Origin of the sequence: Apibacter sp. B2966, assembly GCF_011082485.1 — a bacterium.
In the GTDB taxonomy this organism is placed as follows: domain Bacteria; phylum Bacteroidota; class Bacteroidia; order Flavobacteriales; family Weeksellaceae; genus Apibacter.
Genome location: NZ_CP049714.1, coordinates 1 through 115343, shown reverse-complemented (window position 1 = coordinate 115343; position 115343 = coordinate 1). Strand labels below are relative to the sequence as shown.

Sequence of the window (115343 nt, the reverse complement as noted above, 5' to 3'; positions counted from 1 at the left end):
ATGACTTCCTACCAAAGTAATATCTGTACCGTGTAAGGTAGTGATTACCGGTAAGTCAACACCCTTCTCTTTTAAAATTTGCTTGGCAAAATAGGCTGCATAGGCATGAGGTATTGCATAATGTACATGCAGCAAATCTAATCCGTAAGTTTCTGCAACATTTACAATGATTGTAGACAATGCTAAGGAAAAGGGTTGATATTCAAATAAAGGATATTGTTTAACGCAAACTTGATGAAAATATACATTAGGCAAAGTGACATCCAGCTTTGCCGGAATGCTATAGCTTATAAAATGAGCTTCATTACCTAATGCGGCCATCTCCATTCCTAATTGGGTGGCAACTATCCCGCTCCCACCGAAAGTAGGATAACAAACAATTCCAATTTTCATTTTATTGCAAAAAATTTAAAAGATCATAATAGTTTTCAGAATTTATGCCATGACCTTCATTGTATTCATGATATTCATAATCTAAATCTAATTCTTCACATATTGATTTGAATTGACGAGACCATTGAATGGGAATAATAGGATCTTCTTTTCCATGTGAAAAGAAAAATTCCAATTGTGAAAAATCATCCCCCATGTTTACGTCTTTCAATAATTCCGGGTCCGGATATCCACTTAAACAGGCTATTTTTTTAAACCTTTTAGGATGGTGTAATGCTAATGAAAAGGAAAGGATTGCTCCTTGACTAAAACCTAATAAGGTTATGGAATTAGTATCGAAAGGATATTTAGTTTGGATTTGATCCAAAAATTTCATAATAATTTTTTGCGATTCAATGGCCTGGTCGGAATTAATCATTTTGGCTCCTGAAGTAAAATCTAAATCGTACCAGGCATATCCACCCATGCTAATTTCTCGTATGGCTCGTAAACTAATCACGTAGGCATCATCGGGTAATTCTTCTGCAAAACTGAACAAATCTTGCTCATTACTTCCATATCCATGCAGTAAAAGTATTAATGAAGGCGTCTCGGTAGCTGACTTAGGTTCTCTTAATAAATAATGGACCATATTTAGAAATTTAGTAAAACAAAGATACTCTTTTTTGTATAATACATTTTAGAGGATCAAGCGATCTAACGTTATCTATACGTTTCTTATGAAATTTATGCTTCTTAGTGAGTATCTTGAAAATGATTTTTTAGATCAATTGTTAATAAGAAAATTAGATTATATTTTTTCAAATTATTAAAACATAATGCTTTTTAGTAAAATAGATACGGTTTAAAATTATTAGTAGTAACCAATCGATTTTTTATTCAATCACTCTATTTTCTAACATGGGAACAAATTGATAATCTCCAAACTCCATAGTCTCAAATGTATTTTCATCTAATTTAAGAACTGTATACATTTTTTGCTCTTTTTCTCCTATAGGAATAACCATGACCCCTCCAACTGCTAATTGCTCCAATAACTTTTTAGGCATGGTGGGAACCCCCGCTGTCACTATAATTTTATCAAAAGGAGCAAAAGAAGGAAGACCTAAATATCCATCGCCAAAAATTTGATGTTTAGGAGTGAAATTAATTTTTTTAAGAATTCTTTTGGAGAATTCAAATAATTCTTTTTGTCTTTCAATGGTAAAGACTTGTGCTCCTAGGGCTACTAAAACAGAAGTTTGATATCCGGAACCCGTTCCGATTTCTAAAACTTTTTCTCCTTTCTGAACGTGTAATAATTGAGTTTGAAAAGCTACTGTAAATGGATGGGAAATCGTTTGATTAGATAATATTGGAAAAGCTCGGTCTTCATAAGCTAGATCTTCAAATATTGAATCTATAAAAAGATGACGAGGAATTTTATTTAGGGCATTTAATACAATTTCATCATTTATTCCTTTTTGCTTAAGTAAATTAATTAGTTTATTTCTCTTTCCTTTATGTTTTAATGTATCCTGTTTCATTGTCTTGCAAGTTATTTAAAATATCAATGAGAAACAATATTTACCGGGACGCATAAAGGCGAAAATTAAGCGATAAAAAATATTTTTTACATGAAAATTATTGTAATTTAAAAAGATCCTTATTTTTATCTTATTTGTATTTTTTTTGAATTTTTTTATTTTTTTAATCTTTTGGGAAGAATAAAAGTTAAATTAAGTAAAACAATAGCGATAAGGATAAGTACAATGCCCACCCATTGCAGGGAAGTTACTTTTTCGCTAAGCACAAATTTAGCCATCATAACAGAAACCGGAAGTTCCAAGGAAGCAATTATACTTCCTATTCCGATTCCCACCACCGGCATACCTTTGGTAAATAAAAAGGGAGGAAGAATAGTTCCGAAAACAGCTAATATAATACCCCATTTATAGAATATTGAAAAATGGAACGGTTCAGTTATCAGCGCATGAGCCCAAATTAATGAAACCATAAGGGTGGCTCCTACTAGCAGATAAACAGACCGCAAAGTAGAGGGCATAGATAAGGCTACTTTATTGGACGTAAACATAGAAAAAGTATAGGATAGTGCTGCTAAAATTCCAAAAATTACACCTGTTGCATTCAAATGAACGTGAGATTCATTAATAAGATTGGTTGCTAATAAAGTACCCAAAAGAATAGTTATAATGGCTACAATTTCAACAAGTGTAGGTTTCTTACGATTTACAATAAAATCCACTAATGCACCCATCCATACCGCCTGCATAAGTAAAACTATGCATATGGATACAGGGATTCTGTAATGGACAGCTAAATAATAAAAGGTGCTGGTAAGACCAAAAGATGTTCCACACAAAACTAAATATACTTTATCTTTTAAAGTGTATTTTTTTTCTTTACTTACCTGTTTATTTTTACTAAAACCATGAAGTATGATAAGACCTAGCAAGCCGAGGACCGCTTGAGAAAAGGTAACCTCCGCAGTAGTATAACCGTCGTTATAAGACAGACGAACAAAAGTTGCCAATACTCCATAAGAAGCTGCTGCAAACGCCACAAAAAATAGCGATTTTAAGTAGTTCACATTCATTTATTTGTATTTATATAATTTTAAGCAGGTTCAAAGTTAAAAACTTAAATTCAGATACTTGACGAAAAATTCATTCAATTCTTGATTTTTTTTAAATTTAGATTAAACAATTATCATTTATAAAGATAAAATTTTAAATAAATAATCATATGAATCAGTGGATTATGGGCGTATTATTTTTTGCATTTATGAATAAAAAGCACTACATTTGCAAACTTAAAAATTAAAAGAGCATAAATGCCAACTATTCAACAATTAGTAAGAAAAGGAAGAGCCACACTTACCAAGAAGAGTAAATCGGCTGCTTTAGATTCTTGTCCACAAAGACGTGGAGTATGTACTCGTGTATATACCACTACACCTAAGAAACCGAATTCAGCACTTAGAAAAGTAGCCAGAGTTCGTTTAACTAACGGTAAAGAGGTTAATGCGTACATCCCGGGAGAAGGACATAATCTGCAAGAGCACTCGATAGTATTGGTGAGAGGCGGAAGGGTAAAAGATTTACCTGGTGTTCGTTATCACATTGTCAGAGGTGCTTTAGACACAGCTGGTGTTCAAGGACGTTTACAAAGAAGAAGTAAATACGGAGCTAAACGACCTAAAGAGAAAAAATAAGTAATAACGAAATTATTCAGGTAAAATGAGAAAAACGAAAGCAAAAAAACGTCCGCTTTTACCGGATCCTAAGTTTAACGATCAGTTAGTAACTCGTTTCGTTAATAACTTAATGAAAGACGGTAAAAAAAGCATAGCTTTTAAAATTTTTTACGATGCGTTGGAAATCGTAGAAACTAAAAAAGAAAATCAGGAAAAAACATCTCTGGAAATTTGGAAAGATGCTTTAGAAAACGTAATGCCTCACGTTGAAGTACGTAGCAGAAGAGTTGGGGGAGCTAACTTCCAGATTCCAATGCCTATTCGTCCGGATAGAAAAATTTCTATGGCGATGAAATGGTTAATAAAATATTCAAGAGATAGAAATGAAAAGTCCATGTCTCAAAAGTTAGCTGCTGAAATTATTGCCGCTGCTAAAGAGGAAGGTGCTGCAGTTAAAAAGAAAACCGATACGCATCGTATGGCTGAAGCTAATAAAGCATTCTCACATTTCAAATTCTAAAGAAAATATGTCTAGAGATTTAAAATATACACGTAATATAGGTATTGCTGCTCACATTGATGCAGGAAAGACAACTACAACGGAAAGAATTTTATTTTATACCGGAGTAAACCATAAAATCGGAGAAGTTCATGATGGAGCTTCAACGATGGACTGGATGGTTCAAGAAGCTGAAAGAGGAATCACTATTACTTCTGCAGCTACTACATGTAATTGGAATTTCCCATTAACTGATGACGGTAAAAAACTACCGGATACACAGTCTTACCACTTTAATATTATCGACACTCCGGGACACGTTGACTTTACTGTTGAGGTGAACCGTTCATTAAGGGTATTAGACGGATTAGTTTTCTTATTTAGTGCGGTTGACGGTGTTGAGCCTCAATCTGAAACTAACTGGAGACTTGCGGATAATTACAAAGTTCCAAGAATGGGATTTGTAAACAAAATGGACAGACAAGGTTCTGACTTCCTTAATGTATGCCGTCAGGTTAAAGAAATGTTAGGATCTAATGCGGTTCCTATCGTATTACCTATAGGATCTGAAGAAGATTTCAAAGGGGTAGTTGACTTAGTTAAAAACCGTGCTATTGTATGGCATAATGATAACTTCGGTTCTACTTTTGATATTGTAGATATCCCGGAAGATATGAAAGAGGAGGTAATGGAATATCGCCAAAACCTTATCGAAGCAGTTGCTGAGTACGATGAAACTTTAATGGAAAAATTCTTTGAAGATCCGGATTCAATTTCGGAAGAAGAAATCCACGAAGCGCTTCGTAAAGCAACTATAGATATTAGCATTATACCTATGGTTTGCGGATCATCTTTCAAAAATAAAGGGGTTCAGTTTATGTTAGATGCTGTTTGCCGTTATCTTCCTTCTCCACTGGATAAAGAAGCTATTGAAGGTACAGATCCTAAAACTGATGAACCGATTGCAAGAAAACCGGATGCAAAAGAACCGTTTGCAGCTTTAGCGTTTAAAATTGCTACCGATCCTTATGTTGGTCGTTTGGCTTTCTTTAGAGCTTATTCCGGGCATTTAGATGCCGGATCTTATGTATTAAACACTCGATCCGGAGATAAAGAAAGAATTTCCAGAATATATCAAATGCATGCCAATAAACAAAATCCTATCGAATATATCGAAGCCGGAGATATTGGTGCAGCAGTTGGATTTAAAGATATTAAAACAGGAGATACACTTTGTGATGAAAAATCTCCGATTATTTTGGAAAGCATGGTATTCCCTGATCCGGTTATCGGTATCGCTGTAGAACCTAAAACTAAAGCGGATGTTGATAAATTGGGTATGGCTTTATCAAAATTAGCGGAAGAAGATCCAACTTTCCAAGTAAAAACAGATGAAGCTTCAGGACAAACTGTAATTTCAGGAATGGGTGAGCTTCACCTTGACATCATTGTAGACCGTTTAAGAAGAGAATTTAAAGTTGAAGTAAACCAAGGACAACCTCAGGTTGAGTATAAAGAAGCTTTAATGGGATCTGCTGATCACAGAGAAGTTTACAAAAAACAAACCGGTGGTCGTGGTAAATTTGCTGATATTGTATTCCAAATCGGACCTGCTGATGAAGGAAAAACCGGATTAGAATTCGTAAACGAAATCAAAGGTGGTAACATTCCTAGAGAATTTATCCCATCTGTTGAAAAAGGTTTCAAAGAAGCTATGAAAAATGGTCCTTTAGCAGGATATGAGATTGACGGTATGAAGATCACATTGAAAGACGGATCTTACCATGCGGTTGACTCTGACCAGTTATCTTTCGAATTGGCAGCTAAACTTGGATTCAAAGAAGCAGCTAAGAAAGCAAAACCGGTTATTATGGAACCTATTATGAAATTGGAAGTTTTAACTCCGGAAGAATATATGGGGGACATTGTTGGAGACTTAAACCGTCGTAGAGCAACAGTAAGCGGAATGGATGATAGAAATAATGCCAAAGTTATTAAAGCATTTGTTCCATTATCTGAAATGTTCGGGTATGTAACTTCCTTAAGAACTTTATCTTCAGGACGTGCTACTTCAACTATGGAATTTGACCACTATGAAGCAGCTCCTCAGAATATAGCTGATGAAGTAATTGCTAAAGCTAAGGGTACAAACGTTTAATTTTTAAAACAATGAGTCAAAAAATAAGAATAAAACTTAAATCTTACGATTATAATTTAGTTGATAAATCAGCTGAAAAAATCGTAAAAACCGTGAAAGCAACCGGTGCTGTAGTTAATGGTCCTATTCCATTACCTACTCATAAGAGAATTTTTACCGTATTGCGTTCTCCACACGTTAACAAAAAATCTCGTGAACAATTCCAATTAAACTCTCATAAAAGATTAATGGATATCTACAGTTCTTCTTCTAAAACTGTTGATGCATTAATGAAATTAGAGCTTCCTAGCGGTGTTGAAGTAGAGATTAAAGTATAAGTTTTTAAACGAAACTTTAGATATAAAAAACCTTCTGAATTATAAATTCAGAAGGTTTTTTTCTTTTATATAGTATAACAAAAACGCACATTACCACTTAAATTTAATATTTATTTATACAGTATTCGGAATATATTTTAAGTATTTACTTTATTATTATATAAATTTTGGCACGAAATTAGTGTTTAATAAAAGCATAAATAAATCTATTATGAAAAATAATTTGGCTTATTTTTTTAAAAGTATATTGTTCTCAACTGAAAAAAGTAGTATTAGTCATTCTAACTTATTGCCAATTGTAACTTTCAGCACATTTATAATTCCATTTTCAATAGTAAAATTAACTAGCTTAGTATATCTATCTAACTTTCTAAGATATTTTTTAAAAGAATTCGGATTTATATTTTTTAGAAATCCAAATATATATTTTTCAAGATCACAATCAGTAATTTACTGCGATTGTTGCTATAAAAATTAATTAAAATATTATTGAATATTTTGAATGGTTTAGAATTTTAATTATGAATGAATTATAAGATAAAAAAGAATAGAATCAGAAAATTTAAAGACTAATTATAAGTATATGTATAAATTCACCAATTAAATTTGTAAACTCATTTAATTTAAATTCAATAACATGTTAAATTCTATTTAGTGATGCAGGCTTTTTTAAGCCTGCTTATTTTATATTTTTATTTTTATATTCTTCAAATTTTAAATATAATTTTTCTTCTTTAACTCGAGGCATTCTTCGATGAGGCTCTGTCACATCCGTTGGTAAGGAAATAAAATCTTTAATGGTATCGACCTTTTCAATAGAATCTACCAACAGCTGCATTTCTAAATTCCAAAGTTTAAAGCATATAGTATGAAACGTATCTTCTGTAGCTATTTCTATTTTTTCTTGAATAATTAAAAGCCCCGCATCTGCTTCTTTGTTTACATAATGAACTGTTACTCCTATCGGTAAATCTTCATATACCGCCCATTTCAGAGCATCTAAACCCCGAACATAGGGAAGATATCCCGGATGAGAATTTATAATTTTATGATTGGTAACTAATTGTTCGGGCAATAAACCTGCTCCCGCTATTAAGATAGAATGATAGGAATTTTCTGTAAAACAGTTATCCAACTCTCCTATTTCTTTTTTTATATAGGTATAGTCTAAATTTTTAGCTAACTGTTCATTTTCCAGGGTAAGAAGTAATTCGGTGGGACGATGTGTAATAAGTGCTTGTATAGGTTTTCTAGGAACAAATGGTATTGCATATACATCAACTTTATGATATCCTTTCCCTTTTAATCGCAACAATACTTCTTGTGTTTTCCTTGTAGGATGGTCATAACAAATAACAGCTATTTTTTTATTCATAATAAATATTTTAAAAATTAACTATTTCAAGTGAGATTTACAAAAGTGTGTTATTTTAAAGCATTATATAAATAATTATATAATGAACGGGAAAAGGACGTTCTATTGTTTAAAACTTTAAAAATAACACTTAAATTTAAAATTAATTTTGGGTTGAATCTTGTAAAAAATCTACTACCACATATTCAGAATTGGTTCCTATTCTGAATCTTCCTCCCCAAATTCCGATTCCTGAACTTACATAGATATGAGTATTTCCTTTTTTTAGATAACCATGAGATTTTTCGAATATGGATTTAGTAATTAAAGAAATCGGCCAAACTTGTCCTTGATGGGTATGTCCTGAAAATTGTATGTCTACTTGATTAAGCTCGGATTCTTCAAGATGATAGGGCTGGTGATCTAAAACGATTATAGGTTTAGAGGAATCAATATCTTTAATTAATTCATTAAGAGGCTTTCTAGAGCTATTGGTACGATCATCTCTTCCCACAATATAAAAACTATTTTCAATTAAAATTGAAGAATCTCTAAGTAAATGAATACCGGCATTTTTAATAAAATCTATACTTTCAGTAATTCCACTTATATATTCATGATTTCCTAAACAACTGTAAATACCTAAACGGGATTTTATTTTTTTAAAATGCTTTTCCAATAAAAAATGCTGTAAAGGCTTAACATTAGTGTCAATGATATCTCCTACTATAAGAACTAAGTCAGGTTGTTCCTTATTAATTTTATTAATCCAGCTTTTCAGTTCATTTCCCTGAATGGCATAACCCAAATGAAGGTCGCTGATCATTACAATTTTTAAAGGTTTAATTAACTTTTTATCGGTTGTTAATTTTAAATAAATTCTCCTTTTATTAAAGTAATTTCTATATCCATAGAAACCTATACAAACCACTAAGCATAAAATCAAGATAATACCATAATTGTTATTAAAGAAATTTTCAGGTATAAATTCACCAAACTTATTTAATAAAAGCAATCCATCATAAACAAGAAAAAGTAAAAAGGAGTATAAAAGAATAACCGGCCAACTAGTAGAAATTTTATATAAAATCGTTGCGGATGTTAAAGATAATTTTTTTGAGAAAAGTAAAAATAATATAAAAGATGAGGGAAGAAAAAATACCAGTAAGAAAAAAATGCTTTTTAGTACAATTGATTGTTCAGATAATAAGGAATATATATGATAAAAAGTATAAAAGTTAGCTAAAAAGTATAAAAATATGGTAAACGAAAATAAAAAAATTTTTTTCATAGAATCTTTTTTTATCTAATTTTTATAAAGATAGCTAACTTCCATTTCAATCAAATTTAATTTTTATAGATCAAACCTATTTTACTATACTTAACTAATGCAGATTAAATGATTTTAATAGATTAAAAAATTATATAAATCAGTATAAATTAGACGTTTTGTTTAGTCTATTTTATTTAAAAATGGATTTCTACTTTAATTTTTTAATCACCTGGATAATCATTATCTTAGTCAGATACCTGCTTTATTTCTTCTATAAACCTATTTGCCAATTGATCGGCTTCTTGTTGTGTAGGAGCTTCAGTATATATACGGATGATAGGTTCTGTATTTGATTTTCTTAAGTGTACCCAATTATCGGAAAAATCGATTTTCAATCCATCATAAGTTTTTATATCTTCATTTTTATATTTTTCGGTTAATTTTTGTAAAATAACATCTGTATTAATTTCCGGACTTAAATCAATTTTTTTCTTTCCCATAAAATATGAAGGATACGTATTTCTAAGTTGTTTTATTGTAATCTTTCTTTCAGCAAGATAGGATAGAAAAAGGGCAATTCCAACTAGTGAATCACGACCATAGTGTAATTCCGGATATATAATACCTCCATTACCTTCGCCTCCGATACGCGCGTTGATATCCTTCATCTTTGTTACTACATTAACTTCTCCAACTGCCGAAGCATGATATTCTTGCTTGTATTTTTCTGAAATATCTCGTAATGCCCGTGAAGATGATAAATTAGAAACCGTAGCTGAAGGAGTTTTACTTAAAACGTAATCTGCAACAGCAACTAATGTATATTCTTCTCCAAACATGGTTCCATCTTCGCATATAAATGCTAAGCGATCTACATCCGGATCCACAACTATTCCTAAATCCGCTTGTTCTTTAGGAACTCTTTTCATTAATTCGCCTAAATTGACTTCCAACGGTTCGGGATTATGTGGAAAATGGCCGTTGGGTGTACAATACATTTCGATTACTTCAACTCCTAATTTTTCTAATAAGGGAAGAACCGATATACCTCCTGTAGAATTTACGGCATCAACCACCACTTTAAATCCTGCTTTTTTTATTAAATCAACGTTCACTAAAGGCAGTTCCAATATTTTGTTTATATGATGCTCTATTGCTTTTTCTTCTTTTAGATACGATCCTAAATAATCTACTTCAACAAAATCAAAATCTTCCGTATCAGCTATGTTTAATAATTCTTTCCCATCTTTATCGGATATAAATTCACCTTTAGCATTCAGTAGTTTTAACGCATTCCATTGTTTAGGATTATGACTTGCCGTTAAAATAATTCCTCCGTCTGCTTGTAAATATGGAACCATAATTTCCACCGTTGGAGTTGTCGAAAGTCCTAAATCAACAACATCTATTCCTACTCCCTGTAAAGTGGATGAAACTAACTCGGAGATCATTTGACCGGAAATCCGTGCATCTCTCCCAAGTACTACTTTAATTTTTTCTTTATTTAATTTTCTTTTTAACCAAGTTCCATAAGCCGAAGCAAATTTTACGGTATCAATCGGTGTAAGATTTTCTCCTATTTTACCCCCTATTGTCCCTCGAATTCCTGATATACTTTTAATTAACGGCATAGATATTTTCTTTTATTCTTATAATTATTTTGAATATTCTTCAATTTTACTTAAAATGAATTCTTTGGAAAGATTTCCTAAAAATCCCTCTTTTTTATTTCCTTTTTGTATAACTGTTACCGGTATACCCCCTTCTAAATCAGGACTAATCGTACCAATATGGTCTCTCATTTCTTTAGAGGATATATTGTATACGTTTTTCATTTTATTTTTTTGCACAAATGATTGTAATGTACTTTCGGTATCTATTTGATCAATGCTTACAAAGATAAATTTTACTTTTTCATGGGTGTATTTCTCTTGAAGAGCCACAAAATCAGGTATTTCTTTAACACAAGGAGGACACCACGTTGCCCAGTAATTGGTAATATATATAGTATCACTCTTTGTATTTAATAAACTTTGAATTTTTGAAAAATCAGACTTGATTATTTTAGTTTCTTGATTACTTACTTCAATTTCGGAATGATCTACAGTAGTTTCATGAGTTTGTTTTGAACTCTGCTCTTTACTAGTATTTTTTTCTTTACAGGAAACTAGTAAGGCAAGGCTGAATAGTACTACATATATTTTTTTCATTTAACTAATTTATTTACAAAAGTAATCATTTAAAAGTTCAAATTTTTATTTTATAAAATCAATCATATAGTTTATGTAAAAAAAAACATATTTTTTTAAAGTGTTTTTACACGTATTGTTTATAAATTATATCGCAGAATACTACTCTTTATTTTTATAAATAAAATAGACCGTAATTGCTATTTTTTTTATATTTGATAAAATTAAATGTTTATGAAAAAAAATTTTTATGTTATAGCAATCCTTACTTGTGGATTGATTTCATGTGATAAATATTCTAGCGGTAATAAAAATATTATTCCTGCCGATATTGAACAAAATGTAAATTCACATTCTCAATCAAATGATACCTTAAAAAACTCTTCTATTGTTATTGATTCTTTAAAAATTGAATCTACAAAAGATTCCCTATCGAAAAAAAATCTTACCCAAGATTCATTGCATCCTACGAAAACAGTTATAAAAAAGTAACTAATTATTTAAAACTAATTATTTGATTTATTAAATAATTTTTTACTAACAATTAAAACTTTTAAGATGTTATATAATAAATATATTAGTTTAATTTTATCCGTTCAACTTATTTTGTTTTCTTGCGGAGATAATAAGAGTAATAAATCTACCTCGACTTCTGAAGTAAAAAGCGTTGAAACTACAACACAACAAATTAAACCTCAAGGAAAAGAATCCGGTTTCAAAAAAGAATTAGTATGGACGGCTTATAAAACTCCCAAAAAAGTACCTGTAAGTGGTAGTTTTAATAATATTTCTTTAATCAACACGAAAGAAGATAAACCGTTGGATGAATCATTGGAAGGAGCAAAATTTTATATTGATGGAACAACGGTTTCTACCGGTGACACTTCCAGAGATGGAAACTTAACTTTATTTTTTTTTAAAAGATTATCCTCTCCTGAAATTTATGGATCATTTGGGAAATTTGAAAACAATAAGGTGAAGATCTCCTTAACTTTAAATGGAAAAACAATAACCAAAGAATTTTCATATAAACTTGACAAAAAAATGATGATGATTCAAGGTTCAATCGACGTATTAAAAGATTTTAATTCTGAAAAAGCATATACCAGCTTGCATAGAGCTTGTTTTGATCTGCATGAAGGTAAAACTTGGACAGAAGTTGATTTAATGGTTTTTATTTCTAAATAATACTTGTTATCTACAATTATGTTTGTTTGCGACAAGTTAAACCTAAAATAGTATTAATCGCAATTAAACAATACGTAATTAATTTAGATACATTAGATGATTGATTCAGTACCTATTAATCGATAAAGAATAAAATTTAAAAAAAATCAGTGTTTATTTCATTTATTATTTTATTGAAATTCATAGATTTAATAGTATTAAATGAGATTAATTACTTTAAAAATCGTTATTTGCAGCAAAAATATGAATTTTTCAATCAAAAAAGTTTGTGAAATTGAAAAATGAGTTTATCTTTGCACCACTGAAATTATTAAAAATAAGTCTTCAGAAAAGATCCGGTAGTTCAGTTGGTTAGAATACCTGCCTGTCACGCAGGTGGTCGCGGGTTCGAGTCCCGTCCGGATCGCTAAGAAACATAAATTTCTTTATTTTTTTTATTGCACACCATGCAATCTACCCTGATCCGGTAGTTCAGTTGGTTAGAATACCTGCCTGTCACGCAGGTGGTCGCGGGTTCGAGTCCCGTCCGGATCGCTAAAATTTAAACTTCATTTTCATATTAATTCCTATTAATTTCCTTCTTTATTTATTAGTATTTATATATAAAGACTCTTAAAACAGATCTCTAAATATCTTATTTTTGTTTAGAATTTAATTATTATAAGAGTTGTTTGCATGAATATCTACCCTATTATACTAATTACTATAGCAAAGCATTAATTCAATTTTTTTTCTTTTAACCACTTTTGAATATGATCCGCAATTTCAATATTATTAAGATCTGACATAATAAAATGGGTATTTCCATTTATTCCAATGTCCGGCAAATGAATAACAGTGACATCTCCACCGTTTTCATTAACTAATTTAGCCCATTCTTTAGCGGAAATCAATACCTCTTTCCAAAAATTTTGCGAATAAGCAGTAGTTTTTTCTTTGGGAATAAAATCTCCATAATATATGAGTATTGGTATACGGGTTAATTTCATAAATTGATTCATGGGTATACTTCCCCCTCTATTTCCTACAGGAACTTTTCCTTCGGGAAAACTAAACGCACCCGGTTCAATGGCAATAATTGATTTTACCTTTTCATTCTGTATAGCTGTTTTCCATCCGGGCAATCCTCCGGCTGAATGTGTAAAAAGAATAGCATCTCCCGATTTTTTCAATACTTCTGATAATGAGTTTACAAGAGTTTCCTCATCTATACTGCCAGTATTGGGTGTCATCATTCTAAAAAATTGATCGATTGATATACTATCTTTTGGAAATTGTACTCCCTCATAATAATTTGGATATTTTCCTATACGAAATTGTGTAAACCAAGTTTGATCATCAGGTGCTGTTGAAATAGCTAGGGGCTTACATGTTTGTCCTGCTTCTCCCCTTCCGGGTTGATCTACCAGGTATATACTATACCCCTCTCTTAAAAATATATTGGAAAATCCCTCTCGCCCGTCTGCTGTCGTTTGCCAGCTTCGTCTGGATTGCCCATACCCATGTAGAAAAACCATGGACGTATGCTTAGGATGAACAGGAATTTGATACCATACATCGGCATGATCACAATGTCTTGTTTGCCCTCCTTGTGGCTCGAACCAGGGCTTATTAGGATCAAATACTCCTTCGCTCTTACTAATTTTACCTCCTGCCGAAAATGCCCCCTGTTCTTTGATTAGTATAGGCTTTTCTTCAAACTTATCATCTTTTTTTTGACCATAGGCCAATACTAGCAAAAGTACACTTGTCATTAAAAAAACTGTTTTCATTATGTCATTTATTAATTGTTATTTTTATCGCGTTTCACAAAGTTTCATAAATATCAATTTATCTGAGTTTTTATTGAACTTAAAGCGAAATATTGGGCATAAAAACGAATAAAATTAAAATGAATATCCAATCAGCGGAAATCAATTTATTGTCAAGAAAAGGAAATTGTTAGTCTTTTACCAACCATTCTTTAAATTCAGCAGCTTTATTTTTACTGATATACATTCGTTCAGGAACTTCTACATCAAGTGTAATATACAACCGATTATCAAACCAAATCGTTATATTTTCAATACTGCTTCGGGATATAATATATTGTTTATTGGCTCTGTAAAAATCTTTAGGATTTAATTTAAGATAAATCTGCTCTAAAGTTTTGGAAATAGGATATGTTCTACCATTTTTCAAGGTTACCTGTGTGTTTTTATCTGTGTTGTAGAAATAGGAAATATCTGAAATTTTGACGGGTACTAATTGATCTTTGTAAGGAAGTAACAATTTATTTATATAATTGGGATTAGGAGCTAACCGGGAAAGTCTTGATAAATACTTAAAAACAATATTCTGAGTATTTCTTTTATATTTATGTAAAGCATTTTCTAATTCTTCTTGTTTAATGGGTTTTAGTAAATAATCAATACTATTTTGCTTAAAAGCTTGAATGGCAAATTCATTATAGGCTGTCGTAAAAATAATGGGTATTTCTATAGTTAATCGTTCAAAAATTAAAAATGAAATTCCGTCTGAAAGCTGAATATCCAGAAAGATTAAATCAGGTTCAGGATTATTGGTAAGCCAATGTATAGTCTGATCAACACTTTCTGTGACACCAACTATTTTTATAGTTGAATCAATCTCTTTCAATAAAGCTTCAAGTGTTTCATATGCAGCTGTTTCATCTTCAACTATTAATACGTTCATAATAGCTTATTTAAGTGGCAAATAGACATAAAATCGGGATTCATGTATTTTTTTTCTTATATGTTGATTGCATAATAAATAAAACCTTTTATCCAAGTTATTTAAACCTGTACCGTTGGTTTCCTGAACGGTTAATTTTGGATACATGGGATTTGAAATTACTAATTCATTTGATTGATTTATATATATGGATATTAGCATTTTATGGTCACTATCGATCCGATTATGTACAATAATGTTGTCAAGAAGAGGCATTAAAGATAAATAGGGTAATTTTTTATGTAATGATTGTTTACGTACTTGTATTGTATATTCTAATTTATTGGCAAAACGTACTTCCGTTAAATAACGAAAGGCTTCCAAAAATTTTAATTCTTCTTGTATATTTACTAATCCTTTTTTATTATTTTGTAGAATATATCGAAAAACATCCGATAATTTATTTATATAGGTTAGTGTTGCCTTTTCTTCTTTTTTTCTAATTAATGAAGTTAACCCGTTTAAGGAGTTGAAAAAAAAATGCGGATTTATTTGATTCATTAATGCATCGTATCTGCTTTGCAGATTTTCTAATTTAAGTAATTCAATTTCATGTTCTTTTTTCCTACGCTCTTGGTATAACCGTGAAATATAACCAATACTTATAGCCAACATTGAAATAAAGAAAAACTGGAATAATACTAAACTTCCAAAATGCTTAACCTTACAATATATAATAAATGTAATTAGTCCATAAAAACTAAAAGCGATTCCCGATATACATAAAGTATATACTAATCTGAATTTAATTGTTTTTTTTAGACAATTATTTAAATTCCAACAAATTAAATAACACAAAATGGAAACATAATAACCATAACGAAAAAAAAAGAATATCGTAAATCTTAAACGTTTATCTTGAGATAGAATTTTCATTTCATAAGGTATCCATGTAATTTCAGGATAAAGAATAAATAATGTGCAAATTAAACTGAATATTAATAAGTTACTGGGAGTATTTAAAGTAGCATATTTAGGCATGATTTATAAATAATAATCATTACACTTGTTAACTTGTATAAATGGTAATCAAATTTTTATTTAGGTAATTTATATAAAAAAAAACTGGAATAAGATATATTTAGCAAATCTAAGAATGAATTTTATTTTAGGATAAATTATTTTAAAAATATTTTATCTCTAATCCGAATATTATACTAATAAAAAGGAAAACTTTATAAATAATTTGTCTGAAAATTAAATAGGATTTCTATTTTATATATAAGGGTATATAATAAAGCTTACCATAAAATAAAACGACTTTACTTCCAGTCGGTAAATAAAGTCGTTTTGTATGGTAAGTATTTTAATTTTTAGTTTTCAAGAGGAAGGAATCCATAATTTTTAGAGTAGAACAACATTTCTACTGCAAATGATTCCGGATAAGTAACTTCAATGTCTGTTATTTCTCCTTGTTCATTGGTTTTAGGAACTAAAATAGGATTGATGAAACCTTTATATGCTGCGGTATTAAATTTAGAATTTCTTTTTAAAACTTCTGCATGTAATTCTTTATCCACTTTTACTCCATACGTTTCCACTAAATTTTTTGCAGCATTATAATCTCCTTCAGATTTAATTCTTTGAGTTTCTTTCAGTAATTCTCCAAATAAATTGTGAAGCTTTTCGTAATCATTAATTTTAAAATAGGTTTTACCATCTTTAACCACTTTTTCAATTACATTATCTTTTTTACCTTTTTCATACGCCCACGCACTAACCCATTGACGATTTCTCATATGTGCTTCTTCTATATCTCTTCCCGGTTCAATTCTAACTAATTGAGTCATTAATCCGTTTCGTATATAATCATTATAGGCTGTCATTCCTACTTTTTTCCAGTCATCTACTAATCCAAGCTTTTGTAATTCCGGATCATATAAATAATACAACCCTACTAAATCTGCTCTTCCCTCTTCCATAGTAGATGCATAACTTTTTAAAGTTTCTTTAGGGGTTCCGACTCCTTGATTAATTTGTCCAGAAGCATGTCCCACAACTTCATGTAAAGCTGTATGCAGTTTATCTGCTAATTCTCCATATTTTTCTGATAATTCTATTTCTTCTTGGCTGTATGCAAATTCTTTTAATTTTTCACTTCCTCCGGCTAAATTATAAGCGTCTATAATATTACCTAAAGAAACCGACTTTGAGCCATATTCCGCACGGATCCAATCCGCATTAGGTAAATTTACTCCAATCGGAGTACTGGGTGAAGAATCCCCCGCTTCTGATGCTACATTAACTGTTTTATACGATATCCCTACTACATTTTTCTTTTTATGTTCCGGCATTAAAGGAGAATGATCTTCAAACCATTGTGCATTCTTGGATATAACTTCCATTTTTGCCGACATATCAAAATCTTTGATTTGAACGATATTTTCATAAGATCCTTTGTGACCAAGGGGATCATTATACACCTCTACAAATCCGTTTATATAATCTATATTTCCTTTAGTTGCTTTAAGCCATGCTATATTATAATCATCCCAAGTTTTTAAATCTCCTGTTCTGTAATATTCAATTAAAAGTTTCAAGGCATCTCCCTGTTCTTTATTTTCAGATACGGTAACAGCCTTATCCAACCAATAGATTATTTGGTCAATAGCTGAACCGTACATTCCCCCGCTTTTCCAAATCTTTTCTTCTAAAGTACCTTTACTGTCTTTAACTAATTGGGAGTTTAAACCAAAAGATAAGGGACGAGAAGCATCCGGACTTTTTTTAGCTGAATAATATTTCTCCACTTCCTTTTCGGTAATTCCTTCTCCATAAAAATTTACTGCAGATCCTGAAATTAACCCTTTGGATTCATCAAGATTTACTTTTTTAGAATCTTTTTCATTGAATAAAATGGAAACGATCTGAGAATCCAATGAAGTTTGAGTTTCTTTCATTAGCTCCTCAAAATATGCTTGGGTAAATTCAGGCATAATTTTATCGTTCGAATAATGATGATGAATCCCATTTGAAAACCAAACCCTTTTTAAATATACTTCAAAATTGTTCCAATCTTTAGAGGTTTTATCTCCTTTATAATTTTGATAGATGGATTCTAATGCTTTTCTTATTTTTAAATTATATTTATAGTTTTGGTCCCAAAGGATATCTCTACCTGCTAATCCGGCTTGAGAAAGATAATAGACCAATTTTTTTTCATTTAAAGACAACTTATCCCATTCAGGTATTCGATATCTTAAAACTTCAATATCGGCAAAACGATCGACTTTATAATTAAAATCTTCTTCACTAATTTTTTCGGTTTGCTCTGAATGTTTTGATTCACAAGACCCCAAAATTATTGAGGCAGCAAGAATACCCGCAACAATATTAATTTTCATCTTTATAATGTTTATATGTTAATTATGTTAACAAAGATAAAAAACTATATGATAAGGAGAGTATAGTTCTCAAATTTATTATAAAATGAATGGGATAAGTTTATAATTAAAAAAATAATACTCAATACGTTATATAGAAACCTTTAAAGAATATTACTTTTTAATAAAACTGATATAAGCACTTTCTATAAAACTATTTACCACTACAATTGGGATTTATATCTAAATTCTCTAAACGGGTAAAAACCGGTATACTCTTCTAAATTTAGGACGAAAGCTATTTTAAAAATGAAAGTTATTATCTCAATCAAGAAAAATATATTACAAAAGAGTATTCATAAACTAAATTTAATTTTAAATGTTTAGAACTTATATTATTTAGAAATGAGTAAGTATTTTATTACTATATTTTTTTTAAAACGGGTCCAACAATATGAAGACTTTATTTATAAATAATCTTCTATTTTTGCAGTTATTAATGTGGCATGAAAATTACATTATTATCGATTGGCAAAACCAATTCTAAAGAATTAGTAATTCTAATGGAAAATTTAGAAAAACGCTTACCCGCTTTCATAAAATTTGAACGTAAAGAATTGCCGGATGTAAAAAATTCCAAAAATCTATCAGAAAATGAATTAAAAAATGCGGAAGCAGAGTCCATTCTTTCTTTTTTGGATTCGGGAGATACACTCATAATTTTAGATGAAAAAGGCAAAGAGTTTACTTCGACTGAATTTTCATCATTTCTGGAAAAGCAAATGAATAATTCTGTTAAACATTTAGTTTTTTGTATTGGAGGAGCTTTTGGATTTTCTGACAAAATTTATAATCTAAATCCTCAAAAACTAGCTTTATCCAAAATGACGTTTACGCATCAGATGGTGCGTCTGTTTTTCGTTGAGCAATTATATCGCGGCTTCAGTATTTTACAAGGAAAACCTTATCACAATGAATAATTATCTTAAATTAAAATGGTATGACATAGTTTTAGCTCTTATTTTATTTTTTTTGGGAGCTTTAGTACTAAGTCCTCTGTTTTCAATTCTAGCTAAAAAACTACATACTAATCCCTACGTTTTTACCCCGATTCTAACTATTGGAAATTATCTAATTGTTTATTTAGTCTATTATTTGGTGGGATTGAAACCCAGAAAAGAACGTTTTATAATCAGTTACTCTCTAAAGAATAGTAAACTCTTCCCAATTGCCCTTTTGTTATTTTTTGGACAATATTTAGTTTCAGAATTTTTAACCGGATTAATACCTACTCAAGGCGGAATATTCGAAAAAATGTATAAAACCATGTCGTATGCCTTATTGGGTAATGCCGGTAATTATCCTATAATTACCTTTATATCGGTATGTATCGTTGCTCCAATTTTTGAAGAATTATTTTTTAGGGGATTTATTTTAAAGGGAATGCTCAATAATCAAATTAAACCACAAAAAGCTATATTAATATCAGCCTTAATTTTTGGAGGAATTCATATATTTCCGTGGCAGGTAGTTGGTGGAATTTTAGCCGGTATTGTCTTGGGAATTACTTTCTACAAAACAGGTTCCCTACTTACATGCACACTACTTCATTGCATTAATAATACGATAGGTTTTATATTTTTTATACGATATAAATCATTGGAATCACCCGAATTAGGTTTTAGTAATTTTACTCTGTTCATTGTTGGTATTATTATAATAGCTATATTTGGATGCATTTATATGAAATTAACAAAAAATCAATCATGGAAATCCTATTAGCTACACAAAACGAACATAAAAAAGCTGAAATAATTGAAATTTTACCCGAAAATTTTCAACTTAAAACCTTTGCTGATTATAATTTTGAAGGCGAAATTGAAGAAACAGGTACCACTTTCCGTGAAAATGCTTTTATTAAAGCTAAATTCGGATATGATTTAACTCATATACCTTGTTTTGCTGATGACAGCGGATTAGTAGTTGAAGCATTAAATGGAGAACCCGGAATCTATTCTGCGCGTTATGCAGGAACCGGATCTTTTGATGATAATATTTCTAAAGTGCTAAAAAGTATGCAAAATAGTACCAATAGAAAAGCATATTTTATAAGCGTAATCTGTTGGGTAAATAATGAAGAAGTTAAATATTTTGAAGGTAAAATTTTTGGTACTATTACTACTGAAATTAAAGGTGATGGTGGGTTCGGATATGATCCGATCTTCATTCCTGACGGATATTTGAAAAGTTTCGCAGAATTTTCACCTAAAGAAAAGAATATGATAAGTCACAGAGCTATTGCTTTACGAAGATTTACCAATTTTTTAAAGTTATATTAGTTAACTTCATATTATAAATGATCTGTTATATTTTTTTACTTTAATTTTAGCAATTACAGAATTTCATTTTCTTAACTTATGTTGATCTTTCCATTAATGGAAAGATGCACGAGTCTTATGAAAAAATATATCAATTTTAATTTGATTTAAAAAAGTTGGATCATGAAAAAATATTTTCTAAAAATATGTCTTGCGGTATCTATAATTACCTCGGCTCAGAATTTAGAGATCGTTCCATTAGGAGTTTACGGAGGAAGTGACGAAAGTAATCTTTCTTCTTATCTAATTGCTGAAGAAAAAACATCCAATTATTTAGCTTTGGATGCCGGAACTATTTATAGTGGTATTAATAAGGCAATTGAAAAAGGCACCTTTACCAATACTACAATTGAAAATGTATTAAAAGATAACATCAAAGGATATTTTATATCTCATGGCCATTTAGACCATTTATCAGGAATGTTGATTAACTCTCCCGAAGATTCCTCCAAGCCAATTTATGCAAGTAAGGAAACCATTGAAGTTTTAAAATATAAATATTTTACCAATGCTGCTTGGATCAATTTTGCCAATGAAGGCGAAAGTCCGATTCTAAATAAATATCAATATGTGTACACAGAAATAGGAAATGCATTTCCTATTCTTAATACCCATTTAACGGGTACGGTTTATGAATTAAGTCATGTAAAACCTCTTAAAAGCTCCGCCATTTTAGTGGAAAATAATACCCAAGCAGTTTTATATTTTGGCGATACCGGAGCAGACAGAATTGAAAAATCCGATAAACTCAAAAAAATTTGGAACCTTATGGCTCCTAAAATTAAATCAGGAAAGTTAAAAACCTTTCTGATTGAAGTTTCTTTTCCTAATTCTCAACCTGAAGAATTATTGTTTGGTCATTTAACGCCCAACTTACTAAATGAAGAAATGAAAAAATTAGATCAATTAGTAGGAAAAAAAAATATGAAAAAGCTAACAATTATTGTTACCCATATCAAACCTAAAGGAAATCATGAACAAATAATTAAGGAACAATTAGTAAACAATAATCCATATTCTATCAATTATATATTTCCTCAACAAGGAGAGCGTATCATTTTGAAATAGTTGATAAAAATAAGAACCTCTTACATCTTTCTGAAAAAAATTTTTACAGTTTATTATTTCAAACATTTCACATTCTTAATCTAAACTTAATTTTGTGTTTTACCGTCAAAAAGTTTATAAAATAAATTAAAACCAATAAATAAATTTATTTTAAAAATAAAAATTACAAATTATATTTACATTTAAGCTAATTTACTTTAATTTTACAAAAATTAATAAACAAAAAAAATGTGTGGATTTGTAGGAATTTTCGATTTAAAAGAAGCCGGTGAAACATTAAGGCCTCAGGCTTTAAAAATGGCAAAAAAAATTCGTCATAGAGGTCCGGATTGGTCCGGAATCCATTGCGATAAAAATGCAATCCTTGCTCATGAAAGATTATCCATCGTTGATATTGCTTCCGGTGGTCAACCCTTATATTGCAGCGATAAAAAATTGATATTAGCCGTAAACGGTGAAATTTACAATCATAAAGAAATTAGAAAGAAATTTGAAGGAAAATACGATTTCCAAACTTTATCTGACTGTGAAGTTATTTTAGCTTTATATAAAGAAAAAGGGGTTAAATTATTTGAAGATATTACAGGAATTTATGCCTTCGTTTTATATGATCAAGAAAAAGATGCTTATTTAGTTGGCAGGGATCATATGGGAATCATTCCTTTATATATGGGATATGATGAAAAAGGGCAATTTTATGTAGCCAGTGAACTCAAATCGTTGGAAGGAGTTTGTCCGGATATCAAAGAATTTGAACCCGGAAAATACTTATACAGTCCGGACGGTGAAATAAAAACTTGGTATCATAGAGATTGGATGAATTTTGATTCTGTGAAAGACAACATTTCTGACATTCAAAAATTAAGAAAAGGATTAGAAGATTCTGTACACAGACAGTTGATGTCTGATGTTCCTTACGGTGTTCTTCTATCCGGTGGATTAGACTCATCCATTATTTCAGCTATTGCAAAAAAATATGCAAGTAAAAGAGTGGAAGATAACAATAATTCGGATGCTTGGTGGCCTCAACTGCATTCTTTTGCTGTCGGACTGAAAGGTGCTCCGGATTTGTTGGCAGCCAGAAAAGTGGCAGACCATATCGGGACCGTACATCATGAAATTCATTTTACTATTGAAGAAGCTTTAGATGCGATCAGTGATGTCATTTATCATATTGAAACCTATGATGTTACAACGGTTCGAGCTTCTACCCCCATGTACTTATTAGCCAGATATATAAAATCCATGGGAGTAAAAATGGTATTATCGGGAGAAGGATCCGATGAACTTTTCGGCGGATATTTATATTTCCACAAAGCACCTGATGCTCAAGCATTTCATGAAGAAACCGTTAGAAAATTAGATAAACTCCACCTTTACGACTGTCTTCGTGCTAATAAATCCTTAATGGCTTGGGGCGTTGAAGGGCGGGTTCCTTTCTTGGACAGAGAGTTCATGGATATTGCCATGACTTTAAATCCTAAAGATAAAATGTGCGGAAACGGAAAAATTGAAAAGCATATTTTAAGAGAGGCATTTGAAGATTATTTACCTGAAGAAGTTGCTTGGAGACAAAAAGAACAATTCTCTGACGGAGTGGGTTATTCCTGGATTGATACATTAAAAGAAACGGCTGATAAAAAAGTTTCTGATAAACAAATGGAAAGAGCATCCGAACGCTTTCCAATTAATCCACCAATGTCAAAAGAAGAATATTGGTTCAGAAGCATATTTGAAGAACATTTCCCTTCTCAGGCAGCAGCACAAACGGTTCCTTCTGTACCTTCTGTAGCCTGTAGTTCTGCCGTGGCTTTAGAATGGGATGAAGCATTTAAAAATAACCCTGATCCATCAGGTAGAGCCGTAAAAACGGTGCATACTGATGCTATTTAGGTCAAAATTTCTCTTTCATGGCTTTTATTATTAATAATAAAAGCCATTCTATTCTACTACTATCCCATTTGGAAATAAGTTTTTCTTTTTTAGATAATTAAATATTTTTGGAAAAAAAATGCGTAAAAAAAGTTTTATCTTTAATTTTCTATTTTCTCTTACAGATTGTACAACATAATCACTTATGGTTTCTTGATTAAACACAGAAGCAGGAATCTTACTTTTTAAAGTTTTAATGGCTTCATTATAATTGGTTACCTTGCTTTGACTTAATGATTTTCCATCATAAATTCTTCTATATTTGTATAAGGGTTGATTAAAATAATAAAAGCTATAATTTTTAACTGCAGCTCTTGACCAGAAATCCCAATCTTCTGCATACGACAAAGTTACATCATAGCCTCCATTATCCTCCCATACCTTTTTTTTATAGATACTTGAGTTGGGTAAAAAACATCCGCTATTTATTAACCGTAAACGGTTATATTTTCCTGATTTATTATACCTGTTCTCACTTCCGAAAATTATATAATCTCCATAGAGAATGTCAATAGTTGGAACATGAATAATCTTATGTAAGGCTTGATCATAATAATTTCCATTCATTATATCGTCAGAATCGAAAGGTAATATATATTGACCTTTTGCATTTTCAATACCCGTATTTCTTGCCCTGGCTACTCCACCATTTTCTTGATTTATAATTGTATATTTTTCTTTGTAATCTTCCAATATTTTTAAAGTCTCCGAATCTGTTGATCCGTCATTTACTAGTATGACTTCATAAGGATATGAAAAATTTACCTCTTCAATACTTTTAATAGTTTCCTTCAAATAAATTCCTGAATTAAAAACCGGAACAACTATAGATAAAATAGGATTTTCTTTCATATTACAAAAGTAATTTTTTTATGGGATTGAATTTTATATTCCAAAAAAATAAAATTAAGATCATTACCATGATGATAAATTATCTGTTTTAGTGACCCTTAATTTTATTAGTTTTAAATACAATATACGTATGCATATTTTTACAATTGATTCATATACTTTATACTATCTTTTTGGTTTTGCAATTGGTAAAATATGGATAATCGGAACTGAGCTTTATTTAAAAAATGGGTTGAATGAACAATTTGACAAGGCTTGGTTTTTAAGAAATTTGATCAATTTTTTTATAAATTTAAATAGTTATTAATAAGCTCAATAAACGGGATCTATTGGGAAACTTTAGACATTTATTATAATGGATATTTTTTAACTCATGTCATGAATTTATGAGTAGAAAAAATTTATATCTTATTTAATATACTGATTTAAATTACGATAAAGTTTTCGAAATGATAGCATCTGAAAATCCTATTTTTTTATAGATTTCCAATAATTTTTTGGCTGAATCGTAATTACTCACTTTCCCGCTGGTATATATGTATAAATTGTTATCCGTTTTTTGTCTTATTACATTATTTAATCCCCTGAAAATAGCATCTCTTTCTCTGTATTTTTTAGGTGATACAAATAATTCAATGGTATAGTATAGACCGGTTACCACTTCTTTTTCATTAAATTCAACTATAGAAGCATCTGTATACCCGGCTTCTTTGGCAATTTTTAATGTCGCTTCACTTTCAGATCGTAAATTGGTACTTCCTGCATAATATATATACTTACCGTTTGATTTTACAATTTCAACATTTTTCATACCTCTAAGTTGCAAGGAATTAGGACTGTATCTGTTGAATGATGCTAAGAATTGTACCTTTAGTGATAAGTTACTGTCCACCGGATTTTCAACAACTTGTTGAATTTCTTCCTCCGCTTTTTTCTCTGATTTTTTATCGTATTCTTTTTTATAGCTTAAAAAAGCTTCGTAAATATCTTTAGCTATAGTATTTTGTCCATCTTCTGAAGCTAAATATTGTCCTTCTTGAGGATTAGAGATGAAACCGGTTTCAATTAATACTGAAGGCATGGCTGTTTGAACTAACACCAAAAAACCGGCTTGTTTTACTCCTCTGGAAAATCGATTTTCTTTTTTAAAATTATTTTCCACATAGCTGGCCATTTTTAAACTGTTTTCTAAGTATATGTTTTGCATCAATGTGAGGCCTATTACCGATTCGGGTGATGAGGGGTTGAATCCTTCATAAGTCGTTTGATAATCTTTTTCCATATAAATAACCTCATTTTCCCTTTTTGCAACATCAAAATTATCTCTATTTCGATGAGCTCCCAGTACAAAGGTTTCCGTACCGTACGGGGCACTTTTAGGGCTTGAATTACAGTGTATGGAAATAAATAAGTTGGCTTTTCCTTTATTGGCAATATCTGCGCGGGTCATTAATGGAATAAATTCATCTGTCTTTCGAGTATAAATAACTTCTACATCTTTATTATTATTTTCAATCATGGCTCCAACTTTTAAAACCAATGAAAGATTTACATCTTTTTCATTGGCATAGGCTCCTCTGGCACCATTATCATGCCCGCCATGTCCGGCATCCAAAACTAAGGTAAAATCTTTTTTTTGTGAAGATAAAGAGCCGGTGAAAAAAATTAAAGTTATTAGTAGTATATTTTTTAAGTTAAATATTGTTAAAACTCTCATTAATTCTTTTTTTTGATTAATTTTGACAGCAAAATTTTTTCTGAATTTATATGCTTTGATCAATTCAAGTTTCAAATATAATATACTTTATTTATTTTTTCTAATTTTTAACATTCTCTTAGCACAGGAAAAAAGAGTTAAAACCCTTTCTGACACTGTAAAAATCCCTACTGATTCTATATCAGTCAATAAAGAAAAGCTTGAAAATATTGTGGACACTAAAGGGGATGAAATTCGTAATGTTTTTTCAAAAAAATTAACCTATCTGATCCATAATGCACAAGTCAGCTATCAGGATATGACCATTAAGGCAGATTATATTGTTATGGATTGGAATACCGGAGACATTTTAGCTCGTGGAAAAGTGGACAGTTTAGGACGAATTATTGATAATATAAAATTTATTCAGGGAGGAAAAGAGTATGAATATACAGAAGCCCAATTTAATATGAATACTAAACAGGGTACGGCTTTTAATATTCGAACGGAAGAAGATGAAATGGCAATTATTGCTAAGAAAGCCAAAAGAATGAATGATGAAGAATATTATATGAGGGGGGATTTATGACTACGGATGAATATTTTAAAGCAAAAAAAGATTCTATTCCTGATTATGGTTTATCGACCAATAAAATGAAAGTTATTACCGGTAAAAATCAAAAAACCATCATTGCAGGACCTACCACGATGTATATTGAGCAAGTCCCGACTCCATTCATTTTACCCTTTTTATATTTGCCTTCTACCGGCAGCAACAGACAAGCGGGAATTTTAATCGGAACGTTCGGTGAACGGCAAAATAAAGGATTTTATTTAGAAAGATGGGGAATTTATGTTCCCATTGGTGAATATTTGGACTTAGAAAGCCGTTTTGGATTTTATACTAAAGGAAGCTGGATGATCGATAATCGATTAAGATATTTGAATCGTTACAAATATTCCGGTAATTTAAATTTTATTTATGAAAAAAATATAAACAGCACCAAAGGACTGGATGATTATTCTGAAATTGAAAATTATCGTATTACCTGGTCTCATTTACAAGATGCCAAAGCCAATCCGAATTTATCTTTTAACGCATCGGTAAATTTTATGAGTCAGAATTACTATAACAACAGCATATATAATCAAAATGCTTTACATGGTAATGTAAATAATAATCAGACTTCATCATCAATTTCTTTGGTTAAAAGATTTAATAATAATCCCTTAACTATTTCACTTAATACCTCCGCTTCGCAAAATATTTCAACCGGCGATGTAACCATGGTACTTCCTAATCTAACGGTTACGATGCCTCAAATTTATCCTTTTAAACCTAAATCAGGACCTAAGAAAACCATTTGGCACAATATCTATATGGATTATAAAATGAATCTTCAAAATTCATTGAATACGACTACTGACGATATGTTTACATCAAAAATGTTTAAAAACTCTAATAACGGAATGAAAAATTCCACCAGTTTTGGTACTACTTCCACACTTTTTAATTATTTTCAATTAGGTATCAATGGTAATTATCGAGAAATCTGGACTACAAAGACTATAAGAAGGGACTATAATGCTTCTACGGATAAGGTTGAAACATTTAATAAAGATGGATTTAAAACTTTCCGAACTTTTGACGGGTCCCTTAATTTAACAACGACTTTGTATGGTATCGCCAACTTTAAAAAAGAAAGTATGATTCAGGCAATCCGTCATATGATATCTCCTACGATCAGCTATGGTTTTATGCCTGACTTCTCTAAAGATTCTTGGGGATATTACGGTACGTACACAGATAAAGATGGAAAGAAAGTAAAATATTCTTATTTTGAAGGAAATGTCATGGGTAATCCTTCCAATTATGAAAACAGTGCCATAAATATTTCCCTTGCTAACAATCTTGAAATGAAGGTTAGAAATAAAAAAGAATCCAGCGGTTTTAAAAAGATAAAAATATTCGAATCTTTAAATATCAATACATCTTATAATTTTGCTGCAGATTCTTTGAAATGGAGTCCTATTAATGCTTCGGGTTCATCTTCTTTATTTAATTCTAAATTACGTGTTAATTATGCCATGAGGGTAAATCCTTATAAAATAGTATTTGATACTCCCGAATCAACAGTAGGTCATGCTATTGATAAGTTTGGATATTTTACTATTGCCAGTTATACGATGGGATTGAACTTTTCTTTGGATGAATCATTATTCGGTGAAAAAAAAGTAATTAAATATAAGAAGCAAGGAACAGTTAGATATGAAAAATACTACTTTGATGATGAAAATTACGCCCATTTCGATATGCCTTGGAAATTGGACGTAGGATTGAATTATGCTTCTACGAAAGAATATAATAGAAATACTAATGTTACTGCTACGGTAAATCTTTCGGGAGAAATCTCCCCTTCTCCGTATTGGAAGATTACTGCATCTACTAATTACGATTTGGAAAGTAAAGAATTCGGATACACTCGACTAGGATTTATGAGAGATTTGAGAAGTTTTAATATTAATTTTAATTGGGTTCCCATTTCTTCAAGTTATAACAAGACATGGAGTTTTTATATAGGAGTAAAAGCAGCCATATTAAAAGATGCGGTAAAATACGAGGCTAAAAATTTCAATGACAATGCAAGTTTTTAAAAAATTTGTATATTTAATTCATGATTAAAAAAATAATTAATACTGAAAAAGCTCCTGCAGCTATTGGACCTTATTCTCAAGCGATTAAGGTTAACAACTTTTTATTTGTTTCCGGACAAATACCGGTAAATCCGCAAACCGGTGAAATTCCTGCTTCCATTGAGGATCAAACTCATCAGGTTATGAAAAATATTGAAGCAATTTTAAGTGAAGCTAATTTAAATTGGAATAATTTGGTTAAAACTACCATCTTTCTTCAAAATTTATCTGATTTTGCCACGGTTAATGAAATATATGCTTCTTATTTTTCTGATGCGTATCCGGCCCGTGAATGTGTACAAGTCTCAGCCTTACCCAAAAATGTTTTAATTGAAATTTCAGTTATTGCTACAGAATTATAAAACGAAATGATAAGAAATACTCTTGCAGTTATATCCGGGCTTTTAGTAGCCATTACAATAATTACTCTTTCTGTTATGATAAATTCTTATTGGATACCTTATAATTATAAAGGTCTTCCTATAGAATATTGGAGATCCATTGTTCGTACTGCTAAAGGCGAATTCTTTATAGCTTTATTAATTTCTTCCGGGATTGGTTCTCTCTTAGGAGGTATAGTTTGCGCTTTATTAGTAAAAACAGCAAAAACTGCTTATGCTATGTTGATCGGATTTATACTTTTACTAACTGCTATTATTTCTGTTTTTACATTTAAAGGACATCCCACCTGGTATATAATAAGTATGTTTTTTATATTTTTTCCATTCTCTTGGCTGGGGGCTAAAATAGTGGAATGGTTACAAAATAAAAAAATAATAGATTCACAAAAAAACAAGTAATTCTACATTCGTATAGTTTTCATCAACAGCTCCACTACTTCGTAAGCAGCCGGACATATGACTGTATTTTTTAAGGTTAATTTATTAATCTGATAGAATTTTTTACGATCCGTATGGGGATATTCTTTACATGCTTTCGGACGTACTTCATAGATGGAACAATAATTGGAACTGTCTAAAAACGGACAAGGCAATTGTTTAAAAATCCAGTCATTATCTTCATCTTTATACAAATATTGATCTATAAAATCAATCGGTTTCATTCGTAAATATTTAGATATTCTTTCGATGTCTTTTTCCAAAAACAAAGGTCCGGTAGTTTTGCAACAATTAGCACATTGTAGGCAATCTATACGTGAGAAAACTTTATCATGAATTTCGATTAATTCTTGATCCAATTTTTTGGGCTTCTTATTTTTGAGTTTTTCTAAATATTTTTTGTGTTCTGAAGTTTTTTTTAATGCTTCGTTTTTGTATTTATCTAAATTCATTAAACTTTTGTGTATATTATTTAATTTAAAATATTAGCCCTTTTTAATTGAAAAAGGATGATATTTTTCTATCGTATCTCTTAGTTGTTGATTATCTAAATGGGTATATATTTCTGTTGTGGTAATACTTTCATGTCCCAGCATTTGCTGAATTGAACGTAAATCGGCACCATTTTTCAGTAATACCGTTGCAAAAGAATGCCTGAATGTATGGGGGGAAACTTTCTTTTTGATTCCGGCCTTTTCTGCAATATTTTTTATTATTATAAAAATCATTTCACGTGTTAGCTGCCCTCCTCTTCTATTTAGAAAAAGTATATCTTCACATTTAGGTTTCGGGTTTAAATGAATACGAGTTGAGTCTTTATAAAGATTTATATATTTAATCGTCCAATCCGATACAGGTACTAATCTTTGTTTATTCCCTTTTCCGATAACTCTAATAAAATTTTCATCTAAATATAAATCGGAAAGTCGTAAATTAATTAATTCTGAAACACGAAGGCCACATCCATATAATGTTTCAATAATGGTACGGTTTCTCTCTCCTTCTGATTGGGATAAGTCTATTGACTGTATTATAGTTAATACTTCTTCATGGCTTAGCACGTCGGGAAGATATAGTCCAATTTTAGGACTTTCGAGCAATTCTGCCGGATTATCTTGCCTTTTTTCTTCTATTTGCAAAAATTTAAAAAACGATTTTAATGATGATATTACTCGTGCTTGAGACTTGGCTGAGGAAGATTTTTTTGCAAAATCATAAATAAAATCTTGAATTAAAAATCTATCTATAGTATATGGGGTAATGGACGTATAATGTTCGGTAAATTTTATTAGTTTTTTAATATCTCTTATATAAGCTAATTGTGTATTTTGAGAAAGGCCTTTTTCTAATAATAAATATTCTTGAAAATTATTTAATGCTAAGTTCCACTCCATGATAACAAAATTAAAATTTTATAAAAATATCTTTAATAAATAATCAACCTAAATAAGCAATTTAATTATCCTTATTTTAATACAATTTTGTAATTTTGATGAATAAATATAGAAAAATGTTTTTCAACTCTTTTGAATACGCAATTTTCCTCCCAACTATTTTTATTATTTATTGGTCTATTTTAAATAAAAATTTAAAGGTTCAAAATTTATTTGTTTTACTTGCAAGCTATTATTTTTATTCTTGTTGGGATTGGAAATTTTTATTTTTACTTGCTTTTTCAACGATACTTGATTTTACTAGTGGACTCAAAATTTACGAGTCAAATACACAAACAAAAAAAAAAATATGGTTAATAGTTAGTGTATCTATTAATTTAGGTTTTTTAGGTTTTTTCAAATATTATAATTTTTTTATTGAATCTTTTGCTGATTTAATTCAAAAATTGGGTTTTACTGCTCATTATTCAACTTTAAATATAGTTTTACCGGTCGGCATTTCATTCTATACTTTTCATGGCTTATCTTATGTATTTGATATTTACAACAAAAAAATCAAACCTACGCATAATTGGATTGAATATGCCTTATTCGTAAGCTTTTTTCCACTCCTGGTTGCCGGACCTATAGAAAGAGCCACTCACTTACTCCCTCAAATTGAAAGACAAAGAAAATTCAATTATGAACTTGCTGTAAGCGGTTTAAAACAAATTTTATGGGGGTTATTTAAAAAGATAGTAATTGCTGACAATTGTGCTAAAGCAGTCAATTTAATTTTTAATTCCTATGAGAGTCAATCGGGTGGAACTCTTTTTTTAGGTGCTATTTTGTTTTCATTTCAAATTTATGGTGATTTTTCAGGGTATTCTGACATAGCTTTGGGTTCAGGAAAGCTTCTTGGTATTAAGTTGATTAAGAATTTTAATTATCCCTATTTCTCAAGAAGTATAGCTGAATTTTGGAGAAGGTGGCACATTTCTTTATCATCATGGTTTAAAGATTATCTGTATATTCCTCTAGGTGGAAGTAAAGGTGGAGTAATTAAGAGAATTAGAAACACTTTTATAATCTTTTTAGTTAGTGGTTTTTGGCATGGAGCAAATTGGACTTTTCTAGTATGGGGAGGATTAAATGCTCTATTTATTATGCCATCTATTGTTCTTAAAACTAACAGAAAAAATTTAGATATTGTTGCAAAAGGTAAAATTTTACCCAGTTTTAATGAAACTTTTAAAATACTATTTACATTTTTACTATCTTCATTTGCTTGGATTTTTTTTAGGGCAGAGTCTTTGAATCAAGCATTTAGTTACATAAATAGAATGATTGTTTTCCTTAGTTTACCGAATTTAAATTCATTAAATATATTTATTTTTCCGCTTTTAATATTTTTTATTGGGGTAGAATGGTTAGGTAGGGAGAATAATTATGCTATTGAAAAATTGTTTTATAAATCTAAAACTATTTTTCGATGGAGCTTTTATTATTTTATAATAATCTTATTAATTATTTTTGGGCAAAAAAATTCTCAAGAATTCATATATTTTCAGTTTTAATTGCTAATGATAAAATTCATCTATAAATTTATTGTTTTTTTTATACCTATAATATTTTTTTCTTATATTATAGATTATATCGTATCAAAAAAAATCAGAGAATCAGGAATAGGTGATTTTTCCGTTTGGGAAGATATTTATAAAGGCAAAATAAATTCAGATATCGTAATTTATGGTTCTTCGAGAGCTCTGAATCATATCGATCCTATTATTTTAGAAAATAAATTTAATACTACTTCTTATAATTTAGGAATGGCCGGACAACATGTTTGGTTGCAAAATTTAAGACATTTAGAATTTTTAAAATTCAATAAAATTCCAAAAGTTGTAATCTATTCTTTAGATGATTTGTTTTTTAGTAATCCTGAAGGAATTTATCAACCGGATCAATTTTCACCCTATTTATTTTGGCCCGAACATAAAGAAATTAAAGAGCAAATGTCTGTCTTTAAATTCCCTCATTTTACTTTTTATGATTATAACTTTCCATTAATAAGATATATAGATTCATTTTATGCTAAAAAAATATTTGAAATAGGAAACAATTTTTGCAACTCATTTTTTAATAAATTTTATTTAAAAATAAACGAAAAAAATACAAAGGATACTGAAAAATTACTATCAATTAATGATGATGTTGTTAAAATTCCTGTTGGAAGAATTAAAGGTTTCCTCCCTATCGATTCACATTGGAATAATGACTTAGAAAAAGCCTTATTTTCTGAAGAAAATATCGAAGTTTCAATAAATAAAAAGGGTATTTTATTATTTGAAAAAATTATTAATGAATTGAAAAGTAAAAATATATATATTATTTTAGTATATACTCCTGAATACATTGAAGGACAAAAATTTGTTAAAAACAGGAATCAAGTAATTAAAATATATAAAGATATTTCAAGTAAATATAACATTCCTTTTTTCAACTATTCAGAAGACTCTATGTCATTTAATAAAAGCTATTTTTTTAATTCGTTACATCTAAATGCCAATGGCGCTGAACTATTCTCTAAAAAATTAGCAAACGATTTAGATCCTATTTTGAGTAAGGTTCTCAATAAACATTAACAAAATATAATTAAATTAGCTTTCGAAAATAATTTAAGAAATTAATTTTTTTGTGATTTTCTAGAAATAATAAAATTAATTGGAAGTACAATATAGATATACATTTTATTAATAATGATATTAAATAATTTATAATAGTACATTTTTATCTTATCATCCGAGCTCTATTAGTTAAGAATAATTGATAAATAAAAAATAATGTTCATAATAAAGATAAAGTAAAAAATTTTATAATTTCTATAGTTTATATATAAAATGAGTTTAAAAGATTTACAACTACAAGTTGACCAATGGATTCAATCATATGGCGTAAGGTATTTTAACGAATTAACCAACATGGCTCAACTCACTGAAGAAGTGGGTGAAGTCGCCAGAATTATATCCAGAAGATACGGAGAACAATCTGAAAAAGAGTCCGATAAAAACAAAGATCTAGGTGAAGAATTAGCTGATGTTATTTTCGTTGTAGCTTGTTTAGCCAATCAAACTGGAATTGATTTGGAAAAAGCTTTTCAAAAAAAATTAAAGTCGACTACTCAACGCGACAGTGAAAGACATCATAACAATAAAAAATTACAATGAGGGAAATTTCAATCAATCTTTCCGGTTCAAAAAGTATTACCAATCGTGTATTAATACTAAATTCATTGTTCAATAATTCTCTACAACTACAAAACCTGTCGAAAAGCCAGGACAGTCAAATGATGAAAGAAGCTCTTTCTTCTAAAGAGCATTGCATTGATATACATCATGCCGGTACAGCTATGAGGTTTTTAACTGCATTTTTTTCAATTCAAGAAAATAGGAAAACTATTCTTACCGGCTCTCATCGAATGAAAGAACGCCCTATAAAAATTTTAGTGGATGCGTTAAATCAGTTAGGAGCGAATATTTCTTATGTTGAAAATGAAGGATATCCTCCATTAGAGATAAAGGGGAAAGGAATTAAAAGTAATATTATTAATTTACCGTCTAATATAAGTAGTCAATATATAACTGCATTATGCTTGATAGGAACTAAATTAGAAAAAGGTTTAGTTATAGAGTTAGATGGTAAAATTACTTCAAAACCTTACATTACTATGACTCTCCAGATTTTGAATAAAATAGGAATTAAAACCTTGTTTAACCAAAATAAAATTACAATATATCCGGTCAGTGAGATAAAAAATCAACCATTTATAATTGAAAGTGATTGGTCCTCTGCGTCTTATCATTATTCTATATGTGCTTTAAGCGAAAATTTAACTATTAAGTTAAAATATTTATTTGAAGATTCATTACAGGCAGATAGAAGAGCAGTGGATATTTATCAAAAATTTTTTGGCATTACTACTACCTTTAACACAAACGAAATAACCTTATGTAAGCAACCCAATTTTGAATATCCTAATTTTATAGAATTGGACATGAATGATTGTCCTGATATTGCGCAAACGGTAGCTTTAACTGCCTTTGGTCTACGTATTCCTATAAAAATTACGGGACTTGAAACTTTGAAGATCAAAGAAACCGATCGTTTAGTTGCACTAAAAAATGAAATAGAAAAATGCGGAGGTAAGGTAGAAATTACTGATAATTCTTTTACTCTTCTTAAAGTCAATTCTTTTAATGCTAATCAAAAAATTGAAACTTATAATGATCATCGAATGGCAATGAGTTTTGCTCCTTTAAAATTACTGTTTCCTTTAGAAATCAAAAATCCGGATGTAGTTGTAAAATCCTATGTGGAATTCTGGAATGATATGAAATTTTATGGAATAAAAAATCACATACAATCTAAATAATTAATACATTTCAATATTTGAATGCTTTTATATAAAATATTTAATATAAAATTAAAATAGTACCTTTGGTTTTTTTATATATCTATGATTTATAAAGTTTCTGTAATTGTACCTGTATATAATGTTGAACCCTATCTTCGTAAATGTTTAGATTCGCTTATAAATCAAACATGTAAAGAAATAGAAATAATTATTATTAACGATGGATCTACAGATAATTCACAATTAATCATTGACGAATATGCGTTAAAATATGATAATATAAAAACTATTGTTCAAAATAATAAAGGGTTAAGCGAAGCTAGAAATACCGGGATAAAACATTCATCCGGAGAGTTTTTGGCATTTGTTGACAGTGACGATTGGATTGAAAAAGATATGCTACATGAAATGATCAATCTAGCCAAAAAACATTCAGCAGACATAGTTTTATGTAGTCTTCAAAATATAAATGATCAAGGCAAAATAATAAAAAAATTACCTGAATTACACCAACTTCCTGAAAGGATTGATCTTACACAAGATTTCACAATATTTGGGGAAATGTCTTGTTTTGCATGTAATAAAATTTTTAAAAGGGAACTTTTTAACGACATCTCTTTTCCTAAAAATATGCATTTTGAAGATGTAGCTACGATTCCTCGATTATTTTTAAAAGCCCGAACTATTGCTAAATCTAATAAATATTTTTATCAATATCTAGTCAGGACAGGTTCAATAACCAGAAACTATACAATTAAAGGTATAAATATGTTTGATGCAATAGATATGGTCAAGCGTGATTTTATTAAAAGTGTATACATTAAAAACCTTCAAGATTGGCATAAGTTTATTATCTTTCAAGGATTTTATTGTTTTTTAGCCTATTATGCGTATGTAAAAAATTCAACTAGTAGAAACCAAATGTTTGCTAAACTCAGAAAAATAATAACAAGTGAACATATAACCAAAAAGCAAATTTTTACTTATAACAGATTTAAAAAAAATTATCTATGTTCATTAAGTTTAAAAAAAATAGTATTTTATGTATTACAATTAATTAAATTATAATTTAATGCTTCATCCTGTCTATTATATTATTTTATTTGTAATAACTTTTTTCTCATATATTGAAATATTCAATAATGGTACTAAGGCTAAAATAAAAGTACCTTATATTGTTATTTCCTCACTTTTAATATTTCTGTGTGGAATACGTGTTGCCCAAGGTGCCGATTATTGGCCCTATTTTAAACTATATATGGGTATCAATAAATATGTAAAATGGGACAAAGTTTTTAATGCAGATATTGAAGTAACTTATGTGATAATATCAAAAATTTTGGGATATTTTAAAATGCCCTTCTTTGCATTATTATTCATTTTTGGACTTATTTCAGTTTCTTTAAAAACATATACCTATTATAAATATTCTCCTTACCCTATGTTATCGCTAATGTATTTTTTTATGCCCAGTTATTTTTTTAGTGATTCCGGGCATATTAGACAAGCAGTGTCGATAGCATTTTGTTTATATTCCTATCAATATATTGAACAAAGAAAATTATTAAAATTTTTAATTTGTGTTTTTATTGGATATTATTTTCATAAAACATCTTTAATATTTATACCGGCCTATTGGATAACTAGATTAAATCTTTCAACTTTTTCCTGTTTTTTAATCATAATTTTTGCTATAATTATATCTCCTTTTAAACCTTATTTAATTTTTGAAAATTTATTTTCCAATATTTCATCTGATCTTATATCTGAAGCTACAGGAGGATTTTATTCTTATCGAAGTTTGGAAGGAACAGGATGGGGATTAAATGATATTGTAAAACTAATTTTTATAACTATTTTATTAGTAAACGATAAATATATATGTAATACAACTACTAATCCTAATTATAAAATGATAAGAAATTTAGTAGTAACCTATTATTTTTTATACTATTCTTTACGAGAAAATTCAATATTTTCAATAAGACTTCCTACTGTATACGGTGATTTTTGGACTATACTTATAGCGATGATCATAAAATATTCTAAAAATAACTATCGGATTATGATATATTATTTTTTAGTTGTATATATTTATTTGATGAGTTGGAGATTTTGGACTAATTCTGTTGCTTTAGGATTCGATAAAATGACTACTATATTTAGTGAAAATGTTGATATAAAATATTTTATTCCATATGAATTCATTAATGAAAATTAATTTAGGCGATAAATTTTTTATAAAAATATTTGATCTTTTAAGTTTAAATTATATTAGAGCCATCGGCTACTTATAAAATTATTAATTAATAAATAATTATCTAATGGATAATATGCCATCCGTTTCAATTATTACAGCAAATTACAACTCTGCCGATTATATTGTTGATACCATTGAATCAGTTTTAAATCAAACCTATAACGATTGGGAATGGTTGATTGTTGATGATGCTAGTACTGATCAATCTATTGAAATACTAAAAAAATATGACGATAAAAGAATTAAACTTATTGCATTAAAAGAAAACTCCGGAGCAGCTCTTGCTCGAAATCATGGTTTAAATAATGCTCAAGGAAGATATATAGCTTTTATAGATAGTGACGATATATGGCTACCTAATGCTCTAGAGGAAAGAATCAATTACTTAAAAAGAAATAATGAGGAAGCTGTATACACCTCTTATAAAAGGGTTGATGAAAATTTAAATCCCAGACTTACTGATTTTATTGCTGAAGATTCTATCAACTATAATCGTTTATTATATAATTGCCCTGTATTTATATCAACTTTAATATATGATTCTAAAAGAATAGGAAAAATTTTTTTTCCAAATGTTTATAGAAGAGAAGATTATGCAATGATCCTAAACTTATCTAAAAAAATAAAAAATATACGAGCATTAACTTTGCCTATGGTGATTTATAGAATAAGACATAACTCTTATTCAAGAAATAAGTGGTTAATGTTAAAACTCCAATTTTTAGTTTATCATAATTTTTTAAATCTACCATTATATAAATCTTTATTTTATACCGGACATTGGGCTTTTAATGGGTTAAAAAAATATAATAAATTTAGTATTGCACTTAATGATCACAATATGTAATATACTTTTATATACCTAAAATACACACAATTATTTGATTAGTAAATGAATAATTTTAACTATTAAAATTTTAAATAATAAAATCTCCCTACTAAAAATAGTAGGGAGATGTCATTTTATTAAAATATCTAAATTTAATTTTTAATTATTTTTTTAGTAATTATATTTTGATTCGCTTGAATTTTAACTATATAAATACCGGCAGGTTGTCCCTGAATATCCACATGGATTTCTTTTTCTTTTAGTTCTTTAGTATATACTATATTTCCATTTAAATTCATTATCTGTAATACACCATTTATTTTATCTTCTAAATAGATGGTAAATAAACCAGAAGTAGGATTGGGATATATTTGTATTAGAGATTTTATTAACTGGTCTTTATTTTCATTTTCAAAATTTGATTGTTTTTGGGAAATCGGAAAACTACCTTTTCCTACAGTTCCATCATATCTTGGAATATCGCGAGCACAACGTACATTCATAGCAGCATAAGCATTTAATCTATCTGCTGAAGAAAATACAAAATAATTATCGTTTCCTTTTTTATATTCTGCTCTAGCATTAAATGCCTTTATCTGATTAACCTCTATATACATAGTTGAAGACCATAATCCAAGTGCTTCATTTGACTTATAAATACTTGGAGAATTATCTGCACCTCGTATTCCTGTAGTTAAATATCCCCCAATTTTATAATTAGGATCATCAAAAATTATTCCCCATTTTCCATTAAGATTATATGGTTTTCCTCCATAATTATTTAAAGATTGTAAAGACTGCTCTATTCCTTCAACTGTTTTATAAGTGTAGTGGCCATTATACCAAGGAGAAAAACCTTGATTATAATCTTTATTACCACGCATGTGTCTAATAAAAGTGAAATCCGGTACTCTCCATCCATCCGGACATGGATCAAATGGAGACTTTTCTTCTCCATGTCCCCAACGATCAGCTGCAACGCCATTTTTATCAGATATCCAATCTATTAAATTTATATCATCATTATATAAGTAATCGATAGGATTATTTACCGAATACTTCAAAATTTTGCTTATTTTCTGATGTTGACTATCATTAGATTTTAAATCGGCCTTGTTGCTATATTCTGAATATTTTTGAATATAATTATTATTATACGCAGATTCAGTTAATGTTTCTGAATAATTCAAACTTCCATTAACAGTTGATCCTAAATAAATTTTTGTTTGATCAGCTTCGAAGGTAGGTATTGGATCTTTTCGCCCCCATTGGTAATGCATTCCTCCCGATAACTTTGCCTTAGCTATTAAACTATTATCATTGGGAGATTGATCTAAATTAGTTGGAAAAGCTTCTATAGCTCCCAAATTTCTATCCATAAATTCCGTTGTAAGTGGAGGTAAACCTGAATTAGTTGGATTGACTATTTGTGGAGAAATTTCCGTTAACACTTTTTCAGTTACATAAGTATAGGTATTTTGTTCTGGATCGCCATTAGGTACCCAAACTTGCCAACTCCAAATTACAGGATCTAATGAATTACCTCTTGAGCCTATATGTAGAGAAACTACAGCATTTCCAAATTGCCCGGAGTTTATTTTTACATAAATTTTAGCATTTTCACCTTTTCCCACTAAATATATTTTATCAATTAACTGCTTATTAGTTGTCCAATAAACATTAACTGATTGTTTACCTTGTGGCCACTCATGGTCTGTCAAATATTGATTATACATAGCATAAGCTTTATTAACAGGTATTTCTTTATCTTCTCCCTCTTTAATAATATAAGTATTGGGATTATTTATTCCTGTATAATAATCAATATAATCAGATTCTATATATTGAGTGGAAAAATCACTAATTTTAAATAAATTAGGATCCTGAATACAACGTATAGCTCCTGCTTCTCCATGTTCTGTATGAGAATCAAATCTTGATCTACCTCTTATTTTATTTTCCCCATCCAATAATTCAACTGGATCTGCCGTAGCAATTAGACTTCTAATATTAGCGTCTTCCCCCATGGTAGCACTTAACAAATACCCTTGATTATATTCATCTTGAAACAGAGCTCTTCCATCCTCTGTATATTTAAAAAATTTACCCGTCATTGGAATTTTTCCTATACTTCTGCGTGTTTCATCAGTAAAATCCATACCAAATCCAGGATAAATTTTCACACCTTTATACAAATCATTCCCATTTCTTTTAAAAAAATCTGTACCATATTGATGATTCCCTGTTACACCCGGAAGATCAATTCTTTGACGCCCCCAAGGAGAATTATCTGAAACTGAACCTGATTGAGCTGTATATGATGGAACTCGCCATCCATGTGGACAAGGATCAAATGGTGATTTTAATTGATAGGTGAAAGAATTTTTAAACTTACCAGATGTATTATCTCCCCATAGATTAAAACTTTCTTTTGTAAATTCATCAAATTTCCTTACACTGGTAAACCAATGAGTATAATTATTATTACTATTACCTTTATATACACGATTAATATATGTTAGCGGATTTTTAATTGAATATCCAATATTGAATTTCATATCTTCCGGGAAAGTATAATTGCTTAAATTCTCTCTAAAAACAACAAATTTTTTATTACTATTATCATAATCTAAGTATGTTACAGGATTTGAAGATACACTTCCTGATACTTCATATTTACTACCATCTTTGTATGTTAACGGGGGGATAGGATCTTTTCGTCCCCATTGATACATTAAGCCTCCTGTTTTAGTCCAACCATGACCTACTAAATTAGCACTCAATGCTCCGAGATTACGATCCATAAATTTCATCTCAAAAGTTTTTCCTTCCAAATTTTTTTCTTGATAATCACCAAATTTTCCGTTACTTAAAGGAATTTTATGACCAAATTGAGCTCCATTTGAGGGATCATCGGTTACCCATATATGCCAACTCCAAAATATTGGATCCAAATGATTTCCATTAGGTCCTACATGAAAAGCTATTAACGCATTTCCTTTTCCTCGCGCCTTATCTATCATTACTTTTATATTGGAGTCTTCTCCTTCTCCTTCTATTTTAGCGGAACGAACTAATCCTGGTTTATCTTCCCAATATACAGAAGCAGATAATTTACCTAATGGGATAGGCTCTTTTAAATTTTCATTAGTCTCCCACATAGTATAAGCTTTCTTTACCGGTATAAAAATACCTCCCAAATTTTCTTTTTTAGCTTTATCTATATCAAAAATATAACTATTGGGTGCTAAAGTATAATCTTTTTCGTTAGGTGGAGAAATATAAACTTTTGATGCTACGTTTATAGATTGCCTTGCTCTACTACTATTCACATATACCTTCACTTTTATGTGATAAGTTCCCGGTTTTAATACTTCTTCAGCCAATGGGTTCCTAGAATTGAACCATCCTTTAGCTCCATCATTCATCCAGGTAGTTTGAGTTATTTGAAATTCTTGATCTATTCCATTGGGATTTTCTTTAACAACATAGGTCCATTGCCTCATAAAAGCTAATGTCCTAATTTCTAAGTTTGCTATTGAACCTTTAGGTACTACAAAGGATTTACTTTTATAAATAAAATATCCTTCTCCCGGATCACCTGGCGCACCTGTAATCCATCTATCATTATAAGTATTATCTTTAAATTGTGGATAATACCAACCCGAGTAAGTATGCCTTGTGCGAGCAATGTGTTCTGAACCATCCGGACGAATACATTTCCAATCCGGGTCTTCAATTTCGATTGGCATAACGGAGCCGTCATCGAAACGTCCCGTACTTAGGTCAATTACTTTAACCTGGGCTTTTAATACTGAAAATAAAAAAATAAAAAGCCAGTAAATTTTTTTCATATTATTTATTTTATAAATTTAGAATACAAATATATATTTAATTTTGAAATATTTTATTTTGTATATTTAAATAATATTAAATATTATAAATTTAAAAACAATAATTATATTTAATTTATATCGTATTATAAATTTAATTTATTTTTAAACAATAATTTATCTCACGATAAACTTAATATTATCCCATATAAAACTTTCAACTCAATTTTTTTAGAAGAATTTGTGTTAATTCATTTTATTTGAAAATAATAAATAAAAATTTATTTAATTCAACAAAAAAACTTTATAAATATTAACTTTTTAAATATATCTTTGTTAGATTCATAATAATTGTACAATAACGTTAGTTATTAATTCGACTTAATGTAAATATGGAAGAAGTTGATATAAGAAATATTAAGTATTTTTTGGGAATTGATAGTTTCTATCTAAAATGTATATTGGGTTTTATAGGTTCATTCTTCTTAACGTATTTAACTATACCTAAAATTATTAGAGTTTCTTATAAAAAAAATTTAATGGCAAGACCTAAGGAAAGAAGTTCTCATCAAACGGAAACTCCTAATTTAGGTGGAATTTCAATTTTTTATTCTGTTACGATTATGTCTTCCATATGTGCTTATGAGTTATTTTCTTCCTATATTTTTTTATTTTCCGGAATTATTGTTCTATTCTTCATTGGACTAATGGATGATATCTTAGTTGTTGCACCGAATAAAAAATTTTATGCACAAATTGTTACCGCTCTAATGATTTCTGTGGGATCCAATGTTAGAATAGGTCATTTCTTTGGCATTTTCGGTATTAATCTACTCCCCTATTGGTTTAGTATTTTATTTACCGTTTTAATTTTTATTTTTTTAATAAATGCTTTCAATTTAATAGACGGAATCGATGGTTTAGCATCAGGTGTCGCAATCTTAGTTTGTTGTGCATTCATAATTACTTTTTGGAGATTGGGATCAATTAATTATCCTATGATTGTCTTAGCATTAACAATTATTGGAAGTCTTTTAGCCTTTCTCCATTATAATTTTTCCAAAAGGTATAAAATATTTATGGGTGACACCGGATCTATGATTATAGGATTTTTACTTTCATTTATGGGTATTAAATTCCTAAATTTATTTTTATTGCAATATCCATTCGGTACTCCGGTATATTGGATTCAAACAGCTCCAGTAATTGTTATTGCCATTTTAATTATTCCTATCATTGATACGTTATGTGTTTTTATGATACGTATATACAAAAAACGCTCTCCTTTTAATGCAGATAAAAATCATATGCATCATAGATATTTACGTTTAGGTTTATCTCACAAACAAGTTACGTTAGTTATAGTTGCAGAAAATGCTATAGTTATATTAGTTGCTTACTTTTTAAGACATATTAATGTTCATCTACTACTTATCATAATTTTATTATTGGGAATCATATTTTCTTTTCTCCCCTTATTATTAACTAAAATTATACACAAAAAACGTGAATAAAAACACCAAAATATATTTATCTCCTCCCAACATTGATCATTCTGAAATAGAAAATGTAGTTCAAGCTCTAAATAGTGGATGGATTTCACCTTTTGGATCCTACACAATTGATTTTACTAATAAATTATCTAATTATTTTAATAAAAATATTTTATTAACAAATAGTGGAACCTCTTCAATTCACCTTGCTTTAAAACTAACCAAAATTAAAGAAGGTGATTATGTTTTATGTTCTAATTTTACTTTTGCTGCTACTGCTTTTCCTATTTTATATGAAAAAGCTATTCCTGTATTTATAGGTTCTGAAAAAGAAACATGGAATTTATCTCCTGAATTTCTTCACTTCGCAATAGAAGATTTAAATAGAAAAGGTATAAAACCTAAAGTTTTAATCATTGCACATATTTACGGAATTTCAGCGCAAATGAATAAAATAATTGATATATGCAAGGATAATAACATCATAATCATAGAAGATGCAGCAGAGGCATTAGGTTCCTTTTACCATAATAAGCCTTTAGGCTCGATGGGCAACTATGGAATTATATCATTTAATGGAAATAAAATTATAACTACCTCTCAAGGGGGAGCCCTTATATTACCCAATAAAAAAAGCTTTAAGTATGCTGAAAAATTAGCTTTTCAAGCAAAAGAAAATGTCGATTTTTATAAACATAATGAATTAGGATATAACTACTCTACAAGTAATATTCTTGCCGCTTTAGGGAGTGCACAATTTGATAAATTGGAAAAAAAAGTAAAAAGAAGAAGATTTATTTTTGATTATTATCTTACAAATCTGGAAAAACGATTTACCATTGACTATCAAAAAGAATTAAATCACAGCTTTTCTAATCGTTGGCTAAGCTCTTTTATATTTCCAACCTCATTAAATAAAAAAATTAAAAGTTTGCTTGAAAAAAACAACATTGAATCAAGATTTCTTTGGAATCCACTAAATAATCAGAAAGTTTTTGAAAATTTTTCATATTATGGTGATTCTTTTTTTGAGAATAGGCTTTTCAAAAACGGACTGTGTCTACCATCCGGAGATAATTTGAACGATGAAGATTTAAATAAGATTATAACTATTATCGATAAAAATATTTAAAATATAATGCCAAACAAAGAAGATATAATCAAAATTCAAAATCAAAATATTTCCTTTGAAGAATTGTTTAATAAAAAAATAGATTATTCAAATAAAGAATATGATTATTTAAATCATAAAGTCATTTTAGTTACCGGTGGTGGAGGTTCTATAGGAAGCGTACTAATACAAAGATTATTGGAAAGTTCGTGTAAAAAAATTATAATCTTGGATCATTCTGAATATGCAATTTTTAAAATCAAGTTAAAATTTAAAGATGAAATTGACAATAATCGTTTACAATTATTTTTAGGAGATATTAGAAATAAAGAATTATTAAAAAAATTATTTTCTTTATTTTCTATTCAAATAATTTATCATGCCGCAGCTTATAAACATATTGATATTTTAGAAAATAACATAGAAGAGTCTCAATCTGTAAATATAGATGCTACATTGAATTTATTGGATATTGCGTTGACTAATCATGATGTCGAACAGTTTATTTTTATTTCAACCGATAAAGCTGTTCAACCCATAAATATTATGGGAATATCTAAAAGAATTGCGGAACTAAATCTTCTAAAAAAAATTATAAAAAAAGAAATTCCTACGACTTTAGAAATTAAAATTATTCGATTTGGAAACGTTTTCAATAGTAGCGGATCGGTTTTCACTATCTTTAAATATCAAATTGAAAATCAATTACCTATTACTATTACAAATAAAAACATGAACCGATATTTTATTTCCAAATATCAAGCCTCCAGAGGATTAATTGAAATAGTCTCTCCTATTAACCGTTCCGGGATATACATTTTAGATATGGGGAATTCTTATAATATTGATGACTTGTTAAACACATTTTTACAAAAATTAAATCTCGACTATAAGCCGAAAATTATTTATTTAAATAGAATTTCAAATTTTGAAAAATTTGAAGAACAATTATATTTTCCTTTTGAAGAAATTGAAAATAATATATCTATTTATAAAAAAATAATTTTAAATAATTATGATATAAGTAATATTGAAACAGAAATTACAAATCTTATGCAAATATTAAAAAATTAACTATTTTTGCAGTTTAAGTTATTATATGAAATTTAATCAAGCTATTTTTATTATTTCTTTTGCTTTATTTTTATGTTCTTGCATCGGTGTTAAAGATTTAAAATATCTTCAACCGAGCGAAAACCTACATTATAATGAATATGGATTAGTTCCGGTAATCTATGAAAACTACAGGGTAAAAAAAGATGATATTTTAGCAATGACCCTTATTACTTCGGATAAAAACGCTTCTCGATTTTTGAGCGAAGAAAACACTACAGCATTTAAAGGCGGTGCCAACAATGGAGATGGAAGGTTGAGAACTAGTGGATTAATTGTTGATGCCAATGGATATATAACCATATATGGATTAGGTGAATTCTATGTATATGGGTTAACTTTAAATGAAATAACAGATTTAGTTCAGTCTAAATTAAATGAAGTATTATATAATGATGGAAAAGCTGAAGTTCGAATGAATATAGGAGCCATCAAATATTATATGGTAGGCGAAATTGCATCACCCGGAGAAAAAACAGAGTTGTCTAACCGGGTAGATTTATTACAAGCGATAGCTAAATCAGGAGATTTAACAAGATACGCTGACAGGCGCCATATTAGAATCATCAGAGAATATCCGGAAGGTAAAAAAAACATTGTGCTTGATATAACCCGCGATGATATTCTAAACTCTCCCTATTTTTATTTACAATCTGGAGATCAAATTATTATAGACCCATTAAAAGAGAAAATATCTGGTTTAGGAGGAGGTACCACTATTGGAGATGTTACCCAATTCCTATCTGTAGGTATTCAGGCAATTACAACGTATTTATTTTTCAAAACATTATAATAAATTTTAGTATCGAAACATGAATACCACTGACCAGCAAAATACTAATCAAAATAAAACACAAAAAAATAAAAATTCCGATTTTCTCGAAAATAATTTTTTTAGTTTTGAAAGATTTATTCGAAGGCTTATAAAAAATTGGTATTGGTTTTTAATCGCTTTTATAATTGGATGGACCATAGCCTTTCTAGTCAATCGATTTTCTGATCGATTTTACCAATCTTCTACCACAGTAAGTATATCTTCCGGTACATCAAGCGTTCTGGCACCCAATCAATCCATAAACTTTATTTGGGGAGGAAATTCAGGGGCTACGCAAGGTATATATTATAAAAAATTACTGACTTCAAGAACTCATAACGAAAATTTAGTCAAATCGCTTAATCTATACATAAATTATTATTTAAAAGGTAATTTTAAAACAACAGAAATTGATTATGTGGATGTTCCTTTCAAAATAGTAGTGGATACAAATTATCCCCAATCTTTGTATACAGATATTAAAGTGGATATACTCCCTGATCATAAGTTTAAACTTACTTTTCCTGATAATTTAAATGAAACGTGTTTTCTTTATACAAACGAAAACTATTATATACGTAAAGACAAATATGTAAAAGAACTCATTGTTCCTTTAAATTCATGGGTACAAACAAATAATTTAAAATTTAAATTTGTTAAAAATAACGAATACGGGGGAAGATTTGGAGATAACGTAACGGATCTCAGTTTTTATTTTTACTTATCTACCATAAATCATTCTGTATCCAAAATTAAATCTTTAGTTTCCATAGACTTTGATCAAGACCTTCCATCCATCATGATTATGACAAAGAAAGGATTAAGTTTAAATGGGACTATTAATTTCTTAAATAAATCGGTAGATGAATTAATAAAAAGAAGACTTGAAGATAAAAATAAAGTTAATTTAAATACCATTGATTTTATTAAAAAACAAATCATAATAACAAAAAGAAAATTAGATAGTGCTACGGTTATCTTTCAGAAAGTTCAAATGGATAATAAGATTTTTTCAAAATCTGATGTTAGCACCAATGTTATCTTATCTAAAATACAAGGTTTAGATCTCAAAAGAGAAGAATTAAAATCTAAAATTGAGGCTTTAAATAATTTTAAAAAATCATCTTTTAATAAAAACACTTATTTGAATGGTGATATTTTAGGGATATCGGATAATAATATAGATGGTTTGATGCAAAATGTTCAAACGTTAGAACAAGAAAAAAGAGATTTATTATTAATATATAGAGATCATTCAGAACCTATTAATGAAATAAATTACAAAATTAATAATGCTAAAAATAAGGTTATATCTTTACTAGATAATTCATCTAAAGATCTCGCTACCAATTTAAAAAATGTAAATAATCAAATAAGTAATTTAGAACTCGATATTGAATCTCTTCCGGAAAAAGAACGATTATTTGTCAATGCGCAAAGAGGTTATTTACTAAATGACGGTATATACAATACCCTTTTGGATAAATTATCTGAGGCAGAAATGAGGAAAGCTACTACAATTTCTGATATAACTGTATTAGATAAAGCAAAAAATACGGGACAAGCTCCTATAACTCCAAACATTCAAAAAAATAAATATAAATATATAGGGATATCATTGGTTATTCCTCTTATATTGTTGTTCTTAATCGAACTATTAGATAATAAAATAAAATTAATTTCGGATTTAAAATCGGTTACTAAAATCCCAATTATTGGTACTATCGGACCTAAAAATACCGAAAATAATTTAGCTGTACTGGCACGCCCTAAATCGAGTATTTCTGAAAGTTTTCGAGCTATTAGATCTAATTTGAGGTTTTTATATAATGAAAAGGATGTGAAGGGTGGAAAAGTTTTTTTAATAACTTCTTCTATAGGCAGTGAAGGAAAAACCTTTATAGCAATTAACTTAGCTTCGGTTTTAGCCTTAAGCGGTAAAAAAACGGTTTTAGTTGGAATGGACTTGCGAAAACCTAGAATTTTTGATGACTTTAAAATTAGTAATAAAGTCGGATTATCAGGATATCTTTCCGGATCAAATTCACTTGAAGACATTATTAAAAAAACAGAATATGAAAATTTAGATATTATTCCGGCAGGACCTATACCTCCAAATCCGGGTGAATTATTGATTAGTATGGAAAATGAAGAATTGATTAAAAAATTAAGAACTATGTATGATTATATCATTATAGATTCTCCACCGGTTGGTTTAGTTATTGATGCATACGATCTAATGTCTCTTTCTGATGCCAGAATTTATGTTGCCCGTTGCAATTATACGTATAAACAGCTTTTAAAGGGAATTAACGAGAAATATAATAATGATGAGGTAAACCACATTGGAATTATTTTCAATGATTACGTTAATCCTGGAGGATATGGATATGGGTATGGCTACGGGTATGGATATGGATATGGTTATGGTTATGGTTATTTTGAAGAAGATGAAAACTATGACAATTCATTATTTACTCGAATAAAACGTTTATTTAAAAAATAATAATCAAATAGGTTGGAACATATTCCAACCTTTATTATAAATATATATACCTCAAAATTTCGTATATAACATAATTAATCGTAAGTGAAAAAGCTTATCATTATAGGAGGCGGAGCTTCCGGATTTTTTTTAGCATCCAACATTAATTCCAATAAATGGGAAACAATTATATTAGAACAAGCTAAAAGCCCCCTTCAGAAATTAAAGATATCGGGTGGAGGAAGATGTAATGTTACTAACGCTTGTTTTATACCTAAAAAACTGGTAAAATTCTATCCTAGGGGATCCAAAGAACTTTTAAGTGTTTTCAATCATTTTCAACCATCTGATACATTTGAATGGTTTGCTCAAAAAGGCGTTAATTTAAAAATTGAAAATGATAATAGAGTATTTCCCGAAACTAATTCTTCTCAAACCATTATAGATACATTTATTGAGCAAGCAACCAAAAAAAATATTGAAATTAATTACAATTCAACTGTAATTAACATTAAAAAAATAAATGATAAATTTGAAATAATTACTACTCATTCCACATATTATGCTGATGCCTTAGTAGTTGCAACGGGAAGTTCCTTAAAAATGTGGAAAATCCTAAATCAAATAGGTCATACCATCATTCCTCCTGTCCCTAGCTTATTTACCTTTTTATGTGATGATCCACTGATTCACAACCTACAAGGAATTGCTTTTCCTGAAGCAGAAATACATATTCCTTTATTAAAATACAAAGAATTTGGGCCTTTACTTATCACGCATTGGGGTATAAGTGGACCTGCCGTATTAAAATTATCTGCATGGAGTGCCCGAGAATTATATAATCTTAATTATAAATTTGTTGTACGGGTAAATTGGATTTCTGAAACTTTTGATAAGGTAAAAGAGGCATTAATTCAAGAAAAAGAAAATCATCCCAAAAAATCGATTTATAGTGTAAAACTATACCATTTAACTCATCGATTTTGGAATAATCTTTTAGGACATCTGCAAATTAACGATAAAAATCTAGCCGATTTAAGTAAAAAAGATATTAATAAAATAGCAGAATCACTTACCAATACGCAATTATCCATTAATGGAAAAAATACGCATAAAGATGAATTTGTTACAGCCGGAGGAGTAGATTTGAAAGAAATTGATTTTCGCACCATGCAATCTAAATTAATACCTAATTTATATTTTGCGGGTGAAGTTTTAAATATTGATGCATTAACAGGGGGATTAAATTTTCAAGCATGTTGGAGTGAAGCATATATAATAAGTCAATATCTTAATTCATTAAATTGAAATTTAAATTTTATTTAGTAAATTGTAAAAATAAAATTTGAACTAACTATTATAAGATTTTAACCAAGATTTCATTAGAAACCTATTTAAAACATGTGAAAGATCATATCATATAAATTATTTATTATTTTAAATACCAAAGATCAGTTAGTGCCGACAAGCTACCATTTTATATGCTCTTTTACTAATAAAAAAATAATTTAACTAGTATGAATTTTAAGTATCCGTTCATTTTAAATAAAAACATTATATCCTTATAAAATAACTTTGTAACAATCTTATTATATTTATATTTCATTTTTATACTAACTAAATACTCAAATTATATGAAACCTTTCTATTCTATTTTAATCTTATTGGTATTTAATTTGTCATTTTCACAATCAATAAATTTTGAAACGATAAAAGATAATGTAACGGATAGGAATTCGTCCTATTATTATGATCAATTAATATCTGAATTCTTAAACAATACGTCTGCCTTCCATAATGAGAAAGTTAAATCGTATTATCTTTATTATGGTAAACTATATTCTTCATATTATACTAAGTTTTTGGAAGGAAAAAACAATTACTTAAAATTCATGAAACAAATAGCAGCTAAAAAATATACTAAAGCAGTTATTTTAGGAGAAGAATTACTAAAAAATGATCCGGTTAATCTTACGGTGATTTTAAATCTAATTATATGTTATAATGAGAATAATGAAAATGAAGAAAGATTAAAACTATTAAAAAATCAAGCTGAAATATTAATGAGAGCTATTGCTGATTATGGAGATGGAAAGAATAAGGAAACCGCTTTTAAAGTTATTTCATTAAGTGATGAATTTGCACTTTTAAATTATTTAGGAATTAATCTTGAAATGTATAGTAGAAATTTTGAAAAGCTAAATTCAACTACTATCTTAGATATTTGGACTAAAGAGCAGAAATATCAAAAAGATAAAAGAAATAAAATTTATATAGAAGTTTTTACAGAACCTTCTGTAAAATAGAATAACTGAATCTTCTTTGTAGATCACCACTTAGTTTATAAACTATTAGTGCAAATAACTTATATTTACAAAAATAATATTTATGATAGTCCACGATTTCAGTAAATCTAAATCCATTTTAAATCATTTTGTAGGAGAATTAAGAGATGTCTCTATTCAGAAAGACAGAATGAGATTTAGAAAAAATTTGGAAAGAATAGGTGAAATTTTAGGTTACGAACTAAGTAAGACGCTAGATTACCAAACTGTTAACATTACTACTCCTTTAGGTAGTAAGCCTACAGAATTGATTATCCAGCAACCTGTACTATGTACTATTTTGAGAGCGGGATTACCTTTACATCAAGGAATGATGAATTTTTTTGATCAAGCAGAAACCACATTTGTATCCGCATTTAGACATCATCCGAACAGTAATAAAGAATTTGAAATAGTGGTTGAATATTTGGCAACTCCTTCTTTACAAGATAAAACATTAATAATTTCAGATCCTATGCTGGCTACCGGTGAATCTTTGGCAAATGTTTATGAAGTTTTATTAAGTCAAGGAAAGCCCAAGAAAGTACATATTGTTGCAGCCATAGGCTCCAAACCGGGAATTGATTACATTAAAACTAAATTACCTGAAAATTCAGAACTATGGATTGCGTCTGTTGATGATGAATTAGATGAAAACAAATATATCGTACCCGGATTAGGAGATGCCGGTGATTTGGCTTTTGGAAAAAAATTATCCAAATAGATAAAGCGGATTGTTTTTTTAGCTAAAATAATAAAATAAAAAAAAGAGTAACGTTTAATTTAACTTACTCTTTTTTTGATTGAATAATTATTAATAACTATTTAAAAATAAATAAAAATATCTTTTTTAAAATTTCAAAATTTATTTTTTGAAATATTCTTCTTCGTAATCACAGATTCGTTGAACTTTTGGAGCAGAACCGCCACCGCTAAATTCTGACTCTAACCAAGTATTCAACAAACTTTTCGCAAGTTCATGCCCAATTACTCGTTCACCAAAACAAATAATTTGTGCATTATTACTTTTTCTTGCTCTTTCAGCAGAAAAAGGATCATGACAAACCGCTGCTCTAACTCCCGGTATTTTATTGGCTGTTATTGCCATTCCAATACCCGTTCCACACGTTAACACAGCTCTTTCAAATTCTCCTGCTGCCACAGCCTTTGCTACTTTTGCTGCAACATCCGGATATAAAACCACCTCTCCTTTTTCAGCACCAAAGTCTTTGACTTCATATCCTAATTTTTCTAAATGATCTTTTAAGACAATTTTTAAAGCATACGCTGCCTCATCGCAGCCTATTGCTATTTTTTTCTTACTCATAATATTGTTTGTGTGTTTTAGTTAAATCTTTATTAAGATTTCTTTAACAAATATAAGTACTATTTAGCAGTTTACCAACAGAAATTTTAATTTTTATTCACAATTGTAAATAATTTCACCTTTAAGTTAGCAAAAAAATATTTTGTAAAAAATTACAATACAATTAAATACATTAAAAAAATCAAGTAAAAATCTGATGAAAATTTTTTATTGATTTCTTAAAATTATCTTAAGAAAAAAATAAATGTTAATAAAATTAATACTATTGAAAAGTAAAGTTTCTTTATTTCACGGAAGCAAATTTTAAAAATCTTGATAGAAATTAAGATAAATAGGTAAATTATGAACAGGGTAGCCGGATCAATTAATACACAATTTGTTTATAAATAATTTAGCAAAAATTATAATTCATCCTTTAAAAATTTTGCAGTATAACTGCTTTTATTTTTAACTACTTCTTCCGGGGTACCTTGTGCAATTATTTTACCTCCTTTATCTCCCCCTTCCAATCCGATGTCAATAATATAATCTGCTGCCTTAATAACATCGAGGTTATGCTCGATAATAATAATTGAATTACCTAAATTTACCAAACGATTGATTACTTCCATTAAAATTCTGATATCTTCAAAATGTAAGCCTGTAGTTGGCTCATCCAATATATAAATGGTATTCCCTGTTTGTTTTTTACTTAATTCTTTAGCTAATTTAACACGTTGAGCTTCCCCTCCCGATAGGGTTGTTGATTGCTGTCCTAAAGTAATATAACCTAAACCTACTTCTTGTAAGGTTTTAATGATGCGATGAATTTTAGGGATTGGCTGGAAAAAATCTACAGCTTCATCTATGGTCATATCCAATACATCTGAAATAGATTTACCTTTGTATCTTACCTCTAAAGTTTCTCTGTTAAATCGTTTTCCATGACAGGCTTCACAATGAACATATATATCCGGTAAAAAATTCATTTCAATCAATTTCAATCCGGAACCTTGACAAACTTCACATCTTCCTCCTTTCACATTAAAAGAAAACCTACGCAATTGATATCCTCTTATCTTTGATTCAGGCAATTGAGCAAACAAGTTTCGTATATCTGTAAAAACTCCTGTATAGGTTGCAGGATTGGATCTTGGAGTTCGACCAATTGGCGATTGGTCTACATCTACAATCTTGTCTAAAAATTCTATGCCTTCTATCTTCTTATAAGGAAGAGGTTCTTTTTCAGCACGATAGAAATGTTTATTTAATATAGGATATAATGTGTTGGTTATTAACGAAGATTTTCCACTACCGGAAACTCCGGTTATGCAAACCAATGACCCTAAAGGTATATCCAGGGTTACATTTTTTAAATTATTTCCTGTACATCCTATCAATTTTATATGATTACCATTTCCTTTTCTTCGTTCCTCGGGTATGGGAATTTGTAACTCTCCATTAATATATTTTGCAGTTAATGTATTTGCTTTTGATATATTTTGTGGTTTTCCTTCCCAAACTACCTCACCTCCTCCCTTTCCGGCCAACGGTCCCATATCTATTACATAGTCTGCATTTAGGATCATATCTTTATCATGTTCCACTACTAAAACAGAGTTTCCTAAATCTCTAAGTTTTTTTAAAGAGTCTATTAATTTAATATTATCGCGTTGATGTAGACCAATGCTGGGCTCATCCAAAATGTATAAAACATTGACCAATTGAGAACCAATTTGTGTAGCCAAACGTATTCTTTGAGATTCTCCACCGGATAAGGTCTGCGAGGGCCGATCCAAACTAAGATAATCTAAACCAACGTCAACTAAAAAACTAAGTCTCTTGGAAATTTCTTGAATTAAATCTTTAGCTATTATTTGGTTATTTTCAGATAATTTTGAAGGCAGTTCATGAATCCATTCACTTAATTTTTGTAAAGAAAAACGGGCTATTTCCGAAATGTTTTTGTTATCAATCTTAAAAAATAAACTTTCTTTTTTTAAGCGTGCTCCCTCACAAACCGGACAAATTCTGTCTTCAAATACCTGAGTTTTAAATTTTTGAGATTCTTCTTCATCTTTTCCGGTGGACAAACGAGTTATATAATCAATGATTCCTTCAAAATTTACTTTATAGGTTTTCTTAATTTGAGCATAATCTAAATCTAAGGTAACCTTATCATTTATTCCATAGAGGATTTCATCTTTTGACTGTTCAGAAAGTTTTTCCCACGGAGTAGACATTGTAAAACCATTCTTTTTTAGGATAACATCTATTTGAGATAAGATCCATCCGGTATGACTAAGTTCTTCAAAAATTGGAAAAACGTTTTTGTCAAAAGATAATTTGGGATTGGGCACCAACTTATTTATATTGATTTCCTTAACTCTTCCTAATCCGTTACAGTGCTCACACGCTCCTTTAGGAGAATTAAAAGAAAAAGTATTTGGCTCAGGCATTTGGTAAGAAATCCCGGTACTGGGACACATTAAATTACGACTAAAATATTTTCCCTGATCCTCTCCTTGCTTCAAAAGCATTATGGTACCCTCTCCATATTGCATGGCTAAACGTATCGATTGTATGATCCGTTGAGTATTCTCTTTTGTATCTATAATCAGCTTATCTATTACAACCTCAATATCGTGAATCTTATAACGGTCTAATTTCATATCCGGAACAATGTCCAATAATTCTCCATCAACTCTAACTTGTAAAAAACCCTTTTTAGCCAGATTTGCAAACAACTCTCTATAATGTCCTTTTCTTGATCTAATTAATGGTGCTAAAACTAACACCTTTTCTCCTGAAAAATCTTTATAAATTAAATCAGTAATTTGATCTTCCGAATAAGTAACCATTTTTTCACCCGTCTTGTATGAATATGCGTCCGAAGCTCGGGCATATAACAATCGAAAAAAGTCATACAATTCTGTTACGGTTCCTACAGTTGAACGTGGGTTTTTCGATGTGGTTTTTTGTTCAATAGCTATAACGGGAGATAATCCATCTATTTTATCTACATCCGGACGATCTAAAGTTCCCAAAAATTGACGTGCATAGGCTGAAAATGTTTCAATATATCGTCTTTGACCTTCTGCATATATTGTATCAAAAGCCAACGAAGATTTTCCACTTCCGCTTAAACCGGTAATTACTACTAATTGATTTCTGGGAATTTTAAGAGAAATATCTTTGAGGTTATGTTCTCTTGCTCCATAAATATTTATATAATCCTGATTCATTATAGGTTATCTCAAGTTAATTGATTAACTGACTTAAATTAAAGTAGTGCGCAAAGATATGAAAATTTGCTTCTTTTTATTTAAATCTGTAGTTAACATATTATGTATAAATAACACAAATAATCATACCAAATCTTTGACATATATATGTTCTGAAAAATTAGGTAAATTTGAACCTATAATTAATCATCAAGGGTTATTCCAATTTTATAAAATATACATTACAAGCAAGTAGTAATGAGATAATTAAATCCCGTATTTTATAGAGGAAATAATTCTTATATATCCCTCTAATTAAAAGTTTTAGTTTTTGATATTTTATAATTTTAACCAATCAAAATTTAGTTAATTAAATTAGTAACGTTCAAACCGGCTAATGCTAAATTATTGTAATTTTGCAAGTTTTAATTGAATTGATAACCATGAAAGAATACGTTTTTGAATTAGTTCGACAAATACGCTTCGTTGATATTATTGAATTTATAGGAACATTTGCTTTTGCAATCAGTGGTGTTCGGGGTGCTGCAACAAAAAAATGCGATTGGTTTGGTGCTTTTGTTTTAGGTTTTGTTACTGCCGTTGGAGGAGGAACTTTTCGAGACCTTCTTTTGGGTATAACTCCTTTTTGGATGCTTAATAGTATTTATGTATGGTGTACTCTTTTCTCTTTGTTATTTTATATATTTCTACGTGAGCATCTTAATCATTTAAATAGTTTCTTTTTTTGGAGTGATAGTATAGGTCTTGGATTATTTGTTGTTGTAGGCGCTGAAAAGGCTATGTTGTTAGGATATGACTCTTGGGTCATAGTGATTATGGGAACTATTACAGCTGTTTTAGGTGGAGTAATTCGCGATATTCTTTTAAATAAAGTCCCTCGAATCTTTAAACGTGAAATTTATGCTTCTCCCTGTATAGTTGGAGGTATTTTTTTTGTAACGCTTCAATTCTTCAACTTTAATTTACCTTTTATTAGTGCTGTAACTATCGGAATTGTAGTTTTATTAAGATATATAGCAGTTAGATGGGATTTGCAAATCCCTAAACTTAAAAGTGAAAAACTTTAAATCATAGTATGTCTTTACTTTATAACCTAAATTTATAAATTAATTAAGAAGTTAGATCATTTCAATTGAAAAATTTAAAATATACACTACTATATAAAAAGAAAAAGGGAGTTTAAACACTCCCTTTTTTAATATCCTATGGTAAATCTTTGTTGATGATGTTTTGGATTTTCAAGTTCGTCGACCATAGCTTTCGCATAATCCTGAACAGATATTTTACTGTTCCCTTGATCATCTGTAATAAGATTGTCTAATCCTAAACGATATTTTCCTGTTCTTTCTCCCGGCTCTATAGTTCCGGCAGGTGAAAAGAAAACCCAATCCAGTTCTTTTTCCGGTAAAAATTGATCTTTTAAGACTAATGCTAAGGCTTTAACTCCCGGTAAAATTTCATCAGGAATGGCTCCTGAATCTACAACGGTTTTACCCGGAGCTACCAATAAGCTTCCTGCTCCACCAACCGCTTGTAATCTCTTAATACCCGCTTTTTTAACAGCCTCAATTATTGATTGATATCCTTTTATTGTATCATCGTAAATATTGGGATTAGTCCAGCCCGGATTATATGCACTTATTACTGCATCATTATTTTTTAATACTTCAGCTAATTTATCTGTGTCAAATACATCTGCACTTACCACTTTTAAATTTTTATCGTCATTCTTAATTTTATCAGCCGAACGAACGATTGCTGTTACTTGGTACCCTCTGCTCAGTAATTCTTTTACTAATTGTGACCCTATAAATCCTGAGGCACCTATTAATGCTACTTTTTTCATAATTTGTATACTAATATTAATAATTTATTCTTTGATAACTTATTTTCATATAATAAATGAGATTTCCATATTTGTTTTACCTAAAATTTCATGCTGAAATCTAGAAGGGTTACTCCTTCCAGTTTTTTAAATACTACCTCTTCAATAGTTTCATTCAATTCGCAAATGTTTTGATTAATTTTTTTTCCAACACAACATAAAGGATTGGGAGATGGTAAAAGTTTTCCTACTAGCGATTGATTGTAAACACTTAAATAAATTTCAGACAATGCAATTTTTTCAGGAGATTTTAATAATCTACTTCCCCCGTTCTTTCCTTCTTTTGTTTCAATAAAACCATGTTTTTGAAGGTTGGATAATTCATTCCTGACTATAACAGGATTAAGATTTAAACTTCCTGCTATATAAGCTGACGGTAGCCATTGATCCAAATTTTTTGCCAAAAGAGTAAGTATATGCATGGAAACTGTAAAATGGCGATCATTCATTACTGTAATATTTTTAATTACAGTTCAAATATAAGCTTTTTTTATAAAATATTTACATATTTATTAAGTTATTCAATATTTATTAAAATAAATTAGTAAACTATTATTCTAATTATTTTGTATTGTCTCTATTTCAAAATGAATTAGTTTCCGATATTTAACTTTTATTTACTAATTATACAGATCTTATAATAACAGACATTAAAAAAAAAGGGATTCAAAGAAATGTTACAGTGATAAGATACAACAAAAAAAGAGCTATTAAAATAGCTCTTTAATAAGTATAAATATATTAGTAAATTCTATTTCTTAAGAAAACAGGTCTTTAAAACAATACTTGAACCGTCAATTTTACAATCTACTTCTTCCGGATTATCAGTTAATCGGATGCTTTTTACTTTAGTTCCTCTTTTAATTACCATAGAAGAACCTTTTACTTTAAGATCTTTAATGACTGTAACCGCATCTCCATCTTGAAGTTCAGCTCCGTTGCTATCTTTAACTATTGAATTACCTGCCGATTCTTCTCCCGACCATTCATAAAAACAATCCGGGCATACGTAGGAAGTACCATCAAAATAAACATTTTCCATTGAACATTTTGGGCACTTTAAAACATCTGTCATTATTTTTTCTTTTTAAAGATTACTAAATTTAATTGGGTTGCAAATATAACTTATTTAAACGCAGAGAACAAATATTCAATTTACTATTACATTTATATTATTCTTTTTTCTAATTATTTACAAAGTATTTTTCAAAATTTTTAAAAACATGTATTTATAGTTTTTTTTATAACTATATAAATTATTCTTTAATTTATAAGATTCTTTTTGTCAAAATAAAAAAGTTTACCTTTGTTTTATTTCGACAAATTCATTTACCATGAAAGATAGAATTGTTGTAAAGATTGGAAGTCAGCTGTTAACCCGTAAGGATGAAACTCTTGACATTACCCAAATGTCTGATATCGTTGATCAGATAGCCGAACTTCATAAAAATAATACGGAAATCATTCTGGTTTCATCCGGTGCAGTAGCGTCTGGTAAAAATGAATTTAAAACCCATTCAAAACTTGACAGTATTTCAGCTCGCCAGTTATATTCTTCTGTTGGACAGGTAAAATTAATTCATAGATATTACGACCTATTTAATCAACACGGGATTCTATGCGGACAAATCTTAGCAACTAAAGAAGATTTTTCAACACGTAGGCATTATCTAAATCAAAGAAATTGCATGAATATTATGCTTGAAAATCATGTGATTCCAATTGTAAATGAAAACGATGCGATTTCCGTTAATGAACTTATGTTTACGGATAACGACGAATTATCAGGCTTGATAGCTGCTATGATGGATTGCAAAAAATTGATTATTTTAAGTAATATCGATGGAATTTATACCGGCGATCCTTCAGACCCTGAATCTAAGCTTATAAAAGAAATAGACAATTCAAGTGATTCTGTTGAGGATTATATACAATCTAAGCGGTCGACTACCGGAAGGGGCGGAATGAAAACCAAATATAATATAGCTAGAAAAGTAGCAGAAGAAGGTATAGAAGTTATTATTGCCAATGGAAGGATAAAAAACATCATTTCCAGACTTGTAAATGGTGTTGACACACCTTCCACCCGATTTATTCCGGCGTCTAAAGAAATTTCGGGCGTAAAAAAATGGATCGCCCATTCTGAAGGTTTCGCTAAAGGAGAAATACATATTAATGAAGGAGTAAGAAAAGCTTTATTAAATTTTAAAGCCGTCAGCATATTGCCTGTAGGCGTAAATCGGATAGTCGGAAATTTTGAAAGTGATGATATTGTTCGCATTATTGATCACACCGGAAAACAAATTGGAATAGGCAGATCTTCCTATTCCAGCGAAAAAGCGAAAGAAATTTTAGGACAGGCCAACAATAAGCCGATCATACATTACGACTATTTATATATTGAAAAATAAATGATGTCTTCTATTCAACAAAATATTTTTACCTCATCCGTTAAAGCGGTAAATGAACTAAATTTAGTTGATATTGATAAAATCAACCAAGTTTTAGAAGTTCTTGCCAAAGAAACTGAAAATTCTATTCCCTATATTCTTTCTGAAAATAAGAAAGATATAGAAAGGATGTCTACTTCCGATCCGAAATTTGATCGGTTGCTTTTAACTGAAGAACGCATACAAGATATAGCAAAAGATATTCGCAAAGTTGCCTCTCTTCCCTCTCCTGTTGGAAAAATAATTTCAGAAAAAATTCTATCCAATGGTCTTAAGTTATCTAAAATTACAGTTCCTTTCGGAGTTATAGGAATTATTTATGAAGCCAGACCGAATGTAAGTTTCGATGTATTTTCTTTGTGTTTAAAATCGGGTAATGTTTGTATTTTGAAAGGAGGCTCTGATGCTTTTTTTTCTAATACAGCGATTGTTTCGATTATTAAGAGGGTTTTACTACAAGAGGGTTTGAATCCCGATATTTGTAATTTATTGCCCGCTGATCGTTCTTCGACTTTACAATTATTGAACGCAAGTAATTATATTGATCTTCTTATTCCGAGAGGAAGTAAAGAGCTTATTAATTTTGTTCGTGAAAATTCAAAAATACCAGTAATCGAAACCGGTGCAGGAGTATGTCATACTTATTTCCACCGGGAAGGTAATTTAGAAATAGGAAAAGAGATCATCTTTAATGCTAAAACCCGAAAAGTTAGCGTTTGCAATTCGTTGGATTGCTTACTTATTGATAAGGAAAGAATACAGGACCTTCCCGATTTGTGTAAAAAATTAATTGAGAAAAAAGTAGTTATTTACGCGGATGAACCTGCATACGCTCAATTAGAAAACTCTTATACCTCCAATTTACTGCATAAAGCAACTTCCGCAAATTACGGAATGGAATTCTTGGATTATAAAATGTCTATAAAAACGGTAAATTCTATTAATGAAGCAATTGAACATATAGCGAACTACGGATCCAAACATAGTGAAGCAATAATAAGTGAAAATAAATCATGTATAAAAATTTTTGAAAAGCTGGTAGATGCCGCTTGTATTTATGTTAATACTTCTACTGCCTTCACAGATGGCGCACAATTCGGAATGGGAGCAGAAATAGGGATCAGCACGCAGAAAATGCATGCACGAGGTCCTATGGCTCTGGATGAATTATGTTCTTATAAGTGGATTGTAGAAGGTAACGGTCAAATAAGACCGTAAATAATTCAGATAGTAGCTAGATTGTTTTATTTCTTAAATTAATAATTTTTTCGGTTTTTAAATTCAGTATAAAAATTGGAATTAAAAAAAGATGAATGCTTTATCTTTATATGAAAAAAATTCATTAAATATAAATTTTTGAAAATAATAAAAGGCAATGGATGAATTAAATTTTAATCAGTAGTAAAATTTAATTCATCCATTACAAATACAAAATATATATTAATTAAAATCAGTTCCTATTCAAAATATCTAGCTATTAATTAGTTATTTTTTCATCACCGTTTTTCAATCTCATCCTAAAATCTTCGAAGCATCCAAAACTATTTTCACTAAAAACAATAACGAAACAATATAAACCGTTGGAGTAACCTCTTTTCTTCTGCCTCCTAATACTTTTAATAAAGTAAAGCTTAGCATACCAAATACAATACCTTCCGCTATACTAAATGTAAAAGGCATAAAAATTATGGTTAAAAATGCGGGTAAACCTTCCGTGATATCATTAAAATTAATTTTTACAACAGAAGAAATCATAAAGAGACCGACAATAATTAATGCCGGAGCTGTGGCAGCTGCCGGAACTAATAAAAATATAGGTGCTAGAAATAAAGATAAAAAGAACATCAAAGCTGTACTAACTGCTGTAAGACCGGTACGTCCTCCGGAGGCTACTCCGGAAGCACTTTCTACATATGAAGTAATCGTGCTGGTACCCAAGATCGCTCCAACCGTCGTTCCCAATGCATCAGACAATAATGCTTTTTTCATTTGAGGAAAATTTCCTTCTTCATCCGTGAATCCCAATTTAGATACAACTCCTATTAATGTTCCAATCGTATCAAACAAATTAACAAATAGAAAAGTGAAAACTACAATCAACATATCCACTGAAAATATTTTGTCCCATCCTTCAGAAGAAAACATTGGTTCGACAGCTTTACCAAATATCGGTTCAATGGAAGGAGGCATGCTTACCAATGAACCTGGTAATTGTATGTCGCCCAACAAATAGCTGAATAAAGTGGAAACTACAATTCCCGCTAAGATAGATCCATTTATATTCCGCGAATGAAGTACAGCCGTAACCAACAATCCCGCAAAAGCAATCCATACCGAATGTTGTTTAAAATCACCTAAAGCAAGAAAAGTATTGGGATCAGAAACAATGATATTCGCTCCTTTTAGTCCTATTAAAGTAATAAATAATCCAATTCCAACAGGGATTGCCTCTTTCAGTACTCTAGGAATGCTTTTAACTATCATTTCCCTGACATTCAAAAAAGTAAGAATTATAAATATAAGCCCCTCTATAAAAACAGCTGTTAGAGCAAATTGCCAAGAATATCCAAGTCCTAAAACTACAGAAAAAGCAAAAAAGCTGTTCAGTCCCATTCCGGGTCCTTGAGCTATGGGCAATTTTGCCAATATTCCCATTAACAACGTCGCAAAAATAATAGCTAACGTAGTTCCTGTAAAAAGAGCTTCTCTATCCATTCCCGTTTCCGATAAAATACTAGGATTGACTATCAAAGCATAGGACATGGTTAAAAAAGTGATGATCCCGGCTACTAATTCTTTTTTAATAGTTGTACCATTTTCGGATAGCTTAAAATATCCGTCTAGAAAAGTTTTCATGTTATCAGTTTAGTTTAGTTTAGTAAAAAGCAAAAGTACTAACAAATAAGTAATATTGGTTAGTGTTTTTGTGTGTAAAGGCTGCCTTTCCACTCATTTAATCAATTGCAATTTTTATTTAATTAATTATCAGTTTATTAAAATCTAAAGTTAAAAGCTCTTCGGGTAAAATCGTATTGAAAAAGACTTGAACGGCTTCTTCTTTTAGTATGGATATATCGGTATAACGATTGGAAAAATGCCCTAATATTAATACTTTAACGTTTGCCATTTTTGCTATTTCTGCGGCTTGATGTGCTGTGGTATGTCCTGTTTTAGAAGCTAATTCTCTTAATTCATCTAAAAAAGTAGCTTCATGGTATAAAACATCTACCCCTTTAATTAACGGGACTATATTGGGACTGAATTTAGTATCTGAACAAAAGGCATAGCTGTAAGAATGTTTAGGAGGAAGGGTAAGATACTCATTTTTTATGATATCTCCGGATTGAGTTATAAAATCTTTACCTAATTTCAAATTATGATAATCGCATACTTCAATTTCGGGATTGTATTTAATTACATCCATATTAAGCCTTCTCGGCTTTACTTTTTCTTTAAACAGAAATCCATTGGTGTAAATACGATGGTTTAATGGAATCGTCCAAACACACAATTTATTATTTTCATAAATTAATTCACTTTTTAAAGAAGTCAGTTCAATAAAGTTAATATCAAACTGATTACTACTCTCAGTTAATAGTAATTGAACTTTAATTAATTTTTTAATTCCTTTGGGCCCATAAATGGTTAAAGGTTCGGTTCTTCCCAATAAATGAAAGGAAGATATAAGTCCGATCAAACCAAAAACATGATCGCCATGCAGATGAGAAATAAATATAGTATTTATATGGGTAAATTTTACTCTTGCTTTTCTAAGTTGTACTTGAGTCCCTTCTCCACAATCTATTAGAAAATATTGGTTATTACATTCTAATAACTGAGATGTAGGATTGGTACGAACAGTGGGAACCGCTGAGTTATATCCTAAAATAGTAAGTTTCATAAATTTTAAGTTGTATTTTTGAGTTTTTACAAACTATTACCTTACTAATATTTTTCATAAAAATACATGATTTTTTTCATTTGATAAATAAAAAATTAATTTTTAAGCCACTTTTTTTTACGCTTTTTTTTCATTTTTAACGCATTTTTTAAGAAAAATAAGTGATTTTTTAATGAATTTTTTCTTAATTAAATTAGTGCAAAATACTAAATTTCAAACAATTACATTTTCAAAAAATGTTTTTTAAAGAAAAAAATTACAATTTATAACAATTCAAATATATTATTCATATATTACTGTCCTTAATAAAATAAAAACATTATGAAAATACTTAAAAGTCTTTACGTACAAGTAATAATTGCCATAATTATAGGTATTCTTATTGGATATTTTTTCCCAAGTGAAGATATTATAGTTAATGGGGTTAAACAACACAGTACGGGACTTGGTGAAATGCTAAAACCATTAGGAGACGGATTTATCAAGCTAATTAAAATGATCGTAGGACCTTTGATTTTCTGTACCATTGTGCTAGGTATTGCAGGAATGGAAGATACTAAAAAGGTTGGTAAGGTTGGTTTAACAGCTATTGTTTATTTTGAAATTATGACAACAATAGCTTTAATCATCGGCTTGGTTTTCGTTAATGTGCTAAAACCCGGAAACGGCATGCATGTAGATCCTTATGCATTGGATTCTTCATCTATGTCCCATTATATAGAAAAAAGCAAAGAAGATCACGGAATTATTACATTTATTTTGGATATGATTCCTGAAAATGTTATTGCTTCAATTGCTTCTAATAATTTACTTCAAGTATTAGTCTTTGCCATTCTTTTTGGTTTTGCCATGACGAAAATTGGACCTAAATCTTCAAAACCGGTTCTATCCGTAATGCAATCTTTCCTGGATGGACTTTTTGCTATTATAAAAATAATTATGTATCTGGCACCTTTAGGAGCCATGGGTGCTATGGGATATACTATTGGAGTTTACGGATTGAAAGCATTGAGTAATTTAGGAATGTTAATCTTATGCTTTTATCTAACGTGTATTGTTTTCATTTTTGGAGTTATCGGAGCAGTTCTTTATTACAATAAAGTCAACATATTCAAATTTATCAAATATATTAAAGAAGAACTTTTAATAGTGCTCGGCACCTCATCTTCCGAATCAGCATTACCGGGAATTATGAGCAAGATGGAGAAGATAGGATGTTCTAAGTCTGTCGTTGGTTTGGTAATACCAACCGGCTATTCTTTTAATCTCGACGGTACTTCCATTTATCTTACCATGGCTGCTGTTTTTATTTCTCAAGCTTTAGACATGCATTTGAATTTACAACAAGAAATTACGCTTCTTTTAGTATTGCTTTTAACCTCAAAAGGTGCAGCCGGGGTAACAGGAAGTGGTTTTATTACTCTTGCCGCTACCCTACCGGTAGTAGGACATGTACCGGTTGAAGCTGTGGCGTTAATATTCGGTATTGATAAATTCATGAGTGAAGCAAGAGCTTTAACTAATTTAATAGGTAATGCAGCAGCTACTATTGTTGTTGCCAGAAGGGAAAATGAATTTAATTACGATAAAGCTGAAAGCATATTAATATCCAATAAGTCTTAAGTGTGATTTTTAATTTATTTTTAAAAAATATAATTTGTTAAATAAATATTATCATTTTTTTGGTAAAATTATAAATTAAAAATAGATTTGTATAAAATATACTAGTTTTGAAAGTCCTGGTAGATAATTTACTAGGGCTTTCTTAGTAAATTTTCTATTTTTTACTTCGACTTATTTATAAATATTCTTTTTAACGCAGGCTTACGTAAATTTATGAACATATATTTTTTATTTTTGTAATACTATGGATTAGCATAATATTAAATTTTTTAAAAGAAATTTGAAATTTTAGATTAATAAAATTTATTATTAGAAAATATAAAAGTTTTACTATGTTAGTTTTTATTTATATTTTAAATGTTAATCTTATGAAGTAATTTATTTCGATAAATAAATTATCTTCATGCATTTAAAATAGAATACGAGCAACTTTTGAATTATAATTAAGCAATTAACCAATGAAAAAAATATATTTAGACAGTGCCGCTTCAACCATTATAGATGAAAGAGTTATTGAAGCAATGATTCAATCTATGAAAGAAGATTTTGGTAACCCTTCTGCTATACACAGTTTTGGGCAAGAAAGTAAGTCAAAAATAGAAATGGTCAGAAAAAATATAGCTCAATTGTTGCATGTAAATCCTAATGAAATCATTTTCACAAGCTGCGGTACTGAATCTAATAATTTAATTTTACGTTCTTGTATAGAAAACTTATCCATTAAACGAATCATTTCTTCTCCCTTAGAACATAAATCTGTTTTGGAAACCATCAGAGATCTAAAAGAAAAACATCCTGAAATTGAAGTTGTTTTTCTTCCTTTGAAGAATAAAAAAGGGGATTTGGATATTGCTTTTTTAGAAGATTTACTAGAAGAAAAAATTCCAACATTAGTTTCTTTAATGCATTCCAATAATGAAATTGGAAATTTAACGGATATTGATAGTATTGCTCAATTATGTAAAAAATATGGAGCTTTATTTCATTCAGATACTGTTCAAACTATGGCTCATTATCCTTTAGATTTCTCTAAAACACCCATTGATTTTGCTTCTTGCAGTGCCCATAAATTTCATGGTCCTAAAGGAATAGGAATGGCTTTTATAAGAAAATCAAGCGGTTTAAAAGGTATTATTACCGGAGGAACTCAGGAGCGTAATTTACGAGCCGGAACCGAAAATGTTTACGGGATTGTTGGCTTAGGTAAATCTTTTGATTATGCTATGCAAGAATTAAAGGAAAGAAGAAGGATAATTGAAGATTTAAAACAATATACAATAGATCAATTGTCTAAAAATATACAAGGGGTTTTGTTTAATGGGCATGGAACAGATTTTACTAAAAGTAACTATACTCTTTTAAGTATTTTGCTTCCTTTTCCCAATACTTTGGTTGGTTTTCAACTCGATATGAAGGGTATCGCCGTTTCTCAAGGAAGCGCCTGTGCTTCCGGTGCTTCTAAACCGTCAAAAACCATGTTGCAGCTTTATACTGAAGAAGAATTAAAAAACACAACGACGTTACGCATTTCATACAGCCATTATAATACAAAAGAAGAAATAGATGTTTTGATCAATTTTCTTTCTGAGATACAAAAGAATTTAACTAATACCATCCCCGCCGAAAATGGGTAACCACCGCGCTTAAGTTAAAATTAAAGGTAAATCGAATATGGGATAAATAATTATTTTTTGCCGGTTCAAATCCCAACGTTGATTGAATGGGTAAATACAATTCTAAAAATTCAGGTATTATGTTCAATTTAACTCCTGAATCGTAGATAAAATACGTAGATTTCTTTTTATTCGAATACAATCCCATATCTGCATACAAGTCAAAAGGCTTCCATAAATGTATTTCTCCATTTAATGAAGTAATCCATTTATTGGCTGATTTATCCAACATGGATTTAAACCCTCCTTCAGCCATTATATATTGTTGATAAAACAATCCACCGGTTGCAGATCTTCCTAAATAATCCATGTAATTAAAACTATAATCTGTGATATGATCTACTCCGAAATCAAAGTAAGTAGAATTGGAATGATTGTTTATAAAATATCCTCCAAAATAGCGTAAAGTTATTTTTTTATTCGGCGCATATTCATGTCTAAAATATATCTCTGTATTTATTTTATTGAAAATATTAGAATGTTGGAAGTTAGTTTTACTATACCATTCATTGATTATTCTTTTATCTGAATGCGAATACGACAGATCCAGCAGATTATAATGGGAATATTCATTTTTTTCTAGTATTTTAAAAGGATCTTTTTCTCTTTCAACACTATTAAATGAAATTCCTATGGTTCTGTTAATATCTGATCTGGGTCTCTTTTTAAATATAAGATTTACATTTCCTGAATATTTTTTATAACTCAAATTCTTATCATAATGATAATAAGTATATCCTGTTCCCATAGACATTCTTCTAAATAAGCCTTCTTCCATATCGTAATTGTAATTTAAGGCACCTGATCCCGTTAAACTTTTGGTTCCAGTGGAATAAGTTGGAGAAAATGAATATTCGAAAGGTCTTGAAAATGGAGAGCTATTATAAAAACGTAATCCTAGTATAAATTTATCGTAATTATTCCAGTTTATATTGGGTTCATAAAAAATTTGTGTATAATTAGGATTATCAACGTCTGCATAGAATTTCATTTGCAATTTCTTTCTGTTCTTATAGATACCCTCTGTGTTCAATAGATTATCATTATCATTAATTTCCGGAAACAGGTAATTTTTATTTATAAGTAAACGATCATATTCTCCATTTTTAAATGAATATAAAGAATCTTTATTGGTTGAAAACACCCATTTCTGATTGATTATCTTCTTGTTTTTTTCTCCTGTGATTAATATTGGAATCGGTAAAGCCGTTTTATTAGTGATACGTACTTTTATGGTATCTTTTTCATACTTATCCTCATAAAATTTTTTAATCTTAAAATTAATACGATCATTGGTAATTATATAATTTTGAAAAAACCATGCTAAACTTTTTTGAGAGTTTGTTTCTAAAATCCTTTGAAAGTCTGACGAAGTAATTTCACGATCTTTTCCTTCTTCTATAAGCTTTTTAACTGAATTTTCGAAAAGATCCGCTCCCAAATAGGCGGATAGAAAATTAAAACTTAATCCCGATTTAAATCCACTAATTATATACTGGTTGATATTGCTCAATTCTAAAAAATCTTCACTTATCGGCTGATCATAATTTTGAGTTGCTATATATCTGTAACCTAATTTATATCGATCGGTTATAGGAACTTTAGATATGAAAAAATATTGTAACGGTTTAATTTTTATTATGCTAAGTTCTTTAGGAAGATTACCTAATAATTTAGTGTCAGGATAATACTTCTTTAAATAATTTAATTGATAATAGGTAAGCAAACCGTTAGGTATCCAATGATATTTATTTTTATCCACTTGTATTACCTGATTGATAACTGAATAGGCTATTTGCTGAAACATTTTAAGATCAATTTTTACGTCATCAGGAAAAAGTTTCCATTCTTTTAAACCCAATAATTTAATATCATCAACTCCTATAAAATTGCGATCTTTTTTAATTTTAGAGCTAATTAATAATTTTGAGGGTAGTTTGCCTAATTTTTCATTTAAAAATAGTAATTCGCGTTTAATATTTTTATAATAAATTTCTTTAAATTTTTCATTAATGGAATATCCAATTACTACTTCGGTTTGCGATCCGTTTATAGCATAAATAAAAGAAATCGGTTTATTTTTAGTAAGGATCATAGTTACAGCATCACCGGATGTTCCCTGTAATTGATTTTCTCCCGCTTTTGTAAGATCTCCATCCATATATAAACCCATAGGATGGTAAAAGTTAATTGTATAATTGGTTTTTCTATAGGGATTAAACTCAGTATCGGTAAATGGCTCTAACTTGGGTTTTGAATTGATAAAATCTAGAGGCTGTATAAAAAAGTTTTTTAATACATAAGTACCTTTTGAGGAAAATCCATATCCGGTAATTTTATTGGAAGGTATTTTTATATTATAATTTAAATCCAAAGATATACTATCATTGGGTAATAAAGGAGAAAAAAGATTTACTTCGTAAAATTCAAAATCTCTAAGTAAAAAAACGGGTTGTCGTTTATTTATAAAGATGGTCAAATCATTAATTCGACCTCTATCCATATATTTTGAAAAATATAAAGTTTTATTTCTATCCTCTAATTTTCGTTTTCCTAATACCGTATTAGTATTAGAATAGGAATTAGCGGCTGCGTGTAAATATATTTTATCTAAAGTTATACCCGTATTATTATAAAAAACGATCTTTTGTTTTACGGATATATTTTTAGTTAGGCTGTCTAAGGTTGCTGATATAAGTATTTTGTCACTTTGTGAAAAGCACAAAACAGGTAAAATTACTAAAATTATATTCGATAAGATTCTTAGAATTTTCATAGTTAACAGCAAGAAGTCATAGGTGATGATTACTATTTAAATCTTATTTCAACGGCTCCAAAACGATATTTAATAATGTCTGCTTCAAAATATTCAATATCATCCATACTATTTAATATTTTATAAATTTCTTTTTTTAATACTCCTTTTCCTTTGCCATGTATTAGTATCAACTTCTTAACCTTATCTTTCTGGGCTGATTTTATTTCCTCCATAGCTTTATTAATTTGCTTTTCAAGCATTTGATGAGGCATCATGTTTTTAAATGAGTCAACAATATTTCCTATATGCAAATCAATAATTCTTTCTTGTATAGTTTCTTTTTTTACATTGTTGATATTTTTAGAAGTTACATCTTCTTTTTTAGCATTAAAATAGGTAGCTTCAGTATACATATTTGCATATTTATCATAGGCAATTAAGTTATTTAGTGAATGAGTAACTTCAAATCCATAAGAATCTAGTAAAACTGCTTTATTTCCTATAAAATTTTTTATAGTAAAAATTCCTTCTTCATCCAGTAGTTTAACTTTATCCCCGATCTTCATACAGATTGAATTAATAAAGAAGGCTATCTTGAGGATAGCCTTCTTTGTTTTGTTTATACTATTTAATTTATTTTACATTATTTTCTGGGAACTCTATTGCTGGCTCCTCTTTTGGTTCTTTTAGAAGAAGATTCTTTACCTTTGTGATCTTGAGCTACCCTAAATCCAACCCATACGGCAGACTCATTTTCAAGCATATATCTTCTTTGCCCCGGATCTAACCAATAAGCGGTATCATTCCAAGATCCTCCTTTAATAACCCTTAAATCATTACTGATTTGAGAAGTTCTTTGTTTGGAATCCTTATCTAAAACTACTCTTCCACTTTTATCTACGGTCCAGTTTCTAATAGGTGAATTGTAGTAATTAAAGGTACCGGTTGAATCAACACGACCATCTCCCGATTCTAAAGAAGATTGTAAATCTCCGTCTCTAAAGTTTCTTGCATCATCTACAATCTCTGTTTCAAATTTTCCGGATAAATTTCTATATAATTTTCTTCCGTCTGCCAAAGTATCATATTGAATAGTACCGTCATCAACTTTTTTAAATCTTCCGGGATTTCCTTCTTCACTAATAAATTGTTGATAAACGTTTCCTCTATAATAGTTGAAATCATTAAAATCAGTATCTATTAACGGTCTATAAACGTCTTGTGTCCATTCAGCAACATTTCCATACATACCATACAATCCAAAAGGGTTGGATGGATATGCTCTAACATCGGAAGTAATTGCATTCCCATCATTAGCCCAACCTCCACTACCGGAATAATCTCCTTGTCCACCGGATTTAAAATTATCCAGGAATTGACCTCTATTTCTTCCTTTTTTAGCACGCATTCTATTGATCATTACGTCTTTACCTTCAATGATGTTATACTGTCTGTTATCTGCTTCAGCCAGTGCAGCATATTCCCATTCAGCTTCTGTAGGTAATCTGAATTTTTGTACTAAATTTCCTTGAGCACTTTTATTAACTGCTATAATTCTTTCATTTTTGCTGGTAATACCGCTTTGTTTAGCGATTTTATCTTGATTGACAATACCTTCTAATTCAGGATCATTGTATTTATATTTTTCAACATTAAATGAATTTGAACCCACATTATTGGCCGGATTACTATAAAAATCTTTTGGGATAATACCTTTATTCATTAATTCTCTTTCATTGGCTCTATCGGTCAACCAATCACAATACCTTTGAGCTTGTAACCAACTTACTCCAACTACCGGGTAGTTATCAAATTGAGGGGCTCTGAAATAATCTTCTGAATAAACATCGTTTCTGGACAATTTATTTTTCCAAACAAGAGTATCAGGAAGGGCTCCATAATAAATATCTTTATAATTCTCATCCGTTGGTGAATATACATACTTTAACCAAGTTACATATTCACGATATTCATAATTTGTTACTTCAGTTTCACCGATAAAAAAAGATCTTACTTGCATTCGGTTAGGGGTATTGTTCCAATCATGCATTACATCGTCTTTAACTAATCCCATAGTAAAAGCTCCTCCTTCCACGAATACCATTCCAACCCAACCTTTTTCAGTCTTTTTCTTTTTACTATAAAACCAGCCGTTTCTATCATTGGCCTTCCATCCGGTCAAACTTTTTGTATTTTTAGTTCCACCGCCAGGTTTAGTTCTCCCACCACCGCAACTAACTAATGCTAAGGAAATTGAAGAAACAACGGATAATAATAATATGAATTTCCCGATTCTCATTGTATTTATTTTCATAATTAAGATCATGCAAAAATAATATAATATTACTGAAAGAAAAATTTTTTCTACTTTATATTACATAACCTCAAATAACGTTAACTTATTTGTAGATATTGTATATTTAGTAAAATATTATTTCTACTTATTCGTTATTTAGTGGTAAATGAAAAGATTTTTATACATTTTTATAGCGTTTTTCATTCAAGTGTCCACATTTATCCCTGTGGCACAAACTATTACGATTAATTGGGACGGTATAAAGAATTTTTATTATTCCACTGAGCAAGTAAAAAAATATCCTTTCTTTACCAATGATAACTATTCCATTGATGAAGGAATACCTACTTTATATTATGCCGAGAAAACTGATTTTAATGGAGATGTATATCTAACGAATTTACAATGGCAACCTATTGAAAAATCGCAACTTGGCGATACGCCTCTGGATTTCATTCCCGATGATGATATTTTCAGCGCGTCAATTACTAAGTCACGAGATCAAAAATTTATATCCGTAACCATTAAAACATTAAAGAAAACAGGCAATACCATTTTTAAACTGGTACGTTTTACCATTGAGAAAAAAAATTCGTATAGTAAAAATTTTTCATCTTTAGAATCCTTTTTGAATGTTGAAAGTGTTCTAAAAAACGGATTATGGTATAAAATTAAAATTGCAAAAACAGGAATTTATAAAATTGATCGTAATTTATTACAATCTTTAGGAATAAATTGTAATTCTTTAGATCCCAAAACTATACGAATATTTGGCAATGGAGGAAAAATGCTTCCGGAACCAACCTCATCGTTCAGATACGATAACCTAAAAGAAAATGCCATTTTTGTCCGAGGAGAAAATGATGGAATTTTTGATTCAGATGATTATATATTATTTTATGGGCAAGGACCGGACTATTGGATAAGAAATTCAAAGGTTAGGCATAAAAAAAATATATATGAAGATTATGCATATTATTTTATTAACATCAATCAAACTGCGGGAAAAAGAATTCAATCCAATCCTTACAAAACACCAAACGCTAACGTATATGTAGAGTACGATGATCATCAATTCTTTGAAGAAGATAGACTAAATTTAAATCAATTAGGTAAAATATGGGTGGATGAAAATTTAGGATTGAAAAATTATAAAGAAATCCTATTTCCGGTGCATGACTTAGTTCCGGGTTCAAGCATAACTTGGAAATATGCTTGGGTATCAAGAAACGGTATTAATGGAAAAATAAATGTGTCATATAATGATAATCCGGTATTTTCATCGATTTTAAGACCATCCCCTAATGAAATTGATTTTGCAATTGGAAGCCAAACACAAACTATCACTCCAACTAATAATCAATTAAAATTTACTTTAGGATTTGATAACTCTACTAATCCCTCGGCTGAATTTTATCCCGATTATTTTGAAGTTTTATATAAGCAAAAGCTTAAATTTAATGGTAGTCAAATGAATTTCAGAACATTTGATCCCATTGAAGATGGAAAAATATATGGATTTACTTTTGTTCCTTCTGAAGATTGCGAAGTTTGGGATGTTTCAGATGTTGTCAACGCAAAAAAACTGGAACGATCAGCAAATGCTTTTACGTATTCCTATCAATTGTTATCAACTAATTTTAAAAACGAAATGATCGCCTTTAAGCACTCAGCTGCCTACATTCCGGAAGTTGTTGGTAAAATTTCAAATCAGGCTTTACATTCCATATCCGATGTAGATTATATTGTCATAACTGTTCCTGAATTTGTTTCTCAGGCAAATCGCATTAAAAATTTACATCAATCTAAAAATCGATTAAAAGTAGAAGTAGTTACAGTAAATCAAATTTATAATGAATTTAGCTCCGGGGGACAAGATTTAACCGCAATAAGGGATTTTTTACGTTATCTATATAAGAAAGACAATGGAAAATTAAAATATGTGCTTCTACTGGGCTCTGCCTCTTATGATTATAAAAATAAAACCGGAACCGGACATAACTTAATTCCTACCTATCAAAGTTATAATAGCACCGGTCTTAATTACTCTTATGCAACAGATGATTTTATAACGATATTGGATGATGATGAAGCTAATTTAATAGGAAAAGATGCCAATCTTTCAGCTACTCAATTAGATATAGCAGTGGGAAGAATGATTGCAAAAAATCTATCCGAAGCAACAGCGTGTGTAGATAAAAGTGTAAAATACGATAATGGACAAGCTCCTCAAGGTACTCCTTTTGGAAATTGGAGATTAAATGCCTCTGTTATTGTAGACATTGACAGTGATAACAATTTCCATAAAAAAATTGAAGAAACTATTGCTCAAAATATTTTTGATAAATCATTGAAAGAATATACACTTAAAAAATTATATATAGATTCTTATAATGCAGATTACACTACAGGTGGAGCCAGATTTCCACAAGTAAATGAAGCAATAAAAGCCGCTTTTAACAATGGTAATTTAGTAATAAATTATTTTGGACATGGCGGCACATTATCTCTTTCTCAATATAGGCTATTTTCAAAAGAAGATGTAAACAGCTTGTCTAATTTCAACAGAGATTTTTCTCGACTGCCTTTATTTATTACTATCTCATGCGATGTTTCCGTATGGGACAATCCTTCTTTAAATTCTTTAGGGGATTTATTATATCTCAAAAAAAATGGTGGAGCAAATTCCATGATTACAACCAATAGGGCGCTGTCAATCTATTATGGGTTGAATATGAACCCTGTAATCATGAAAAACATATTCACAAAAAAAACTGAAAGTAATCAATATATAGCTCTAGGTGAAGCGCTTCGACTTTCCAAAAAAGAAATCTTAAGTGGAGAAAGTCGAAAAATAAATTTGTTCGGAGATCCCGCGCAATCTTTGGTATACCCAAAACGTAAAATTAAGGTCACTAAAATAAACGGATTGGATGCAGACCATTTCTCGGGTGTTATAAAAGCCCTTGATTTCATTACCATTGAAGGCCAAGTACTAAATGAAAATGGAGATGTTGATCCCTCTTTTTCGGGAAATATCCAAACTGTTTTATATGATAAACCTGTGGATAAAAAAACTCTAAATAATTTTAATTATAATTCACTTAAACCACCTCTTGAATATAAAGAACAGGTTAATGCCATATATAAAGGAGGTTCACAAGTTAAAGATGGAAATTTTAAAATAGAATTTTACGTTCCTAAAGATATTAATTATGATATCGGTGATGGCAAATTACTTTTATATGCCGATAATTCTGAAATTGACGCCTTATATTTTAAAAATGATTTAAAAATTGGAGATATAAATCCCAATGGAATAAATGATTCGGAAGGCCCAAAAATAGGTTTATACATGAATAATCTAAATTTTGCTAATGGAGGAATAACTGATCGCTCACCATATCTTTTAGCCTGTGTAACGGATAGTACCGGTATTAATTCAACCGGTTTAGGAATTGGACATGATATCACGGGCGTTTTAAATAATAATGTAAACGGTACCATTATTCTGAATGATTTTTATACCGGAGGAGAATCTTCTCCTTGTCTAAATCCGAATTTAAAAGATTATCAAAAAGGAAAAGTTTGGTATCGATTAGAAAATCTTGAAACAGGAAATCATTCAATTAAATTCAAAGTTTGGGATATTAATAATAATTCATCTTCTGCTACCTTAGATTTTTTAGTTGTTGATAACGGTGATCAGGGATTAATAATAAAAAAATTATTAAACTGGCCTAATCCATTTACAACTAAAACATTTTTTCATTTTGAACATAATTGTCCCGATATTCTTGATGTTCAAGTCCAAATTTTTACCGTGTCAGGAAAATTAGTAAAAACTATTAATAAAACCGTTACTTCTCAGCCTTTTAACGAAGGATACAGAACTGACAAATTTGGAATTGAATGGGACGGATTGGATGATTTTGGAGATAAAATCGGAAAAGGTGTGTATATTTATCGTGTAAAAATAAAAGGAACATCTGAATTTTGTAAGGGTTCAGTTTCTCAAGTGGAAAAATTGGTAATATTAAAATAAAATTTATTTTTGCATTATAAAAACGCTATAATAAAAAAAATTTATATCATTTTAACTCAAATAGTTCATGAAAAAAAGAATTTTAATTCTGACGTTGTTATTATTTAGCGCCTTTAAGGCTCAGAATAGAAATTACGCCATAGTCACCGGAGCACCCTTTTTAAGAATATCACCGGATGCTCGTTCTGGCGGTTTAGGTGATCAAGGGGTGGCAACGTCACCCGATGGGTTTTCCCAATTTTGGAACCCTTCAAAATATGTTTTTGGAACTAGTTATTCCGGAGTAGGTCTTTCATATACTCCCTATATGAATAAACTAACTAGCGATGTATTTTTATTAAACGGAACTTTTTATACATTCCTCGGTGAAGAAGAAAGAAGCACATTAGCCGCAAGTATTTATTATTTCAACATGGGTGAAATCCAACTTAACGAATTATTGGGAAATAACATTGTTGAAAAAGGTATTTCTAAACCTAATGAATTTGCACTAGATGTGTCTTATGGACTTAAATTAGCGGATGTATATTCCATGGCGGTTACCGCAAGGTATGTTCGTTCCGATTTATTTAACAATGTTGATAATTCATCTGCCCAAACAAAGGCTGCCAATACATTTGCAGTTGATGTAACCGGATATTTCCAATCTGAAAAAAGCAGTTCTTTCGGCAATTATGAAGGAAGATGGAGAGCCGGTTGGGGATTATTTAATATGGGACCTAAATTAGATTACTCTGACAGCAAAGAAAATTCCAGCTATTTGCCTACTAATTTAAGATTAGGTGTGGGTTATGACCTATATTTCGATGACGATAATAAATTGGGATTGACTTTTGAAGCTACAAAATTACTTGTTCCTGCACCCGAAGAAGTTAAAAATCCCGATGGTAGCATAACATATCAAGTTCCCGATAAAAGTTTTATTTCCGGAATGTTTAAATCATTTAGTAATAAAGATGTGGGCAAAGAAATTACGTACAGTATTGCAGGTGAGTACACTTTCAATAACGCATTTGCTTTTCGTACCGGTTATTTCTACGAAAATCCTGACAAAGGAGGAAGACAATATGTAACACTGGGAGCAGGTCTTAAATATCAATCGTTCGGTATTGATTTTTCCTATCTGATTACAACTTCAAGTGTTAATAATGCTTTAGACAATACGTTACGATTTGGATTAACGTGGGATTTTGGTGGTGATGCAACCAATGCTTACGACAATTATTAAAATTTCAACTAAAATATCTAACCTATAGTAAGAATCACTCTGTATAAAAGAGTGATTTTTTTTACATTTACCAAAATTATACAGTACGATGTTTACACCTGAAAAACTCAATGAATTAAAACAATTAATAAAAACAAAAAAAAATATACTCATTTTGGCTCATCAGAATCCGGACGGTGATGCCATTGGTTCTTCTTTAGGATTATATCATTTTTTAAGTACCCTTGGAGTTCAATCCACGATAATTGTACCGAATGAATTTCCTAAATTTTTAAAATGGTTGCCGGAAGCCAAAAATATTATTATAGGTGAATATCGGGTAAAATTCGTTGAAATAGCTTTTAGAAATGCAGATTTAATTTTCTGTCTTGATTTCAATACTTCTTCAAGGATTAATCAATTGGAAACAAAATTAAATGAATCAAGAGCCGTTAAAGTGTTGATTGATCATCATCAAAACCCGGATAATTTTGATTACATATATTCAGATACTTCTCAACCGGCTACTTGCCAAATGATTTATAAATTTATTGATGCCTTAGGTGAAGTATCAAAAATCGATGAAAAAATAGCAACTTGTCTATATACCGGAATTTTAACTGATACCGGAAGTTTTCGGTTTAAAAATACCACCGCTGAAACTCATAAAATTATATCCGTATTTTTGGAAAAAGGAGCTAAACCGGATCTTATAGCTTCCAATATTTTTGATTGTAATACACCGGAACGACTAAAACTTTTAGGCTGTGTTTTAGAATCCATTGAACTTATTCCTAATAAAAATACTGCAATATTGTATGTAACCAGAAATCAATTGTTAGAATTGGGTTATCAAAAAGGAGATACGGAAGGATTTGTTAATTACGGACTTTCTATTATAGGAATTAAATTTGTTGCATTTTTTATGGAAGATCTGCAAAATGATTTTGTTAAGATTTCTTTCCGTTCCAAAGGTAATTTTGACGTTAACGCGTTTTCTCGAAGCTATTTTAATGGAGGTGGACATATTAATGCTGCCGGTGGCAGAAGTGATCTTTCTTTAAAAGATTCTATTTCAAGATTTAAAAATATAATTGAAAACGAAATCCATGAAATTTCTTAACATTGCAATTATATACTCATTTTGTATAGGCATTTTATTCTCGTGTCAGAAAAAAGAAATTTTCCTTCCGGTTACTAATTCAAAATCTGCATATGGCAAAAAATTATTAGAAAACTCTAAAGCTAGAGAAGATAAGGAAAGGGATTTCTTGCAAAACTGGATTAGTAAACGAGAGGATTCTTTACATGTAAAATTTGTGCCTACTTCTTCGGGTATTTGGATTCGATTTATTTCACATAAAAAATCTCCACAACCTAAAAATAATAGTTGGATTAAATATTCTGCTGAAATAAAAACACTTTCAGGAGATGTAATTTATTCTTTTGATGAGTTTGGTGAAAAGCAGGGAGTTTTAGGAAAATTTAAAGAGATAAGAGGAATTGAGTCAGCATTGTACATGATGGAGAAAGGGGATATAGCTGAAATAGTCCTCCCCTCCTTCACTGCCTATGGTTTATATGGTGATGAAAATAAAATTGGATCTAATGTACCCCTCTTAGTAACCCTTACTTTAATCGACGTTAAACCTTTATCGAAATGATTATCTTATAAAATTTGGGCGAATACACTTATTTTGAAAAATTAATTATATAAATCTTTAAAATAGTTTTGTGTATTTTTTTTATCCAAAGTCAATCTAGCCTTAAGTTCATCTAATGAAGAAAATTTGATCTCATCACGTGCTCTATCATAGAAATAAATTTCAATTTCTTTTCCATATAAATCCTTATCAAATTCAAGTATATGAACTTCAATTTGTTTTTGTAAACCTTGTATGGTAGGACGCATTCCTATGTTCATCATCCCGTAAAAAAATTCATCTTTAATCTTAACTTTCACATAATATACCCCATTTTTTGGACATATCTTGTGTGGATCAATTTCAATATTTGCAGTAGGAAAACCGATGGTTCTTCCTATCTTATCACCGGTAACCACTTTGCCCTGCATGAAAAAATTATATCCTAAATACTCGTTTGCTTTAGCAATTTTACCTTCGCTAATTTTATTTCTAATTTTAGTGGAACTAATAACAGAAGTATATCCACTTACCGAAGGAAGTTTGTAAAGAGTAAATCCAAATTGTTCGGAATATGTTTGCAAACGTTCGTAATTTCCATCCCGATTATTTCCAAATTGATGATCATAACCAATAACTAATGAATGTATGTGTAATTGGGATACTAATAGATCTCTAACAAATTCTAAAGCACTTAACCGGCTAAACTCTTTAGTAAATTCTTGTACAAATAAATGCTGCACATTAAATTTTTCCAAAAGTTGTATTTTTTCATTTAAAGTAGTTAAAAGCTTAAGTTCAGTTGTGGGTTGTAAAACGAATCGGGGGTGTGGATTGAATGTCATAACTGCTGTTTCAGCTCCCTCTTTATTTGCAATATCATGCAAATAGTTTAAAACAAACTGATGGCCCAAATGCACACCATCGAACATACCTAAAGTTAGTATAATTTTATTTTCTTTAGCTACTCTGAAATTTTTAGTATGAATATTCACCGGTAATGAAAACAAATTGTCTGCAAAAATATGATATTTTTTTGGTTTTTTTTCAACGCCTATAAGCTTTAAAATAGTATATTTGTAATTCCACAAAGGAAATGTAATTATTTGAATTTTAAATTATATGGTAACGGAAAATAAAGGTAAAATATCTCAGGTAATAGGTCCGGTTATAGACGTTGTTTTTGATGACGTAGAACAACTTCCCAATATATATGATGCTTTAGAAGTTATTAAAGATAACGACGAACCCAATTTAGTACTGGAAGTTGAGCAACATATAGGTCAAGATACAGTTAGATGTATCGCTATGGATGCTACCGATGGCTTATATCGAGGTCAGGAAGTTATAGCAACCAATAAACCTATAACGGTTCCTATCGGTGAAGAAATTAACGGACGTTTATTCAACGTTATCGGAAAAGCTATTGATGGAATCGGTGATGTACCCAAAACCCATGAATTACCTATACACAGGCCTTCTCCGAATTTTGAAGATATTTCTACTTCTGCAGAAGTATTATATACCGGTATTAAAGTTATCGATCTAATTGAGCCTTATTCCAAAGGAGGTAAAATTGGACTTTTCGGAGGTGCGGGAGTTGGTAAAACCGTATTGATTCAAGAATTGATTAACAATATTGCTAAAGGACACGGTGGGTTATCTGTATTTGCCGGTGTTGGAGAACGAACTCGTGAAGGTAATGACCTACTACGGGAAATGCTGGAATCTAAAATTATCTCGTATGGAGATGAATTTATGAAATCCATGGAAGAAGGCGGATGGGACCTTTCAAAAGTTGATTTTGAAGCTTTAAAATCATCGAAAGTTGCCTTTGTTTTTGGTCAAATGAATGAACCTCCCGGTGCTCGTGCCAGAGTGGCTCTATCCGGTTTAACCTTAGCTGAATATTATCGAGACGGTTTAGGAGCCGGAAAAGGTCGGGATGTATTGTTTTTCATAGATAATATTTTCCGTTTCACTCAAGCCGGATCGGAAGTTTCTGCTTTATTAGGACGTATGCCTTCTGCGGTAGGGTATCAACCTACCTTAGCCAGTGAAATGGGTGCACTTCAAGAAAGAATTACCTCAACCAAAAACGGCTCTATTACATCTGTTCAAGCGGTTTATGTTCCGGCAGACGATTTAACTGACCCTGCCCCTGCAACAACCTTTGCTTATTTGGATGCTACTACCGTATTAGACAGGAAAATTGCTTCATTGGGTATCTATCCGGCCGTAGATCCACTACAATCTACTTCGCGAATTCTTTCTCCTGAAATTTTAGGAAATGATCACTATGAATGTGCTCAAAATGTTAAGGAAATCCTTCAAAGATATAAAGCTTTACAAGATATTATTGCCATCTTAGGTATGGAAGAATTAAGTGAAGAAGATAAATTAGTGGTTTATCGAGCTAGAAAAGTACAAAGATTCCTTTCACAACCTTTCCATGTTGCAGAACAGTTTACGGGAACTCCCGGTGCATTAGTGGATATTAAAGACACCATTAAAGGGTTTAATATGATTCTTAACGGAGAATTGGATCAATATCCGGAAGCTGCCTTTAACTTGAAGGGAACTATTGAAGAAGTTATTGAACATGGCGAAAGACTATTAGCTGAATTAAAAAAATAATTTGTTGAATAATTTTAAATTTTGATGAAAATACAAATACTTACTCCGGAAGAGGTTATTTTTGACGGTGAAGTGTCATCTATAACAGTTCCCGGTTCATTGGGTGAATTTCAAATGTTGGAAAACCATGCTTCTATTGTTTCTACTCTTGAACCCGGAATCATTAAGCTGGAAAATGTAAGTTCTTCTTCCAACGCTACTAAATTAACGAATGATGGCAAATACCAAACATTCACTATTAAGAGCGGATTATTAGAATTTAATAACAATAAAGGTATAATACTTTGTGATTAAAATATTTATACAATAATATTATAATAACATAAAAAAGGATTGTTACTCAATCCTTTTTTATTATATATAAATTAGTATTAAGTTAAGATATTTATAATTTCTTAATTAATATAGCAAGAGAATCCGTTAATAGTTATATTTTAAAATTTAGATAAGTGATAGGTTTACCCTCTTTCAAAAACATATTCTCATAAAAAGTTTTTATTTCTCTTACGTAAGAAGGTAATTCATATTCCGGCGCTCCATAAATATCATGGTGAGAAGATAACACGGTATATCCCAAACCATGTATTAATCCGTTGGCATACCCATGTAAAAATTCACTATCCGTTTTTAAATGGATACTCCCTCCTTCTTTCATAATTCTTTTATACTTTTCAAGAAAAATAGAATTTATTAATCGGTGCTTTGTCCTTTTATATTTAATTTGCGGATCCGGAAATGTTATCCAAATTTCATCTACTTCACCGGGAGAAAATACATGTTCAATTAATTCAATTTGAGTGCGCAAAAAACCAACATTTTTTATTTGTTGTTCTATGGCTGTTTTTGCTCCTCTCCAAAAACGTGCTCCTTTAATATCTATTCCTAAAAAGTTTTTATCAGGAAAATGTTGCGCTAAACCAACAGAATATTCGCCCTTTCCACAACCCAATTCAATGATTATGGGATTATCATTTTTAAAAAATTCTTCTTTCCATTTACCTTTATAATGAAAATTAGAAAGTATTTCATCTCTCGTAGGCTGTATTACATTATCAAAAGTCTTGTTTTCAGCAAATTTACGAAGTTTATCCTTGCCCATAATTTAGTATTGAATGTACAAAAATAACTATATTCGTACACATTTCAAATTTCTTTATTGGTAGCTAGTTTCATAATGTGACAATAAATGAATACCCCTAAATATAATTAAGATATGCTAACTAAAAACGTTTCCTTTTAAATCTTCTTAAATTTCTTTAAAATTCATTAAAATATTAAAATTAAAGTTTCAATTATTATCGTATTTATAATTCATTCATAAAAAATTTCATATACTTAAAATTAATTTAATATTTTTATGGATTAAACACTATTATCAATGAAACTTTCTCAACCAAAACTTACTCCTAAAATACTTTGGCTTATGGCTATTAGTTCAGGACTAGTAGTAGCAAATAACTATTATAACCAACCACTATTGGGTTTAATGGCCAAAGATTTTAATGTCAGTGAATCAAAAATAAGCGGTATAACCATGTTTACGCAGATCGGCTATGCCTTTGGACTATTTTTTCTGATTCCTTTAGGTGACATGTTTCGTAGAAAAAAAATTATTCTTATTGATTTTATATTCATTATTAGTAGTTTATTAGCTATGGCTGTCAGTCCTTCCATAGAATTATTATTTCCTATAAGTTTTATAATAGGTTTTACCTCAGTTATTCCTCAATTGTTTATACCCATGGCTGCAACTTTGGCAGCTCCGGAAGATAAACCTAAAGCCGTTGGATTTGTGATGAGCGGATTACTCATCGGTATATTGGGATCGAGAGTTTTAAGTGGATATATCGGCGATATTTTAGGATGGAGAGAAATGTTTTATATCGCAGCTATATTAATGGGTGTTGTGTATCTTTTGATATATTTTAATTTACCGGAAATCTACCCGAATTTTAAAGGAAATTATAAAAAGTTAATGCTTTCACTCGTTGAGCTTTTTAAAACAGATTCATCATTACGCTCTGCCGCTTTACGAGGAGGACTTAGTTTTGCTTCTTTAAGTGCTTTTTGGACTCCTTTGGTTTTCCATCTTGAAGAAAATTTTCATTTAAGCGACGGAACAGCAAGTAATATAGCCGGAAAATTTGGCTTAATAGGTGCATTTGGAGCTCTGGCTGCTGCCCTCATGGGAAAAGTTATATCTAAATTCAACAAAAATACAATACTTGTTTTTACTGCATTATTGATTTTACTTTCATGGATTATATTCTACTATGGAGGTTATTCTTATTTGGGTTTAACTATTGGGATCATATTAATTGATATTGGGGTGCAATCTACCCAAATTACTAATCAATCTATTATTTTTTCAAATCACCCGGAAGCAGGTAATCGTGTTAATACTATTTATATGACCAGTTATTTTATCGGTGGATCACTGGGAACCTTTATTTCTGCTTATGCTTTTGAAATTTATAATTGGACCGGTGTAATTAGTGTAGGTAGTTTTTTCGCTATAATTATGTTAATATTTCATTTGCTGTCTATAAAACGATAATGTTTTGTTAGTTTATTTCTTTTGTAATTATTGGATAGTAGTATAAAATAAATAAGTAATATTTAATTCATTAAACCGGTGGCAACTGACTTTATTTCATAAAAAAAACTCCTATTTTCTAGGAGTTTTAATTTTTTTTAACAGCAGCTAAATTATTTGGATTGTGGAATATAAATTTGAAATCCTAAACCAAAACCTAAACCACTTTGTTTGTTTCCGTTGTTAATATTTTGAATTGCAGCTGCATAGTTATATCCGATTGTACCTTCTAACGCTACAGAACGGGTAATAAAATGAGCGTAACCCACATTTACACCAAAGGCAAATCCACTGTCTGAGCTTCCGTTAACTGCTGCTCCTTTGAATCCAACATCACCTTCAGCAAAAAATCTTCCGGTTTCTTTAGCACCTTCAGGGAAGTAATACCTTACGAAGGGCATAACCCCATAGTTCCAAATAGGTTTTTCATCATCTTGAAATACTGCCCCGAAATCTATAGCTGCACCAACGGCTATTCCATGAGAAAGAAAATACCCAACTCTAGGAGTTAAATTAAATGAAAATCCTTTGTTTTCGAAATCATAGCCGAGATTTGTAATACCTGCTCCGGTCAACCAGCTTCCTTTTTGAATTGGTGTAGAACCTACGTTAGCCGAAGTTTGTGGTGTAGTTACAATCTGTGCATTTGATATTGCTATACTACCTAAAAAAATAGTAAACAATAAAAGTACTTTTTTCATAATTATTATATTATTTTTATACACCATAGTAAACGACAAAACCTATGCCAAAATTTTAACAAAATATTATATTTTTTTTAATTAGAATAATTTGGTGCTTCTTGAGTAATTATAACATCGTGAGGATGACTTTCTTTTAGTCCTGCTGAAGAAATTTTAACCATTTTACTTTCTTTTTGCAATTTTACTATATCTTCTGTACCGCAATAGCCCATACCTGCACGAATTCCTCCACATAATTGATAAACCACATCGGATAATTTTCCTTTATAAGGAACTCTCCCTTCAATTCCTTCCGGTACTAATTTTTTTGTTCCCGATTGGAAGTAACGATCTTTGCTTCCTCTTTTCATGGCAGAAATTGAACCCATACCTTGATAACTTTTGAACTTTCTTCCTTGAAAAATAATTTCATCTCCTGGTGCTTCATCAGTTCCGGCAAATAAAGATCCCAACATGACACAGGATGCACCGCTGGAAATAGCTTTAACTATATCACCCGAAAGTTTAATTCCTCCATCTGCAATTACCGGTATATGATGCTGATTGGCATATTCATAGACATTATATATGGCAGATAATTGTGGTACTCCCACTCCCGCTACTACTCTAGTGGTACATATAGATCCGGGACCTACACCCACTTTTAATGAATTGGCTCCGGCTTCTATTAAATCTTTTGCCGCTTGTGCGGTAACTATATTTCCACCAACAATATCTAAATCGGGAAAAGAAGCTCTGATTTCTCTGATTTTATTTAATACATTGATTGAATGTCCATGAGCGGAATCTACCGCAATTATGTCCACTCCGGCTTTAACTAATGCTTCGACTCTTTCTAAGGTATCATCTCCTACTCCTACCCCTGCTCCCACTCTAAGTCTTCCTTCAGAATCTTTACATGAATTGGGATATTCCAACAAATTATCAATATCTTTAATGGTAATCAACCCTATTAATTTGTTGTGATCATCTATAATAGGGAGCTTTTCAATCCTATTATTTAATAATATTTGCTTGGCTTGTTCCAAAGAAGTATTTTTTGAAGAAGTAATAATATGTTCTTTGGACATGACATCTTCTACTTTCTGATTTAAATCCGATTGATATTTAATATCTCTATTGGTAATTATGCCGACTAAAGTATCATCTTCTTCTATTACCGGCAAGCCGGATATTTTATATTCTCTCATTAGCATAAGCGCATCCTGTAAGGTATGGTTTCGACTTAAGGTAATGGGATTGGAGATCATGCCGTTTTCTGACCTCTTAACTTTGTTAACTTCAACAGCCTGTTGATCTATCGGCATATTTTTGTGAATAAATCCAAGACCTCCTTCTCTGGCCAAAGCAATGGCTAAACCTGATTCAGTTACAGTGTCCATAGCTGCTGAAACTATTGGAATGTTTAATTGAATTCTTTTAGTTAACTGGGTTTTTAAATTTACTTGAGAAGGTAGAATCTCTGAATAAGAAGGAATAAGCAAAACATCATCAAATGTGATAGCTTCTTCTACAATTTTAGAACTAAGCGACATATTGTTTTTTGCCAAGCAAATATATAATTTTTTTTCTAAAAAAATAATTTAATTTTTTTAAAAAAGTATATAATCAAAATAATACATGATAAAATAATACGTAATTTTTTATAAAAAGACTAATTATTTATAAAAATAAATTAAATTGATATAGATATTTTGGATTTATTTTTATTAAAATTATAAATATTTTTTTCTACAATTAAAATAATTTAAATTAATTCTTACTACAATTTTTTATATTGTGAATTTCTTACGCTTGATTTTTATCCACATTTCTTTTTTGATATTCTGCTTTCAGTTTATAATTAAATCGCGCTTTAAATTTTTGGATTTTAGGTGCAATGGTATAGCTGCAATAAGGTTGATTTGGATTTTGTTCGTAATATCTTTGGTGATAATCTTCAGCCGGATAAAATTCTTTAAAAGGCACTATTTCTGTTACATATTTACCTTTCCATAAGTCAGAAGATTCTGATTTTTTTAAAGATTCTTGAGCAAGAATTTTTTGTTCTTCGTTTCTATAAAAGATAACAGATCTATATTGAGTGCCAATATCATTTCCTTGTCTGTTTAATTGAGTCGGATCATGTAAAAACCAAAAAACATCTAATATTTCTGAAAAAGAAATTTCTTCAGGATCATATTCAATTTCAATTACTTCCGCATGTCCCGTAGTGCCCGTACAAACATCTTTATAATTAGCATTTTCTTTTTTTCCTCCGGAATATCCTGCCGTAACCTTAGTAATACCGTTTAACATTTCAAAACAATGACTTAAACACCAAAAACATCCTCCTCCTAATGTAATTTTCTCTAATTTTTTTCTCATTATATCCGTTTTCTTTTCTTGTGATTGATTGGTCTGACAACTAAACAAAAGTAAATTAATAGCATTAAAAAAAATAAATAATTGCTTTTTTATATTATTTGTTAGAACTAGTTGCATATTTATAAAACAGTTATAAAAATTTAAGTATTTAATATTATTCTTTATTAAACAAAAACTGTACTAAAATTTATTTTTTTTTAAATATTTTAGACAAACAAAAGGATTTATTTATATTTTTTTTTGAATAAATAAATTATTCCATAAAAAAAATATTTATTTTGTTTAGGAAATCATTCTAAATTATGTTATAAGAAAGTATGATTACGGTAATTAATTTGCTAACTTTGCATATTACCTATTCTATAACATGAGTACAGATACTGCAAATAAAAATTTTGAAATTGTTAAAGATGTTTTTATAAAATATTTAGAAGATCGAGGACATAGAAAAACTCCTGAAAGATTTGCTATCGTTGAGGAGATCTATTCAACAGATGAACATTTCAATATCGATTGGCTGTATATGAGAATGAAAGAAAAAAATTATAGAGTGAGTAGAGCCACTATTTATAATACCATTGAAATTCTTTTAGATGCCAAGTTAGTCCGAAAACATCAATTTGGAGAAGGACTTCAAGCTTTATATGAAAAATCGTATTTTGCTAAGCAACATGATCATATCTTAATGATGGATTCGGGAGAAGTTATTGAATTTTGTGATCCTAGACTTCAAACAATTAAAGATTCATTAGAAAAAATATTTAATATTGAAATCGAAAGTCATTCTTTATACTTTTATGCAAAAAAGAAAAGCAAGTAAATGAATTTAAAAATTATATTTTTTATTTTCTTTATATTCACAGGTGTATTTTTATTTTCTCAAGTTACCCCTCCGGCTCCTTCCAAAAAGGATAATCCCAAACCTATAAATCTTATCAATGCCGACATGGAAGAAGTGAATGAACATGTATTTAACGGAAATATTGTTTATTCAGGACATGTCATAGCAGAACACGAAACTTCTCATTTAGAAGCAGATTCAATCATTTATTTTAGCGATAAAAATTTTATTGAAGCAAGAGGAAATGTTTTTTTTAGGGATAAACAATCTACCTTGAATTGTAAAAAATTAACTTATAATGGAATAACCAGAAATGCCATCGCCTATCATAACGTAAAATTAGTTACCCCCGATCAAACAGTTGAAACCGAGGAAATGATCTATGATGCCAATCGGGATGTCGCCTATTTTGACAATTGGGGAACAGTTTATAAAGGCGAAAATATAACTCATACAAAAGTTGGAAAATATTTTGTTAAAGACAACCGAATTGAACTAGGGGATAATTCTACGTTAGAATCTCCGGAATATATATTAGAAGGGTCTGATATTAAATATGATGCTAAAAATGAAATTGCAACATTTACTAAATTTACCCGCATAACCAATAAAAAAGATCCCACGGTTTACGTAACGGGAAGTACGGGGTCTTACAATACCAAAACCAAACAATCCGATTTAAAAAATGACGGAAAGGTTTATTACCAAGGGAAAATATTATCCGGTAATGATTTATTTTTTGATGAAATAAAAGGTTTTGGTAGAGGAATTAAAAACGTTAAATTGGAAGAACCTAAAGAAAAAAGATTTTTAATAGGTGAATATGCTGAAGTATATCAATTTAAGGATTCTGCAATGATTACAGGAAGGCCTTATATGGTAAAAGCATTTACTAAAGATTCTTTATACATTCATTCCGATACCTTGATTGCCATTCAAGGAAAAGATAAAAAATCCACCATTCGGGGGTATCATAATGGAAGGCTATTCAAATCGAATGTTTCCGGAAAAAGCGATTCTCTGGTGTATCAAGAAACCATTGGAAGAATTGATTTTTATAAAAAACCCATATTTTGGTCAACAGGAGGAAGACAATTAACCGCAGATACTCTTTCTGCGTATTTAAATAGTTCCAGTCAAGCCATAGATTCCATTTATGGCAGATCCCATGCTTTTGTAATTAGCAAAGTAGATTCTTTAAGTCCTAAATTGGAATTCAATCAAGCAAAAGGAAGAATGCTTCATGCCTATTTTCAAAACGAAGAACTTCATTTAGTAGATTTAAAAGGTAATGCCGAATCCATCACTTATGTAGAAGAAGAATCTAAAACGAAAGGTAAACAACGGACGGGAATCAGCATATCTGTATGTGGAATTTTACAAGGTGAGTTTGTTGAACGCAAAATGGATATTGTTTCTTGTCAGCTCAGTGCAGAATCAAAATTATACCCTGAAAGTAGGCTTCCCGAGCAAAACAGATATTTACCTGAATTTGAATGGAGAGATGACGAAAGATTAAAAAAATGGCAAGATATATTCCCGGATGTCTTTCCCTATAATAAAAACGAGCCTAGAAAAACCATTGAGCAACTATTGGAAGAAGAGAAAAAACAAAATGCAAAAGTCAGTAATCGATAATTATCAGATACCTATATAAATATCTATATTTGCATCTTACATTAATATAAATTAACATGGAAAGAGAAATAATTCGATGCGAATGGGTAGGATCTGATGACATATACAAAAAATATCATGATGAGGAATGGGGCAAACCGGTATATGATGACCGATTACTATTTGAATTTCTTTTACTTGAAGGATTTCAAGCCGGTCTTAGTTGGATTACGGTATTAAAAAAAAGAGAGAGTATTCGTGAAGCTTTTGACCGTTTTGATTATAAAAAAATTTCACAATATACTCAGGAAAAAATGGATCGATTACTTCTCAATGAAGGTGTTATTAGAAATAAATTGAAAATTAAAGCTGCCACAACCAATGCACAAAAATTTATAGACGTGCAAAATGAATTCGGAAGTTTTAGCAATTATTTATGGAACTTTGTCAACCACACACCTATTTGCAACCACTGGGAGACCATTAAACAAGTTCCCGCTTCAACTCAACTTTCAGATAGTATTTCAAAAGATTTAAAAAAGCGTGGATTTAAATTTGTGGGTACAACTATTATTTATGCGTTTTTACAGGCAGTTGGAGTGGTTAATGATCATATTCTTACTTGCTCATTTCATCCTGTTAATCATTAGTTGATTGTAAACATGTTTTTTCAATTTACTTTTATATTTAATGACTAATTATAAAAAATCTCTCTTTAGGACCCATTGTACTATTCAGTAAAAAACACAGAATTAAAAAAAATTGTATAATTATTGAAAGATACCTGTTATGTTAAATCACATTATGCAGTAATTACACATACCTTATAAAATTTAATAGTATTACACATTATTAAAAAACAATACATTTGATAAATAAATCGAGTTTAAAGCAGATTAATTTTATATGTTAGAAAAAAAAGAAGCATTATATGAAAAAGCTATTCTAATCGGATTGATTACTCAAAACCAAGATGAAGAAAAGTTAAATGAATACATGGATGAATTGGAGTTTTTGGCAAATACAGCCGGAGCTGTAGTTTATAAAAGATTTACGCAAAAGCTGGATCAGCCACATTCAAGAACGTTTGTAGGAAAAGGAAAGTTGGAAGAAATTAATAGTTATGCTAAAGAACATGAAATCGATACAATTATTTTCGATGATGAACTGACTCCTTCTCAACTTAAAAATATAGAAAAAGAATTAGACAGGAAAATTATTGACCGTACGAATCTTATATTAGATATTTTTGCTCAACGAGCACAAACATCCTATGCCAGAACACAAGTGGAACTTGCTCAATATGAATATCTTCTTCCTCGCTTAACTCGTATGTGGACTCACCTGGAACGTCAAAAAGGAGGTATTGGATTGAGAGGACCTGGAGAAACTGAAATTGAAACCGACCGACGTATTATCAGAGACAGAATATCCTTGCTTAAAGAAAAATTAAAATCGATTGATAAGCAAATGTCAACTCAACGAAACAATCGAGGAAAATTAGTTAGAGTAGCTTTGGTTGGATATACTAATGTAGGAAAATCTACCTTAATGAATGTGTTGAGTAAATCGGAAGTTTTTGCCGAAAATAAATTATTTGCAACACTAGACACAACTGTAAGAAAAGTTGTAATAGGTAATCTTCCTTTTTTACTAACCGATACAGTCGGCTTTATAAGAAAATTACCTACTCAGCTGGTAGAGTCGTTTAAATCAACGTTAGATGAAGTAAGAGAGGCTGATCTTTTGATTCATGTGGTTGATATTTCTCATCCCAGCTTTGAAGATCATATTAATTCCGTAAATACCATATTGGCTGAAATAGGTTCTGCAGATAAACCAACAATAATGGTATTTAATAAAATTGATAATTTTTCTTATGAAAGAAAAGATGAAGATGATCTAACACCAGTTACCAAAAGAAATTATTCGTTAGACGATTGGAAAAAAACATGGATGGCTAAATCCAAATATCCTAGTGTTTTTATTTCTGCTTTAACTAAAGAAAATTATGAAGAATTGAAGAAAATTATTTATAATCAAGTTAAAGATATCCATACCCAACGATTTCCTTATAATGATTTCCTCTTTGAATATTACGATCAAGAAGGAAAAGAAATATAATTTAAAATGCAAAAGGGCTTAATAATAAGCCCTTTTTGTTTTATATTTTTTATTAAAAAAAATTATTTTGCTCGGTTACAATAAATTCTCCAATTAACTAATAAGGCGGAAGGAAAATTCCTTTTAATTCTTTTTAAATCAGATTTTGCTGATTCTCTCTTAAAATAATCTCCGGCCAAAAGTCTCCAATCAGGACGTAAATAACTTTTTTCAACCCGTAACTCAGGGAATAACTTTCTAAATTCTGTAATCAACGTATTAATTTCCTTCTCTGTTTTAGCTTCTCCAACTTTGATCATAAAACCGGGTATATCGTTTCGTCTGCCACAAATGTTTTCAGGAGAAACAGGCCTATTCACCGGTTTTTTATCGGTGGAAGAAATAGGTTTAGATTCTCGCGTGGTGTCTCCAAATTTTTTGCATAATTCATCTTCACTAACCATTTTCAATATTTCTTCATCAGCATTAATAATCAGCTTTCCCCCGGTAGCTGAATCTACTTTAGTAATGATTTGCTGGGCTTTAAAAGAAATACATATAAAAAAAAGTAATAAAAAAATATAGCTTTTCATTTGGATATTATGATAAAATTAACTACACAAAAATAGCATTTTATAATTAAATCTAAAGAAATATGCTATTTAAAAGAGACTAAAAGTTAATTTAAGAAATAAATTTTTATCGAAAGTAGGAAGGTGATAGGCTCCCATTCTATAATAAATTCCCAATCCAAAATAGTAAATTAGCTTATTAAGCTCCATTCCAACTTCTTGATAATAGTTGTCGGGAACTGAAAAAGAAGTTAATTTATGGATTTCTTTATGATTCATATTTCCTAGTAATCCATTATAAACTAAAGAAAATTGCAACTTACTGTTTCCTATAAAATTTATGTCTTTAAAAGAATGAGTTAAGAAAAAAGCCACATATTTATCCGCATAAAACTCTCCGGGTGCTAAGGTTTCCAGTGATCGATAGCCTTTCATTGAAAATCTATTTCCTATTGATTTCCCTACTTTCGCATTACCAAAACTTCCATAATTATTCCATAAAACCGTTTTTCCGAAAATATATCCGGAATTCATAACTAAGGAACTCTCCCCTATTGGATTAGTTACAGATATATGAGCAGCTAAGTCAAAACGATCATAGTTGAAATCAGCTCCTAAAGTTTTCCACCCTTTGGTATAATCAAAATAAAAATAAACGGGCTTATCTTCTACCGTCATTTTTCCTTCCGGAGTCATCAGGTATTTAGCAAATGGTGTGTATTTAAGATGTAAAGAAGTTGAAAATAACGTATATTTATGAGAAGGCGTATAAGATTTAAATGAATATTCATAATCCGATTTTTGAACTTCATAATTCGCTTCCACCGAAGCAGTAACTTTCTTTACTATATCTTGTTCATAAGCGAGCTTTCCTCCTCTGTAAGTATAAAAAATTGAATTTTGAATGTAATTTAATTCGTCCTTTATTTGTTCCTCACGATTAGGAAATCTATCAATAGTTTTAGAAAACGGATTTACATCAGAGTATCCTAAAAGCTTTATTTTTCCATTATTTTTTTTGTTTACATTAAGATCCATTCCCAACGCACCTTTACTGTTGGTATTTTTCGTCCCAAAGGCAAGATATCCGAGTATGGATATATTTTTACTAAACTTGTAATTGGTTTTTCCTCCTAACTGAAACCTAAATCCTTCATAATCATTATAATTCATCAAATTCAATACATTTAAATCCACTTTACCTAAAGGTAATTTCCAATTTTTTACCGAATTCAAAAGACGAATATTTTTTTCAATGGGTAACGCATTGAAAAAGCTGGAATTTGCATAGGTATTCTTTTCTCGTTGCGTTAAAGGAGTTTTACGAAAGTTTTTAATTTTAGATTCCGTATTCGTATTAAAATTTTTTTCCAATTCATATTCATACCCTCTAAAATCTTTTCTTGTAAAAGACTTATTGGATGTAAAATGAGACGTTGTCATCTGGATAACTATCCAGGGAGAAAACAAAAATTTTTGTTCCTTGTTGGAATTTGTCAAAAATTTGGTAATATCAATGGTACTTATTCTTATTTTATTGGTTTTAGACTTTAAATACCATATCCCTTTGAACGATTTCCATTGATATTCAAAATAACGAGTATAATTTGAATTATATTCTTCCCCTGAATATTTAACTACTGCAAAACTTTTAGCGTCAATATACAACGTTCCCCTGCTCCCATTTATTAACAAGTTTTTTTTGGATCCGAATGAAATAATGTAATTTTTTTTAGTATCGATTACAATACTGTCAATTAATTTAAAATTATAGGAATTGAATTTATTCTTGAAAAGATTAGGAAATTCTTCTTGAAAAAAAGGTTCAGAAAACAACTCATAAAAAGGTTTTTTAAAGCCCGAAACCTGATCGGCTAAAATTATATTTTTTTTCCCGTATCTTGTGTCATATCTGTATTTTATCACCCGCTCTCCTAAAAATATATATTCCTTTTTCTCTAACTTTGCAATCTCAGATGAATCACTATTCATACTATGCATAACATTACTAAAATCATCAATATAGAATTTAGTATATAAAAAATAATTATAAGAATTTAAATGGTTAGGATGGTTAATTTTTTCGTTCTTTTTAACCATTTTTAAAATTTTATAAACACGGGAATGAGGATGATCCGGTAGATAATATTTCATCTCTAAATTCTGAGAGAACATAAATATTTGAAAAAACAAAAAAATATAAACCGGAAAATTCTTCATATAGTCAAATAAATGTGTATTACAACTAAGTTTAAAATTAAAACTTAATCATACTTTATTTTAGGGGCAAATATAAAGTATTTAACATAAACAAATTTCTATAAAAATAGTACATTTGCTATTTGTGATTGAATAAATAATACAACTCAAAAATGGATTATTTTATTGTAGCTGAAAATGTTACCCGAACTTATGAAGACAAAATTGCCTTAGATAACTTCAACATAAAAATTCCTAAAGGCAGTATCTATGGAATTTTAGGTCCGAACGGTGCCGGAAAAACTACGTTTATAAGAATCATTAATCAAATCACTAAGCCGGACAGCGGTACAATTTATTTTAATGGAGAGCCTCTACAACCCAAACATATTTCACATATAGGTTATATGCCGGAAGAAAGAGGACTGTATAAAAATATGAAAATTGGCGAACAGGCAATTTATTTAGCCCAGCTTAAGGGCATGAATAAAACGGAGGCCAAGTCGCGTTTAGAATATTGGTTTGATAAACTAAAAATTGAAAAATGGTGGAATAAAAAATTGAGCGAATTATCTAAAGGAATGGCTCAAAAAATTCAATTTGTAGTTACTGTATTGCATAATCCCGAATTATTAATTTTTGACGAGCCTTTCAGCGGATTTGATCCGGTAAATGCCAATCTTATAAGAGATGAAATTCTTGAGCTTAAAGAAAAAGGAACTACCATTTTATTTTCATCTCATCGAATGGAATCTGTTGAGGAACTCTGTGATTATGTTGCTCTTATCCATAATTCAAAAAAAATTTTAGATGGTTCGGTTAAAGATATCAGACATAAATTTAAACAAGGAAAATTTAATATCAGGATTACTGATATACAATCCCATGATATTGAACATCTATTATCTAATCCGATCGAAAATTTAATAAAAATGGATAATGAATATTCATTTTCAATTAAACTAACTGACCGGGAAAGCTCAAAATCCCTTTTATCAGAACTTTCATCTAAAGGAACAATACTTTCTTTTTATGAAGAAATCCCCGGTATGAATGAAGTTTTTATTAATGCTGTAAATTCAAAAAATCTATGAGAAATATCTTTTTGGTAATGAGAAGAGAATTTCTTACTCAGGCAAGAAAAAAATCTTTTGTTCTTATTACTTTTTTTGCTCCGATATTAGTAATCCTAGCCGTAGCAATCATTGGTTTTATGATTAAAATTAATGAAAGCAATTCACGTATTGCCATCATTGATTCAACCCATGAATTTTATCCTGATTTCAAGAGTAATGAAAAAAATATCTTTAATTTTTATACAGATAATGATTTACAAGCTTTAAAAGATTCGTTAGCACAAAGTAATTCATTAGATGCTATCTTGTATATACCCAAAACCAAAGATTCTCTATTAAATAATTTGCAAGACCATATCCAACTTTATACAAACAAAAATTTGAACAAAAATCTTCTCTATTCATTGGAAGAAACCATCAATAAAAAAATTGAAGAAAAAAGAAGAAAATTATTAGGAATAAATCAATCCGATATAGATAAAATTAATTCCAAAATATCCTTACAAATTACTAATGTTAAAGAAGGCAAATCAGAGGATAACCACTTAATTAAAGAAATTCTATCTTTGTCATTAATGTATGTAAATCTTATGTTTTTTATTATTTACGGAACACGTGTGATGAGAAGCATTATGGAAGAAAAAAATAACAGGGTGGTTGAAATAATTATTTCATCTGTTAAACCTTTTGAATTAATGATGGGAAAAATATTGGGTACAACGTTAATTGCTTTAACTCAATTTTGTATATGGATTGGAATGACCCTGCTCCTTCTTAGTATGGGTAAACTGATATTAGGACATGAATTAACGCTTTCCATTCAACAAAATGATTTACGAAATATTCTTAATCAAGAAATGCAAATTCAAATTAGCGACACTATTAATGCCCTTTTCAATCTTAACTATCCGTTAATTATTTTCGTTTTTCTTTTCTTCTTTTTTACGGGATATTTATTTTACAGTTCTTTTTTTGCAGCCATTGGAGCTGCTGTCGATAATGATACAGAAACTCAACAATTTATTCCAATAATTGTAATCCCCTTACTTTTAGGAGCTTATGGATGCATAAGTATCATAAACAATCCGGAAGGCCCCGTGGCATTTTGGTTAAGCATTATTCCTTTTACCTCTCCCATGGCTATGGTTACCCGATCCTTTTATGGAATACCTGGTTGGCAATTGGCAGTATCAATTATTACCATGGTCGGATCGGTATTAGTAATGGTTTTTATTGCAAGTAAAATTTATAGGATTGGAATACTTATGTATGGAAAAAAAGTAACTTTAAAAGAAATTTTCAAGTGGATTAAACAATCATAATATATTTCTCTGCTTTATTTCTTACTCCGAAAATTAGTAAATAAGAATTCAATTGATGCTTTTATGTAAAGGGCTTTAATTTAATTTTAAATCAATAGTCACCTCTGCAGCACAATCAAAAATTTAAAAAGTAAAAATTTAGAACATGAATTAAAATAAATTTTATATTTATGCTCAAATACCATCTTATTAATTTAAAAAAAATCCGTTCTGATGGAAAAAAACTCTTTTATTAAATCCCAAGGTTTGGGTAACGAATACATAGTAATCAATGAAGATACTATTACTTTTCCTTTAACTGAAAAAGCCATTCAAAAAATCTGTAACGTAAACTTCGGAATAGGTTCTGATGGAATATTAGTAAAAACAAAGTCAGAAACGGCTGACATAGGTCTGAAAATTTTTAATCCGGATGGTTCCGAAGCAGAAAAAAGCGGAAATGGATTAAGAATTTTTTGCAAGTATGTATACGATTATAAAATTATTCCTCAAAAGGAATTTACAGTAGAAACCAAAGGAGGAAAAGTTCGTGCAACCATACAAGAAACTTTAAATGAGAGGGCTGCTTTAATAACAGTAGATATGGGTCATGCCATTTTTGATTCAAAACAAATACCCACTTCCTTTAATTCGGAAGAAGTACAAGATGAACGCATTACTATCGATGATCAAGAGTTTCTAATCAATTGTGTTTCTGTAGGAAATCCACATTGTGTGATTCTCAAAGAAAATTTAGATAGTGAGGAAATAAAAAAATACGGCCCTAAAATTGAAACGTTTTCAAAATTTCCTAACCGTATAAATGTTCAATTTGCAAAAGTACTGAATAGAGATGAAGTTCAAATATTAATTTGGGAAAGAGGGGCCGGTTTCACCTTAGCCTCAGGGAGTTCGTCTTGTGCAGTAGCCAGTGTATTAAGAAAAAAAGGGTTAATAAATAATAAAGTAACCATTAAAATGCCCGGAGGAGAACTTAAAATAGAAATTGATGATCATTGGCAAATAAGAATGACCGGAGAAGTTCGCCAAATTTGTGAAGGTGTTTTGCATGAAGAACTAATAAACAGTTTTTTATAATTATTGTCAATAAAAAAATATTTCCTGAATTTGATAAATGATAACTTAAAATTGTTAAAATATTTTTAAAATCTAATATTTGATGGAAAAAATTATTAATTTTTTTAAAAAAGCATTTATTAACTAGTAAATTTATAGATATTTGTAATCTGATTTTTTTCCACTATTTAAAATGAAAATAAAGTATCACGATTTAATTCAACAAACTTTTGATTTTCCACAGCCCGAATTTAAGGTTGATAACGGAAATTTATTATTTCATGACATCCCTTTAATGGACTTAATTGAAAAATTCGGAACTCCTTTTAAGTTCAATTATTTACCTAAAATATCGCAAAACATACAACAAACCAAAAAATGGTTTAAAAAGGCTTTTAAGGAAAATAATTACAATAATGAATATAGATATTGTTATTGTACGAAATCAAGTCATTTTTCATTCGTGGTTGAAGAAGCTTTAAAAAATAAAATTAGTTTGGAAACTTCTTTTTCAAACGATATGGAAATTATACGAAGATTATACGATAAAGGAATTGTCGATAAAAATATAGAAGTTGTTTGCAACGGATTCAAAACCGATGAATATTTAAAAATTATTTCGGAAATGATTAACGGCGGATTTTCTAACATATTACCTGTATTGGATAATTTCAGAGAAATCGATCGACTTTCCGACAGCATAGATACTAATTTTAATATAGGTATTCGAATTGCCTCTGAGGAAGAACCTAAATTTGAGTTTTATACTTCTCGTTTGGGAATCGGATATAAAGATATTGTTCCTTTTTATGCTCAAAAAATCCAAAATCATCCTTTTGCTCGTTTAAAGATGTTGCATTTCTTTATCAACACGGGGATTAAAGATACTTCCTATTATTGGAACGAACTTTATAAATGTTTGCGAGTTTATGCTCGATTGAAAAAAATCGCACCCGAAGTGGATTCGCTCAATATAGGAGGAGGTTTTCCTATAAAAAATTCCTTGAATTTTGATTACGACTATTATTATATGGTCAATGAGATTACTTACCAAATAAAAAAATTCTGTGAAGAAGAAGGAGTAGAAGAACCTACTTTATATACCGAATTTGGTTCATTCACTGTTGGAGAAAGTGGAGGGATTGTTTACAAAATTTTAAGTCAAAAAAGACAAAATGATCGAGAAAAATGGGATATGATTGACAGTTCTTTTATGACTACATTACCTGATTCTTGGGCTATTTCTCGTCGTTTTACCATGCTTCCTATCAATCGTTGGGAAGATTCCTATGAACGGGTTTTCTTAGGAGGTCTTACTTGTGATAGCGATGATTATTATAATTCAGAACAACACGTTAATGCCATTTATCTTCCTATTTTCAGTGAAGAAAAACCTTTATATATAGGTTTTTTCAATACAGGAGCTTATCAAGATGCCATTAGCGGGTTCGGAGGGGTGCACCATTGTCTGGTTCCGCAGCCAAAACATATTTTGATCAATAAAAATAAAGACGGCGAATTTACTTATGAGGTATTTCGAGAGGAACAAAATTATAAGCAAATTTTAGATCTTTTAGGTTATTAGTAGCCCCATACAATAAATTGACAGATTCATAGTTTATAATTACAAAAAAGTACCATCAAGCGTACCTGATTTATTTTCTTGTAATTTTTACTATAATGCGTCTATTGCATAAATTTATACTAATTATATTCATTAGTTTATACTCCATTGTCTATTCTCAAAACGGGCAAGAAATATATACTTTTATGAATATGACCGTATCTGCCCGTCAAGCGGCTTTAGGAGGTAATGCTAACTCTTCTTGGGATAATGATCCTAATATGGCTATGTTCAATCCGGCAATGATGAACGATAAAATGCATAACCAAGCGGGAATAAATTATTCCTCTTATTTAGCAGATGTCAAATTGGGAGCTGTTTCCTATGTTTATAATGCTAAAGAAAGTAAGCACTTTTTTTCCCTTCATGGCAGATATGTAGATTATGGAGATCTTAAGGCCGCCGATGAAATTGGAAATGTAACCGGAAAATTTACAGCAAAAGACGCAGCAGTAACTTTGGGTTATGCCTATAATATCTCGGATTTCTTTACGGTGGGCGGAAATTTATCTTATGTTACCAGTAAAATTGAAAGTTATACCTCTTCCGCTCTTTTGGCTGATCTTGGGGTGGTATTTCACGATATTGATTACTATACTACCGTTTCTGCTGTGGTTAGAAATTTTGGTGGACAATTAACTTATTATAATGATAGAAGAGAAAAATTACCCATTCAAGCAAATTTAGGAATCTCGCAACGATTCGAAAAATTACCGATGGAGTTAACTCTTACCTTACATGACTTACAAAAATTTGATATTTCATCTCCAACTAATAAAAAGGGAGAAAAGATCAATGGAGGAAGAAAAATTATAGATCATATTTCGATAGGTGCCGAACTTTTTCCTGAGTCAGGATTCAACCTCAGAGCCGGATATAATTTTAAGAGAGGTAATGAATTGGCGATCGAAGATCAACGTTCATTTGCCGGATTAACTCTTGGTTTTGGTGTGAAAATTTCATATTTTCGCTTTGATTACGCTTGGGGGCGATATAATGCTGCGGGAAACACCAATACATTTGGACTACGTATAGACTTGGAAAATATGTTTGCCCCTCGTTATGATTGGTAAAATAACATGAAAAACAACAAGATAAAACCTATAATTGCCATTGATGGTTATTCTTCCACCGGTAAAAGCTCCTATGCAAAAATGTTAGCCAAAGAATTTGGATGGATTCATATAGACACCGGTGCAATGTATAGAGCTGTAACTTTATATGCTATTGAAAATTTTTATAAAAATAATACTATAGATGAGCTAACTTTACTAACCCATTTAAATGATATTCATTTGGACTTTAAGCTAAATTCTGATTCCAATACCAATGAAATTTATCTTAATGGAAAAAATGTTGAAAATAGAATTCGTGCTTTTGACATATCTGAACATGTTTCATGGGTGGCAAAAATACCTGAAGTAAGAGAATATTTAGTAAAACAACAGAGAAATATAGGAAAAAACGGCGGAATTGTTATGGATGGTAGAGATATTGGAACGGTCGTATTTCCAAATGCTGATTTAAAATTTTTTATTACTGCCAGTATAGAAGAAAGAGCTAAACGAAGATTCACTGAATATAAAAATCAACACAAAAACATTTCTTTAGAAGAGGTTCAAGAAAATCTTAAGCAAAGAGATTACATCGATGGCAACCGATCGGTGTCACCATTAATTCAGGCCGCAGACGCCATTCTTATCGATAACACTCATTTAAGCAAAGAAGAAACCTATAATAAAATGGTTCAAATTGTTAAAGATAAATTTGAAATCTGATTTATAAAATAATCCTTTTTTATTTATCTTGATGCTGCTGATAATTCAGTTTATTTTTAAAAAATTCGAAAATATTACTATTTTTTTATAGTATAACGGATTAATTTTTATTAATCTGTTTCTTATTAAAACTTATAAATAAGTAAATTAATAAGGATTTTATTTTTCAATAAGATCTTTTATTTTAGAAAAGAAAATGAAAAACTATTCTTCTATCTCTTCTTGTTTATGATAGGCTTCTAATATTTTTCTTACTAATTTATGTCTTACCACATCAATTTCTGTCAATTGCACAAAACCTATTCCCTTAACTCTTTTTAAAAGATGAAAAGCTTCTTTTAAGCCGGATTTCTGATGTTTAGGCAAATCTATTTGCCCGGGATCTCCCGTAATAATAAACTTAGCATTAGCCCCCATACGCGTTAAAAACATTTTCATTTGCAGATGGGTCGTATTTTGAGCTTCATCTAAAATTACAAAGGCTTCATCTAAGGTTCGACCTCTCATAAATGCCAAAGGAGCAATTTGTACGACTCCTTTTTCAATATAAGAAGCCAGTTTTTCATGACTGATCATATCTCGTAATGCATCATACAAAGGCTGAAGATAGGGATCTAATTTATCTTTTAAATCACCGGGTAAAAATCCCAAACTTTCCCCTGCTTCCACAGCCGGACGAGTTAGCACAATTCTTTTTACTTGTTTATCTTTTAAAGCTTTTACAGCTAAAGCAACGCTAGTATAGGTTTTCCCTGTTCCTGCCGGACCAATGGCAAATACCATATCATTGTTTTCGACTGCTTTCACCAGCTTTTTAAGATTTTCTGTTTTAGCCCTAATAAGTTTTCCTCCTATTCCGTGAACGATAATATCTTCAGATTCGGATCTAAGCTCATTCTGCTTTTCTCCATTAGAAAGTATTCCTTCAAGAGCGATATCATTTAACTTATTATATCTGTTTATATATTCTGTTATTTCTTTAACTTTATTATTAAACAAAGTTAAATCCGCATCATTTCCTGCTGCCGACACTACCCGATCCCTTCCTGTAATTTTTAATTTGGGAAAATGATTAATCAACAGATTAAAGTTTTGATTATATTCACCATAGAAAGTTTTTAAATCCACCCCTTCTAAAGTAATTCGTATTTGATTCAAATTTTAACTCCTTTTTTAATTTTACATAACAAAAATAAGCAATAACTTTGTGTAGGATAATAAAAAATGGGAATAATAACACTTACTACCGATTTTGGTTTAGACGATTACCATGTGGCTGCTCTTAAAGGTGCTATATACAGCCAAATTTCGGATATTATAGTCGTTGATATCTCACATCAAATTATGCCTTTTGATTTAATTCAAACTGCTTATATTATTCAAAATTCATACAAAAATTTTCCTAAAGGAACCATTCATATAATTGGTGTCGACGCGTTGCCTTCTCCATTTGTAAAATCTTTAGCTGCAGAAATCAACGGTCATTTTTTTATATGCAATGATAACGGCATTCTTTCTTTAATCGCTGAAGAATACATTCCCGATCAAGTATATGAAATCACGATTAATAAATACGATGATCTTCATTTTTTAACTAAAGATCTTTTCATTCCTGTGGCCTGTCATCTTGCCAGAGGTGGAAAAATAGAATTAATAGGTAGAAAAATAAATTCTTATAAAGAATTAACTCAACCCAAACCGGTCGAAAAAAGCGAAGATAATTCGTTAACAGGAATGGTTATTCATGTAGATAATTTCGGTAATGCAATAACCAACATTAGTAAAGAACAATTTTACCAATTTGGAAAAAAAAAGGACTTTATAATTTTTGCCAGAAACGTTCAATTCACTGAAATCAAATCTAAATATACCGATATACTTGGGACAGATCCTGAGGACAAAAAATATCATGGAAAAGCTTTTGCTATTTTTAATTCTTCGGGCTATTTACAAATTTCCATGTATAAGAGTAATTTAAAAACCGTTGGAGGCGCAAGTTCTCTAATGGGCTTATATATAGGAACTAATATCCGCATTGTTTTTTCGTAGTTAGTAAATCATATTTTTTACACTTCCTATTTTATACACTTTTTTACCTATACATGTGATCATTCATGTGTAAAACTTTAAAAAATTCTGATTTATATTTTTTAGAAAAAAAATAAGAATATAAAAATATACTTTGGTACAATATTTTCACATCTACACATCAGAATAAATTTACAAATTATTTATAACATTCTATTTTATAAAAAAATTAGTTTATTTTGTTCGTTTAAACAATTAATATAAAAAACAATTAAAATATAATATATTATGAAAATTACCATTGATGATTTCCGTGTGATAGAAGGAAAATCAGTAAATCTTAAAAATTATACTACTCAATCACCTGAAAATTTCAAAAAAAATAAAAAAGAGATAAAGAAAATAATTAAAAATATAGATTATTATCAAAATATTTTAAATGCTGAAAACAAACAATCTTTATTAATTATTTTACAAGGAATTGATGCTGCCGGAAAAGACAGTTCCATAAGAGCAATCATGACTGGAGTAAATCCTCAAGGAGTAAATGTATCATCTTTTAAAACACCTTCTTCTTTAGAGTATGAACATGATTATTTATGGAGACATATTATCAAAATGCCCGAACGTGGAAAAATTGAAATATTTAATCGTTCTCATTATGAAAATGTATTAGTTTGCAAAGTACATCCTGAATTTATTTTAAATGAAAAAATTCCTACTATAAATTCTGTCAAAGATATTAATGATGAGTTTTTCGAAAAAAGATATGAGGAAATTAAAAATTTTGAAAATCGTATGTTTAACAATGGTACTCGAATTATTAAATTTTTCCTCAATATAAGTAAAGACGAGCAGAAAAAAAGATTTATTAAGAGAATTAATGAAAAAGAAAAAAATTGGAAATTTTCAGCTTCTGATTTAAAAGAACGTAAATTTTGGAATGAATATCAAAAAGCTTTTGCAATGGCTTTTGAAAAAACTTCCACTGAAAATTGTCCCTGGTTTATTGTTCCTTTTGATAATAAATCTTACGGGCAATTGATAATGGCTTACATTATAAATGAAACATTAAAATCTATGAACCCAAAATATCCGGAGGTAAATAAACAAGAAAAGGAGGCTTTAAAAATTGCTTATCAAGATTTACTCAATGAAAAAGATTAAAATTCACACTTTGTTTATTTTAGTTGAGTAGAACAAACAACTTCCATCTTATTGCTCAACAATTTTTATTTATCTTATAATTGTTTCTTTCAACTTTGAGATAAATAAAAACAGTTTTTTCGAGTTTATAATTAATTTCTTCGCTGAGATTACCATAAATCTATATTATATTAAAAAAACTTTTTTAATACAATAATAATTTATACTCTAAATTATTACAAAGTAACTAAATGATAAATTATTTTTTTATCTCAGATCTTTTAACATTGGTTATACCTTCAATATTATGCAACTCTTCTATAATTTGTTCTAATTGAAGAGTATTTTTTACAAATAATATTAAATTTCCGTAAAAGATACCATCTTCGGAATTAATGTTTATTTTTTTTATACTAATTTTAAATTTATTAGAAATAAGAGTGGTTATATCGTTAAAAATACCGTTTCTGTCAATTCCTTGTAATGAAACTTCTATCAGAAAATCCCTGCTTGAACTACTTACCCATTTAGCCGGGATTACTCTGTAATCATAATTAGCTCGCATATCAATAGCATTGGAACAGCTTTCTTTATGAACTTTTATACCACTGTTTATGGTTACAAAACCAAAAATATTATCACCCGGAATTGGATTACAGCATTGCGCTAATTGATAATTTAGTTTTTCTTCATCATCTCCAAAAACAATCATATCATAATTTTCCTCTTCTTTGGGTTCCAGAAAATTATTTTCAGTGATTATAGAGGTTCTTTTTCTTAATTTGGATAATAAGTTTGTTAAAACTCCTTTACTATCTCTATATTTTTTTAGTGCTTTACTATCGATGACACCGGTAGCAACCTGATAAAAAACATCGTGACTGGTTTTTGCTCCGAAAAATTTTTGAATGGAATTTAATTCTTCTTCTGAAAAATTAATTTTTAAGTGCCGTAACTTACGAATTAATAATTCTTTACCTTCTTCTGTATACGTTCTTTTTTCCGAATTCAATGCCGCTTTGATCCTTGATTTTGCTTTTGAAGTGGCAACAAAATCCAACCAATCTGCTTTAGGTTTTTGAACATTGGACGTCAGTATTTCCACCTGATCTCCACTTGATAACTTATAACTTAACGGCACCAATTTATTATTCACTTTAGCTCCTAAACAATGATCTCCGATACCGGAATGCACGGAATAAGCAAAATCTAAAGCCGTTGCTCCTGCCGAAAGTACTTTTAAATCTCCTTTAGGAGTAAAGACAAAAATGTCTTTTGTGTATAAATTTAATTTAAAATCATCTAATAATTCCTTTGTAGAGGCCGTTCCCAAGTTTTCCAACATTTCTCTGACTTGAGAAATCCAATTTTCAATTTGATTATCTTCTCTTCCCTTATATCCTTCTTTATATTTATAGTGAGCGGCAATACCTTTTTCAGCCAATTCATCCATTCTCTCCGATCGGATTTGTACTTCCACCCATTTAGATTCCGGACCTATGACGGTAACATGTAAACTTTCATATCCCGTGGATCTTGGAGTTGTAATCCAATCCCTCATTCTGCTGGGATTAGGCATAAATTTATCCGTAACTATGGAATAAATTTTCCAAGCCAGGAATTTTTCATTTTTATAATCAGATTTATATATAATTCTAATAGCAAATAAATCAAAAACTTCCTCAAAGGAAACATCTTGTTTTTTCATTTTTTTATAAATTGAAAAAACGGATTTATGTCGTCCTTTAATAGTAAAATTCAAACCTTCGGCATTTAAGCTTTCTTGCATAATCCTTGAAAACTCTTCAATATATCGTTGACGGTCTTTTTCTGTTTCCTCAAGTTTTTTAACGATTAAAAAATAAGATTCCGGATCGGTATATTTTAAGCTCAAATCTTCAAGCTCAGATTTGATGGTATATAGCCCCATTCTATGGGCTAAAGGAGCATATATATAGGTGGTTTCAGCAGCAATTTTTTTCTGTTTAGAACTTTTCATGCTGTCCAAAGTCCTCATATTATGAAGTCTGTCAGCTATCTTAATTAAAATAACTCTAACATCTTCAGACAAGGTAAGTAACAACTTTCTATAGTTCTCGGATTGTAACGAAAGATTTTGATGGTCTATGTTGGATATTTTGGTAAGTCCATCTATAATTTTAGCTACTTTAGGATTAAATAAATTGGAAATATCTTCAATGGTATACTGAGTATCTTCCACTACATCATGCAGTAAAGCACATGCTATGCTTGTTGCTCCTAAGCCTATTTCGTCTGCAACAATTTTAGCTACGGCTAAAGGGTGATATATATAAGGTTCTCCGGTTTTTCTCCTTTGATCTTTATGAGCCTCTTTTGCAACTTCAAAAGCTTTTCTAATCAGAGATTTATCTTCTGTAGTCAAATCTCTGTAGGTGTTACGAAGCATATCTTTGTAACGTTTGACTATTTCTTCTTCTTCTTTTTTTAGTTCTATTTCGTCCATACCACTATTTAGTCTATTTTACTAGTTACAATTTATATGCGAATCATAACATTATTCTTTATTTATCTATTAAAATTTTAACTTTTATTAGTTACACAAAGCTAATTAATTTTTCTTTTAAATATGCATTCTAACTTTTTTATGTTATTATATTATTTATAAATTTATATTTTTGAAAAACTAATTATAGTATCAATGAAAAAAATTACGCTAAAATCTTTTTTATTAACCTGTTTTTTTAATGCTTCATTTTTAATCTCTCAAACGGGTGGGGGTATGTGGATACCTAATCAGCTCAATGAAAAAGAAATGAAGGAAATGGGTTTGAAAATATCTCCAAAACAAATATTTAATACCCATAATCCAAGCATAAAAGATGCGGTTGCTCATTTCGGAGGAGGCTGTACTTCTGAAGTTATTTCACCTAAGGGATTATTACTTACTAACCATCATTGCGGTTACTATAGCATACAATCACACTCTACAGTTACCAATGACCTGTTAACCCATGGATTTTGGGCTTCTAACTATGAAGAAGAAAAACCGAACGAAGGCTTAAAAGCAACTTTTATTGTTGATATTATAGATGTAACTTCTCAAATATTATTGGGTATAAGCGATAATTTTACTGAACAACAAAGAAACATTATTATTAAAAATAATATTAATAAAATTAGTTCAACCATTAAAAAAGAGTACTATCAAGACATTGCCATCTTGCCTTTTTACAACGGTAATCAATATTATGCTTTTATTACAGAAACTTACGAAGATATCCGATTAGTGGGAGCTCCTCCATCTTCTATTGGAAAATACGGATCAGATACCGACAACTGGATGTGGCCTAGGCATACCGGAGATTTTTCCCTATTTAGGATTTATGCAGATAAAAATAATCATCCGGCAAAATATTCTAAAGATAATGTACCTTATACCCCCAAGTATTATTTACCTATATCAATTAAAGAGAAAAAGGAAAATGACTTTTCATTTGTATACGGATTTCCCGGGAGAACTCAAGAATATTTACCGGCATCTGCTATTGAACAACTATTGGAAATAACCAATCCATCAAGAATTTCTTTACGTAATGAATCTTTAAAAATTTTAGATCATGCGATGCGTGCAAATAAAGAAATAAAAATAAAATATGCGGCAAAATATGCATCTATCGCTAACGGATGGAAAAAATGGATCGGCGAAAATCAAGGGTTACTTAAATCAAATGCTATCGAAAAAAGAAAAGAGTATGAAAATCAATTGGTAGAGCAAAGTCAAATAAATCTTGATGTTAAAAATAAAAATCTGTCTTTAGTAAATGCATTAAATGATTTATATAAAAATAATAGTGGATATAATAAAGCTTACACTTATTTTAATGAAGTTTTCTATTCGAATTCTGAAACTTTTCGTATGGCTTATATAGTATCCAATCTTCTTAATGCTTCTGATCAAGACTTTGATAAAATTAAATTAAGAGTAATAAAAAATGTGAGTTCAATTTATAAAAATTATGATTCGGAATTAGACAGGAAAGTATCTTCAAAAATGCTTTCCATGTACAGTATGAATATTGAGCCAAGATTTCAGGTAGCCGGTCATGAAGATTTTGAAAAAGAATCTTCGTGTAATATTTACCTAACTGATTTATGGAAAAATTCTTATATAACTCGTGAAAGAGGAGATCTTTTATCAATATTATCTTCCGATTCTAAGGAAAATATAAAGTATAAATTAAAAGACGATGCAGTACTAAACTTTATTACTCCTTATATTGAAATGTACAGAAGAAAAATTTTACCATTTCATGATGATTTTGATAAAAAAAATGACAGCCTGCAAAGAAATTATATGAATGCTCAATTAAAGACTTTTCCTTCAAAAAAATTTTTTCCTGATGCAAATTCTACTTTAAGAGTTACTTATGGTAAAATAAACGGATATACACCAAAAGATGGAGTCTATTATAAACCTTTTACAACATTATCCGGTGTTATTGAAAAATATATTCCTGATGATTACGAATTTAATTTACCTAAAAAATTAATAACATTGTACAATCAAAAAAATTTTGGACCTTATTCACAAAATGGAGATATCATAGTAAATTATATTGCAACCAACCACACTACCGGGGGTAATTCAGGAAGTCCCGCCTTTGATGCTCATGGTAATTTGGTAGGACTTAATTTCGACAGGGTTTGGGAAGGCACTATGAGCGATATTAATTATGATCTTTCTATCTGCAGAAACATTATGGTTGATATTCGTTATATATTATTTATAATCGATAAATATGCAGGAGCCCAAAGGCTTATAGATGAAATGAAAATTGTAAAGTAAAATAAAAAAGGTTTTCTAAATTAGAAAACCTTTTTTTATATAATTATTTTTTAAAACAATCCTATCGCTTTCCACCAAGCGGTTCCCACTAGTAGCCAAATGGCCAAAATAACTAAACTCATAAAAAATCCGATCTTCCACCATTTTGCCAATGGTATATATCCGCAACCAAACAAAATAGGAGCGGGTCCGCTCGAATAATGTGTAATTGACATATTTAAATTACTGAAAAATGCAAATAATAATATTGCTAACATTGGTGGAGCCCCTGCAGCTATCGATATGGAAACAAATATAACGTACATCGCACTGATATGTGCTATAGCACTTGCCATAAGATAATGCACATAATAATACACCAATAAAAGTATAAATAACATCGGTAACCAAGGTAAACCTTTCACCGATTCAGCTACATAATTTCCAAACCAAGGAATAAATCCTAAAGTATTCAATTGAGAAGCTAATGTCATAAGTATCGCAAACCATATAATTGTATGCCATGCTTCTTTTTCACTAATTACATCATTCCAATCTAGAGCACGAGTTAATAATAAAATACATAATCCTACAAAGGCTGTAAATGTCGCATCAATTTTAAGAAATGATCCTAATACCCAAAAAATTACTAAATAAGAAAATACACCCAGAACAATCCACTCTTTGGTAGTCATTTTACCCATCTCTTTAAGCTTTTCTTTTGCAATAGCCTTCATTTCGGGGGTATGTTTTAATTCAGGTGGATAAAATTTATATAAAACGTATGGAATTACAAGTAAAGATAACAAGCCGGGAACAATTGCGGCCTTTGCCCAATCAGTCCATGAGATGGTATATCCCATATTCTCAACAAATTTTGCTATCATAGGGTTGCCTGCCATCGAAGTTAAAAACATGGCACATGTAATTGCATTACATTGAAATATACATTGTACTAAAAATGCCCCGATCTTATTCTGAGTTCCTTTTTCTGGAGTAGAATCATAGGCATTTGATATAGATAAAAATAAAGGGGTTATTATTCCGCCACAACGTGCAGATGTGGATGGCATTGCCGGCGCAAAAATTAAATCGGTCATAACCAAACCATAAGATAAACCTAAGGAACTGTTTCCTAATTTACTAATGAAAAGATATCCTACTCTTCTTCCAAAGCCTGTTTTAATAAATCCTCTTGAAATAAAAAAAGCACAAGCTATCATCCAGATTGTTGTATCTCCAAATCCTTTTAAGGCGCTTTTAATCGGAATTAAATCTAGAGCAACTACCGTGGTCATACTAAAGATTGCCATTGCTCCCAAAGGAAACGGAGAAAGAATCAATCCTAAAACCGTTGCGATAAAAATTGATGCCAAATGCCAAGCTTTAACATCAAGACCATCCGGCACAGGTACGAACCAAAGAATAACTCCTACTAAAATAACCAATAAAAACTTTAATATATTTTTATTCATAATTTAACTATATGTATTTAATTTGTTTTTAATTATTATATAAATAAATTCTAATTGTTTAACGATATAAGTCAACTATCAATAAATATATATGAAGTAAAAAATGTATCATAGTATTTAGAATCATTTATTCCCTTCGAAATTACCATTTTTTAAACTTTTAGGTTATATGAAACATTTCATACAATTTTTTATTCTAAGAGCAATAATTAATCCAAAAAAAAGTGTAGGAGATTCTAGTTTTTAAAATGATTAAAAATGTAATAATCTAATAGTCACAAGAATATATTTAATAGATAAATTTATAAATAAGTTAAATTTTAAGATTAGAAAAAACTAAATATTAGATATTTTTTTTAAAATATTGTTGTCTCCGAAGAATCAAAAGAAAAAACCTATCAAAAAAGAGTTATAAAAGAAATAAAAATCAATAAAACCTATTTCTTCAAATTATATGATTTCAAAAAATATTTAGATTTACTATTTTTAAATAAGAAAGTCCTTATCGGGATTGAGATTATTTTAATAACATTGAAGAATATGTATTAAATATCATCATAGACAGTAAAGGTCTGATATAAAATTACGAGAGTTAGCTAATTGTTTAGCTAAATTAAAAGTTTATAAGTTTAAAAATCCACCAACCAAATAAACCACTCCAACCCAAAACAAAAAAAGCCTTGTATATTACCTATACAAAGCTTTCTTTTTTAAAAAACCGGCGGCTACCTACTCTCCCGCGTTTGCAGTACCATCAGCGCAAGTAGGCTTAACTTCTGTGTTCGAAATGGGAACAGGTGAGCCCTACCGCTATAACCACCCTAAATATCTTAATGGGATTTTATATAAATTTTGTAAACTCTTACGGCCAATTGTATTAACTTTTATTTTTTATTTTGGACGAAATCTCCGGGTAATTAGTACTACTCGGCTATGACATCACTGCCTTTACACCTGTAGCCTATCAACGTGGTATTCTCCCACGACCCTATATCGAATTCTTATCTTGTGGCGAGTTTCGCACTTATATGCTTTCAGTGCTTATCTCTTCCAAACTTAGCTACTCAGCGGTGAACCTGGCGGCACAACTGATACACCAGAGGTTTGTTCAACTCGGTCCTCTCGTACTAGAGTCAACTCCACGCAAAATTCTACGCCCGCAATAGATAGAGACCGAACTGTCTCACGACGTTCTGAACCCAGCTCGCGTGCCACTTTAATGGGCGAACAGCCCAACCCTTGGGACCTTCTCCAGCCCCAGGATGTGACGAGCCGACATCGAGGTGCCGAACCTCCCCGTCGATGTGAGCTCTTGGGGGAGACTAGCCTGTTATCCCCGGAGTACCTTTTATCCTATGAGCGATGGCCCTTCCATACGGAACCACCGGATCACTATGTCCTGCTTTCGCACCTGCTCGACTTGTCGGTCTTGCAGTCAAGCACCCTTATGCCATTACACTCTGCGCACGGTTGCCAAGCGTGCTGAGGGTACCTTTGAAAGCCTCCGTTACTCTTTTGGAGGCGACCACCCCAGTCAAACTACCCACCACGCAATGTCCTTCTGTTCAGAAGTTAGGCTCCAGATAAATAAAGGGTGGTATTTCAACGTCAACTCCTCGACTCCTGGCGAAGCCGATTCTCAGTTTCCCACCTATCCTACACATCATTTACCCGAAGTCAATACGAAGCTATAGTAAAGGTTCACAGGGTCTTTTCGTCCCATTGCGGGTAATCGGCATCTTCACCGATACTACAATTTCACCGAGCTCATGGTTGAGACAGTGCCCAGATCGTTACACCATTCGTGCAGGTCGGAACTTACCCGACAAGGAATTTCGCTACCTTAGGACCGTTATAGTTACGGCCGCCGTTTACTGGGGCTTCAGTCAAAGGCTTCGCTTGCGCTAACCTCCTTCCTTAACCTTCCAGCACCGGGCAGGTGTCAGACCCTATACGTCATCTTGCGATTTTGCAGAGTCCTGTGTTTTTGATAAACAGTCGCCTGGGCCTTTTCACTGCGGCTCCCTTTTTACGGGGAGCGACCTTTCTCCCGAAGTTACAGGTCTATTTTGCCTAGTTCCTTAACCATGATTCACTCGAGCGCCTTAGGATACTCTCCTCATCCACCTGTGTCGGTTTTGGTACGGGCGCTGTAAACTTGCCTTAGAAGTTTTTCTTGAGAGCTCTTACCTACACTATCCATTCCACCGTAGCTTCCTGGTACTTTCACTTTCGGCATCGGCAACGCATTTTACTATTGCTGATTTACCTACATGCTTTAACGTACTATTCCGTCAGTACGCGGTAGTGTCATTACTCTGTCACTCCATCGAATTTACAGCCGGTATCGGAATATTAACCGATTTCCCATCGATTGCTCCTCTCGGATTCACCTTAGGTCCCGACTTACCCTCAGCTGATTAGCATAGCTGAGGAAACCTTGGATTTTCGGCGTGAAGGTTTCTCACCTTCATTATCGTTACTTATGCCTACATTTTCTTTTCTATACGCTCCACAATAAGTCACCTTACTGATTCTGCGCATATAGAATGCTCCCCTACCGAAATTTTCATTTCGCATAGCTTCGGTAGTATACTTATGCCCGAGTATTATCCATGCCAAACCGCTCGACTAGTGAGCTGTTACGCACTCTTTAAATGAATGGCTGCTTCCAAGCCAACATCCTAGCTGTCTGGGCAGTCTGACCTCGTTTGTTCAACTTAGTATACATTTCGGGACCTTAGCTGTTGCTCTGGGTTCTTTCCCTCTCGGACATGGACCTTAGCACCCATGCCCTCACTGCTAAGAAACATATAATAGCATTCGGAGTTTGTCAGGATTTGGTAGGCGGTGAAACCCCCGCATCCAATCAGTAGCTCTACCTCTAGTATACTCTTTCTTAACGCTGCACCTAAATGCATTTCGGGGAGTACGAGCTATCTCCCAGTTTGATTAGCCTTTCACCCCTATCCACAGGTCATCCGAAGACTTTTCAACGTCAACCGGTTCGGTCCTCCACTTTGTGTTACCAAAGCTTCAACCTGCCCATGGATAGATCACAAGGTTTCGCGTCTAATCCCACTAACTAAACGCCCTATTCAGACTCGCTTTCGCTGCGGCTCCGTAGCTGAACTACTTAACCTCGCTAGTGAAATTAACTCGTAGGCTCATTATGCAAAAGGCACGCCGTCACATCTTACGATGCTCCGACCGCTTGTAGGCGTATGGTTTC

Annotated in this window: 92 protein-coding genes, 2 tRNA genes and 2 rRNA genes (1 of these 96 running past the window's edge); 57 read left to right on the top strand and 39 right to left on the bottom strand. The window is 30.3% G+C overall.

Annotation, left to right across the window (positions count from 1 at the left end; all coding sequences use genetic code 11):
- The 4 genes from bshA to G8C43_RS00465 form a co-directional block, all read right to left on the bottom strand.
- On the bottom strand, positions 1–393 hold the beginning of the coding sequence (bshA, locus tag G8C43_RS00480; protein ID WP_166003307.1) for an N-acetyl-alpha-D-glucosaminyl L-malate synthase BshA. 732 nt of this gene lie to the left of the window's left edge; the window shows 393 of its 1125 coding nt (coding positions 1–393); the start codon lies at positions 391–393; the stop codon falls past the left edge of the window.
- A 1-nt stretch (position 394) separates the two neighbouring features.
- Positions 395–1024: an alpha/beta hydrolase gene (locus G8C43_RS00475; protein ID WP_105297008.1), complete on the bottom strand. Its 630-nt coding sequence runs from the start codon at positions 1022–1024 to the stop codon at positions 395–397.
- A gap of 244 nt (positions 1025–1268) precedes the next feature.
- Positions 1269–1919, bottom strand: a complete 651-nt coding sequence (locus G8C43_RS00470; RefSeq protein WP_105297009.1) for a protein-L-isoaspartate(D-aspartate) O-methyltransferase — start codon at positions 1917–1919, stop codon at positions 1269–1271.
- A gap of 155 nt (positions 1920–2074) precedes the next feature.
- Positions 2075–2956 carry an EamA family transporter gene (locus G8C43_RS00465; protein ID WP_255490388.1) on the bottom strand — a complete coding sequence of 294 codons (882 nt, stop codon included), beginning with the start codon at positions 2954–2956 and terminating at the stop codon, positions 2075–2077.
- A gap of 270 nt (positions 2957–3226) precedes the next feature.
- On the opposite strand from G8C43_RS00465, the gene rpsL reads away from it, so the two are divergent.
- The 4 genes from rpsL to rpsJ are packed head-to-tail and all read left to right on the top strand — an operon-like array spanning position 3227 to position 6563.
- The gene (gene rpsL / locus G8C43_RS00460) at positions 3227–3607 is read left to right on the top strand and encodes a 30S ribosomal protein S12 (RefSeq protein ID WP_055425682.1); all 381 of its coding nucleotides are present in this window, start codon (positions 3227–3229) and stop codon (positions 3605–3607) included.
- 25 nt (positions 3608–3632) lie between these two features.
- Positions 3633–4109 carry a 30S ribosomal protein S7 gene (rpsG, locus tag G8C43_RS00455; RefSeq protein WP_055425681.1) on the top strand — a complete coding sequence of 159 codons (477 nt, stop codon included), beginning with the start codon at positions 3633–3635 and terminating at the stop codon, positions 4107–4109.
- Between the two features lie 7 nt (positions 4110–4116).
- The gene (gene fusA, locus G8C43_RS00450; RefSeq protein ID WP_105297011.1) at positions 4117–6246 is read left to right on the top strand and encodes an elongation factor G; all 2130 of its coding nucleotides are present in this window, start codon (positions 4117–4119) and stop codon (positions 6244–6246) included.
- 11 nt (positions 6247–6257) lie between these two features.
- Positions 6258–6563, top strand: a complete 306-nt coding sequence (rpsJ, locus tag G8C43_RS00445; protein WP_055425679.1) for a 30S ribosomal protein S10 — start codon at positions 6258–6260, stop codon at positions 6561–6563.
- A gap of 679 nt (positions 6564–7242) precedes the next feature.
- Here the strand turns inward: rpsJ and G8C43_RS00440 are convergent.
- The 4 genes from G8C43_RS00440 to G8C43_RS00425 form a co-directional block, all read right to left on the bottom strand.
- Positions 7243–7938, bottom strand: a complete 696-nt coding sequence (locus G8C43_RS00440; RefSeq protein ID WP_166003303.1) for a formyltransferase family protein — start codon at positions 7936–7938, stop codon at positions 7243–7245.
- A 142-nt stretch (positions 7939–8080) separates the two neighbouring features.
- Positions 8081–9208, bottom strand: a complete 1128-nt coding sequence (locus G8C43_RS00435) for a metallophosphoesterase (protein ID WP_166003301.1) — start codon at positions 9206–9208, stop codon at positions 8081–8083.
- Positions 9209–9435: 227 nt separating this feature from the next.
- Positions 9436–10821, bottom strand: a complete 1386-nt coding sequence (gene glmM, locus G8C43_RS00430) for a phosphoglucosamine mutase (protein WP_166003299.1) — start codon at positions 10819–10821, stop codon at positions 9436–9438.
- A gap of 24 nt (positions 10822–10845) precedes the next feature.
- Positions 10846–11400: a TlpA disulfide reductase family protein gene (locus tag G8C43_RS00425; protein ID WP_166003296.1), complete on the bottom strand. Its 555-nt coding sequence runs from the start codon at positions 11398–11400 to the stop codon at positions 10846–10848.
- A 213-nt stretch (positions 11401–11613) separates the two neighbouring features.
- Here G8C43_RS00425 and G8C43_RS00420 point away from each other — a divergent pair, with 213 nt between their 5' ends.
- From G8C43_RS00420 to G8C43_RS00405, 4 genes are all read left to right on the top strand, one after another.
- Positions 11614–11871: a hypothetical protein gene (locus G8C43_RS00420; protein WP_166003295.1), complete on the top strand. Its 258-nt coding sequence runs from the start codon at positions 11614–11616 to the stop codon at positions 11869–11871.
- Positions 11872–11937: 66 nt separating this feature from the next.
- A complete protein-coding gene (locus G8C43_RS00415) occupies positions 11938–12567 on the top strand; it encodes a YceI family protein (RefSeq protein ID WP_166003293.1) in 630 nt (209 codons plus the stop codon).
- Positions 12568–12899: 332 nt separating this feature from the next.
- A tRNA-Asp gene (locus G8C43_RS00410) sits at positions 12900–12973 on the top strand.
- Positions 12974–13027: 54 nt separating this feature from the next.
- Positions 13028–13101, top strand: a tRNA-Asp gene (locus tag G8C43_RS00405).
- A gap of 182 nt (positions 13102–13283) precedes the next feature.
- Here G8C43_RS00405 and G8C43_RS00400 read toward each other — a convergent pair.
- The 4 genes from G8C43_RS00400 to G8C43_RS00385 all read right to left on the bottom strand — a co-directional run bounded on the left by G8C43_RS00400 (position 13284) and on the right by G8C43_RS00385 (position 18644).
- Positions 13284–14339 carry an alpha/beta hydrolase gene (locus G8C43_RS00400; protein WP_166003291.1) on the bottom strand — a complete coding sequence of 352 codons (1056 nt, stop codon included), beginning with the start codon at positions 14337–14339 and terminating at the stop codon, positions 13284–13286.
- Between the two features lie 169 nt (positions 14340–14508).
- Positions 14509–15261: a LytR/AlgR family response regulator transcription factor gene (locus G8C43_RS00395; protein WP_166003290.1), complete on the bottom strand. Its 753-nt coding sequence runs from the start codon at positions 15259–15261 to the stop codon at positions 14509–14511.
- A 6-nt stretch (positions 15262–15267) separates the two neighbouring features.
- Positions 15268–15915: a sensor histidine kinase gene (locus tag G8C43_RS09915; protein ID WP_221411570.1), complete on the bottom strand. Its 648-nt coding sequence runs from the start codon at positions 15913–15915 to the stop codon at positions 15268–15270.
- A gap of 698 nt (positions 15916–16613) precedes the next feature.
- Positions 16614–18644, bottom strand: coding sequence for a dipeptidyl-peptidase 3 family protein (locus G8C43_RS00385; RefSeq protein WP_166003286.1), 2031 nt, complete (start codon positions 18642–18644; stop codon positions 16614–16616).
- Between the two features lie 485 nt (positions 18645–19129).
- Here G8C43_RS00385 and rlmH point away from each other — a divergent pair, with 485 nt between their 5' ends.
- The 5 genes from rlmH to asnB all read left to right on the top strand — a co-directional run bounded on the left by rlmH (position 19130) and on the right by asnB (position 23962).
- Positions 19130–19603 (top strand): 23S rRNA (pseudouridine(1915)-N(3))-methyltransferase RlmH, encoded by a 474-nt coding sequence (rlmH, locus tag G8C43_RS00380; protein WP_166003284.1) that lies wholly within the window; start codon positions 19130–19132, stop codon positions 19601–19603.
- Positions 19596–20405, top strand: coding sequence for a CPBP family intramembrane glutamic endopeptidase (locus G8C43_RS00375; protein WP_166003282.1), 810 nt, complete (start codon positions 19596–19598; stop codon positions 20403–20405). The genes rlmH and G8C43_RS00375 overlap by 8 nt, the downstream gene beginning before the upstream one ends.
- Complete coding sequence (gene rdgB / locus G8C43_RS00370) at positions 20390–20962, top strand: RdgB/HAM1 family non-canonical purine NTP pyrophosphatase (protein WP_105297087.1); 573 nt, start codon at positions 20390–20392, stop codon at positions 20960–20962. The genes G8C43_RS00375 and rdgB overlap by 16 nt, the downstream gene beginning before the upstream one ends.
- 162 nt (positions 20963–21124) lie before the next feature.
- Positions 21125–22069 (top strand): MBL fold metallo-hydrolase, encoded by a 945-nt coding sequence (locus G8C43_RS00365; protein WP_166003279.1) that lies wholly within the window; start codon positions 21125–21127, stop codon positions 22067–22069.
- A 228-nt stretch (positions 22070–22297) separates the two neighbouring features.
- Positions 22298–23962, top strand: a complete 1665-nt coding sequence (gene asnB, locus G8C43_RS00360; RefSeq protein ID WP_166003277.1) for an asparagine synthase B — start codon at positions 22298–22300, stop codon at positions 23960–23962.
- A 48-nt stretch (positions 23963–24010) separates the two neighbouring features.
- Here the strand turns inward: asnB and G8C43_RS00355 are convergent, their stop codons facing one another.
- The gene (locus G8C43_RS00355; RefSeq protein ID WP_166003275.1) at positions 24011–24853 is read right to left on the bottom strand and encodes a glycosyltransferase; all 843 of its coding nucleotides are present in this window, start codon (positions 24851–24853) and stop codon (positions 24011–24013) included.
- A 430-nt stretch (positions 24854–25283) separates the two neighbouring features.
- On the bottom strand, positions 25284–26570 hold the full coding sequence (locus tag G8C43_RS00350; protein WP_166003274.1) for an N-acetylmuramoyl-L-alanine amidase: 1287 nt from the start codon (positions 26568–26570) through the stop codon (positions 25284–25286).
- A gap of 22 nt (positions 26571–26592) precedes the next feature.
- Between G8C43_RS00350 and G8C43_RS00345 the strand changes: the two genes are divergently transcribed.
- From G8C43_RS00345 to G8C43_RS00330, 4 genes are read left to right on the top strand one after another with little or no spacing between them, the layout of a single operon-like run.
- On the top strand, positions 26593–27138 hold the full coding sequence (locus G8C43_RS00345; RefSeq protein WP_166003272.1) for a hypothetical protein: 546 nt from the start codon (positions 26593–26595) through the stop codon (positions 27136–27138).
- Positions 27135–29204, top strand: a complete 2070-nt coding sequence (locus G8C43_RS00340) for a putative LPS assembly protein LptD (RefSeq protein WP_166003270.1) — start codon at positions 27135–27137, stop codon at positions 29202–29204. The genes G8C43_RS00345 and G8C43_RS00340 overlap by 4 nt, the downstream gene beginning before the upstream one ends.
- Positions 29205–29227: 23 nt before the next feature.
- Positions 29228–29605 (top strand): RidA family protein, encoded by a 378-nt coding sequence (locus tag G8C43_RS00335; protein WP_221411581.1) that lies wholly within the window; start codon positions 29228–29230, stop codon positions 29603–29605.
- Positions 29606–29611: 6 nt separating this feature from the next.
- Positions 29612–30043, top strand: coding sequence for a hypothetical protein (locus tag G8C43_RS00330; RefSeq protein WP_105297028.1), 432 nt, complete (start codon positions 29612–29614; stop codon positions 30041–30043).
- A gap of 2 nt (positions 30044–30045) precedes the next feature.
- Here G8C43_RS00330 and G8C43_RS00325 read toward each other — a convergent pair whose 3' ends face one another.
- A complete protein-coding gene (locus tag G8C43_RS00325; RefSeq protein ID WP_166003266.1) occupies positions 30046–30534 on the bottom strand; it encodes a YkgJ family cysteine cluster protein in 489 nt (162 codons plus the stop codon).
- Positions 30535–30567: 33 nt separating this feature from the next.
- Positions 30568–31476, bottom strand: a complete 909-nt coding sequence (gene xerD / locus G8C43_RS00320) for a site-specific tyrosine recombinase XerD (protein WP_166003264.1) — start codon at positions 31474–31476, stop codon at positions 30568–30570.
- 116 nt (positions 31477–31592) lie between these two features.
- Between xerD and G8C43_RS00315 the strand changes: the two genes are divergently transcribed.
- From G8C43_RS00315 to G8C43_RS00285, 7 genes are all read left to right on the top strand, one after another.
- Positions 31593–33032: an MBOAT family O-acyltransferase gene (locus G8C43_RS00315; protein ID WP_166005679.1), complete on the top strand. Its 1440-nt coding sequence runs from the start codon at positions 31593–31595 to the stop codon at positions 33030–33032.
- Between the two features lie 6 nt (positions 33033–33038).
- The gene (locus tag G8C43_RS00310) at positions 33039–34100 is read left to right on the top strand and encodes a hypothetical protein (protein ID WP_166003262.1); all 1062 of its coding nucleotides are present in this window, start codon (positions 33039–33041) and stop codon (positions 34098–34100) included.
- A 255-nt stretch (positions 34101–34355) separates the two neighbouring features.
- On the top strand, positions 34356–34682 hold the full coding sequence (locus G8C43_RS00305) for a nucleotide pyrophosphohydrolase (RefSeq protein ID WP_160542348.1): 327 nt from the start codon (positions 34356–34358) through the stop codon (positions 34680–34682).
- Positions 34679–35887 carry a 3-phosphoshikimate 1-carboxyvinyltransferase gene (locus G8C43_RS00300; RefSeq protein WP_166003260.1) on the top strand — a complete coding sequence of 403 codons (1209 nt, stop codon included), beginning with the start codon at positions 34679–34681 and terminating at the stop codon, positions 35885–35887. The genes G8C43_RS00305 and G8C43_RS00300 overlap by 4 nt, the downstream gene beginning before the upstream one ends.
- A gap of 84 nt (positions 35888–35971) precedes the next feature.
- Positions 35972–36937 carry a glycosyltransferase family 2 protein gene (locus G8C43_RS00295; protein ID WP_255490387.1) on the top strand — a complete coding sequence of 322 codons (966 nt, stop codon included), beginning with the start codon at positions 35972–35974 and terminating at the stop codon, positions 36935–36937.
- A gap of 4 nt (positions 36938–36941) precedes the next feature.
- Positions 36942–38090, top strand: coding sequence for an EpsG family protein (locus G8C43_RS00290; protein ID WP_166003258.1), 1149 nt, complete (start codon positions 36942–36944; stop codon positions 38088–38090).
- Between the two features lie 103 nt (positions 38091–38193).
- Entirely contained in the window at positions 38194–38976 is a 783-nt protein-coding gene (locus G8C43_RS00285; RefSeq protein WP_255490386.1) for a glycosyltransferase family 2 protein, read from the top strand.
- Between the two features lie 134 nt (positions 38977–39110).
- Here the strand turns inward: G8C43_RS00285 and G8C43_RS00280 are convergent, their stop codons facing one another.
- The gene (locus G8C43_RS00280; RefSeq protein ID WP_166003256.1) at positions 39111–42812 is read right to left on the bottom strand and encodes a T9SS type A sorting domain-containing protein; all 3702 of its coding nucleotides are present in this window, start codon (positions 42810–42812) and stop codon (positions 39111–39113) included.
- Positions 42813–43183: 371 nt separating this feature from the next.
- On the opposite strand from G8C43_RS00280, the gene G8C43_RS00275 reads away from it, so the two are divergent.
- From G8C43_RS00275 to upp, 8 genes are all read left to right on the top strand, one after another.
- On the top strand, positions 43184–44305 hold the full coding sequence (locus tag G8C43_RS00275) for a glycosyltransferase family 4 protein (protein WP_166003254.1): 1122 nt from the start codon (positions 43184–43186) through the stop codon (positions 44303–44305).
- Positions 44298–45416 carry a DegT/DnrJ/EryC1/StrS family aminotransferase gene (locus G8C43_RS00270; protein ID WP_166003252.1) on the top strand — a complete coding sequence of 373 codons (1119 nt, stop codon included), beginning with the start codon at positions 44298–44300 and terminating at the stop codon, positions 45414–45416. The genes G8C43_RS00275 and G8C43_RS00270 overlap by 8 nt, the downstream gene beginning before the upstream one ends.
- Positions 45417–45422: 6 nt before the next feature.
- A complete protein-coding gene (locus G8C43_RS00265) occupies positions 45423–46469 on the top strand; it encodes a polysaccharide biosynthesis protein (RefSeq protein ID WP_166003250.1) in 1047 nt (348 codons plus the stop codon).
- Positions 46470–46494: 25 nt separating this feature from the next.
- Entirely contained in the window at positions 46495–47301 is an 807-nt protein-coding gene (locus G8C43_RS00260) for a polysaccharide biosynthesis/export family protein (protein WP_166003247.1), read from the top strand.
- 19 nt (positions 47302–47320) lie between these two features.
- Complete coding sequence (locus G8C43_RS00255) at positions 47321–49828, top strand: exopolysaccharide transport family protein (protein ID WP_166003245.1); 2508 nt, start codon at positions 47321–47323, stop codon at positions 49826–49828.
- A gap of 84 nt (positions 49829–49912) precedes the next feature.
- A complete protein-coding gene (locus G8C43_RS00250; protein ID WP_166003243.1) occupies positions 49913–51115 on the top strand; it encodes an NAD(P)/FAD-dependent oxidoreductase in 1203 nt (400 codons plus the stop codon).
- Between the two features lie 326 nt (positions 51116–51441).
- Positions 51442–52113 carry a DUF4919 domain-containing protein gene (locus tag G8C43_RS00245; RefSeq protein ID WP_166003241.1) on the top strand — a complete coding sequence of 224 codons (672 nt, stop codon included), beginning with the start codon at positions 51442–51444 and terminating at the stop codon, positions 52111–52113.
- Positions 52114–52195: 82 nt separating this feature from the next.
- The gene (gene upp / locus G8C43_RS00240; RefSeq protein WP_166003239.1) at positions 52196–52855 is read left to right on the top strand and encodes a uracil phosphoribosyltransferase; all 660 of its coding nucleotides are present in this window, start codon (positions 52196–52198) and stop codon (positions 52853–52855) included.
- Positions 52856–52996: 141 nt separating this feature from the next.
- Here upp and rpiB read toward each other — a convergent pair whose 3' ends face one another.
- Both rpiB and uvrA read right to left on the bottom strand, forming a co-directional pair.
- Complete coding sequence (gene rpiB / locus G8C43_RS00235) at positions 52997–53458, bottom strand: ribose 5-phosphate isomerase B (protein ID WP_105297045.1); 462 nt, start codon at positions 53456–53458, stop codon at positions 52997–52999.
- Between the two features lie 401 nt (positions 53459–53859).
- Positions 53860–56682, bottom strand: a complete 2823-nt coding sequence (uvrA, locus tag G8C43_RS00230; RefSeq protein ID WP_166003237.1) for an excinuclease ABC subunit UvrA — start codon at positions 56680–56682, stop codon at positions 53860–53862.
- A gap of 422 nt (positions 56683–57104) precedes the next feature.
- Between uvrA and G8C43_RS00225 the strand changes: the two genes are divergently transcribed.
- A complete protein-coding gene (locus G8C43_RS00225) occupies positions 57105–57749 on the top strand; it encodes a trimeric intracellular cation channel family protein (RefSeq protein ID WP_105297047.1) in 645 nt (214 codons plus the stop codon).
- 128 nt (positions 57750–57877) lie between these two features.
- On the opposite strand, the gene G8C43_RS00220 is transcribed toward G8C43_RS00225, so the two are convergent.
- The 3 genes from G8C43_RS00220 to G8C43_RS00210 form a co-directional block, all read right to left on the bottom strand.
- Positions 57878–58528, bottom strand: coding sequence for an NAD(P)-dependent oxidoreductase (locus G8C43_RS00220; RefSeq protein ID WP_160542362.1), 651 nt, complete (start codon positions 58526–58528; stop codon positions 57878–57880).
- A gap of 80 nt (positions 58529–58608) precedes the next feature.
- Positions 58609–59016 (bottom strand): Rrf2 family transcriptional regulator, encoded by a 408-nt coding sequence (locus G8C43_RS00215; RefSeq protein ID WP_166003235.1) that lies wholly within the window; start codon positions 59014–59016, stop codon positions 58609–58611.
- A gap of 302 nt (positions 59017–59318) precedes the next feature.
- The gene (locus G8C43_RS00210) at positions 59319–59642 is read right to left on the bottom strand and encodes a zinc ribbon domain-containing protein YjdM (RefSeq protein ID WP_105297050.1); all 324 of its coding nucleotides are present in this window, start codon (positions 59640–59642) and stop codon (positions 59319–59321) included.
- 259 nt (positions 59643–59901) lie between these two features.
- Here G8C43_RS00210 and proB point away from each other — a divergent pair, with 259 nt between their 5' ends.
- Positions 59902–60978, top strand: coding sequence for a glutamate 5-kinase (gene proB, locus G8C43_RS00205; protein ID WP_166003232.1), 1077 nt, complete (start codon positions 59902–59904; stop codon positions 60976–60978).
- Positions 60979–62235 carry a glutamate-5-semialdehyde dehydrogenase gene (locus tag G8C43_RS00200; protein ID WP_166003230.1) on the top strand — a complete coding sequence of 419 codons (1257 nt, stop codon included), beginning with the start codon at positions 60979–60981 and terminating at the stop codon, positions 62233–62235. It abuts the gene before it with no gap.
- Positions 62236–62529: 294 nt separating this feature from the next.
- On the opposite strand, the gene G8C43_RS00195 is transcribed toward G8C43_RS00200, so the two are convergent.
- Both G8C43_RS00195 and G8C43_RS00190 read right to left on the bottom strand, forming a co-directional pair.
- Positions 62530–63873, bottom strand: a complete 1344-nt coding sequence (locus G8C43_RS00195; protein WP_160542365.1) for an NCS2 family permease — start codon at positions 63871–63873, stop codon at positions 62530–62532.
- A 118-nt stretch (positions 63874–63991) separates the two neighbouring features.
- Positions 63992–64918, bottom strand: a complete 927-nt coding sequence (locus G8C43_RS00190) for a ribonuclease Z (protein ID WP_166003228.1) — start codon at positions 64916–64918, stop codon at positions 63992–63994.
- Positions 64919–65239: 321 nt separating this feature from the next.
- Between G8C43_RS00190 and dctA the strand changes: the two genes are divergently transcribed.
- Together dctA and G8C43_RS00180 are read left to right on the top strand one after the other, a co-directional pair.
- Positions 65240–66541, top strand: a complete 1302-nt coding sequence (dctA, locus tag G8C43_RS00185) for a C4-dicarboxylate transporter DctA (protein ID WP_105297054.1) — start codon at positions 65240–65242, stop codon at positions 66539–66541.
- Between the two features lie 458 nt (positions 66542–66999).
- Entirely contained in the window at positions 67000–68175 is a 1176-nt protein-coding gene (locus tag G8C43_RS00180) for a cysteine desulfurase family protein (RefSeq protein WP_166003226.1), read from the top strand.
- On the opposite strand, the gene G8C43_RS00175 is transcribed toward G8C43_RS00180, so the two are convergent.
- The 3 genes from G8C43_RS00175 to gldJ all read right to left on the bottom strand — a co-directional run bounded on the left by G8C43_RS00175 (position 68147) and on the right by gldJ (position 73286).
- On the bottom strand, positions 68147–70990 hold the full coding sequence (locus tag G8C43_RS00175) for a M1 family metallopeptidase (protein WP_166003224.1): 2844 nt from the start codon (positions 70988–70990) through the stop codon (positions 68147–68149). The genes G8C43_RS00180 and G8C43_RS00175 overlap by 29 nt on opposite strands.
- A gap of 32 nt (positions 70991–71022) precedes the next feature.
- Entirely contained in the window at positions 71023–71538 is a 516-nt protein-coding gene (locus G8C43_RS00170; RefSeq protein ID WP_166003222.1) for a Smr/MutS family protein, read from the bottom strand.
- A gap of 77 nt (positions 71539–71615) precedes the next feature.
- Positions 71616–73286 (bottom strand): gliding motility lipoprotein GldJ, encoded by a 1671-nt coding sequence (gene gldJ, locus G8C43_RS00165; protein WP_370457895.1) that lies wholly within the window; start codon positions 73284–73286, stop codon positions 71616–71618.
- Between the two features lie 148 nt (positions 73287–73434).
- Between gldJ and porU the strand changes: the two genes are divergently transcribed.
- The 4 genes from porU (at position 73435) to G8C43_RS00145 (ending at position 80184) form a co-directional block, all read left to right on the top strand.
- A complete protein-coding gene (porU, locus tag G8C43_RS00160; protein ID WP_166003220.1) occupies positions 73435–77313 on the top strand; it encodes a type IX secretion system sortase PorU in 3879 nt (1292 codons plus the stop codon).
- A 67-nt stretch (positions 77314–77380) separates the two neighbouring features.
- Positions 77381–78541, top strand: a complete 1161-nt coding sequence (gene porV, locus G8C43_RS00155; protein WP_105297060.1) for a type IX secretion system outer membrane channel protein PorV — start codon at positions 77381–77383, stop codon at positions 78539–78541.
- Between the two features lie 88 nt (positions 78542–78629).
- A complete protein-coding gene (locus G8C43_RS00150) occupies positions 78630–79643 on the top strand; it encodes a DHH family phosphoesterase (RefSeq protein ID WP_166003210.1) in 1014 nt (337 codons plus the stop codon).
- Complete coding sequence (locus tag G8C43_RS00145) at positions 79630–80184, top strand: FKBP-type peptidyl-prolyl cis-trans isomerase (protein ID WP_166003208.1); 555 nt, start codon at positions 79630–79632, stop codon at positions 80182–80184. Before G8C43_RS00150 ends, G8C43_RS00145 begins: the two co-directional genes overlap by 14 nt.
- 41 nt (positions 80185–80225) lie before the next feature.
- On the opposite strand, the gene G8C43_RS00140 is transcribed toward G8C43_RS00145, so the two are convergent.
- Positions 80226–81254, bottom strand: a complete 1029-nt coding sequence (locus G8C43_RS00140; protein WP_255490384.1) for a bifunctional riboflavin kinase/FAD synthetase — start codon at positions 81252–81254, stop codon at positions 80226–80228.
- A gap of 31 nt (positions 81255–81285) precedes the next feature.
- On the opposite strand from G8C43_RS00140, the gene atpD reads away from it, so the two are divergent.
- Both atpD and G8C43_RS00130 read left to right on the top strand, forming a co-directional pair.
- A complete protein-coding gene (gene atpD, locus G8C43_RS00135; protein WP_105297063.1) occupies positions 81286–82800 on the top strand; it encodes a F0F1 ATP synthase subunit beta in 1515 nt (504 codons plus the stop codon).
- Between the two features lie 24 nt (positions 82801–82824).
- The gene (locus tag G8C43_RS00130) at positions 82825–83094 is read left to right on the top strand and encodes a FoF1 ATP synthase subunit delta/epsilon (RefSeq protein ID WP_105297064.1); all 270 of its coding nucleotides are present in this window, start codon (positions 82825–82827) and stop codon (positions 83092–83094) included.
- Positions 83095–83227: 133 nt separating this feature from the next.
- On the opposite strand, the gene trmB is transcribed toward G8C43_RS00130, so the two are convergent.
- On the bottom strand, positions 83228–83899 hold the full coding sequence (trmB, locus tag G8C43_RS00125; RefSeq protein WP_105297065.1) for a tRNA (guanosine(46)-N7)-methyltransferase TrmB: 672 nt from the start codon (positions 83897–83899) through the stop codon (positions 83228–83230).
- A 279-nt stretch (positions 83900–84178) separates the two neighbouring features.
- Between trmB and G8C43_RS00120 the strand changes: the two genes are divergently transcribed.
- Entirely contained in the window at positions 84179–85357 is a 1179-nt protein-coding gene (locus G8C43_RS00120) for an MFS transporter (RefSeq protein WP_166003203.1), read from the top strand.
- 152 nt (positions 85358–85509) lie between these two features.
- On the opposite strand, the gene G8C43_RS00115 is transcribed toward G8C43_RS00120, so the two are convergent.
- The 3 genes from G8C43_RS00115 to msrA all read right to left on the bottom strand — a co-directional run bounded on the left by G8C43_RS00115 (position 85510) and on the right by msrA (position 88467).
- Complete coding sequence (locus G8C43_RS00115; protein ID WP_105297090.1) at positions 85510–86097, bottom strand: hypothetical protein; 588 nt, start codon at positions 86095–86097, stop codon at positions 85510–85512.
- A gap of 77 nt (positions 86098–86174) precedes the next feature.
- Positions 86175–87635 (bottom strand): IMP dehydrogenase, encoded by a 1461-nt coding sequence (gene guaB / locus G8C43_RS00110; protein WP_160542377.1) that lies wholly within the window; start codon positions 87633–87635, stop codon positions 86175–86177.
- Positions 87636–87888: 253 nt separating this feature from the next.
- Positions 87889–88467 (bottom strand): peptide-methionine (S)-S-oxide reductase MsrA, encoded by a 579-nt coding sequence (gene msrA, locus G8C43_RS00105; protein WP_255490383.1) that lies wholly within the window; start codon positions 88465–88467, stop codon positions 87889–87891.
- 367 nt (positions 88468–88834) lie between these two features.
- Here msrA and G8C43_RS00100 point away from each other — a divergent pair, with 367 nt between their 5' ends.
- The 4 genes from G8C43_RS00100 (at position 88835) to hflX (ending at position 93049) form a co-directional block, all read left to right on the top strand.
- Entirely contained in the window at positions 88835–89287 is a 453-nt protein-coding gene (locus G8C43_RS00100) for a Fur family transcriptional regulator (protein ID WP_105297069.1), read from the top strand.
- Positions 89288–90946: an OstA-like protein gene (locus G8C43_RS00095; RefSeq protein ID WP_166003198.1), complete on the top strand. Its 1659-nt coding sequence runs from the start codon at positions 89288–89290 to the stop codon at positions 90944–90946.
- Positions 90947–91002: 56 nt separating this feature from the next.
- Positions 91003–91575 carry a DNA-3-methyladenine glycosylase I gene (locus tag G8C43_RS00090; RefSeq protein ID WP_166003196.1) on the top strand — a complete coding sequence of 191 codons (573 nt, stop codon included), beginning with the start codon at positions 91003–91005 and terminating at the stop codon, positions 91573–91575.
- A 256-nt stretch (positions 91576–91831) separates the two neighbouring features.
- Complete coding sequence (gene hflX, locus G8C43_RS00085) at positions 91832–93049, top strand: GTPase HflX (protein ID WP_166003194.1); 1218 nt, start codon at positions 91832–91834, stop codon at positions 93047–93049.
- 62 nt (positions 93050–93111) lie between these two features.
- Here hflX and G8C43_RS00080 read toward each other — a convergent pair whose 3' ends face one another.
- Positions 93112–93621, bottom strand: a complete 510-nt coding sequence (locus G8C43_RS00080; protein WP_166003192.1) for an SPOR domain-containing protein — start codon at positions 93619–93621, stop codon at positions 93112–93114.
- A 69-nt stretch (positions 93622–93690) separates the two neighbouring features.
- Positions 93691–95775 (bottom strand): DUF5686 family protein, encoded by a 2085-nt coding sequence (locus tag G8C43_RS00075; protein ID WP_166003190.1) that lies wholly within the window; start codon positions 95773–95775, stop codon positions 93691–93693.
- A 197-nt stretch (positions 95776–95972) separates the two neighbouring features.
- Between G8C43_RS00075 and G8C43_RS00070 the strand changes: the two genes are divergently transcribed.
- The 6 genes from G8C43_RS00070 to cmk all read left to right on the top strand — a co-directional run bounded on the left by G8C43_RS00070 (position 95973) and on the right by cmk (position 102655).
- Complete coding sequence (locus G8C43_RS00070; RefSeq protein WP_166003188.1) at positions 95973–96893, top strand: ABC transporter ATP-binding protein; 921 nt, start codon at positions 95973–95975, stop codon at positions 96891–96893.
- On the top strand, positions 96890–98197 hold the full coding sequence (locus tag G8C43_RS00065; RefSeq protein WP_166003186.1) for an ABC transporter permease: 1308 nt from the start codon (positions 96890–96892) through the stop codon (positions 98195–98197). The genes G8C43_RS00070 and G8C43_RS00065 overlap by 4 nt, the downstream gene beginning before the upstream one ends.
- 213 nt (positions 98198–98410) lie before the next feature.
- On the top strand, positions 98411–99274 hold the full coding sequence (dapF, locus tag G8C43_RS00060; RefSeq protein WP_166003184.1) for a diaminopimelate epimerase: 864 nt from the start codon (positions 98411–98413) through the stop codon (positions 99272–99274).
- A 172-nt stretch (positions 99275–99446) separates the two neighbouring features.
- Complete coding sequence (locus tag G8C43_RS00055) at positions 99447–100838, top strand: arginine decarboxylase (protein WP_160542388.1); 1392 nt, start codon at positions 99447–99449, stop codon at positions 100836–100838.
- 95 nt (positions 100839–100933) lie between these two features.
- Complete coding sequence (porQ, locus tag G8C43_RS00050) at positions 100934–101950, top strand: type IX secretion system protein PorQ (protein WP_166003182.1); 1017 nt, start codon at positions 100934–100936, stop codon at positions 101948–101950.
- Between the two features lie 6 nt (positions 101951–101956).
- Positions 101957–102655, top strand: a complete 699-nt coding sequence (gene cmk / locus G8C43_RS00045; protein ID WP_185152352.1) for a (d)CMP kinase — start codon at positions 101957–101959, stop codon at positions 102653–102655.
- 204 nt (positions 102656–102859) lie between these two features.
- Here cmk and G8C43_RS00040 read toward each other — a convergent pair whose 3' ends face one another.
- Positions 102860–103813: a PhoH family protein gene (locus tag G8C43_RS00040; protein WP_166003180.1), complete on the bottom strand. Its 954-nt coding sequence runs from the start codon at positions 103811–103813 to the stop codon at positions 102860–102862.
- Between the two features lie 66 nt (positions 103814–103879).
- Here G8C43_RS00040 and G8C43_RS00035 point away from each other — a divergent pair, with 66 nt between their 5' ends.
- Both G8C43_RS00035 and G8C43_RS00030 read left to right on the top strand, forming a co-directional pair.
- Positions 103880–104704 (top strand): S-adenosyl-l-methionine hydroxide adenosyltransferase family protein, encoded by an 825-nt coding sequence (locus G8C43_RS00035; protein ID WP_166003178.1) that lies wholly within the window; start codon positions 103880–103882, stop codon positions 104702–104704.
- A 267-nt stretch (positions 104705–104971) separates the two neighbouring features.
- The gene (locus G8C43_RS00030; protein ID WP_166003176.1) at positions 104972–105850 is read left to right on the top strand and encodes a PPK2 family polyphosphate kinase; all 879 of its coding nucleotides are present in this window, start codon (positions 104972–104974) and stop codon (positions 105848–105850) included.
- A 238-nt stretch (positions 105851–106088) separates the two neighbouring features.
- Here G8C43_RS00030 and G8C43_RS00025 read toward each other — a convergent pair whose 3' ends face one another.
- On the bottom strand, positions 106089–108314 hold the full coding sequence (locus tag G8C43_RS00025) for a RelA/SpoT family protein (protein WP_166003174.1): 2226 nt from the start codon (positions 108312–108314) through the stop codon (positions 106089–106091).
- Between the two features lie 195 nt (positions 108315–108509).
- Here G8C43_RS00025 and G8C43_RS00020 point away from each other — a divergent pair, with 195 nt between their 5' ends.
- On the top strand, positions 108510–110657 hold the full coding sequence (locus tag G8C43_RS00020; protein ID WP_166003172.1) for a S46 family peptidase: 2148 nt from the start codon (positions 108510–108512) through the stop codon (positions 110655–110657).
- A gap of 50 nt (positions 110658–110707) precedes the next feature.
- Here the strand turns inward: G8C43_RS00020 and G8C43_RS00015 are convergent, their stop codons facing one another.
- From G8C43_RS00015 to G8C43_RS00005, 3 genes are all read right to left on the bottom strand, one after another.
- A complete protein-coding gene (locus G8C43_RS00015; RefSeq protein ID WP_160542395.1) occupies positions 110708–112111 on the bottom strand; it encodes an anion permease in 1404 nt (467 codons plus the stop codon).
- Between the two features lie 716 nt (positions 112112–112827).
- Positions 112828–112935: ribosomal RNA gene (gene rrf, locus G8C43_RS00010) — 5S ribosomal RNA — on the bottom strand.
- 73 nt (positions 112936–113008) lie between these two features.
- Positions 113009–115343: ribosomal RNA gene (locus G8C43_RS00005) — 23S ribosomal RNA — on the bottom strand.

Bases quoted from the DNA above. Each gene is read 5' to 3' on its own strand.
- G8C43_RS00475 (WP_105297008.1), bottom strand. From the start codon at position 1,024: ATGGTCCATTATTTATTAAGAGAACCTAAGTCAGCTACCGAGACGCCT.
- G8C43_RS00470 (WP_105297009.1), bottom strand. From the start codon at position 1,919: ATGAAACAGGATACATTAAAACATAAAGGAAAGAGAAATAAACTAATT.
- rpsL (WP_055425682.1), top strand. From the start codon at position 3,227: ATGCCAACTATTCAACAATTAGTAAGAAAAGGAAGAGCCACACTTACC.
- rpsG (WP_055425681.1), top strand. From the start codon at position 3,633: ATGAGAAAAACGAAAGCAAAAAAACGTCCGCTTTTACCGGATCCTAAG.
- fusA (WP_105297011.1), top strand. From the start codon at position 4,117: ATGTCTAGAGATTTAAAATATACACGTAATATAGGTATTGCTGCTCAC.
- rpsJ (WP_055425679.1), top strand. From the start codon at position 6,258: ATGAGTCAAAAAATAAGAATAAAACTTAAATCTTACGATTATAATTTA.
- G8C43_RS00440 (WP_166003303.1), bottom strand. From the start codon at position 7,938: ATGAATAAAAAAATAGCTGTTATTTGTTATGACCATCCTACAAGGAAA.
- G8C43_RS00435 (WP_166003301.1), bottom strand. From the start codon at position 9,208: ATGAAAAAAATTTTTTTATTTTCGTTTACCATATTTTTATACTTTTTA.
- glmM (WP_166003299.1), bottom strand. From the start codon at position 10,821: ATGCCGTTAATTAAAAGTATATCAGGAATTCGAGGGACAATAGGGGGT.
- G8C43_RS00425 (WP_166003296.1), bottom strand. From the start codon at position 11,400: ATGAAAAAAATATATGTAGTACTATTCAGCCTTGCCTTACTAGTTTCC.
- G8C43_RS00420 (WP_166003295.1), top strand. From the start codon at position 11,614: ATGAAAAAAAATTTTTATGTTATAGCAATCCTTACTTGTGGATTGATT.
- G8C43_RS00415 (WP_166003293.1), top strand. From the start codon at position 11,938: ATGTTATATAATAAATATATTAGTTTAATTTTATCCGTTCAACTTATT.
- G8C43_RS00400 (WP_166003291.1), bottom strand. From the start codon at position 14,339: ATGAAAACAGTTTTTTTAATGACAAGTGTACTTTTGCTAGTATTGGCC.
- G8C43_RS00395 (WP_166003290.1), bottom strand. From the start codon at position 15,261: ATGAACGTATTAATAGTTGAAGATGAAACAGCTGCATATGAAACACTT.
- G8C43_RS09915 (WP_221411570.1), bottom strand. From the start codon at position 15,915: ATGTTGGCTATAAGTATTGGTTATATTTCACGGTTATACCAAGAGCGT.
- G8C43_RS00385 (WP_166003286.1), bottom strand. From the start codon at position 18,644: ATGAAAATTAATATTGTTGCGGGTATTCTTGCTGCCTCAATAATTTTG.
- rlmH (WP_166003284.1), top strand. From the start codon at position 19,130: ATGAAAATTACATTATTATCGATTGGCAAAACCAATTCTAAAGAATTA.
- G8C43_RS00375 (WP_166003282.1), top strand. From the start codon at position 19,596: ATGAATAATTATCTTAAATTAAAATGGTATGACATAGTTTTAGCTCTT.
- rdgB (WP_105297087.1), top strand. From the start codon at position 20,390: ATGGAAATCCTATTAGCTACACAAAACGAACATAAAAAAGCTGAAATA.
- G8C43_RS00365 (WP_166003279.1), top strand. From the start codon at position 21,125: ATGAAAAAATATTTTCTAAAAATATGTCTTGCGGTATCTATAATTACC.
- asnB (WP_166003277.1), top strand. From the start codon at position 22,298: ATGTGTGGATTTGTAGGAATTTTCGATTTAAAAGAAGCCGGTGAAACA.
- G8C43_RS00355 (WP_166003275.1), bottom strand. From the start codon at position 24,853: ATGAAAGAAAATCCTATTTTATCTATAGTTGTTCCGGTTTTTAATTCA.
- G8C43_RS00350 (WP_166003274.1), bottom strand. From the start codon at position 26,570: ATGAGAGTTTTAACAATATTTAACTTAAAAAATATACTACTAATAACT.
- G8C43_RS00340 (WP_166003270.1), top strand. From the start codon at position 27,135: ATGACTACGGATGAATATTTTAAAGCAAAAAAAGATTCTATTCCTGAT.
- G8C43_RS00330 (WP_105297028.1), top strand. From the start codon at position 29,612: ATGATAAGAAATACTCTTGCAGTTATATCCGGGCTTTTAGTAGCCATT.
- G8C43_RS00325 (WP_166003266.1), bottom strand. From the start codon at position 30,534: ATGAATTTAGATAAATACAAAAACGAAGCATTAAAAAAAACTTCAGAA.
- xerD (WP_166003264.1), bottom strand. From the start codon at position 31,476: ATGGAGTGGAACTTAGCATTAAATAATTTTCAAGAATATTTATTATTA.
- G8C43_RS00315 (WP_166005679.1), top strand. From the start codon at position 31,593: ATGTTTTTCAACTCTTTTGAATACGCAATTTTCCTCCCAACTATTTTT.
- G8C43_RS00310 (WP_166003262.1), top strand. From the start codon at position 33,039: ATGATAAAATTCATCTATAAATTTATTGTTTTTTTTATACCTATAATA.
- G8C43_RS00305 (WP_160542348.1), top strand. From the start codon at position 34,356: ATGAGTTTAAAAGATTTACAACTACAAGTTGACCAATGGATTCAATCA.
- G8C43_RS00300 (WP_166003260.1), top strand. From the start codon at position 34,679: ATGAGGGAAATTTCAATCAATCTTTCCGGTTCAAAAAGTATTACCAAT.
- G8C43_RS00295 (WP_255490387.1), top strand. From the start codon at position 35,972: ATGATTTATAAAGTTTCTGTAATTGTACCTGTATATAATGTTGAACCC.
- G8C43_RS00290 (WP_166003258.1), top strand. From the start codon at position 36,942: ATGCTTCATCCTGTCTATTATATTATTTTATTTGTAATAACTTTTTTC.
- G8C43_RS00285 (WP_255490386.1), top strand. From the start codon at position 38,194: ATGGATAATATGCCATCCGTTTCAATTATTACAGCAAATTACAACTCT.
- G8C43_RS00280 (WP_166003256.1), bottom strand. From the start codon at position 42,812: ATGAAAAAAATTTACTGGCTTTTTATTTTTTTATTTTCAGTATTAAAA.
- G8C43_RS00275 (WP_166003254.1), top strand. From the start codon at position 43,184: ATGGAAGAAGTTGATATAAGAAATATTAAGTATTTTTTGGGAATTGAT.
- G8C43_RS00265 (WP_166003250.1), top strand. From the start codon at position 45,423: ATGCCAAACAAAGAAGATATAATCAAAATTCAAAATCAAAATATTTCC.
- G8C43_RS00260 (WP_166003247.1), top strand. From the start codon at position 46,495: ATGAAATTTAATCAAGCTATTTTTATTATTTCTTTTGCTTTATTTTTA.
- G8C43_RS00255 (WP_166003245.1), top strand. From the start codon at position 47,321: ATGAATACCACTGACCAGCAAAATACTAATCAAAATAAAACACAAAAA.
- G8C43_RS00245 (WP_166003241.1), top strand. From the start codon at position 51,442: ATGAAACCTTTCTATTCTATTTTAATCTTATTGGTATTTAATTTGTCA.
- upp (WP_166003239.1), top strand. From the start codon at position 52,196: ATGATAGTCCACGATTTCAGTAAATCTAAATCCATTTTAAATCATTTT.
- rpiB (WP_105297045.1), bottom strand. From the start codon at position 53,458: ATGAGTAAGAAAAAAATAGCAATAGGCTGCGATGAGGCAGCGTATGCT.
- uvrA (WP_166003237.1), bottom strand. From the start codon at position 56,682: ATGAATCAGGATTATATAAATATTTATGGAGCAAGAGAACATAACCTC.
- G8C43_RS00225 (WP_105297047.1), top strand. From the start codon at position 57,105: ATGAAAGAATACGTTTTTGAATTAGTTCGACAAATACGCTTCGTTGAT.
- G8C43_RS00220 (WP_160542362.1), bottom strand. From the start codon at position 58,528: ATGAAAAAAGTAGCATTAATAGGTGCCTCAGGATTTATAGGGTCACAA.
- G8C43_RS00215 (WP_166003235.1), bottom strand. From the start codon at position 59,016: ATGAATGATCGCCATTTTACAGTTTCCATGCATATACTTACTCTTTTG.
- G8C43_RS00210 (WP_105297050.1), bottom strand. From the start codon at position 59,642: ATGACAGATGTTTTAAAGTGCCCAAAATGTTCAATGGAAAATGTTTAT.
- proB (WP_166003232.1), top strand. From the start codon at position 59,902: ATGAAAGATAGAATTGTTGTAAAGATTGGAAGTCAGCTGTTAACCCGT.
- G8C43_RS00200 (WP_166003230.1), top strand. From the start codon at position 60,979: ATGATGTCTTCTATTCAACAAAATATTTTTACCTCATCCGTTAAAGCG.
- G8C43_RS00195 (WP_160542365.1), bottom strand. From the start codon at position 63,873: ATGAAAACTTTTCTAGACGGATATTTTAAGCTATCCGAAAATGGTACA.
- G8C43_RS00190 (WP_166003228.1), bottom strand. From the start codon at position 64,918: ATGAAACTTACTATTTTAGGATATAACTCAGCGGTTCCCACTGTTCGT.
- dctA (WP_105297054.1), top strand. From the start codon at position 65,240: ATGAAAATACTTAAAAGTCTTTACGTACAAGTAATAATTGCCATAATT.
- G8C43_RS00180 (WP_166003226.1), top strand. From the start codon at position 67,000: ATGAAAAAAATATATTTAGACAGTGCCGCTTCAACCATTATAGATGAA.
- G8C43_RS00175 (WP_166003224.1), bottom strand. From the start codon at position 70,990: ATGAAAATTCTAAGAATCTTATCGAATATAATTTTAGTAATTTTACCT.
- G8C43_RS00170 (WP_166003222.1), bottom strand. From the start codon at position 71,538: ATGAAGATCGGGGATAAAGTTAAACTACTGGATGAAGAAGGAATTTTT.
- gldJ (WP_370457895.1), bottom strand. From the start codon at position 73,286: ATGAAAATAAATACAATGAGAATCGGGAAATTCATATTATTATTATCC.
- porU (WP_166003220.1), top strand. From the start codon at position 73,435: ATGAAAAGATTTTTATACATTTTTATAGCGTTTTTCATTCAAGTGTCC.
- porV (WP_105297060.1), top strand. From the start codon at position 77,381: ATGAAAAAAAGAATTTTAATTCTGACGTTGTTATTATTTAGCGCCTTT.
- G8C43_RS00150 (WP_166003210.1), top strand. From the start codon at position 78,630: ATGTTTACACCTGAAAAACTCAATGAATTAAAACAATTAATAAAAACA.
- G8C43_RS00145 (WP_166003208.1), top strand. From the start codon at position 79,630: ATGAAATTTCTTAACATTGCAATTATATACTCATTTTGTATAGGCATT.
- atpD (WP_105297063.1), top strand. From the start codon at position 81,286: ATGGTAACGGAAAATAAAGGTAAAATATCTCAGGTAATAGGTCCGGTT.
- G8C43_RS00130 (WP_105297064.1), top strand. From the start codon at position 82,825: ATGAAAATACAAATACTTACTCCGGAAGAGGTTATTTTTGACGGTGAA.
- trmB (WP_105297065.1), bottom strand. From the start codon at position 83,899: ATGGGCAAGGATAAACTTCGTAAATTTGCTGAAAACAAGACTTTTGAT.
- G8C43_RS00120 (WP_166003203.1), top strand. From the start codon at position 84,179: ATGAAACTTTCTCAACCAAAACTTACTCCTAAAATACTTTGGCTTATG.
- G8C43_RS00115 (WP_105297090.1), bottom strand. From the start codon at position 86,097: ATGAAAAAAGTACTTTTATTGTTTACTATTTTTTTAGGTAGTATAGCA.
- guaB (WP_160542377.1), bottom strand. From the start codon at position 87,635: ATGTCGCTTAGTTCTAAAATTGTAGAAGAAGCTATCACATTTGATGAT.
- msrA (WP_255490383.1), bottom strand. From the start codon at position 88,467: ATGAGAAAAAAATTAGAGAAAATTACATTAGGAGGAGGATGTTTTTGG.
- G8C43_RS00100 (WP_105297069.1), top strand. From the start codon at position 88,835: ATGAGTACAGATACTGCAAATAAAAATTTTGAAATTGTTAAAGATGTT.
- G8C43_RS00095 (WP_166003198.1), top strand. From the start codon at position 89,288: ATGAATTTAAAAATTATATTTTTTATTTTCTTTATATTCACAGGTGTA.
- G8C43_RS00090 (WP_166003196.1), top strand. From the start codon at position 91,003: ATGGAAAGAGAAATAATTCGATGCGAATGGGTAGGATCTGATGACATA.
- hflX (WP_166003194.1), top strand. From the start codon at position 91,832: ATGTTAGAAAAAAAAGAAGCATTATATGAAAAAGCTATTCTAATCGGA.
- G8C43_RS00080 (WP_166003192.1), bottom strand. From the start codon at position 93,621: ATGAAAAGCTATATTTTTTTATTACTTTTTTTTATATGTATTTCTTTT.
- G8C43_RS00075 (WP_166003190.1), bottom strand. From the start codon at position 95,775: ATGTTCTCTCAGAATTTAGAGATGAAATATTATCTACCGGATCATCCT.
- G8C43_RS00070 (WP_166003188.1), top strand. From the start codon at position 95,973: ATGGATTATTTTATTGTAGCTGAAAATGTTACCCGAACTTATGAAGAC.
- G8C43_RS00065 (WP_166003186.1), top strand. From the start codon at position 96,890: ATGAGAAATATCTTTTTGGTAATGAGAAGAGAATTTCTTACTCAGGCA.
- dapF (WP_166003184.1), top strand. From the start codon at position 98,411: ATGGAAAAAAACTCTTTTATTAAATCCCAAGGTTTGGGTAACGAATAC.
- G8C43_RS00055 (WP_160542388.1), top strand. From the start codon at position 99,447: ATGAAAATAAAGTATCACGATTTAATTCAACAAACTTTTGATTTTCCA.
- porQ (WP_166003182.1), top strand. From the start codon at position 100,934: ATGCGTCTATTGCATAAATTTATACTAATTATATTCATTAGTTTATAC.
- cmk (WP_185152352.1), top strand. From the start codon at position 101,957: ATGAAAAACAACAAGATAAAACCTATAATTGCCATTGATGGTTATTCT.
- G8C43_RS00035 (WP_166003178.1), top strand. From the start codon at position 103,880: ATGGGAATAATAACACTTACTACCGATTTTGGTTTAGACGATTACCAT.
- G8C43_RS00030 (WP_166003176.1), top strand. From the start codon at position 104,972: ATGAAAATTACCATTGATGATTTCCGTGTGATAGAAGGAAAATCAGTA.
- G8C43_RS00025 (WP_166003174.1), bottom strand. From the start codon at position 108,314: ATGGACGAAATAGAACTAAAAAAAGAAGAAGAAGAAATAGTCAAACGT.
- G8C43_RS00020 (WP_166003172.1), top strand. From the start codon at position 108,510: ATGAAAAAAATTACGCTAAAATCTTTTTTATTAACCTGTTTTTTTAAT.
- G8C43_RS00015 (WP_160542395.1), bottom strand. From the start codon at position 112,111: ATGAATAAAAATATATTAAAGTTTTTATTGGTTATTTTAGTAGGAGTT.